The organism is Marinilactibacillus sp. Marseille-P9653, from assembly GCF_916618885.1.
In the GTDB taxonomy this organism is placed as follows: Bacteria; Bacillota; Bacilli; order Lactobacillales; family Carnobacteriaceae_A; genus Marinilactibacillus.
The window spans coordinates 1,038,086-1,153,428 of record NZ_CAKAKH010000001.1 but is presented as its reverse complement, the minus strand read 5'-3'; the positions used below and the strand labels follow the sequence as shown (position 1 = coordinate 1,153,428).

Here is a 115,343-nt window from a genome sequence, read left to right as displayed (position 1 = left end):
AAGATTCTGTAGTGTGCTTTGATGGTATCGATACAAGATCTCCAACTTTTTCTTCGTTTAAAGTTTTCTTCATTTGAACGAAAAAGGAGTAAAGATTCATTTAAATTGCGTGCTTTATAACCTTTATTGATCATTCTTGAAAACAAATCAATATCTTGTCTTCGTTTCAATGAACCGTACCCACCACTATCTATAACTGCAGATTTCTTGAACATAACAGTCGGGTGATTAAAGGCATTTCTTCTTTTGATGAATTGTTTGATTTCTTCTGTTTCGGTAGGAACCACTCTTGAAGAAACAATTCTATTAGGATCATCAATAAATTCATCTATCATGGTTCCGACGATCGCTAGTTCTGGATCTTTATGAAACGCTTCTATTTGATGCGCACATCTTTCTTTTAAAGAAATATCATCTGTATCCATTCGAGCAACCAGTTCGTTCTGGCAATTACTCAGACCGATATCTAATGCTCTTCCTAGTCCAACATTCTGCTCAAGAGGAATGATCTGTAAAACCCCTGGATACTGAGCATTATACTCCTCAAGTATCTGTTCAAGTTCTAAAGTCAATGGTCCATCTTTAACGATGACGATTTCCTCAGGAAAAGCCGTTTGTAGAAACATGCTATCTAAGCTTTGTTTCAAATAATTTGGTTGTTCCTTGATATACAGTGACATCAAGACGCTATACTTTTCTCTCAAACCATTATCCTCTTTCTATCTATCATTATATGTATTGTTGTTCTCAATAGAATTTATTATACAACAAAACCTCCAGTCAAAAAAGACAGTTGTCTAATGTATTGGGTTTTAAGGAGAAATTCTAATCATACTCTACTAAAAGCATAAAAAATCCCTAAAGACTGCTATTTAATCTAATCTTTAGGGAAAAATTTTATATTTTGTATCCAATTGTGGATCCTCAATCATATTAGCACATAATCCCATAACTCTTATAACCGGTTAATTGGATAATAGTTGAGTTCCGTTGACCCTATTTCGATCAATATATAGTCCAACTCCGAGAAAGTTATACGAGGGTCTGACCATATTTTCATAATGTCCTGGACTTTCTCTCCAAAGTTCATAAATGTTTTGAGCATACTCTAAACTTTGGTTTTCTAAATTAATTGAAGGAACACCAATATAAGCAATGTTTTCTCCAGCTCCATTAGTTGAATAATTAATTTCATCAAAGATAGTCCCAAAATTACTTCCATCAGGTCTAGTATGAGAAAACAGTTCTGTTAGTTCTCTAGAGCGAATACGAGCCCCTTTTCGTAATAAAGGCTGTTGTTCTAATGAGCTTAAGCTGTTTGTTCGTCTTAATTCGTTCGTACGCATGAATATATGATCTTCCATTTCCGATACAACAGCTTGATCCAGCATTACATCGTATGTTTCTCTATTTACAACAGCTTCTCCTCCGAATAATGTGAATCTAGACCATGGTGAAACTGAAATATAACTTCTGATACGAGTAGGTTCGTTTTGATTTGTTAACACAATTGGACTTCCCTCTTTTGCTGCTAATACAGATCCCGTTAGTGAATCTGGAAATTGTCTCCCAGTAGCAACGTAAATATGATCTGAATTTATATTGAAATAATCAATAACACTTTGGTTTGTTTCATAGCGCGTTGGACCAGCTAGTCTAGTTGGATTATTTAATTGGCTCACTACGTTATTAGTAATCGCTTCTTCTCCACCGATAATGTACGTTCTCTGGTAGCTATTGAAAGACACTCCAGCTGGTAATTCATTACCTCTTGAAAGATAGACCGGCATACCTTGCATAGCTGCAAAAGATGCGACTGACATAGCATCAGCAAAATCATAGCCATTCACAATAGCCGCTTCTGTGGAATTTGTCAGTGCAACAAGTTCTCTTGCGATCACTTGGGCAGTGTCAAAACGCGTTTCTCCTTCTAAACGCTCGGTTACCAATCCAAGAGCCGTTAATTCTCTTTCAATTTCTTCAGAAACTGCAGATCTACCACCTAATATAATGACTCTACTAGCATTTAATCGACCTATTTCTGCTCTAACTACCGGTTCTAACTGATTTCCTCTAGCTAATAAGATCGGTGCATCAAGTTGATGCGCCAGAGGAACACCTGCGAGTGCATCTGCAAAATTATGAGAGTCCGTAATCATAACAGTATTTGCCTGACTCCATCCACTATTTGAAATACTAACTGCCGTTTCAAAACGTCTTTCTCCAGAAATCCTGGATACTCTTTCTGAAGCGGCTTCTACTTTGATACTGCTAGTTAAAAATAGAAAAAATACTACTAATATACCTAAGCCTTTCAATACTCTCGGTACCGATTTGTTCATCTGATCTAGTCCTCTCTTTTTTTAAGTAGTCAATCCTTTAACAATGCCAAGGCTTCCTTACCTAGTTATACTTATATCATACAGAAAACTATTTTCAGATGACATATATTAACATCTTTATATTTAAGAAAGTTTTTTCCAACGTAAAAGAATAACGCAGATCAAAAAAATTTAAAAATGCTGGATTTTATAATGAAGTTAGCCACTTAGGCTAACCTACAAAAAACGCCATGTGAATTTCATGTTATATTGAAGTTACCGCTAACTCTCAATAGACAGGATGAATTCACATGACGCACTCTAACGATAACACATCAGCACGTAAGGGAAAACACTTATCTTATTCAGAACGGTCTCAAATTGCTATTTTAAAAACTGAGAACTACTCCAATCGTCAAATTGCGAATGCACTGGGACGTGTCCCGCAAACCATCAATAGTGAAATCCATCGTGGAACTATCACTCAACTTAAACGCCAAAAGCAAAACGGCAAAGTTTATGATTACTATACGACTATCTACGATCCCGATACCGGACAAGCAGCTTACGATAGGCTTCGATTGAACTGTGGCCGTCGGCCAAAATGGGCTGACACGGATGCATTTATTGAGTGGGCAGATGATAAATTGATACTAGAAAAGTGGTCTCCGGACGTGGTCATTGGTTTTGCTAAAACACATGACTTGTTTGACTCTTCTATTATTCCTTGTACAACGACTCTTTATGGATGGATTGACAAAGGTATCATGAGAACCAAGAATATGGATCTACTTGAAAAACTATCACGAAAACCAAAAGACACTTCTTATAGAGGACGAACAAACAAACGGATTTTAGGCCAATCTATTGAACAAAGACCTACAGAAATTGATAATAGACAGACTTTTGGACACTGGGAAATCGATACAGTTGTCGGAAATAAAGTGAAAACCGATTCGGTTTTATTGACGTTAGTTGAACGTCAAACACGCTTTGAAATCATCCTTAAGCTCAGAGGTAAAGATAAAGAATCCGTTGATCAGGCAATCCAACAATTACGGCTTAAAGCCGGCGATACCTTTTCTAAAGTATTTAAGACCATCACCTCGGATAATGGATCTGAGTTTGCAGGGCTTCACGAAGCGCTGAAAGAGACACTTGAAGTGTATTTTAGTCATCCGTATGCTTCGTGGGAAAGAGGCACAAGCGAGAACCAGCATAAATTTATCCGCCGATTTATTCCAAAAGGTAAAGCTATCAGTCATTTTAGTGAAACTCAGTGCTTGAGAATACAACAATGGATGAATGACTATCCTCGGAAAATACTTGGCTATAAAACCCCTCATGACTGTTTTGCCAATGCTCTACGCTTGTTGTCCCAAGTGGTCTAAGCACGTTAGTGCTAAAGAAATGACGACTATATCCTTCAACAACCTACTAACAATTAAGGTCAAATATCTTTTTTAACTAGGTGACTAACTTAAACTTGAAATTTACGAAAATTTAAAAATACTTCTTATTCTCTTTTACGATCTAAAAAAAACGCCCGTAAACAATCATTGTGATTGTTTACGGAGCGCCTTTGTATCGTAATTAGGGTTGTTGAGGAATAATTGTAATACGACCTTCTACTTCTGGTATTTCTTTTTCTGAAGCAATCCAGTCCATTAATAGATCACTCATCAATTCACCAGTATTTAACGTTACTTCTAGTCCTTCAAACATTGAGTATCCATCTCCACCAGCTGCTGTAAAGTCATTCATTCCGACAGAATACACGCGGTCTAAGTCAAGTGGTTCTCCATTGACCCTAACACTTTGAACTCTATTTCCTGGTTCTTCATTAATATCTACAACGACTTCTACACCAGAAAGATGTAAGAATCCACCATTTTGAGCTGGTAATACACGGTAAGAATATTCAAGAGCTTCTAGTAAGTTTCTTCCTGGAACATCTACAGATTGAGCAATATTGATAAACGGTAATACTGTCAAAACATCTCCACGAGTCACTTCTCCTGGAAGAATACTCTCACGAATACCGCCACCATTCATAATGCCAATTTCTGCATCAACACGTTGACGCATTGAATCTGCGACCAAATTTCCTAGGTTTGTTTCTTGAACTCTGACGTTTTCACGAGCACCTTCTAGTTTTGTATCAATAGAACCGATGACTTCACTCATTTGATCTTCAACATCAGCAACAACACCTGAAACATAGTCTCTTGTTTCAAGATTTGGTTCGATACCTTCTGTTGTATCATGTAGGTGTCCTTGTAAATCTAGTAACTCACCATTTACAAAAGTAAAGTCAACTACGCCTACTGCTTTAGTGTGTTCCCAAGCTTGAGCAATCACTGTTTCTGTTCCTGGGTGGAAAGTTGGGTTGTCGATCTTGTCGTGGCTGTGTCCACCAATAATCAAGTCAACGCCTTCAACATTTTCAGCAATTTGTTGATCGATAGAATAGCCTGAGTGCGAAAGAACTACAATGTTTTCGAAATCTTCAGATAGTTTATCCACTTCTGCTTGAGTCGCTTCAACTTCATCCGTAAACACAAGACCTTCTACGTTATTAGGGTGTGTAGAAGTTGGTGTTCCAGAAGATGCCAGTCCAATTACTGCTACATCATGTCCTAAGATTTCAGTTTCAAAATGTGCAGGGAATACATTTTCACCAGTTTCTGCATACTCTAAGTTTGCAGCTACAATTGGGAAATCTAGTTGGTCTTGAATTTCAAGCAGACGGTCAATTCCGTAGTTGAATTCATGATTTCCTGGAGCCATAACTTGGTATCCCATGTCGTTCATTGCTTGAATCATTGTTTCGCCTTCTGATAGGTTCACGTTATTTGTTCCGTGGAATGTATCTCCAGCATCCATGATCAGTACTTGATCTCTAATCCCTTCATAATGATCAAAGACACCATGAACGAATTCAAGACCTTTTACATCATCATTGCCACCATCTCCGACAGCCATACGACCATGGATATCGTTTGTATGAAGAATTGAAGCTGTTTCAACTTCAAACAAATCATTTAACTGAGTCTCGATTTCAGAGGAGACAGCACTTTCGCCACCTAGAATAGACAGTGAAGTAAATTTATTTTCAGTGATATAATCTGTTAAGTTTTCACTTGTGTTCGGTCTAACTAGTCCGAGTCCTGATTCGTTGTTTGCGACAAGTACTGAACCTGTTAATGCATCCGCAAAATTCGCTCCTGTAGAAACAAATAATTCTTTGCTATCTACTCCAAAGTGTTCAAGAACTTCGATATTTGTATCATATCTTGTTGCACCTTCAAGTCGAGTTGGATTATTCAATTCTGATTCAACTTCTTTAGAAACAGCTTGTTCTCCACCAATAATGAGTGTGTTTGCATATTTTTCAAGGTCTTCAGCATTAGACAATGTTTCCGTTCTGGTTAGGAAAATCGGCATACCTTCTTGTGCAGCAAAAGAAGCTACAGATAGAGCATCAGCAAACTCCATACCATCTACAACAACTGCTTGTTCAGATGGCGCTAACTCATCAGCAATTAATTTTGCTGTTTCAAAACGGTTTACACCACCAATACGTCTTGTAGAAATATTCAGTGAGTTAATATCTTTTTCAACATTTTCACTTACTGCTTGTTCGCCACCAAGAATGATTGCGTTTGTAACGCCTAATCTCCCCATTTCTGCAGCTGTTGTTGATCTTAGTTTATTTCCATCAACTAATAAAATCGGTGCATCTAATTGGTGAGCTAATGGTACGCCGGCTAAACTATCCGCAAACTCACTAGAATCAGCGATGATAACTGTGTCAGCAGATGAAAAAGCTTTTTGACTGATTTTTGAAGCTGTATGAAATCGTGTTTGTCCTTGAATTCTTGAAACTGGAGAATACTTAGTTGCTGCAGTTGTTGTCTGAGCATTTACTGTCTCAGTTTCGTTAAGTACACTTACACCTACAATAGTTGTAGTTAAAGCCATTGTTGTAAGTAATTTTTTTCCATTTTTAAACATTGTTCAATTCCTTTCCAGAATCAGATTTATGTATCTTATTGTGCCAATTAATCGTAGCATGACCTTATTAAAGAAACAACAGATTCATTGTAATTAAAACATATATTTTATGTAAAGTTCGTGTTAACGTACGCTTTTATGCCGCTTACTTTAAAAGTAAGGGGTTTATATCTATTTCAATAAGCAAAAAAAGTAGTACCTCATGATTGAGATACTACTTTTTCGTATTCGAAATTTCTATTAATTAGTAGTTTCCTAATTGATTTTCTACAATATCCGTTACGGCATTCAATCCTCCAAATAAGGTGAATTCAGAAAATTGGTGACGTGTCATTAATGTATCAAACTCATCTTTCAGTTCGTTACGAACGAGCGCAACACCAGAACCATTTTTAGCAGCTAACACTGAGCCTGTCAATGCATCCGCAAATTCCGCTCCAGTTGCTACGTATAGACGATTAGATTCAACACCAAATTCTTCAAACACTTTCACATTTGTAGAATAACGTGTTTCTCCCGCTAGTCGAGTGACACTTGTAGATAATGCATCTACTGCAGCACTTGAAACAGCATTTGGTCCACCAATAACATACACTTTATCGTAACTGTTGAGCGCTTCAGCAATATCAGCTTCCAACTCTTTACCTCTAGTCAAGTATACTGGCATATCTTCTGTTGCTGCAAAAGGCGCTACTGATAAGGCATCTGCAAATTGTAAGCCATTTGCAAGAACAGCTACACTTGACTGTGTGCCTTCATTCAGTTTATTCGCAATTTGAACAGCCGTATCAAATCTTGTTTCTCCTGCAAGACGTTCTACAGTAAGTCCTGATCCACTAAGTGCAGCTTCAACTTCTGGAGAGACTGTGTTGGGTCCTCCTAGGATAATTGCATTTGTCGCACCAAGGCGGCTGATTTCTTCTTTAACAACTTCGTCGAGTCTATCTGTTCTGGATAATAGAATCGGAGCATCTAATTGATCAGCCAGCGGGACACCTGCAAGTGCATCAGCAAATTGTAAGCCATTTGCAATCAGTACAGTATCTGAGCTATTCCAGCCATTCTGACTGATAGAAACCGATGTTGCAAAACGATTTTCTCCAGAAATTCTTGCAAGTGATTCATAAGAAGGATTATACGTCACTTCTACTGTATCAGTTGTTTCATTTCCGGCAATATCAACCGCTCTAACTTCAAAAGTATTATTTCCTTCCTTTAGAGAAAGTGTTCTTGTCACTTCAGTTGAGAATGCTCTTCTTTCGTATGGAGACTCGAACTCATTTACAAAAACTTCATTATCATCTACATAGAAACGTAGTTCGTCAAAGTTATCGGAAAGGCTAAAGGTAACCTCCACTTCACTATCTCTACTTACACTTGGAGCGTTGTGTCCAATTACAGGTGCTTGCGTATCCACAATGACTTGACGATTTCCGCCCGCTTCTTCTCCATCAGCAGAAGTTGCAACAACGTTGATGTCATATACACCGTCTTCTGGAACTGTAACCACGCCTTCATATACATAAAGATTTGTTCCAGCATTGTAGTTCACAGTCATTTCTTGACCATAAGCTGTTACACTCGTTATTTCAGCATTTGTTTCAACAGAACCAGCAACTGGAATTTCGTGCGTTGTAAATCCTGCTAGTAAAGCTGGCGCTGAAATACTCACAACGATATCATCATGCTTTTGCTGATTGACTACGTTTACGACTTCTTCAGCAACGTTCTCAGCATAATCGATCGCGAAGACTTGTACTTGTTCGCCGTTTTCTGGAATTTCAACTGATTCGTTTTGTTCTACCGAGCCATTAGCTGGGAAAGTATCCAGTAACTCTCCATCTACGTGTACTTCAATACCAAAAAGACCTGAGTAATTATCTCGAGCATTCCAAGAGACTACTCTATCACTCTCATCATACTTAACTTCTAACTCAGGAGCAGTACTGTCCATATGGAAATCAAAAGTATATGACTGCCACTCTGCACCTTCGTAGTCAACTAATGTACGAACTTCATATGCATATTCGCCATCTTCTGCTATTTCTCCAGAAACAGTTCCATCCCAAGCTGCTTGGTTGAATACATTACTAGAACTAGCTCTTCCTCTGTCAAAATAGTCTTTACGTAAGTTTGTTTCGTTTCTTAATGTACGTACAACATTACCTTCTGAATCAAGGATATTGAATTGTGCTTCTTTAACGTTTCTCAGTAAGGAAAGAACTGGTTGTATATCACCCATTCGTTCAGCACTGAATAACATTGTTTCTCCTAAAGCTGGAACATTTAAGCTAGGCAGATAGAATAAATCTGTTACCCCGATTCCAGGAAGAAGTTCTACATACTCCTCAAATACTAATGAAGTCTGATTGTAGAATGTGTCTTCAGAACCACGCATTGCATCAATTGTAGGTACTTGATCCCATTCTCCATTAAATCCAGCGTAAGGAACACTTAGAGTAGGATGATTATCTAAAGGATCTACAAACTCTACAAAACCTTCTACAAAGTAACCATTCTCAAATACATCGGTTGGATCAAGCATTTCAAGTGCCGTTGATTCATTCAAGTACTCAACTTGAGCATCGGATAAATCTAAAGAAATATCCACAGTTGTTTTTCCGCCCGCAGGAACAGTCACGTAACCTGGTGCATTCACTTTTACATTGTCTAATCCAGCTGCTTCAACTAAATCTGGTGTGAAACCAAGTTGATCCACAAATGCAAGATCTGTCTGCACAGATGTTTCTACTAGATAGAGGACTTCTTCATCACTGTAATTTTCAACTTCTAGTTGGAATTCTGTAAAGTCTTGGAAATCTCTTAGTGCTACTTTACCTTCATCGTCATCTGCCGGGCTTGATACCCAAGCCGGTGTAGAAAGAGCAGCATAAAGGTCCATCTGACCAGCACCTTGCGCACGTGGAGAATAGTAATTTCCTAAACCAAATGCATCGTTGACCGTTCCTTTATCTGTTAATGGAACCGCAGTATTCATCAAGATTTGTTTGGCAACGTGTGATCTTTCTTCACCTTCTAACCCTAGTTCTTCATCAACTCTTTCTAGCACTAAAGCCGATCCACCTGCAACATGAGGAGAAGCCATAGAAGTTCCATTCATTAAGGAGTATGAATCTCCTTGTTGAGTAGAAAGGATATTTCCTCCTGGAGCTGTGATTTCAGGTTTGAAATCAAGATTTGGAGCTAACCCCCATGAACTGAATGAAGACAATTGGCCTTGAATTGGAGCTGGAATATTTGTTGTCTCTCCAGTAAAGTTTGCGGTAACTGTTTCTCCTGCTTCCGAAGCTGCTTTGATTTCGTCTCCTGCTTTTTGAAGCATGAATAAATACGGAATCGTAATCGCTTCTTCAGTCTGCATACTTACAAAACCACTAGTATTGTTATTGTGAACGATGACACCGATAGCTCCCGCTGCTTGTGCAGCTTTAGCTTTCTCAGTAAAGGCAGCATAAGTCTCGTCTCCGCCAGTAAACATACCACGAGAAACGACCGCTACATTCCCTTCAACACCCGCTGCTTCTAGTTCTGCTGGTGTTCCGTGTCCAGCGTAAGTTAATTCGACTGTCCCATCGAATATATCTTTAGGGTCATTATCCGCTACCAAGTAAGGTGCTGTTCCACCAAGTTCTCCAGCTTGCCAAGTCATTACATCAGCTATACTGAAGTCATTTTCACTTGATGCCACACTTAGAGAAGCTTCAGAAACAGAAGGCGTTCCTACAACTCCAATATCTGGATTTTTAGTCAGTGGATTCGTATCATTCAAACCACCTTCTATTGAACCAGAACCAAAGTGTGAAGAATTTCCTGCAGATATGGAAACGACCACTCCATTTTCTTTCATACGCTGAACAGCTTTTTGTTCATGATTTTCTGGATTAACAAATCCAGCTCCTGAACCAAGACTCAAGTTCAGCACATCTACACCTAATTGAACAGCGTCATCCATTGCGGCAACATAGATATCTCCGTATGTCGTTGCTAAGCTAGGATCATTCCCGAAAACTTTAAGTGCTAGAAGTTGCGCTTCTGGTGCAACCCCTTTGATTCCTCCATTTTCGATATCCCCATTTGCAGCGACTGTTCCTGCTACGTGCATACCGTGTTGTGAACTGGTATTACCTGTTTCAAGGATTTCATCCGTTTTATCGAAGTAATTATATCCGTAAGGTACTTTTTCTGTAAAAAATTTACCTGGCAAATCTAATCCATTTAGTGAATTTTCATCAAGAGAAGATTCTACACCTTCACTTAAAATCATATCTCTATGTGAAGGATCAATCCCAGAATCGATTATACCGACTACCATGTTTTCCCCTAAGACGTTGTAGTCTTCCCAAGTATCTGGTCCTCTGACTTGATCAACACTATTGATCATGTCACCTTCTTCTACTTCTGGTCTTTCATATTCATTGACAATCTCTACACTGGTCACTCCGGGAAGATTTTCAACTCTTTCCAGCTGACCATAATTCAAGTTGGCACTAAATCCGTTCACGACTGTCGTGAAGCTCTCTAAGTACTCTGCTTCGATATTTGCATTATCAATACGATTCTGAACAGATTCTTGAGTTTGAATCGCATTTGATTCTAACTCTTCTCTAGTCTCTTCAGAAAGTGCACTATATTGGACTCCTTGTCTTGTCGCATATGTAAGTCCAGGAGTTCCTTCAACTTCTACTATCACACGAACCTTTTCATTTGCTTCATATGGCTCAGGACCTTCGTCATTCTCAATTGAGAAATCCGGGTCGTTACTGTCATACAAATCAGATAGTGTCTTTAACGCTTCTGGTCCACTACTCAATTGTGTCTCGTCGCTATTATTGTTCGTTTCTGCCAGCACAGCGCCTGCCGAAAACAGACTGGCTGGAAAAGCTAACATCAAGGCCAGCGAAGCCTGAGTCACTTGTTTTACACTTTTCTTCAAACCTTTTCCCCCTATAATAGATACTCTTTATTATAACTATTAATATACGGTTAGTTGAAATAGTTATAATACCTACTAGTCTATAGTTGTAAAATGAGAATGTCAAGATTTTTTCTAATTTTATTCTCTTTAATTTCACAAAATAAAAAACCACTGGTTTAATAGTGGTTTTAGCGTAGTTATTTGGAATGGAGTTCTTATGAGCACTTCTGAGAATTTCTAATTTCTTGAATTATCAGAAAATTAAATTTTATAACTAGTTCTTTTAGAATGTGCTCTTAATCATTTTATTTTTTAAGCTTTAAGGCTTTTTTGATCTCATTCAAATCTTCTTTTTTAATTATAAGTACATCTTTTAATGATAAATCAGTTTTTTTAGCAAAGACATAAGCGTAACCAAAACCTCCAATAGCGTAACTGATTGTAGAAGAAATAGCGGCTCCGTTAATTCCATAAATTGGGATCAGCAAAATATTGAGTATCACGTTTACTATGATTGCTAAAATAAAAATGCGAATCCCGATTAAAGGATAGCCTCTACCCGAAAGTGCAGCATGTAATATTTGAATAATAACGACTAAGATAATTCCTGGAAGCAGTAAATTAATAACTTCAGAAGCGGACTGAAATTCATTTCCGTATATGAACGGTACGATCCATTTAGAAGTCAGTGCAAATAAAATAGAACCGGAAACCAAGAAAACTAGTGAAAACCTGAGTAATTTTGCTGCTTTGTTTGCTGCATCTAGATCAGAAGTACTGTTCGTACTACTGGCAAAAAGTACCGTTCCTATGGCTGTAGGTAGTTGCCATATCAACTCGGATAAACCGACACCAACGGAATAAATCCCAATTTCAGCAGCAGATACAAATCTTTCTAAAATTAAAATATCGATTCTATAGTTAATATTTAAAATAAATAAAACCATTGCAAAGACAATGCCTTTTCTAAATAGTTTTTGTGGAAGACCTTTTTTATAATTCAATTTAAATTTCACTGTGTCTTTGAGTGTCCAGAACGAATACAGTACCACAGAAGCTGAGGCTAGTAGCGTCGCAACTGCTGCTCCGTATACTCCCGTACTCAAAATCCATACAAGGATTACAACACCTATTAACCTTGAAAAAAAGGATATGATATGTCGTTTGTTCATGATCTCAATTTGTTGTTTGCCTTGATGAATCCCGTAATAGTAAGTTTCCAATATTTTAATCGGCACCAATGAAATGGCTATCGCAATTAGTCCCCAATTATACTGGGTTGTTGATGGAATCATGTAATACCCTAAAAGTATCAGGATTGAAACGATTGAAGCTAGTAACCATAAAACCAAGCTAGATGAAAATACTTCTTGAACGGTGTATTTTTTTTGCCCGATCATATAAGCTGATGATTGTCTGATCCCCATATCTGCTAAGTTAATAATTAAATTCGGTAAAACAAATAAAGCAGCTACAATCCCCCGACCTTCAGCTCCAAGTAATCTAGCTAAAAGCACCGAGATAATAAAACTGCCACCTAAATAAAACATTTTAGTAACGAATGTTAGAAAGATATCTTTCATTGTATTTCTTTTCATATGTTATACCTGCTTCTATTCATTTGATAGTTTGTTCCCATAACTTGTTTTTAAGATTTAAATTTAGTGTACGTTCTCGAAGCACTCAACCGTATTTTGTCCATTAAAGTAACAGACTTCAAGTCTCCTAGAACTTTTTTCATCTCTGGTTCGACCGAACTTTGCTGAAGACCATTATAGATTGAAAGTAATTGTCTTTTCAGGAATACTTTCTCATCAGCATCATATTGATCTGAGTGATAGAGTTTTTCGAGTAATTTGAAAACCTCTAGATAAGAATTAAACGAACGTTTTTTATGAAAAGGTGTATTCTCAGTCATTGTAGAAGCTACTCGATATCTTCGATGATAAAAAGCGTGATTCAAATAAGACATTTGTTCACTGGCAAGAAAGACTTTGGTTGTAAAGTATTCATCCTCATGCAAAATCGATTCCGGAAAACGAATGTCTTTGTTCATTATTAATGCTCGACTTACCATATATAAACACGGAGAGGCCGAATAAGCTTTTTGATTAGCTGAGAGCTTTTCTGATCCTTCATAAATTTTTCCTGGATCTAAAATTTTGGAGAAATCGTACTGAGCACCATTTTCAAATAGGTCTCCTCCATCAAAAAAGGATTGTCCGTTGAATCTAACCAAGTCGGACTGAGTTTCAAGAAGCTTATCTATTAACCTTTTTACTGTATCACTTTCAATCCAATCATCTGAATCTACGAATAGCAAGTATTTACCTGACGCCTTTTCAATACCTTGATTTCTAACGGCACCTTGGCCTTTGTTCAGTTTGTTTAAAGTCAGTTTAACTTTACTTTCGTATGGTTTTAATAAATACGGAGTAGCATCTGTCGATCCATCATCTATTACGATGACTTCAATATTTTGATAGGTTTGCGCTATAATCGAATCCAGGCATTCTTCAATATATCTTTCTACATTGTACGTGGGGACAATGATTGAAACGATTGGCTGATTCATACGAGACTCCTTGTTCTGATCAATATTTTAAAGGTACATTTAATGTATCTTTAAGATTTAAAAAAATTCTTCAACTTTTGAAAGGTCTTTGAGTAATTATTTGCTGAAGCATTTCGTTTTTCCATCAGCTTGATGGCCATCAAATACCGTTCTTTTTGAATCCTTTGATGCAGTAAGTATCTGAAAGGATTCGATTCTTTTAAATCTTGTTTAATTACATATGCCCGAATGTGTTCTTCTTCGCATACCGCTCTAATCCACTCGACTTTTTCTTCTTCTGTCATTGGACAATCAGGATGCGTAATGTTTGCCAGTTCCAAATAAACCGGATGCCAGAATTCTTGTTTCAGTAAATCATTAAACTCTTTTTCTCGTCCCCAATGTTCTACTAGATTCTTAAACTGGAGGGCAATATTTAACTCCATGACAAAACGGTCTTCCCGGTATCGATTAACCGCAGACCCATTATGGGTTACGTAGTGATAGTATGGATTCCGATTAAAAGCTACAATTGAAATTTCTCTGTAGACTTTAAGGTTAAAAAGCGCATCTTGTCCTAATTTTTGATCGTCGAAACGAATCTTGTGCTGTTTCAAATAAGCACGTTTATACAATTTGTTCCATAATGCATAAGGCGTGAAATGATAAAAGTTACGAAAGTGATCACGAAACCCTTTTTGTGTATAAAAATGAGGCTGTCTTGGTAAAAAGGTCTCTCTTTCCCTAGGATTCCCTTCGACTTCTTTTGTATAACCAAATACGACGACTTCTGCATCTCTTTTCTCTGCTAATCGGTAGTTTTCTGCAAGCAAAGTTGGTTTGAAATAGTCATCTGGATCTGCAAAATAAATATATTTTCCTCTAGCGATTCTAAGACCAGCATTTCTGGCCTTCCCTGACCCTTGATTCTTTTGATGGATCACTTGAATTAATAAAGGTTCTTCTTCCGCAAACTGGTCGCAAATCTCTCCAGAGTTATCTGTGGAACCGTCATTGACGAGGATTAATTCGAAGTCCATCTTCGTCTGGTTTAAAGCAGACTGAATAGCCCTCGGCAGATGAGCTGAGACGTTATAGACTGGCATAATAATGGATACATCGAACATAATACCTCTCCTAACTATTGATAAACGGTTACTTCGCTTCTATTTTAAAGCAATTCTCTTAATTATAACATAGCTTTTTTAATCAAATTCAATTTTCGGAAAATATTTGATAACTTTTAATAACTGACCTCTGCTTAATTCAAAAAAGGATGGAACAAAACCACCTAAATAGAAGAAAGCCGTCAAATCTAGGATATCGATCCCTTGATTTGACGGCTTTTCTACTTGTCTGATTTTACGAAACAACATTGATCAGAAACTTCTGTCCCAGCCTCTGAAATTATTCATTTTCTTACATTAAATTCGCATATTTCTAGAAGTTATTTAGACGTTCTTCAATGCTTGATGATACTGCAGCAGGGCCTCCGAAAATTGTATAACGTTCGAATGAGGATTGATCACTAAACGTTTTAAAGTTTTCAAGTGTTTCTTCATTATCTCTAACTAATACTGCACCTGTTCCTTCGATTCCAGCTAAAACAGATCCAGTTAAAGCGTCCGCAAAGTTCGTTCCAGTCGCAACGTATAGATTATCTCCATTGATATCCATCATTTCAAGTACCGCTAAATTGGTATCGTATCTAGTATCTCCAGCAATACGAGTTGTCGCTGTTCCTGATTTTTCAATCGTACTTTCAATTTCACTACTAACGGCAGCTTCTCCACCAATGAACATGACTTGTTCGTAGTCAGTAAGTGTATTTTCTAGTTCTTCTGAAAGTGTATTGGTTCTTGAGAGGTAGATTGGCATACCTTCTTGACTAGCATACGAAGCAATACTCAATGCATCGGCAAAGTTTTGTCCACTTACAACAATGGCTTCTTCTGAAGAAGTTCTATTAGAAACTTCTCTAGAGATTAACCTAGCTGTTTCGTAGCGATTTTCTCCAGCGATTCTTCTAGTATAAATACCGTTTCTTCCAAGTTGTTGGTTAACTTGTCTACCAACAGCATTATCTCCACCAAGGATAACAGCACGTGTAGCGCCTAATCTCTGGATTTCTTCCATTACAACATCGTCCAGTTTATCATTACGGCTTAAAAGAATGGGGGCATCTAACTCAGCCGCCAAAGGTGCTCCAGCAAGAGCATCGGCGAATTCAAATCCATTCGCAATTACCACGACATCTGAACGCTCCCATCCAGCTTTACTGATTTCAACGGCTGTATCAAATCTCTTTTCACCGGCAATTCTAGAAACTTCGATTTCTGGCGTTTCAGGTTCTTCTGGTACTTCTGTTTCGTCAGAGTCAGTGAAGGCAATTTGAACGATTACTGGATCGTGGTCACTCGCTCTTCCAGATTCATCAGTGAAATCTGCATTAATTTTAAGCATATCGATTTTTGTATTTTCTGCTAAGTGGTTTGATACTAAAATATGGTCAAGTACCTGTGAACTTCCTTGGTATACATAAGAATAACGTTCTTCAAGCGGCACTGAGTTGACCATATTTGTCAGATAGTCTCCTTCGTGAATCTTCAAAGCATCTGTCCACTGGAAGTCATTGAAGTCACCCATTGAGACGATATTCGCATCTGGATTATCTGTTGAGACTTCTTCAACAAATGCTGTAACAGCTTCTGCAATCCCTTTACGTTTTACTTCACTACCATATTCAATCGGCTGATTTTGTCCGAAAGTCGCATCATCTCCACGTTTAGAATTCCAGTGGTTAATGATTGTAATCACTTGTTCTCCCTGGAAGTCAAACTGAGCAGCTAGTGGTTTTCTTGAATTACTGAAAACTGGGTTTTCTGGGTCAATACGTCCAGGATTTACTGTCATATTTCCATTCTCGTAACCTGCAGCTGTTGTTGCGTCTCCTTTTTCAATCGAATCTACAAAAGATACTCGTTCAGGATTATAGATAAAGCCAACTTGAATATTAGCATTCGGTTGTCCACCGTCTTGATTCATTAAAGGATCAATATTAACGTATTCGTATTTGGTGCCTGATGCTGCAAAAATAGCGTCAATCAATCTTTCATAGGACTTATCTGCTTCTGGTCCTCCAGCACCTGGTCCATCGTTATCTTGAACCTCTGTTAAACCAACGATATCTGGACTGTTCAAATCATTTCCAATCGCATTTGCCAGTCTTTCAGATTTTTCATTAGAAGTCTGACTTGTCGTCGCAGCAAAGTTTTCAAGGTTATATGATGCAACAGTTAACTGATCTTCAACAGGTTCAATCGTTGTTTGTTGAGGTTGATTGTTTGCAGGTTGATGAATGGCTTCCATATCTGCTAAGTCTGTATAAATCTTGTAGTTGCCGTAATCATACATCACAACACCTGTTAGTTTTCCTTCAAATTTATCTCCCGTTAGAACGTTAAAGTCTCTAGCTGCGTTGTTTGGTTGAGGACGGAACCCGATTCTTTCAGGATTCAAATCATCTTCTTTGAGTAAAATTCCACCATTCACAGTTTCTGCTTCGTGAGAATCTAAAACAGTCACAACATCACCATGGTCTTGCGGTGAGACAGCTCTCACATCACTTACTTCTACACGCATCGCTTCCATGGCTTCCCAGAAGTCGATGGCATAAAGTTCAGGATTGAATTCTTCAAATCCAAGTGGTGAAATCACTTCGTCAGGTACTTCGTCAATGACGATGGCTTCAGGTAATTCCATACCTGTTTCAATAATTTCTACTGATCCACCACGGTCATCTCTGGCGTTGATTTGTGTGACTGATAAATCTGTGTCTTCTTTTTCTGAAAATCCATCAATATAATATTCACTGACTTGACCAGTTACCGCAACATGATCTCCGACATTGATGTCAGGAGCGAAGTTGCGTCCTCCAAGGTATACGACAATGGCTTCCGAAGTATTACGATCTCCATCTCTTAAGTCATCTTCCGTTTGAACATGTGCATATACAGCACCTCTAATTTCATACTTGTACGTTACAATTCCGCGAACATCATTAACCGTTTGTCCATCAAATGGTGAGACATGTCCCGGTCCTTGAATATCATGAATCATAATTCCTGTTTCCGCATCATAAACCGTATAGTTAAATTCTGCAATTGAACTTAATTCTGCATCTTCTCTAACAGCAATTGCTTTAAGACTAATATCTTCTGTTAATTCAATCGGTTCAGTATATAATGTCGAGTCTGTTGAAGGCTCAGAACCATCTGTTGTGTAATAGATGGTTACATTTTCGGAACGAGAAGACAATTGAATTTTTGTTCCGCTAGCTACCGTTCCAGAATTTACATTGGCTTGTGGCGCTTGAACAATTGATGAATCTAATAATACGTCATTGATTGAGCGAGGAATGACTTGCCAAGTACTGTTGAAAACTTGAACGATACCCGCTACAGTTTCATAGGTTTCCCCTACTTGGATGTCTAGTTCATTTCTTTCGTCTCTTAATACAAATTCTGTTCCATCAGCACGAACCGTATAGTTTGTTGATGTCTCAGATCCTCCAGCTGCAGAAATAATCTCCACGTTTTCAAGCTCAATAAGTCTGGATTCATTTTCTAAAGCTACTTGAGAACCAGTAATCTTTCTTGGTTGAACAGCTTCTGCATCTTCAGTTTCAAGTACCGCAATATTTTGTAATTGTAAAAGATTATTGTATTGACTGATATTGCCTCTAACTGTGATTTGTTGTCCGACTTCAGCTTGAACCGCACTCGCAGGGAAAATAGCGAATCCACCCGTTTCATCTTCGAACTGTACCGTGTTATTTAGTTTAGCTGTTATAACGCCTTGGACCAGTACTTCATTTCCAGTTCCCAAAGTTCTAGCATCAGCCATTGAAATCAGTGAAAGTTCTTCTTCCGACTCTTCAGGTAAGGTTGGATTTGCTTCTCCAGGTACGCCCGTCATTAAATGAGATCCTAAATAATTGAAAGTGTCCTGAGGATACTCTGTCCATTCATTCGCTGGGTCGAATGCATCTGTTTCGACAGTTTTTCCTGATAATACATCCTGATTTCTAACTAAGGTTACATCTTTTCCCCAATCGATTCGTTCTCCAACTTGACCAAATGAATCAATCACTTGTCCATTATTTCTAAGTACAAGAGCGTCATCGCCATTGTAAGCTGTTATGCCACCATTTTGAATATCTGCATAAGCAAGCAATGCTTCTGAAGCTCTAGGGTTAACAATGACTAATGTCTCTCCATGTTCAAGAACTCCTTGTAATTGTAAAATAGAGTTAGGATCTGTATTTCCATTTGGATATAATTCGACTTGATATCCGTCAAGATCTACTGTACTTCCTGTGCCATTATAAATTTCAAAAGCTTTATTGTTACTTGATCCTTCTACATATGTAGAAAATATTAAACTATCGGCATAAACCGCTTCTTCCGCCAACGTCCCGCTTTCTGTTGCTCCAATTTCACTAGCTGTCACTGCGACTACATTCATTGGCACAGACGTTGCAAGCAACGAGGCCGTTAATGCAGAAGTAATTGTTTTCTTTAACATAAAACTCTCCTTTGTTTATCAAGTATACTGAATGCCTCCATAAGTGTAACAAATATTCATGTTAATGTTTAGAAAATATTTCGTTAATTTGTAAATTATATGTAAATATTACCTTTAATTAGAGATTTAATCGCTTTAAAAACATACTAAAAATATATCAAATTCATTATCGTTCGTTTTTTCATTGTTCATTTTGACTTGTCTTGTATTTACGCATTTCTTTATACCCTTCTAAACTTTTTCGTGAATATACTTAAAGTCTGTATTATATTTTTACATAGAACTGGATGACTTTGTGGCAACTAAACTTTTTTCAGAATGCATCTTTTATGAACTTATGGTAGAATGAATTGAACTTTAAAAGGGGTTACAATTGATCCCTTTTATTTTATTGCTACATACAAATAAAGGAGCGATACTATGGCTATATTAGTTACAGGCGGTGCGGGATACATTGGTTCTCACACAGTTATTGAGTTATTGAATGAAAATCATGAAGTGGTCATCGTTGATGATTTTTCTAATTCAAAACCAGAGGTCTTGAACCGAATCAAGGAACTTTCTGGAAAAGACTTTGTGTTCCATGAAGCTGATGTTTCTGATAAACAAGCACTCGCTAAGATTTTTGAACAACATGATCTTGAGGCTGTAATTCACTTCGCTGGTTACAAGGCTGTTGGCGAATCCGTAGCTGAACCATTGAAGTATTATCATAATAATCTACTCAGCTCAATTGTATTAATGGAGCTGATGAATGAATATAACGTTAAAAACATCGTATTCAGCTCGAGTGCAACCGTTTATGGCATGAACAATCAAGCACCGTTTACTGAGGATATGCCTCTTTCAACAACAAATCCTTATGGAACGACTAAATTATTTATCGAACAATTTATTCAAGATCAAGTTGCGGCTGATCCATCTTGGAGTGCAGCACTACTGCGCTACTTTAATCCAATTGGTGCTCATGAATCTGGTCGCATCGGTGAAGATCCAAATGATATTCCAAATAACTTGATGCCTTATATCACGCAAGTAGCTGTTGGAAAACGTGAGAAATTAGCAGTCTTTGGAAATGATTATGACACGGAAGACGGTACGGGCGTTAGAGATTACATCCACGTTAAAGACTTGGCGAAAGGTCATATTCGTGCTGTAGAAAGTGTACTAGAATCTATCGGTGGAGCTGAAGCTTACAACCTAGGTACTGGTGTTGGCTACTCTGTTCTGGATGTGGTGAAAGCATTTGAAACAGCGAATGACGTAGAAGTTCCTTACGAAATCGTCGACCGACGCCCTGGAGATATCGGAACAAGTTACGCGGATTCTACAAAAGCGCACGAGAAACTGAACTGGGCTGCTGAACTTGGGCTTCAAGATATGTGCCGAGATTCTTGGAACTGGCAGAAAAATAATCCTAATGGGTATGCATAAATAATAAAGGACGAAGCTGATGGCTTCGTCCTTTATTGTTTTTTATCTATCTTTTAGTTCTTTTAACTCTACGTTTCTCAGCTTCTTTATAAAAGTTTACTTTATTCACTAATCAAACAGTTCTTCTTCAGATAAATGAGCGAATGGGTTCTCATCATTGAATTTCTCCAGTACATCATCTGCCGCTATGATTTTTTTAGGTCCTTCTTCAACTCTATTTATTAACCGACTAAAAAAAAGGGTTTCTTCCATCTCATTATACTTCTCTACCATTTCAGTATAGTCGCGATTGCTCATAATCACAGCTTCTGGGTATTATGATTCAAGATAAAAGCAGGTTCTCTAGTCTCGTTAACTTCTTTTATAATTTTTGATAACTCACTTTTAGTTTGAGTGATTGATCTAGTATTTCCAATTGTTTTTAGCATACTTTCACTCCTCTTGTATTTTAAGTACTTAAACTATAGCTTATACTCAAGAAATTCGGTGGTTAATTAAAATCATATTTAAAAACTTTTTGATTAGTGCACTACTTACTAAAAATTATATTATTTTTTATTCTACTTAAAGCGTTTCTCCTTTCAATGCTCTTTTCCGATGCACTTTGGATATTCTTGTGACTCAATGGTTTCATCTCATTGAGTCTCAAAAATATGGGCGCTATTGTTGGAGCTCGGTGAGCTCGTCTTCCTGAGTCTTAACAATATTAGGATTATTTTTGTAACTTGATGGTTTTGACTGACTGAGTCTCAAGAATATGGGCTTTATTAATGGAACTAGAGTGTTTCATCTGCTTCAGTATAAACAATATGAGGGGTATTCTTCTAACTTCATGGTCTCATCTGATTGAGTTACAAGAATAGCTGGATTTTGCGGTCCACAAGGCGAATACTAGGCTCATCCCCACTCCTCATCCTCAACTTCCAGACCGAACACTGTCCACAAGACTCAAAAAAACCGAGTATGCTTGGCCTAGGCTTTGCGTACTCGGTCTTTATTTGACTATTGGCTTATGCTTTTAAGCTTTCGCCGTTTGTTTCGATAACTTCTTTATACCAGTTGAAACTTTTCTTTTTGTAGCGGTCTAGTGAGCCAGATCCGTCGTCGTGACGGTCTACATAGATGAATCCGTAACGTTTAGCGAGTTGTGCAGTTGATGCACTGACTAAGTCGATACAGCCCCAAGTAGTGTAACCCATAACGTCTACGCCATCTTTAACGGCTTCTTTAACTTGAACTAAGTGGTCGTTCAAGTATTTGATGCGGTAATCATCGTTAACGGTTTTATTGCCGTTCTCGTCAGTTACCAATTCATCTTTAGCGCCTAGGCCGTTTTCCACGATGAATAAGGGTAATTGGTATCTATCCCAGAAGTCGTTCAATACGATACGAAGACCTTTAGGATCGATTTGCCAGCCCCATTCTGAAGCTTCAAGGTACGGATTGTGCACGCCGCCAAGGATATTTCCTTCTCCTTTGACTTTTTTGCTTTGATCCGCAGTGTCTGTTGAGCTCATGTAGTAGCTGAATGAAATGAAATCAACCGTATTTTTTAGTAATTCTAAATCTTCATCTGTTACGTCTAACTCGATATTGTTGTCAGCGAAGTAGCGTTTCATGTATCCAGGATACTCCCCGCGTACGTGAACGTCAGAGAAGAAGTAGTTCTTTCTTTCTGATTCCATCACCGCAATGACGTCGTCTGGATTTGAAGTTAATGGATATGTTGGCATAGCCAGAACCATACAACCAATTTCAGCTTCGGGCATGATTTCGTGTCCGATTTTCGTTGCTAAAGCACTCGCCACTAACTCGTGGTGAACCGCTTGGAACAAGTCTTTTTCTGAAAGTTCCTCAGGCGGTGTTGAAATGCCTCCACTCATGAAAGGAGCGTGCAATACTGAGTTGATTTCATTGAATGTCAACCAGTATTTAACTTTGCCTTTATAGCGGTTGAAGACTGTACGAACATAGTTTTCGTAGAATCCAATCATTTTACGGTTAACCCATCCATCATACTCTTTTGAAAGGTGTAATGGTGTTTCGTAGTGTGATAATGTGATCAGTGGCTCAATGCCATGTTTATTTAATTCGTCAAACAAGTCATCGTAGAATTTCAGACCCGCTTCGTTTGGTTCACTTTCATCTCCATTAGGGAAAATACGTGTCCAAGCGATTGACGTACGGAATGTTTTAAAGCCCATTTCCGCAAATAATTTGATATCTTCTTTGTAGCGGTTGTAGAAGTCGATTCCGACTAGTTTCATGTTGTCTTCTGTAGGACCGTCAGTAATTTCGCCGAATCCGCCATCTGGTGTGACATCCTGTACGGATAGTCCTTTACCATCTTTATCGAAAGCTCCTTCGAATTGGTTTGCCGCTGCTGCGCCACCCCATAGGAATCTTTCTTTGAAGCCAGTGATTTTGTCTGTGTTGAAACTCATGTACTTCTTCCTCTCCAATTTAAGATATAACTGAAAGTAGTTGTTCTTTTTCGAAGATTTCGCCTTCGTTATTGATTGGTACAACGTCAAGGTAATCAAATGTGTTCGTAATGATGACCATTGTTGCTGTGTTGTATCCAGCTTCTTCGATTGCAGCAACATCTGCTACGACAAGAAGATCTCCGACTTCAACGCGATCTCCAACTTTCATTTTAGGTGAAAAGTGTTTTCCTTTCAACTCAACAGTGTCGATACCAATATGAATCAGTACTTCTAGTCCACTATCCGCTTTAATTCCGATTGCGTGATGAGAACTTGGGAACACTGTAATTTCTCCAGCTACTGGTGATACTAATTGGTTGCTTGTAGGTTTGATGGCGATTCCTTTACCCATAATTTCTCCGGCAAAGGTTTCATCTGGAACGTCTTTAAGCGGAACGATTTGACCGGTTACCGTTGCGAATACATCCGCTGGCTTTTTGTTTTCATTGTTTGCTTCTACGACTGCTGTTGCTTTTGCTTCCGGTTTGTTTTCTACAGTTGCTGATTTAACTGGTGCAGTAATCGTTTCTTCAAATCCTAGCAAGAAAGTAACAATGAACGCTGTTGCAAAGGCAATGACGATACCGATTAATAGATAAATCACGTTCCATGCATCTTGTGAATCGATGAATACAGGAATCATTGGAAGACCAGGGACTCCAGTACCGTAAGCACGAACCGCCATAAAGACGACGAAGGCTCCAGCTAATCCCCCACCAGCCATCGCTGCGTAGAATGGTTTTTTCAGTTTCAAGTTGACTCCGTACATTGCCGGTTCTGTTACACCGAATAATGCTGAAATCCCTGATGATAGTGCTAATTGTTTCATATTTTTATCTTTCGATTTAACCGCTACTGCAAAGGCAGCTCCTGATTGCGCGATATTTGATACAAACATTACTGGAATGACTGTTGTATCAAATCCAAGTGTTGCTAAGTTTCCAACAACGAGTGGTGTGAAGGCATAGTGCATACCTGTCATAATGATCAATGCCATCAGTCCACCTAGAACTAGTCCAGCGAACGGTCCAGTGTTGGCAAATAACCAGTTAATAACACCCGCTAGTCCATTTCCAATATAGTTTCCTAATGGTCCAAGGAAGACTAAAGTGATTGGAATGGTAAACGTTAAGGATAGTAATGGGCTGAACATCATTGAAATGACACTTGGCATCCAAGAACGTACCCATCTGTCAATATAAGATAGTAACCATACACCTAAAATGATTGGTACAACAGATGAGCTATAGTTGATATTTGGTACATCAATGAGTCCAAATAAATTCATTGGTACAGCATCTGTTCCAGCAGCATTTAATAACGTTGGATACATCAATCCACCAGCTACAGTTAATGAAAGAAATTCACTTGTTTTGAATTTCTTAGCAGCAGAAACGGCTAGTAAGAATGGTAAGAAGTAAAATACGATATCTGAAATCAAGAATAAGACCTGATACGTTCCACTAGCGTCTGATAACCAGCCTAGTGCAACAAATAATGCTAAAAACCCTTTAAGTAATCCTGTACCTGCAAGAGCCGGCAAGATTGGTGAAAAGATACCAGAGATGACATCCATCAATTTTGAAACGATACCTTCGTTGTTATCTGATTCAGTCGGTTCGCTTGAAGCACTTCCGCCTAATTCTTTTTCCAGTTCTTCATAAACGTCTGAAACTTTATTCCCTACGATGACCTGGAACTGGTCTCCAGAAAATTGTGCGCCCATAACACCGGGTACATCTTTAATTGCGTCTAATTGTACTTTATCTTTGTCATTCAAATTAAAGCGTAGACGTGTTACACAGTGCCAAGCATTGTTGACATTTTCTTTTCCGCCTGTAAGTTCGAGAACTTTTTGAGCGATTTCTTTGTTTGAACTCATTGTTTTCCTCCTGTTAAATGGTCTCTACTACAGATGTAGTGATTTAAAATATCGGGTAAAAAAAATACCAAATACTTTCTTATATACAGAAAATAAGCCTGTATATAAGAAAACATTTGGTAATGCCTGATCGAATCAGTGACAATCCTTAAGTTTTCTCTTCTTTGATTCTATTGGTGACTCTGAAAATATGAAGGGTTAAGTAAAGCATTTCATCAGATGACAGCTGCCAGCCTTCTTGTTTGTTTAACAGTGTCGAAACTTTTTCAGCTGCTTCATACGCACGCTGGTATTTCGCCTTGACCGCTTCGATGACCGTCTTGTCGATACCTTCGTGATGCATCGCTTCTCCGTGGGTCTGCCTTATGATGAAATACCTTAAGTGCGTTAGGAAACGGACAAAGTTGAGTGAATCTTCATCTAGTTCAACCTGAAAGTGATATTTAATGACTTCAAGGATTCGATTGATGAGCTTCGTCATTTTAACCGTGTTCTCTAATTTCCCTTCGTCATTTTGTGCATTGACAAAATGATACGTAATAAAGGTTTCTTCGCTTTTAGGTAAGGTGATGTTTAGTCGTTTGTTGATGGTTTCAATGGCTTTTAGTGCTGCCTGGTATTCTTTAGGATAGAGTTTTTTGACTTCCCAACGCAGATTTTCAGTGTATTCCGCGCTTTCTTGGGTTCGTTTTAAAGCGTAGTTTAAATGATCCGCAAGCGTTATGTAGTTGCGCGTACTAAATGTAATTTCTAAGTAAGTTTCTGCTTCTTTTGTAACGTCCGATACGACATCGATAATCTCTGGATCCATACTCGCAATCGTTTGCAACAAATCGATTTGGCCATGAGTGGGTTCTGCAATAAAGCGTCGGTCAATCATTTTTTCGTCGACTGGTTCGCCTTTAATAGCCCCGAATCCAATGCCTTTTCCAATGACGATCCATTCGATTCCTGTTGAATCTAGAACTAATGCAACGTTATTATTGAATTTTTTCAAAAATTCCACAGGTACCCTCCTCATTTTGAACAAAAAAATATCCCAAATTGAATACATCGGTACCTACCGGTGATTTCAGATTTAGGTAATGCCTGATCGAATCAGTAACAATCCTTCAATTAACTCACTTAAATAAATATAACATGAGATAAAAGCGCTGTAAACCTTCTTTGGTCTATTTTGCTCATATTCGTATTAGATTATGTGAATTCTGGCTGAAACGCTTAACTTCTTCGTGCTTGAATTCTTCTATAGTATTATCGGACACTTCAGTAAATCCTTAATACTTTCAAAAGCTTTCTTTGTAAACGATCAAATCATAGATCTTTCGCATTTGAATAACGCTTTGAGCATACCTTGCGTTTTATAAGATTCCTTACCGGTTGTTTCTTGAATCAATGGGTTCTGCGTTCCGATTTTTCATTAATCGTCTGTTTCATTAAACTTTTTTAAATACCATAATTTCTTTTGACAAATGAATGAGTATTCATGTATAATCCAACTATACATATAAGTGAGTATTCATTTGATTAACATCACTTACTCTACCAACATATTTTAGAAAAGGATGATTCTCATGCACAATCCACATTCTAGTACAATCGACCCGAAAAGACCGGCTATTAAAAGTGAACCACAATCTCCATCTCATGAAGATCATGGACGTTCTCCAGTCCTATTTTATCTGTTTGGATTAATCGTCTATTTGATTGCACTCCTCGGTTCTTTCAGCACAGTTCTGACGGATATTTTCTTTGTAGTAACCATGCTCGCTTCTGGATATCATGTACTCGCTGAAGGTATATCCAAAACTGTAAAGGAATCAATTGCACGTAAAAGATTCCATCCAAATGTTCATATTTTGATGGCGCTAGCGGCTCTAGGTTCTTCCATCATTGGTGCGTTCGACGAAGGTGCACTGCTGATACTCATTTTCGCAGGCGCGCATTTTCTAGAAGAATACGCTGAAGGAAAAAGTAAGCGAGAAATTACGAATCTACTGCAAATGAATCCAACAGAAGCTAGACGAATACTTGAAAACGGTGAAACGGAACTGGTGTCTGTTTCAGATTTAGCGATTGGAGATCAGTTACGTGTTTTACCGGGTGATCAAGTACCAACCGATGGTGAAATCGTTTCTGGTTCCGTTTATATAGATGAGTCCGCTATTAATGGAGAAAGTATGCCATGTGAAAAAACGGTCGGAGATGAAGTATTTGGTAGCACGGTCAACGGTGATACACCTTTCACGATGACAGTCACAAAAGATAGTGAGGATACTATCTTTGCCAAAATCATTACACTCGTGGATCAGTCACAGTCAAATCTTTCTAAAACAGCGACGACCATCAAACGAATCGAACCAATCTATGTAGTTTCTGTCATGATTGTCGTTCCGATTTTCATTTTGTTCATGCCTTTCGTTTCAAATTGGGATTACTCAGAAAGTTTTTACAGAGGAATGATTATGCTGGTGTCAGCCTCCCCTTGTGCATTAGCAGCTAGTGCCGTTCCGGCAACCTTATCCGGAATTTCGAACCTCGCTAAACGCGGCGTATTATTCAAAGGTGGATCCTACTTGTCGAACCTGACAAAAACTAAAGCAGTCGCCTTTGATAAAACGGGTACTTTGACCCAAGGAAAACCAGTCGTTACGGATACGTATTTTACTGATATTGAACAAACAAAAAAATGGAAACAACTCATTTTAGCAATGGAAAAACAAGCGAACCATCCTCTAGCTAAAGCGATTATAGAAGCCTTTAAAGCTGAAGGAACTAGTGCGACAACTGAATTAACCGTTCAAAACGAAATCGGAAAAGGATTGACTGCTCATCGTCACGGCAAGCAGTACCGGATTGGAAAGCCGTCCTTGTTTGATCAAATTCCTGAAACGATTCAAGACCGAACGGAAAGATTGGCAAAAGCTGGAAAAACGGTCGTTTACTTTAGTGAAAATGATTTAGTTGTTGGGCTGATCGCAATGATGGATCTCCCAAATGACAATGCAGCAAGTGTCATCGACTATTTGAAAACTCAAGGTATCCATACAGCGATGATTACGGGAGATGCTGAACAGACCGGAAAAGCTGTTGCGGATCTCTTATCCATTGATGAAGTTGTTGGTAATGTCTTACCAGAAAACAAATCTCAAATCATTAAAGAATTGCAGAAGTCACACGGTGAAACAGTGATGGTTGGTGATGGAATCAACGATGCCCCAGCCTTGGTTCAGGCAGATATTGGATTTGCGATGGGTGACGGTACAGATATTGCAATCGATGTGGCTGATGCCGTCATTATGCAAAATGACTTGACCCGTTTTCAATACGCTCACCAACTTTCTGAAAAACTGAACCGAGTGGTCTGGCAAAACATCGCTTTCTCCATGCTCGTAGTGGTGTTGCTCGTCACATTAAATCTTCTAGGACAAGTTGATATTGGAATAGGTGTCCTTGCACATGAAGGCAGTACAATTCTTGTCATTTTAAATGGTCTGCGTCTTCTATTACCACTTAAAATAAGCTGACAAAAAGCCATCGAATGGAGATTCGATGGCTTTTTTAATTTGATTCCTTATCGATTGTTTCTCTTGTATGCGTCATGACTTGTTCGAGTATTTTGAAAACATGATCATCATCTAGACTGTAAAAAATCGTTTTCCCGTCGCGTCTCGGCTTAACAAGTCGATTCCTTTTTAGCGTACTCAGCTGATGAGAGATCGCTGATTGATGCATATCGAGTGCCGCCGCGATATCCCCTACATTCATTTCTTTCTTTTGTAGTAAGAACAGAATAGACAAACGCGTTGGATCACTTATGGTTTTGAAAAACTGACTAACCGGTTGAAGCATTGCTTTATCGATGTCAACGTTGTTGCCGTCTAGCATGTACATTCTCCTTTTGACGCCTTCTTCAGCAGTTACTGACTCAAGCGCTTCTCTTTCGTAAGTTTATTATACTATTACTGAAAATGAATATACAAGGACCGAATCATAATTGAATCATCTCCACCTTGTGTTCCATTCCATCATTAATCCACCTCACTTTCGGGCGCAACACAGACTTATAACGTATAAGAAACAGCGCCACATCGATGTGAGGCGCTGTTTTTAACCTAATTCAATTTTAGTCTTTTGTTTCTAATGTTCTATTTTTAATCATTTCTTTGTACCAATGACCAGACTGTTTCATCGAGCGAGTTAAGTCATTCCCGATATCAATACGAACAAGTCCATAACGGTTTTTGAAGGCATTCATTGGAGACACACAATCAGTAAAAGCCCAAAGCATATAGCCTTCACAACTCGATCCTTCTTCAACGGCTTTTAGCAGCCAGGATATGTGTTCTCCTAAAAACTCAATGCGGTAATCATCTTGAACGACCCCTTTATCATCCATAAAGCGTTCTTCTTGTTCGATTCCCATACCATTTTCTGTGATCAGCCAAGGAATATTATTGTATTCCTCTTTAATCCGCATCGCCATATCATACATCAATTTTGGATAGATTTCCCATCCTCGTGACTTGTTCATGCGTCTACCAGGCAGTTCAAATGAATCATAGTATTGTTCTGGATGGAAAGGTGTCTCTGGATTCCAATCGTGTTTCGGCGCTTGTACTCGTTTTGGAAAATACAAATTGATGCCTAAATAGTCTACCGTATTTTCTTTTATGATGGCGAGTTCTTCTTCATCATGATCAAACAAGATCTCATGCTTCTTGAGGAGTTCAATCAGTTCTTCAGGATAGGCACCTTTTACAGCCGGATCTAAAAATACTCGGTTAAAGAATAAATCAAAGATGTGTGCAGCTTTTTGATCAGCTTCTGAAGATGAACGAGCATAAGTGACTTCCGGATTCAAAATCGTTCCGATACGACCATCATAATTTCCTTTTCGGTAAACTTCTACGGCTTTAGCAGTAGCCAGTACTTTATGATGATTCCACTGCATCCATTTTTTAGTATTTTGTTCGTGGGGCCATCTGATGGCATCCAGATAGACTCTTGTCTGTACGACAACGGGTTCATTAAAAACAAACCAGTTCTTCACTCGATCAGCATATCGTTCAAAAGCGATCTCTGCGTAGCTAGTGAATAATTCGACCACTTTCTTCGAACTCCACCCGTCGTAAGTTTCTAGCAGATATGCAGGCAGTTCGTAATGTTCTAGGCATAACATTGGCTCGACACCGGCTTTAATCAAAGCATCAATCATATCGCTGATATGTTTCGCATAATCTTCGTCGACCGTCAATGACTCGTAATCCGTAAAAAATCGTGACCAGTTGATACTCGTACGGTAATGCGTCAAGCCTATTTCTTGCATATGATCAATGTCTTCTTGATATTTCTCCATAAAGTTTGTTGCGACGTCTGGACCGTAACCTTCGTGCCAGACAAAGTATTCTTCTTTGTACCAGGAATCAAGATAAGAATCCTGTCCTTCTTTCTTCCCTTGCCAGCCTTCTGTCTGCCAAGCGGATGATGCTGCACCTAATATAAAGTCTTTTGGAATGTTCTGAATCATCTAATCTCTCCTCTATTTTTACTGAACGCTTTCTTCGCCAAACTGTTCTTTTTCAATGTCTTCTACTTTTGTTTCTTTGTTCGATACTTTAATAAATGGTAAGTAAATTAATACAGAAACGACGATACAAATCAGTTGTGTGATAACTGCGCCCCAGTCTCCTGCTGTTGCGATCCAGGCACTTAGAAGTGGTGGTGTTGTCCAGGGAATCATGACGACTGCTCTACCTGCAAAGCCAATGGATGTCAGGAAGTAAGCAATGGTTCCTGTAACTAGTGGTGTAATGACAAAAGGAATGGCAATAATTGGATTTAAAACAATCGGTAAACCAAAGATGACGGGTTCATTGACATTAAAGATTCCTGGCGCGAAAGATAGCTTACCAATTGAACGGAAATCTTCTCGTTTACTCCCGATAAAGATGGCAATCAATAACCCTAGAGTCAATCCTGATCCCCCGACTGTCATGTAAATATCCCAAAAAGGCATATTGATAATATTCGGAATGGCTTCTCCCGCTTCAAAAGCTTGTGTATTTTCAGCAATGGCCGCTAATAAAATCGGTTCTCTGATCGGTTTGATGATTTGGTTTCCGTGTATCCCAATCACCCAGAACAATTGAGAAACTAACATCAAGACAAGTAGTCCTGGTAGACCTTGTACGATGTTTTCAAGTGGTGCTTGAACGAGATTATAAATGATATCGTAGATATGCATACCGGTAATCGCATTAATTGCAAACCCAACGGCTGCAGCGATGATGATCGTAAAGACCGTTGGAATCAATGCTGAAAAGGAGCGTGATACGTTTGTTGGTACCGAATCCGGCATTGAGATCTTCAACTTATCTTGTTTGCCTAACCAGGTATACAATTCAATAGAGCCAATCGCCACAATCATTCCAAGGAACAAGCCACCTGAACCCGTATAGTCTCTTGAGATCACGTTCGCTGCTTCAAAAGTTTGATTGTCTACTACCATGTCAATCGTCGTAGGAATAATGGCTATATAAGATAAAGCTGCCAAGAGTCCTGGAAAGTGTCCATCTAGATTGTTCAGCTTGGCCATTTCATTCCCGATTAGAAACACTGCACCGAGTGCCATCATGTTCATCGTGGCATAGTTGACCATTTGAGAAAGTGGTTTTAGTCCCTCTAACCAAGCCAGCCAGCTGATTTGTGCAAGCCCATTGGTACTATCAAATACCATATTTGAGAATAACGTCGCAAAGGCACCTGTGATAATAATGGGTAACAACAGTGTGAACGCATTTTTAATCGCTATGATGTATTTATAGCTGTTGATTTTATACGCCACTTGGTTTAACGCACTAACAAATTTACTATCTTCCAACATCTTATTTCCTCCTCCAAGTTATATGTAACGGCTTTCAAAAACAGTTTAACGCGTCTTCAGTAAAATGTAAAGGTAAATATATAATTTGTATATACAAATTATATATTAAAAAAAAGAGTTGCTCGTTTTAGCAAACGACCAACTCTTCTTCTATACTATATTTTAATCATACAATCAGCTATCTTGGTTTTCAAATGACATTTCTACCATATCGAATCGGTGATGGACGATAGAATATTCAAATGGCGTACCGGAAGTCAGGTACATGATTTTTTCTACTTCTAAAACGGGATCGGTTTCTTTGCACTTTAAATGGACTTGATCAAGCTTGCCTGGTTTTGCAGCTCGAACAATTTGTCTATTATCCTTGAAGGATATGCCCAGTTCTTCTCGGATAAAGCGGTAAACAGAATCCTTTAAAACATCTTCTGTTATTCCTGGTATCAAGTGGACAGGTACGACAGTATTTTCAAGTGAATACGGTCTGCCTCCTAAAATTCTTAAGCGCTGATAATAGTAAACAGGTGTTTCTCGGTCAATTAAAAGTTGAAGCTGTTCTTTCTCATCGGGAAAGCGCACAGTAAAAGTAATCACTTGACTCTCAAGTTTAACTTCTTCTTGTATTGCGGTCGTTAAGCCGACATTATGCCCGATTTGAATACTTGTTTGTGCTTTAAGCAATGCGTTTCGTTTTATGTACGATCCAGATCCCTGGATGGTATAGAGTAGCCCCGCTGCCTGAAGTAAGTCCAAAGCTTTTTTGATAGTGACTCGGCTTGTATTGAACTCTTTTGCGAGTGTTTGTTGGTCGGGTAATTTCTCGTCAACCGTATAAATTTGATCATTGATTCGTTTTTTAATGGTTTCTGCAACTTCTTTATACTTCGGCATCTAACCTACCCTCCCTTGTTGAAACCCTTTACGTCTCGTACTTAAAATAGTATCAGATTTTTCATAAAAATACTAGCTGATCAAACGTCTGATATTCCTTTTTTATTAAGATAAAACAAAAAGTCAGGTGCCTCATTTAAGGAACACTGACTTTGAAAGTCTTTTAAAAAAATTGATGGACTAACCGGTTTAAATAGGTAAAGGACACATCACTCAATTGTAACTGGGATAAGTGATACAAAATAGCCAAAATGGATGCAAAAAATACTATTTGTTCTACTAGTCCACCTGTTGAGTAATAAAAGATTCTGAACCCAGACTGGAATCTTTTTTTAGATATGGGCTGTAACCAGGCAATACCTTTTCTGGAAAATGAATCTTCAACTAGATGCGCTAGATATCCAAAGCTGAACCATTGAATCAGTTCAACTGGAAAAGATATCCAGCTAGCTAATAAGTAGAATAGATAAGAGATGGCTACTAATCCAAGCAGACTATGCGTCAGACCACGGTGGCCAAATAACCCGTTGATGCCACCACTCACACCTTTCATGCGGTGCCCAATATAAGAATTTGGTTCGTCAATATCTGGAAAGACTGTTCCTATCGCTAGTAGCGCAACGCCACTCAAGGTCAGCGCCTGCGCTGAATCCATGATGGGTAGGGCAACAGCGAAGGTTGCTGCTAGGTGCGTTTTGTATCTCACTTACAGTTACTCCTTCAGGTTCAAACAAATCATGCAGTAAAGATTTATTGAATATTTGTTATTGTGTTTCTAGTTTGTTGTTCGTTACTTTTCGCCACTTTGTCGTGATGACTTTCCAGATTCGCATGAGTACCCATATTAAGACATAGCTTACAGTACCGACAAAGATGACCATGGTGGGAATCGACAAAACGGGTGTCGCAAATGTCGTATTAAGTCCTCTATCCCAAATTAAATCTCTGACGAGTACATGAATCAAATAAATACCAAAAGAATATTTAGAAAAATGGATGATGGTCTTTTTCACTCGGTCTGATAATTCAATCGGCTCCATTGCATACTTGAACCAGACAAAGGTTGCGATCGCTGCAAAAAACACATTGGGTGTGAGGTATTCATAAAACAAAGAATACATGACACCATCTTGCATGGAGCGAATGGCTGTACCAATGATCGTAACTGCAAAACCGCCCAAGCCTAGCAGATAAATGCCGTAGCGCCAATTCTTTTTCAATTGGACTTGGTTCAGCACATATCCGGCCATAAAATAGCCTGCATAACCAAGCGTAATATCGACATTCAAGCCATTGTCGACGACGGTCGCAGTTGATCTCACTGGAAACTGGTTGATGGTTGGAATTAGAATCCCTACGACGAAGCTTACGAGTAGGAAATACAGGGCGAGTTGTTTGTCTCTTGTGAGCGGTCTGAGAAATGGTGTCATGATATAGACCTCAGTTAGGCGGTACAGGAACCATAAGTGGAAATAGCCTTGTACGATTTCTAGCATGGTTCGGTCGACTTCGTCTACAATTGGCTGGTCAGGTTGTCTGAATCGGCTCATAAAGACGTAGATGATGGACCAGAATAAAAAGGCTCTAACAAGTCGCCAGATATATTTTGTATACATTGTTTTAGGTTCTAGTTCTTTTTTCGGATCTAAAAAAAACATACCACTAACCATAAAGAGTAATGGGACACAAATTCGGCTGATACCATTTAATAGATTCATAAATTGCCATTGATAGGTACCCAAATCATAGCGGTGGGTATCTTTTGAGATAATATGGATCAAGATGACCATGATGATGGCGACAATTCTTAAAACGTCTGCAAACCAGACTCTTTGCTTCATAAGATGATTCCCCTCGACTTTATTGTAAAAATATCATAGCAGAAAATCTAAGGTAGAACGTATTCATAAGTGCTGGATAAAAGATGCCATTAAAAAATCTGGAAGCAATGAGAAGCTAACCGTTTCAAACACGGTTGATTCCCCGTACTCCCAGACTTTACAGATTCATTTAATTGGATATTCTTATTCGCCTTTTTGCTTGGTTAAAATTTTAGGTCCTTCTTTTGTAATAGCCAATGTGTGTTCATACTGACAGCTTAGCGAACCATCTTTCGTACGTGCTGTCCAGCCATTGCTGTCCATTTTAGATTGCCAGGTTCCGGTATTGATCATTGGTTCAATTGTGATCACCATACCTTCTTTTAAACGGATCCCTTTACCCGCTTCTCCAAAGTGCGGGATACTTGGGCCTTCATGAAGTGTTGGTCCAATGCCATGCCCAACAAATTCACGGACCACAGCGAATCCTTCTGGTTCAACAAAAGACTGAATGGCATGACCGATATCACCGATACGGTTACCCACTTGTGCAGCTTCGATGCCTTTATAAAGAGCTTTTAACGTCACATCCATCAACTGTTTCACTTCGTCTGTTGCTTCGCCTACTGCATAGCTCCAGCAAGAATCTGACAAGGCACCGTTTAAATTGATCACCATATCTACTTTGATCAGGTCTCCTTTTTTCAGTTTCTCATTTCTAGGAAAACCATGACAAATTTCATCATTCACACTGATACACGTTGCGTACTCGTAACCTTCAAAACCTTTTTGTTCTGCTGAAGCGCCGTGTTCTTCAATCATTTTTTCTACATACTGGTCGATGGCTTTACCAGTAATACCTGGTTTAATAAAAGATCTTAACTTCTCATGGATATCAGCGAGCACTGCACCTGACTGGTCCATTGCTTCAATTTCTCTAGGTGATTTTAATGTAATCACATAATCAGTCCCCTTGTTGTCTAAACTTAAAGTCACCAACTATTATACCGAAAATTTGTTCATTTCGGAACCTTATCTTTAAAGGTTATCAGGAGAAAGACATTTTTTAATTGTTTATCAGCACCCTTTAATGTGGTGTTCGCTTTTTAAACAGTCATTGCTATTCAGATAAGTCGATTCCTTGTGCTTCAAAAAAGCGCACGGTCTGATCTTTATGCCGAGCATTTTGTGGAACCATCACAATCATATCTTGTGTCGCATCATGATTATTGAAAAATGGCACTGCATTGGTAGAGATGCCAATCACATTTTCAGTTTTCTCAGCATATCGTAGGTCCCCTTCGTCAATACCGTTAATGTCTATTCCCTGCATACTTTGATCAGAAGCAAAATTCTCAAAAGCCACTTCTGACATTAAGATTAAATCATATTCGGCGGCCGTTAGTTGTGCAAAGAATCGTTCTGCCATTTGTCCTTCAGGCGTCACAGTTACGAACATATCGCCTTCTACATCTTCTGGATCCATTAACTGTTTCAAATCTGAACTCAGTGCTTGTTCTTGTTCGGAGGTTGTTTCAGGTCCTAATACCCCAATGTTAAAAGAAACTTGTGGTCGAGTCAGCATTTGCACAATTATATAAATCACAAACAAAATCGCTGCGATTGTCCCGATAACATGCCATTTATAATATTCCCATAGATAATCAAACTTTTCTTTTTTTGTATCGTTCGATTGTAAAATTTCCTTCACTTGTGTCTTTGCCATTGCTCTTCAATCTTCCTTTTCTACAGGTTTAATAAAATCGTTATCCGCTTTCAGTCTATCATACCATTTTCTATCTTTTGGCGAGTGAACTTTGTGTGAAAGTTCGATTATTTGATTTTGCACAATTTAATTTGTATACTAGGTTAGTTAGATATCCTTTACTTGATGATTTGTGTATTTTCACTAAAATATATGGTATAAGATTACATCCATCATTAGTTAAACCAAATGAAAGAAGGAATATATATGAAAGCCATCGTTATCGAATCATACGGCTCAGCCGATCAATTAGTCGAAAGAGATGTACCTAAACCAGAAATCACGGAAGATCAAGTCCTTGTTGAATTACATGCGACATCCATCAACCCAGTAGACTGGAAAATGCGTGAAGGTTACCTTAGTAGCATGATGCCATTCGAGTTCCCAATCATCTTAGGATGGGACGCAGCAGGCATTATCAAAGAAGTTGGCGCAAATGTTCAAGATTTCGCTGTTGGAGACAAAATCTTTTCTAGACCAGAAACAAACCCTCGCGGAACGTATGCAGAATATATTGCGATTGATAAAGAATTGCTTGCACCCATGCCAAAAAACGTTTCTTTTGGTGAAGCAGCTTCTATCCCATTAGTTGGGGAAACAGCTTGGACTGCTTTAGTCGAAATGGCTGAAATCAAAAAAGGCGATAAAGTCTTGATCCACGCAGGTGCTGGTGGCGTTGGTAGTGTAGCGATACAAGTTGCAAAATCATTCGGTGCGACTGTTGCCTCTACTGCTAGTGGCGATAACGAAGCTTACTTGAAAGAACTAGGCGTCGATACGTTTATCAATTATAAAGAAGAAGACTTCGAATCGCTTCTATCAGACTACGACATCGTTTTTGATACTATGGGTGGCGACATTCAGAAGAAAAGTTTCAATGTCTTGAAAAAAGGTGGTTCACTGATTTCTATCGCTGACGAACCGGACAAAGAACTTGCAGAAGAAAAAGGCATTAAAACAGGCTACTTCTTCTTACAACCAGATGGTAAACGTCTAGCTAAACTGGGCGAACTGATGACTAACGGAAAACTTAAAGCTACTGTTGGTGAAACATTTCCATTCACTGAAGAAGGTTTAAGAGAAGCACACCGTTTGAGTGAAACGCATCATGCAAAAGGTAAAATCGTCATTAACATCAAATAATCTATCTAGAAGAGGTCTCCCAATGGGTAGGCCTCTTCTTTTTAAATAGATGAAACAATTCTTATATTCCATCACTTTCTTCCCTCTCCTTTCTTTGCTATACTGTTTTAATGAGAAAGAACAGAGAGAGGATGGACTGACATGCCTAAAGTGATGATCGTCTACGCTAGTCTAACCGGAAATACAGAGGAATGTGCTGAAATCATCGAAGCGGCCTTTGAAGAACTTGGAGCAGAAGTTGAACTTGTCGAAAGTTTTTCAGCTGATCCTGAGGACTTTGAAGACGTGGATATCACAGTCGTTGGAACTTACACGTACGGAACAGACGCCAATTTACCTGACGAAATCGTAGACTTCTACGAAGAACTCGAAGAGGTAGATTTGAGCGGAAAAATCTACGGAACGTTCGGTTCAGGAGATACCTTTTATGATAAATTCTGCCAGTCCGTAGATGACTTCGACGACCAGTTTGAAAAGACCGGTGCAGTCAAAGGCGCTGATAGTGTAAAAGTCGATCTAGAACCAGAAGAAACCGATAAAGAAAAGCTTGAAGCTTTCGCCAAAGGGCTCCTTGAATCTTATGAAAACAGCCAAACCTAATACTGAATCATCCGCATCGATTACCTGTACTCAACAGGTTTGATCGATGCTTTTTTTAATTCATCCATTATCTGAGTTTCAATCACTCGCGCTCCTGACTTTCTTGATGTATACTTTTACTTATTAATAGATAGGAAAGAGGAATGTGAAATGTCATTAATAGATACGTATAAATTAAAAAATGGTGTAGAAATTCCCGTGATTGGTTTTGGTACTTGGCAATCTTCCGAAGAAGATGCTGAACAGTCTGTTATCTGGGCACTAGAAGCTGGATATCGCCATATCGATACAGCCTCTGCTTATAAAAATGAGGCAGGCGTTGGTCGCGGCCTTAAAAAAAGCGGCTTAAATCGTGAAGATATTTTTGTCACTACTAAATTAGGAAACAATGATCACGGATATGAAGAAGCGAAACAAGCCATTCAAGCCTCTCTTGATAAATTGGATACAAACTATATTGACCTGTATATCATTCACTGGCCTAATCCAAAAAAATTCAGAGACAACTGGAAAGAAGCGAACGCCCAAAGCTGGCGTGCAATGGAAGAAGCTGTTGAAGCCGGAAAAATCCGCGCATTAGGTGTTTCTAACTTCCACCCTCACCATATCGATGCTTTGATGGAAACAGCTAAAATCGAACCTACTCTAAACCAGATTTTACTGAACCCAAGTGCTATGCAAGAAGAAATTGTGAAATACAACCAAGCTCATAATATTGTTTCTGAAGCTTACAGCCCACTCGGAACAGGTAAAATCTTTGAAGTAGACGAATTGAAAGAACTAGCTGAAAAATACGACAAGTCTATTGCTCAGTTAGTCTTGAAATGGAGTTTACAACACGGATTCCTTCCACTTCCGAAATCTGTACACGAAGAACGCATTCATGAAAATGCGAATATCTTTGATTTTGAAATCGAAGATGCTGACATGAAAACAATCGATGGACTTAAAGGAACTGCTGGAGAAGCACCAGATCCAGATAACGTCTCATTCTAATTTAACTGAACCTTAAAAGGAGCATTCTGATTTTACTCAGAATGCTCCTTTTTTAATGTTGTTTTCTTTTGTAAAATAATTGATTGGCTCCTAGTAATAGTAATCCTAGAATTGATAGGACTGCACCTAGCTTAAGGAAAGGAGTCTGATACGTTAAGGTTACTGCGTTCTCCCCTTCAACCAACGGCAGTCCGACGAAGCCTAAATTGACTTTTACTGGATCTACTGCTTCTCCATTGATTGTTGCTTGCCAGCCTGTTGAATAAGGAGTGGTTGTGACCAACATTTCAGAACCAGAACTATTAATCGTTCCTTCTACTCGACCCTGCTCAAAGGTAGAGATCTCCATCGCGCGTTCCTTTCGGTCAGTCGATTCTTGATTAAGCTGCTCGCCATCAATCGGTTTAGCATATAGAGCAATATTATCGATTTCGTATTCTCCAGGTCGATTGAACTGGATCTGAACTTGATTGTCCGTTCTTTCTTCTGCATATCCCAAATTAATCAGCATCGATTCTCTATGAAAATAAGAACTGAAACTTAAGCGATCCGCTTGATACACACTCTTTTCTGACTTTCCATTTGATGCATTCACTCTATAATTGGTTTGTTGCCTTAATAGAGGCGATTCATCTAGAGGATGATACTTCAATCCATTAAGTCTGACATAGAGTTCTGCGTTATTCATTAATTCTGGTCTTTCAACGGTCAAGGTTAGATTGATTCCTTTTCCTTGCGTTGTATAACGCTGATTTTCTAACTTCACAGGTGTTTCTTCAGATACCGTTAAGTTATAAGCCAGTTCTTCTGTGACTGGTTCAGTATCCATTGGCATTAATTGCGCTTTTTTGAATGCTGCATCTTCTAAGATCACACCTTTTAAGAGTAAAGCTTCTCTTTCGAGTGCATTTCTTTTCATTAACTCAGACTCTGTAATGCCTTGATCAACTGCATAAGCAAATGGGTAAGCATTTGCCGTCTCCGCTTTAATAAAGGTTTCATCTGAATTCGTTTCAGTTACCTCATATCCATAAGGTAGTAAAGGTTCATTTTCGGTTGAAGTGATAATAGATTGAACACCTAGAAACTGATTCAACTCTGTTCGGTCATCTACACCGTTTCTAAGCGGTTGAATGGTTTGATACGTACTGATTTCCATTGCTCTTGCAAACTCAGACACGCGCCCATTTGAAATAGAGAGGTAAGCATTCAACCCCATCGTGTTCAAATAAATCAATTGATTTTTAATTTGATCGTCCGCATAGGTCACACCGACTCGGTTAACCTCTCCGTCACGATTCGTTAGATCTGATGACTCTGATTGCTCTAAGCCACCCAAAGCTTGCTCATAGAGATCATCGACCGTCCCATAGTCTAGTACATTAGAGATCATATTCCCACCAAAAGGATAGTAATAAGCCGCGGTATTCAGCCCCATATTCAAAACGACCAGACTTAGAATTATTCGATTCCTTGTTACATTGTCAGTGACTTTTGCTGAAAACATGACCCACCAGAATGTCCAGCCAATTAAGACTGGCACAAGCATATAGCTAGTCAATACTTCTGGAAACACAAAAGCCAATAGAGATAGTAAGGTATAACTTGCTAAAAGCAAAGCGGATTTCATTTTTGCATTCGGCGCGAATCGTCCATTTTGATCCATTAGATAGGCTCCTGCTAGAGCCATAAAAAAAGCAAAGACGAATGAAAAGCGATTATACGGACCGGATAGGCCGTTCATAAATGATCCAAAAAACGGGAACAGTAAAAACACAGTGAGTACGGTCAAAATGATTTTAATAGCACTGAATCCTGCATTTTTCTTGACTGAAACTAGTGCTACAAATGAAAGTAATGAAAATCCACCAATTGTCCAGAAATAGCTTCCTGGTGAAATAGCATGTTTGAATAGTGCAAGATAGTACTCTAGTGGATAGATAAACCAATTGATTTCTATTCCACCAGGACTTCTTGAAGAGTTCAAAAATCCGTAAACGATCGGAATAAAAACGACCGCAGCAATCATCAACCCAATAATATAAGCAATGGTCGTTCTCAAGAAAGCTTTCCAGAATGCTTGTGTTGCCTTATAGATCATAAAGTAGCGAACCACTGCATATAATAGAATCAGAATCGTCAATTTATAGAAGAAATAGAAATTACTCACTGCACTAAGCGTAACAGCAAGGGTAAAAACTGCACTAAATTCTTTTTTAAGAATCTTCTCTACCCCTAAACAGAGTAAAGCGTACCAGATTAGCGGTAATACAAAGAACGGATGCCTCGACATACTAAAAATGCCGTAATTGGCGAATGCATAGAGAATGGCTCCTACAAGCCCAGCCTGATGCGAGAACTGCATTTTTCGAGCGTAGAGTAAAAATACCGCACCAATACTCCAAATCCTTAAAAAAATCAGTGCATGATAGGCAAACTCTGTCATTGATTCTGGAAATAGTAAGCCCAGATAGACGAACGGATCTCCGATCACATAATATCCATAAGACTGAATCACATCGGCCCCCATGCCAATCGTCCAGTCCCACATCGCAAATCCTTGTCCACTAAAGAGGGCTCTAAGTTTTTCTAGATAATCATGAAATAATAAGTAATGTTGGGTATAACCATCTGTCGTCCAAATAAAAGACGCTCCTGCTGAAAGAAAATAGGCGCCAAAAACTGTTGCCATCATTCCGATGAACAAGACCGTGTAGATTAAAAGCGTATGCTTAGTGATTTGTTCTTTATAGGACTGTTTTACTACAATCATTTTAGCCTTCTTTCTGTTTGAAAATAAACCACTTACTGAAGACGTAGTTGACAACAACGACGATAAATTGTGTGATTATTTTTGAAACATTTGTATTAATAGTCAAGAAATCAACAAGGATAAACATGCTAAGCATGTCAAACACTCCAGATAGCAGCCTGAATCCTACGAACAGGTAGAACTCCTTGAAGGCTTCTCCTTTGCTTGCTGATTGTGATTTAAAGACATAAAGCTTGTTAGTAACGAATGCGAATAAAATGGCTGCAACAATAGATATGGCATTCGCATAGAGATACGGTACATCTAAAACCGTATCAAATAGGTAAAATACGGCGATGTTCACAATTGTTGCGAGTACGCCGAAAAACAGGTAGCTAATCACTTCTTCGTATTTTTTATAAAGCTCATGCACTTGGTTTATCATCTTGTTCTTCCTTTTCTACATCTTCCTCGGACGATTCTCTAATAAAGTAAGGCGGTCTTCCTTTTGTTTCCACAAAGACTCTTCCAAGGTATTCTCCAATTACTCCTAAAGAAATGAGTTGAATTCCACCTAAAAATAGAATCGCGGCTAAAAGTGTCGGATATCCGGCGACGTTTGTACCGTATATAATTGTTTTAACAATTTCAACTGCTAGAAACACAAAGGCAAATACTGAAATCACAAAGCCAATGTATGACCACATTTTTAATGGCACTGTACTATAAGACGTGATTCCATCAATTGCTAGTTTGAAAAGGTTGCTGTAGTTCCATTTTGTTTTTCCAGCTGCACGTTCTTCAGCAAAATAAGCAATCTCTTTTTTCTTGAAACCAATCCAGCCATACATTCCTTTAGTATAGCGTTCTTGTTCTCTTAGTTGTCTCAAGGCTACGATACATTTCTTATCAAGCAAACGAAAGTCTCCTGCTTGCGGAATCACTTTTTCCGGCGTCATTTTTTGAACGACTTTGTAATAGGTTTTCGATGTCCATTCCTTTAAGAAGGACTCGCCTTCTCGTTTCTTTCTAACAGCATAGATATCTTCGTATCCTTGTTCCCACCAATAGATCATTTCTTCCATGATTTCAGGTGGGTGCTGGAGATCTGCGTCCAAAATCACGATGCCGTCTCCAGTTGCATAATCAAATCCGGCCAGCATAGCCGTTTCTTTACCAAAGTTTCTTGATAGATCAACATACTTCATGCGTGGATCTTGTTTGTTCAGTTCTTTTAATAAAGTTAACGTCTTATCGGTACTTCCGTCGTTCACGAACAGAAATTCAAACGCATAGCGATCTAATTTTTCACTGACTTCATTGAGTCTTTCAATCAGCTGGGGAAGTACTTCTTCCTCGTTGTAGGCAGGAATAATGACGGACAATGTTTTCATGTTGTTTCCTCGATTCTGTTTTACCATTTTATTTATTCGTCAAATCCTCTTCCATATGAAGGATTAAAAGGTTCGAAGTGTTGCTCATGCAGAGCTTTTGCAGCAGCTGCTGCCCAGTTTGGATTTCTGAGTAATGGTCTACCTAATGAGACTAAGTCCGCTTGACCAGATTCCAGTACATAGTTTGCTAATTCTGGATCACCTAGTTTACCCACTGTTGAAATCAAAAGATCTGAGTGTTCCTTGAAATGACGCGCATATTTTGTCTGATAACCAGGATAAATGGCATCCGGTTTTCTAGGTAGCAGTCCGCCGGTCGATACATCGACAACATCTACTTCCAGTTCCTTTAACCATTGATTGATCTGGTCATATTCTTCAAGTGTTGTACTATCTGCATCATAGTCTGTTGCAGAGAATCGTACCCAGATATTTCCAGTATAAACGGTCTTGGTCTGTTCTATGATTTCTTTTAGTATTCTGAATCGATTCTCGAGTGACTGAGCGCCGTAAGCATCGGTTCGTTTGTTTGTTAGTGGAGACAGGAATTGATTAATTAGATAGCCGTGAGCTGCGTGGATCTGAATGGCGTCAAAGCCTGCTGTTTCAGCACGTTTTGCGGCAGCTTTAAAATCAGAGATGACTTTTTCGATTCCGATTTCACTGAGTTCATCCGGTGTCCGGTAAGCATCACTGTATGCTATTGCGCTTGGTGTTACAGAATTTGGTGCATCTTCTGCTTTTCTTCCTGCGTGGGCAATTTGGATACCAACTTTACTACCGAGTTCATGGATCGTGTTGACTAATTTCGTTAGTTTCACTGTTTGTTTGTCATTATAGATTCCAAGATCTTGGTTTGTGATACGTCCTTCTTCAGAAACGGCCGCTGCTTCAAGAAAAATCAGTCCGACCCCACCGATTGCACGGCTGGCATAGTGCGCGTTGTGAAAGTTGGTCAATTCTCCATCTTCATTATGTACGGCATACATGCACATGGGGGCCATAACAATTCTATTTTTAAGAGTTAAACGATTCAGTTGAATCGGTTCGAATAATTTAGCCATTTTTTACACTCCTATGTTAAAAAATTCAATCGTGACCTATTTTATCATGTTCACGATCAGAAGTGTTAGCATATCATCACGTCTTCATCAAATCATCATTTAACCTCAACGAATACAAAAAAGAAGACATTCCGAAATAACGGACTGTCTTCTTTTTTTAAGTGATTAGGCTAATAAAGTTAAGCTGGTATTTAGAATATCCTTAACTTTCTGATTGATCTGATTTTGATCATATTGTATTTTTCCTTGTGCTACTAGCATAGCTACCCCTAGTATACTAGGCCAAAGAATATTTAGAAACGGAAGAATATTTTTCTCATTATAATCTGAATTCGTTTCTTTCAAAATCTTTTCAATCATTTCATAAGAGTAGTTGTGAAGCTGGACGACTTCCAGCTCTCTATCCATATAAATTGCTGAAAAGAGTGTCGGTTCTTTTTTGGCAAATAGTATATAATTTTTACAAACTTCTTCAAGTGAATCAGTAGTATGATCACTATTGAACACAGTTTCAGAAAGATACTGTTTTATATACTCTAGTAAGCCTACTTTCAAGTCATCCATATTTTTAAACTCTTTATATATCGGCTGCGTTGACGAGTTCATTTTAATCGCAATTTGTCTTGCTGTAAACTGACTAAAACCGCTCGATCGTAAGAGTTCCATAGAAGCATCCAGTATGTTTTCTCTCAATATCGTTCTTTGTCTTGGCACCTTCTTTGACTCCCTCAAAAATTTTTTTCTACCTTACTTAGCTACATAACCACATAAGTATAACACGATTAACATGTATTTAAAAGTTAATTTATACTGCACAATCTAGTATACTAAAAAACAAAAGTTATTAAAACACCGTTATTTCAGCATTTTTATAACGTTTGTTATTAATTAAGAGTAAGTCTAATGTTATTATACTACCAATATCAGATAGTTAGATAATAGCAAAATTTTACAATTCGATGCTAAGTATACCCTAATTCTTACGTAAGAATCGTTATCATTACCCCTTTCTCGCGATAACGTCGATTGTATGATATTATATTAAGTGAGCATTTTAACATTTTAGGAGGAATCATAATGACCTTAGAAAATTTTGACAATTTATTGAACAAATACGCTGACCTAATCGTGACGACTGGTGTTAACGTACAAGAAAGTCACACAGTAGTATTAAGCGTTGATGTTGACCAAGCACCGCTTGCACGTTTGGTGACTGAAGCTGCTTATCAAAAAGGTGCTAAAGAAGTGATCGTTAAATGGACGGATGATATCGTTAGTCGTTCAACTTTTGAACATGCTTCTCAAGAAGTCTTGACGGATATTCCGCAATATAAAGTTGATGAAAGTTTAGATCATATCGAAAAAGGCGCTAGTCGCATCAGCCTTCGTTCTTCTGATCCAGATTCTTTACAAGGACTAGACAGCTCTAAGATTGCTGCTTATCAAACGGCTGCTGGTCGTGCTTTATCTGCAATGAGAAAAGCGACTCAGTCCAACAAAGTCAGCTGGTTAGTCGCTGCGGCTGCTGGTGAAAAATGGGCAGCAAAAGTATTCCCTGATTTAAATTCAACTGAAGATCAATTAGATGCTTTATGGGATGCCATTTTCAAGGCTGTTCACCTATATGACGAAAATCCAATTGCAACTTGGGAAACAAAAGATAAAACGCTTGAAGCGAAAGCGGAAGAATTAAATAAAGAGCAATTCGTTGCTTTACACTACACAGGCCCTGGAACTGACTTAACGGTTGGATTACCTGATGGTCATTTATGGGAAGGCGCTGGAAGCTTTAACGTACGTGGCGAACGCTTCATGGCAAATATGCCGACTGAAGAAGTCTTCACTGCCCCTGATGCGAATCGTGTAGATGGTGTGGTTGTTTCCACTAAACCGTTAAGTTATGCAGGAAATATTATCGAAGGAATGGAATTCCACTTCAAAAATGGTAAAGTCGTTAAAGTGACTGCTGAAAAAGGCGAAGATGTGATCCAACAACTTGTTGAAACTGATGAAGGATCTGCTCGTTTAGGTGAAGTTGCACTTGTTCCAGACGAATCTCCTATCTCACAATCTGGTCTGACATTCTTCAATACACTATTTGATGAGAATGCTTCTAATCACTTCGCTTTGGGTTCTGCTTACGCATTCAATCTTAAAGGCGGAACTGAAATGTCTGAAGAAGACTTGAAAGCTGCTGGTTTGAACCGTTCTGATGTCCATGTTGACTTCATGGTTGGTTCAAATGAAATGGATATTGATGGTATCCGTGAAGACGGTACGCGCGTTCCAGTATTCCGTAAAGGTACATGGGCTTAATTTACTAGACTATTTTAATAAGGTGCTCCCCTTTGCGGGAAGCACCTTATTTTTTTGAATTTTTTTGAGCCAGCCTATTTTGGAAACTAGCTTGGTATCTGCGTATTATAGTCCCTCTCGTCACCTGACCGCCTTACGAGAGGGACTATCTCGCTGTTTCATTCCCTCTCGAGACTTGACCACCTTGCGAGAGGGACTATCATAATGTCTTTTCTGATCGCAGATCAGCTTCCGCTGGTCTCTTCTGTTATCTGCTTGCGTAGACTCACTATCTTTCGCTTAAGACCATGATTTGTTCGCCGTTTTCTTCGTCGATTCGGCCAGTTTCTTTAAAGTTGAAAGATTCATATAAGCGCTTGGCCGCTAGATTATGCTCGTTGATGCTCAGCACGATATCTTTGACGGACCAGTTCTGTCTAATGAAGGCAATCAATTTTTCGAGAAACATTTTACCGTAGCCTTTGCTTTGGGATTGGGCGTCGATCATAAAACGGTCGAGCCAGATATACTGATGCTCCTCATTGTAGGCGCCGATCATAGCGAAGCCGACCGGTAGATTTTCGGCATATAGGCCATAAATTGTCCAGTTAAAACGAGTCTCGTAAAATGCTTCGAGCATGGACTCGGCATTTGGACTGATGAAGCTGGATTGATTGGACTCTACTTTGAGTTCGATGATTGCGCGCCAGTTTTCGTCGGTGATTGTCCTGATGGTCAACTCTTCCATATTTACTGCTCCTTTTAAGGCCTTTTTTGAAAGGATAACACAAATAAGGCATCGCTTCAGCAATGCCTTACTTTGTTTTAATTAGTTTATGTTAACGGTAAAGAAATTTAGTAGAAATTAAGCTGTCTTTGCTTTCTTGACCGTTCAGCATTTTATAAAGAGTATTCATACTAACGGCTCCCCATTCTCTTTTGGAATAAGAGACACTATTCATTCGGGGATCAAGATATCGACTGACCATTAAATCATCAAAACCAGTAATATTAATTTGGGTTTGTTTGAAATAGTCCGTCTTTTTAAAATAATTATAGGCTCCGATACCCATTTCGTCGTTCAGCGCGAGAATTTCAACCGGTGATCCGGGTTGCACTTCTCTGGCAATTTCTCGTGCAGCGACATATCCAGATTCTTCTGTGAACCAGCCTTTGTAGATTCGGAATTTCTTGCCCAGTTTGCTAATTTCCTGAGTAGCTGTTTCTAGACGTTCGTAGCTATCAAAGTTTCCTTGAGGACCGTTGATGATATCAATGGTTTCTACTGGTGAAGCTGCCAGTGACTGAACAGCTTGTTTGATGCCTTCTTTGTTATCCAATAAAACGTTACGAATATGATCATGTTCCAGTTGTCTGTCTAGCACAACAATCTCGTGGCCGCTTTCCGCATATTCAAGTAGTTGCTCGTCGGGATAAAACTGATCGAGCACGATGATGCCGTCAATCATTCCTTGAGGCAGAAATAATCGTGACTTCTCGCCAGAACAGGCGATAATATCAAAGCCAAGCTCTTTTGCCATGTGTTGGATACCATCTAGTAATTCTCCGTAAAAACTTCCGCTATAGCTTGAAAGATGGACACCAATAATTTCCGTCTGCTTTCTACGTAGATTTTGACCTGCACGATTAGGAATATAGTTCATTTCTTTAGCAATCGTTAAAATTCGCTGTTTAGTTTTTTCGCTGACTCTTGGGCTATTATTCAACGCGTAAGAAACGGTTGAAATTGAAACATTCGCTCTTTTGGCAATTTCTTTTATCCCTGTCATATTCCAACCTCCTTACTAGTACGAATGGGTACAACTGATTCAGAACGGTTACCTCTTTTTATAAAGAGGCATGTCTATTCATTATATACAATTTACCATGTATCCGCTTGTTTTATTAGAATATTATCTTTAATAAACTGGATAAAATACATCTACCGTATTTATTTTATGCGTGAGAATTTTTTCTAGAGTTTTGTGATCAAGTTTAACTCCTGCGTTTCTGTATGGATTTTTTAAGGTCTGTTGCAGGATTTCCTCCCCATTGACTTGAACACTTACTTGGTCATTATTCGTATAGTGGAATTGAATGTTTAATGGATAACCATTGTACTGATAAGTCACAGTTAGTTCATCTTGTTCTTTCTTCAATACCGGATCGAGTACTAGATTTTTAGACTGGACACGAATACCGAGTGCGCTGGAAATCAGTTGATTCATATAGATTCCAGGCCCACTGGAATAAATTCTCCAGCCACCTTTTACTTTGACTTCACCTTTTTTAACAAGGTCGAAGTTTTCTTGCGCTTCGTAACGATCAGAAAAATCTGCATCGGAACTACTGAAATAAGTATTGCTTTGTCTAACTTCAGCATTCTTAACGACTTCTGAAATATTGATAGGGTTGATGGTTTCCAAACCCTTCCAGACTTCTTGTGCTTGACCGATTTTTGCCATCGCTTCAATATAACGGATGTGCGCATGTACATACATCAAACCAATTTCTCGACCAAAATTGGCTGCTTGTTCAGCTCGCTTAAACTGACGGCTGACGCCACCTTTATAGGTTGCCGGACGATTCATAAGACGCACACCATCTGGAGTATTCAAATACGTTTGGATTAGCTCAAAATGATGTTCCGCTTGTTCTTTTGTAAACAGTTCGCTGATCATGCCCCTGATCATTGGTAGCAACCGATATTGGATACCCGTTGTTGTATCATCTGGGTGAATCATTTTAACGATTTCTTTTTCGTTTGGCATATAAACAAATCCAGGAACGACCTCGTTAGATGAAATATATTTCTTGAAGTCTTGTTCAATTTTTTCAGTTAATTCCTTAACGGCCTGCGCCCATTCCTGGTCAATAGACTCAAGTACTTCTGCGAACTTTTTCAATGTTTGATAGGTCAACGCGATAGTCCAACTGCTGGCCATATTCTTTTTCAAACTCTGATCATGTGGCTGTAAAGTATCGTCCCAATCTCCATCTCCGTAAGAAGAAAGCATTGTATCCCATAAAAAGTTGGACTGAATGTACTCTAACTGTTTGGCAACATGAGCTTTGATGGGTTCAGACGTTTCGGTATCTGATTTTGTTGACTGATCAAAATAAGGTACTCTTTGATCGAGTATGCTGTAATCGTTAGTGATTTCCAAGTAATCAGCAAGCATTTTTAGTGGCCAAACGATCACGTCCCCGTGGCTTTCGTCAGCTTGAACATCTACATAGGAATCGAACATAAACCATTGTGGCCAGTTACCATCGCTGAGATGTTGGTGACTGTAGACGCGTTCGATCACTTCACGCGTACTGCCGTATTTCTGCATTGCTAGTAAATATTCAGCCGGTCCTTGTGAGACATCTCTAGTGCCCCAGGCCGCTCCGCCAAACTGTTCCAGACCATGTGGAACAAGGTAATGCACTAGCATATTGTGCGTGTACCAACGAGTCGTTAGGTTCATTTTATCAGAAATATTGGTGAGTGGTTCTGGCCCACTCATTGAAAATCCGTTACTTAACTGATCAAAAAACTCAGCAAAAGCTTGTTTTTCTAGATTGAAATCTAGTTCATGCGTTTCAAAGGTTTGATCAGTTAGTGAACCTTCCATAGTAAACGTAAATTGATCCGTAGCACTAACCTGAAAATTCAGCAACATAGCAGTTCCTTCATCCACTCCAGTCAATAGACTACTTTCGCCGACAATTTTTGACTCAGCATGGTTAACTTGGAATTTATACGTTAACTCAGGTAACTTTTGATGTGCAGCGGTCTTTTCATCGAAAGTTGTATAGACTGCCCCATCTTTTTCTTCGTACCATACCGGCGTTTGATATTCTCGACTGTTCATCGTCATTTGATTTGTGATCAGATATTCATACGCAGTTCCACTTTCACTACTCACGGATAGTTGAATCAAAGAGTCTTTAGAAGAAGCGACATTAAGGACTGTAAAAGTTTCGTTCTCTGTTTGATAGATCCATTTCACATGATTAATTCCGATTTCCATTAAAGACGGCATAGTTAGTAAACGATAGGTTTCATCTACTTTGATATAAATCCTTTGACCACTTGTTTTGAAAAAATTCACAGCATTACGGGTATTGGACAGTGCTTTATTCATATCCGTATTTCCCATCACGAGTTGCGCATTAAAGACTCCATACATCCAAGAAGTTGTGCTCATAATGGTTTCATCAGGTACTGTTTTATTATGCGTAAACAGGATTTGCCCATGCGGACGTTCCAGCATCAGTTCTTTTTCTTTTAACACTACGTGCGCCTGATCTTCCGTGAAAAAAGATACAATACGACCGTCAATCATCTCGTCTTGTACTCTATTAGGATAGTATTTTTTTAAGTCTTCTTGACTGACTTCGATAGTCTCTAATGGTTCACCTATCGTTTCTTGTTTCTTAATGGTTTCGCAAGTTATTAGTTCTTCGGATCTCAATTTCTGATAGGCAGTCTGAATACGGTCCAGGTCTTCTACCTTTTCAACTGCTTTTGGATGAGATTCTTTGAATAGATTGTAGAAAATTACTTTTGATGACTCATCTGCACTCAGTGTAATCGAGCGGGATTTCAATGTACTATAGTCAAATTCAAACTGGCTCTTTTTATTTTCCATGGCAATTTGATTTAAGGCTTCTGGCCGGTTTGTTTCTTTGTATGCTTTTCCAAAAAACTGAAAGCCATCAGTCAAGAATCCGTCTACACCTGTTAAACTCCCTTGTTGAAGATAGGGATGCAGTCCAGATTGAGGTTGATTTTGCCTTGAACTAATAACGTAGCCTAAGTCTGTATCGCTAACCATATGATCAACGTATTGGGCGACATAAGCTTCATTGGCTTTAAGCGCCGCTTCAGAAGCTAATCCAAGGTCTTGCCCGTAAACGACATCCACTGTTTCATTAGCACCCGACAGCTCGATTTCCCAGAACCACATCTTGTCTTCAGCTAGGCTAAATCGGACAGTATAATCGACCTCTTCAATTGATCCTTTCCAGCTTGCTTGCGTTTTCCCTATTGAAAACTGACTTTTTGACTGGATACCAAGTAGTGGCGCAACATTTAAAACTGTACCTTTCTCGTCAAAACGTCTCAGATACATATTATTTAGTGCGCCATCAATCATGTTTCCTTCAATTTGATTAATCATAATGTCTTCATATTTGATTTTGTATAGGTCACCCGACTTTAAAAAGGTAACAATCGTCTGTCCTTGTTTCAGTGTATGCATATATTTTTTTGCTTGAACTAATGATTTCATACTACTACTCCTCAACTCTTAAACAGTTTAGTTTCAACTCTCATTTTTTACTTTCCGGTAAACTCATTTTTCCAAATAAAATGAGTGTGTCAGTTCAGCGGAACTATCCGTCCCGATCCCGATCGAAAATTCTCCAGCATCACTTCTCACTGAGTGATCTGCATGTGTATAACGTAATTGTTTTTCCGTAATTTCGAATTCAACAGTCATTGATTCACCAGCCTCTAATTCGACTTTTTTGAAGTCAATCAATTCTTTAACTGGTCGAACGACTTCTCCTACTTTATCTCTCACATAGACTTGAACCGTTTCAATTCCTTTTATTTTTCCAGTATTTTTAATTTCTATCGAAATCGTTAGAGACGTTTCCATAGATATCTCTTGACTAGAAAGCGTGCATTCACTGTAGTCAAAAGAAGTATAAGAACGACCAAAACCGAACGGATAAAGTGCAGTGTTTTCGGAATCGAGATACCTCGAAAGATATTTTTCATTCCTCTTTTCGTCCGTCATTGGCCGACCTGTACTGTCTTCATTGTATGCTAAGGGAACTTGTCCAACCGATCTCGGGAATGACATCGGAAGCTTGCCGGATGGATTGAACTTTCCAAACAACACATTTGTCACTGCTTCTGCGCCCATTGTACCAGGGAACCAAGCTTCAACAAGCCCGTCAACCAGCGGAACTACTCCACTCAAATCTAACGGACGTCCATTGAATAATACGGCCACAACTTTTTTATTTAATTTCTTTAACTCTCGGAGCAAGACCATCTGATATTCTGGCAATGAGATAATGGTTCGACTTGCCGCTTCACCGCTCATCTCAGAACTCTCGCCGAGCGCGACAATCACTGTATCCGACAAATGAATTTCGTTCATAAAGAAACTATTCTGCCCTTCGAAAAACTGTGATTCGTCAACAATACTCAAGGAATCTGGCCCTAAGCGCTGACCCATCATTTCCGCAAGTGTAGCCGCTTGTTCTCTATCCCCCTTCCAAGACCAGGCACCTAAAATGTCATTTGAATCTTTTAACGGACCCGTCAAGACAATTTTTTCTTCTTGATTCAGTGGCAGCACGCCGTTATTTTCAAGTAAAACGATGGACTCTTCCGCAGTAGTTAAGGCTGCCTTTTTGTTTTCATCTGAAAAAACAGAAAGGCTTTCGGTCTCTTCGTCAGCACCACGGAACGGGTTTTCAAAGAGTCCTAGATCATTTTTCAATCTTAAGATATTCCAGACAGATTCATCCAAAAGTTCTTTTAATGTCTCGTCTTGTTCCACTAGATCAATTAAGTGCTCACTGTAAGCTGCTGACATCATTTCAATATCAACGCCCACCGTGAGTGCTTGTATCGCAGCAGCTTTATTGTCTTCTGCTACACCATGTGGCACTAGCTCTCCGATTGCACCCCAGTCTGAAATTAATACGCCATCAAAAGCCATTTCATCTCTTAAGATATCTCTCATAAGACGTTTATTTCCTGTTGCCGGTATATTATCAATTGTATTGAAGGCAGTCATAACTAGTTTTGCTCCAGCATCAATGCCTTCTTGATATGCTGGTAAATAATGTTCTCGCAATGTATTTTCATTTAGGTCAACAGAATTGTAATCTCTACCACCTCTTGGTGCGCCGTAGCCTGCAAAATGTTTGACACAGGCAGCGAGTTTTGTGAGATCTTGTTTTAAATCAGTTCCTTGATACCCTTCTACAAAAGCTCTAGCATAACGCTTGTTGAGTAACTTATCTTCTCCAGTCGCTTCCATAACTCTCCCCCATCTGGGATCTCTAACGAGATCAACCATTGGAGAAAACGTTACATGTAGTCCTTGAGCAGCGGCCTCTTTAGCAGAAATTTCAGCTGTTTTCTTAACAGTATCTGGATTCCAAGTTGCTCCTAATCCTAGGGGGATAGGAAAGATTGTATGATCACCATGGATGATATCTGCCATAAATAATAAAGGTATATGCAAGCGATGCTTTTCCATATACCTTTTCTGAAGTTGAATAGTCTCTTTAGCTCCAGAAATACCTAAGACAGAACCAACTTGATACTTTTTCTCTTCTGTCATTGCCATTTCATTCATTGGACCTGTAAGGTCTTCTGACTGATCAGAGAAGAAATCAGCAGACAATTGTATGGTCTGTCCTACTTTTTCTTCTATCGTCATTTCTTTTAGTAAAGCTTTTAGTTCTTCAATTTTCATAAGTGACTCCTTTTTCTTCTCTTATTTTCCACCGGAAATATTGAAACCCGTTAGAATGTATTTCTGGAAGATAACAAATATAATTAAAATTGGAACGACCATAAAAGCAGCCCCAGCCATCTGAAGTGCATAATTCGTACCATGTTGACCTTGAAGTAACTGCAGACCAACAGATAAAGTATAAAATCTTTGGTCATTCGCAATAATCAGTGGCCATAAGAAAGAATTCCACCCGCCGATAAAGGTCAATATACCTTGAACTGCTATGATTGGTTTAGAGAGCGGTAATGCTACTCTGAAAAACACATAGAAATCACTTGCACCATCTAATCTTGCCGCTTCAAAAAACTCTTCTGAAATACTTGAGAAAAACTGTCTAAACAAGAAAATCCCAAAAGCTCCTGTCAAGCCGGGTAATACAATCCCCAAGTAGGTGTTCGTCAAGCCCATTTGATTCAGTAATAAATACACTGGGATCATCGTAACTTGACCAGGTATCATCATCGTAGCTAATACTAAAATAAATAAGAAGTTCTTGAATTTGAAATCATAATGCGCAAAAGCAAATCCAGCCATTGCGTTTAGCAGCAATCCGACAAATCCCAAAACCGTAATGATGACGGTATTTAAGAGATACACATCGAAGTTCAGGCGCTCGAAAAGTTCCTTGAAATTATCTAGTGTCCATTCATTGGGTAGTAGGCTGGGTTGAGCTGCTACAATCTCTGGATTCGTCTTAAATGCCGAAAGAATCATCCATACAAACGGAATGACTGTGATGAGTCCCCAAATCCCTAATATAACACCAATAGTAATTTTTAATTTTTTATCAATATTAATCATGCCAACACATCCTCTTTTTAATCTGCTCGTCTTTGTAGTCTGAGTTGAATTAATGTTGCACATATGATGACAACAAACAGTAAAAGTGAACCAGCAGCTGCGTAACCGAATTGGTTATTTTGGAATCCGTTACGGTAAATAAAAAGTGCTACACTTGTTGTACTGTTTAACGGACCACCTTCGGTCATAACAAAGGGTTCTTCAAAGAACTGTAACCAGCCGATAATTGTGGTGATTGTCACGAAGGACGTTGAGAATTTTAATTGTGGTACTGTAATAAATCGAATCTGTCCCCATTTCGTCGCACCATCTAGTTCAGCCGCTTCATACATTGTACGCGGAATATTTTGGAGTGCGGCTGAGAAGATCAACATATTAATCCCGATACTTCTCCAAACAGCCAAAATTACCAGTGAAATTTTGGAAACACTTGTATCCGTTAGCCAGCCTATTGGACCAATACCAATCGTTCCAATCACACGATTGATCAAACCAATACTTTGACTGGGGTTAAATAAGAATGCCCAAACAATTGCTACTGCGACGATATTCGTGATTGAGGGTGAGTAGAATACAACACGCATAAAAGAGAAGTACCGACTTTTTCCCATATTAATCAAAATTGCAATCGTTAAAGAAAATAAAATGACCAGTGGAACACCAAATACGACATAAAATAATGTATTAGTGATTGATTTCATAAATACACTATCTTGTAGGATGTTTTGATAATTTTGTAGTCCCGTAAAATTGATTCGTGAGTAATCCGCTAATCCAGCTAAACTCAAATCCGTAAAACTAATGATCAACGCTAAAATAATTGGGAATATAGAAAACATCAGTAATAAGCCGATGGCAGGTGCAATAAAGAAATACGGTGCTTTTTTACTTTTCATGAATAAGTTCCTCTCTAAAATCAAAATTCAGAGAATGAATAGATTTTATTCCACTCTCTGAATTTTTAACTTTTTAGTCTAGAATTGTTTGTACTTCTTGATTCAAATTATCCATCGTTTCTTGGACATCTGCACCACCAACGATGATTTGTTCGAAGCTACTGATATAAGCCTGAGATACTCTATCCCATTCTTCAATAACTGGCATGTGCTCTGAGTTTTCAAGTTGTTCTCCAAATACTGCAACATTTTCGTCCTGGAATGGTTCTTCATCCCATGTTGCAATTCTTGCCGGAAGAGAACTTGAATTTTCATAGTATGTCAGCATGCTATCTGTATTCGTCAAGTGCTCAATCAACTGAATGGCTTCTTCTGCATGGTCAGAATTATTCCATACAGCTAAATTGGCACCACCTGTATTTGATACGTTACTTACAGGTCCTTCAGGTAAGGTTCTAACGGCCCATTTACCTTCGATATCTGTTGTCTGATCTTTTATTGCAGTAATCATCCACGGTCCACTAATAAACATTGGATTGATTCCTTCTCCACCAAAACTTTGAGAAATTTCAATTCCTAAGTCTTGACTAGGTGAAGCACCAGATTCTATAAATCCATCTAGGTATTCAATTGCTTCAACAAATTCCGGTTCGTTCATTACTGCCTTACCTTCTTCATCAATGATCGGTGAACCATTTTGTTTTGCGAACATTGGTCCAAAAGTCTGCTCATTGATTGGAATACTAAAGCCATAGTAGTTATCTCCACGTTCAGACAACTTAATTGCTGCATCAGATAGTTCTTCCCAAGTCGCCGGTCCTTCTGGATAACCTACTTCTTCTAATAAATCCGTTCTATAGTAAAGCGCTCTAGTTTCTGTATACCAAGGAACAGCATAGTAATTGTCGTCAAAGATTGTCGTCTCAACGTTCCCTTCGAAAAAGTTATCAGGGCTGATTTCTTCGCTGGATTCAACGTATTCTGTAATATCCATCAATGCACCCGCGTCAACAAATTCAGCCATGTAAGTGGATCCCATTTGGACTACATCTGGACCTTCACCTGAAGCAACAGCAGTCAGTAAACGGTCATGAACAGCTGACCAGGGAATACTTTGTGCATTAACTTCAATGCCTGTTTCGTCAGTGAAAGAATCGAAAAGCGGTTGGGTGACTTCATCGCCATCTCCCATTACCCAAACTGATAATGTATCTGCAGAACCATCTGAACCTGCGTCACCATTTCCACTATTACCACAAGCAGCCAATAAACTCATCGCGACCAAAGAAGTTGTACCTAAAATCATTTTGTTCCATTTCATCATTTTTTCCTCCTAATTTTAGTTGTTTGATTATTAATTAATAGAATTTGTCGAAACGTTTCGACTTTTAAATAAAATTTATGTTTTCGTTAACCAGTCTATTGCTAAAATAATATGCTTGTTCCAAAAATTCCAATTGTGATCGCCTGTATCTTCGATATAATCATGTTTGATATTAAGGCGTTTGAGTTCGTTGTGGAAAGCTACATTATCTTCGTACAAAAAGTCACTTGTTCCGCAAGCCATGTAAATATTGGGTAATGACATTGACTGTTTAGCCAATTCATATAAATCTATATTATCCGGTATATCCTGAATATCCTGGCTTCCAATGAGCACCTTCATGATTCGTTCAGGATAACGATCTTCTTCAAATTCAGATGTTTTCGTTATAATCCTGCTTGATAAGGCGGCGATTTTTCCAAATGTTTCACTATAGTAAAGACCATTTCTTAAAGCTCCATAACCACCCATTGATAATCCAGCAATCCATGTCTCTTCTCTTTTACAAGATAAAGGAAACAGACTTCTTGATTCTTCAATTAGCTCTTCACCGACAAACTGACCATAATTCATTCCATTTGGATGATCTACATAATAGCTATTCTCTCCTGATGGTAAAATGATGGCAATATTATATGACTCTGCTAGTTGTTCAACTTGTCCTGCGTAGAACCAATCCTTTCGGTCTCCGCTATATCCATGAAATAAATAAAGGGTTTTAAACATTCTCATTTCTCTATTCATTTTCGGAATGATAGCTGAATACGTCACTTTTCTATCTAGACTTTTTGAAAAGAACGTAGCATCGACAGTAGTCATTTATCATTTCCACTTCCTTTCGAAACGTTTCGATAAATGAATTATATAGAATACTAATTTGTTTTGCAAGCCTTTTCTTTTAATCTAATATATAAAAAACCCGCAACTGATTCATTGCGGATTTTTGAGCTAGTTTCTTTTAGCCCCCTACCATCCATTCAATCACTTGTTCGATATAGTGATCCCAGAAATCCCAGGAATGCTCCCCGGGCGACTCTTTGTAAATATGATCGATTTTTTGTTCACTTAAATAATTGTGCAGACTTAAACTATCCTTATAAATAAAGTCTTCCGTACCGCAGGCAATGAATAGCTCCGGTATGGATTCTTTTTTAATCAGAGAATAGATATCTTTGTCTTTATCCATATCCTTATATGTATCTGAACCTATAATATATTTTATAGCCTGATTCATTCGGTTATCCTCTGACAGATCATGTTCTTTTTCTTGAGATTGAAGTACTCTACTAGAAAGTGCAGCTATTTTCGAAAAAGTTTCATTGTAATACAATCCATTTCTCAATGCACCGTATCCGCCCATTGACAATCCGGCAATCCATGTAGATTCGAAATCTTGAGATAAGTTGAACATTTTTCTAGTAATCTGAACAAGTTCTTCACCGATATACTGTCCATAGTAACTGCCATTTTTGAGATCAACATAAAAACTATTTTCTCCAGATGGCATGATAACCGCAATATTATGTTTCGTTGCTAGTTCAACAATTCTTGTATTATTAATCCAGGCATCAGATGCATCATTCCACCCGTGAAGTAAATAAAGGGTTTTAAATGGTTCTACTGTTTCATCCTTTTTTACTTCTGATGGTAAAATCGCTGCGAAAGGTACTTTGCGCATCAGTCTTTCAGATTGTATTGTTCCATAAATAACTGCCAATTCTTTTCCTCCTAAATAAAGACTCTTTCAGTATATATTAAGCGTTTCCATTTAAAATAGCAACTACCTATCATTAAATAGAGTTGAAAAAAGAACCACCTTTTAAATAAGTGGTTCTCTGTCGGATTCATTTAGTTTTGGTCTACTTGTTCTCCATTTAAAATTAGTTTATAAGTTAACTCAGCTTTAAGTGAATTCGCTACAGAGCAGTATTTTTGGTCGCTTAGTTTAATGGCGCGCCAAACTCTACTGGCTGGGACATCCCCATCAACATGTAGCATGATAGTAATCTTGGTAAAGTATTTTGGTGGTTCTTCATTTCTTTCTCCATCTGTTTCGATTTCAATACGTTCTAATTTTTCTTGATAAGGTTTAAGAATCATATACATGTCAATTCCCATACAACCTGCCAAGCCACCAAGAACAGCTTCCATTGGAGATACGCCTGAACCTTCTCCGCCAGCAGATTCTCCAGCATCCATTTTCAGTTCTTTTCCAGTATGATTGTTCATTGTAAAAGCTAGATTACCTTCCCATTTCGTTGAAACCTTCATAAATACCCTCCGTCTCTTGAATTTATTTCCATTATAAATCACATTCACTTACTTTTCCATAGTGAAATACCCTAATTATTCTAGATCTAAACTCTCTTCCAAGTCATCTGGATAAACGATTGTGCTGAACACTTCCCCGGTAGCTTCGTCTTGAATTTCAAATGTCGATGTTAAACTTTCTGGTTCTTTCCCTTCAAACACTTGATAGTAAAGCGCTGATATCGCCAATCCAAAAATACCAAAACCATCAAACCCTGCTTCATAGGCTTCTCTGTCAACAATAATAGAAAATTCACTGAAATCGTTATTGAACTCTATATCTTTAAAAGATTGAAAATTTTCATCGGCCATTAACTCTTCTACTGAGTCAGTGATGGTTTGCTTCAATTCATCCAACAAGTCTTGATGTTGAGATCTAGACATCTTTATTGTAACCGATCCATCCTCATTCTCAGTGATGTTCGCTTCTTCCAAAGCGAGTTCATCTGGTTCAAAAGTCTCTGATAATTCTGCCGGTAGTGTCAGCTCTGTACTGAAGAGTCCCTTGTCTACTTCGATACTTCCTTCATCGTCACTATCTTCTTCAACTTCTGTCTCAGTCGCCTGATCTTCAGTAGTTGTTTCTACTTCTGTTTCTTGTGCAGATTGTTCTACTTGTTCTGTTTCATCGGCCTCATCTGTTCCGCATCCTACTAGTAATACTGTCAGAGCTGAAGCACTCAATAACCGTTTCATCAATGTCATCTAATCATCCTTTTTTCTTTTATTATAGCAGAAAGCCCTTTTTCTTATGATAATTTCGCAAGAAAAACAGCTTTGTCTTTTAAGCAAACTTGTATCAATTAAACTTCCATAGTACAATAAGTGAGTTCGTTTAACATTGACTCTATAGCTCAGTAGGATAGAGCAAGTGTATATTTTAGGCAGTATCAGCAAATATCAATATAGCTTTGTAGCACTATTCTTTAGACTATTCAAGCTATCAAGAACTCAGTAGTTTCATTTCTTGTGTACAAGATAGACACAAGAAATGCACAAGAATTATCACATAGTAAAAGCGAAATTATACTTATAGGCGTACGATTGATCTCCTCAAAATTGAGGGGATCTTTTTATATTCAACGAACTTGTTTTACTGCCATAATAGTTGAAAATATGCTTCTTAAAATATTTTCAACTATTCATTTTGAACCTAATGTATCAATATAATGATAAATTCCTTGAAATACAATGAAATAGAGACTTTATAATTAAGTTTAGCCATAGTATAATTTAGTACAATACCTAAGGAGGTGATTAACTTGACATGGAATACGTATCCAACAAGCATAGAAAATTTGAGCGATGTGAATTACTTATTTGCTATAGATGAAAATGGCACTTCAACATTATCACATAATTTCAATGAAGAAAACATGTGGTTCACGGTAACGGGAGTTTTATATAATCTCGAAAATTTTGAAGAAACGAGAGATAGAGTAATTAACTTAAAAAATAAATATTGGGAAAAAGGGCTTTTTAAAGGAAAGCGCATCGTACTCCACTCCAAAGATATAAGAAAAAAAGTTGGCCCTTTCAATCCAAAATTAGTAAACTCAGAAGAATTCACCCAAGATTTAAATCTTATAATTGATAATATTGATGCTAAAATTTACTCATCCTCTATAAACAAGTTAGAGCACTGTTCACAGTACTCATCTCCTTTTCCTGTCTATGAATTAGGTGTAGAATTTATGTTGGAAAGATTTTGCTTAGATATTATGAGGGAAGAAAAATCCGTGGCTATTTTATTGGAATCTAGAGGATTCAAAGAAAATTTAGAAGTCCTTAATAAAATAAATTATTTATTGGGAAACGGTAACGAATATAGAAAAAAACATAATTTTAGTTGTATAAAAGGAGTTTACTTCAACCCTAAAAGAACGAGAGACGGCAGTTTGTCGTATTGGCCTTTAGAACTCTGCGATATTATATCTTATAGTATCCATAAATATGTGAAAACTGAAGAAGTAGACGATCATTTTGAGTACGTTGAAAAGAAAATTCATAAATATCCTAATTATAATGGAAAAGGGCTTAAAATTTTCCCGTGAAATCATACTTTGAGGAGCAAAAAATGAGAAAAGACTTAAAAATAAAAAAATTAAGAAGTTGGAGTCCTCGAAAAGAAATACTATCCAGTAACTGGGAAGATTTGAGCGACAACGCTAAAAATAGATATTTCCGGCAGGGACAAGTTGTAATGTGTGAGTTAGGAGAAAATCTTGGTTATGAAATTTCAAATAGTAGACCGGTGTTAATAGTCTCTGATAGCAAATTCAATTCTGCGGGTCAAGTAATCGTTATACCTTTAACAAAAAACATTAGAGATCATGTAAGAACGCATTATACTTTAAAAAAAGAAAAATATAATTTTTTAACGTTCGACTCTTGTGTTAAAACTGAACAAGTCAAAAGTATTTCAACAGTAAGATTGAAAAATGTTATAGGTTTTGTTAAAACTGAAGATATGACAGGGGTAAAAGCTAGATTAAAAACAATTTTTGCGATATAATTTGTTTATCAAAAGTGTTGACATAGAAACCTCTTATGGTATGATACTTATGTTGCCTACCCAGTTGTAGGCCTTATAGCACAAGCGGTTCGAGGTTAGCTCAAACGTTTAAATTGTGTATCTTGTTGACCTTCAAGTTAAGGTCCTTATTAGGCCCCTTTCTAAAAAATGAATAGGGGCTTTTATTATCTTTTTCTAAACTGCGTTATTTTATTTAATCACTAAGACCTCCCCAAATTTGGGGAGGTCTTTTATTATGTTGCTTCTAAACTGGTCGAAATCGACTAGTTTGAAATTTAAGCTAATCAATTACTGAGCCGACTTTTTGATCTGTCGAGCTGTTATCGTATTTAACCACTAATACTCATTTTCTTTGTAGACTTCTCTCAGACGTGGCAAGTCTTTCTTAAAGTTCAAACTTCTTGTGCCAGCGTCTAATAAGTCTCGATTCTCGAAGTAGAATGCGAAACATAAGATGTCGTACACCGTGTCCATACCCTCAAGTTTCAAATATGGTTTATGCGGTGCAAAGTAATTTGGGTTTTGATCAGCAAACTCTCTGAAACGTTTGAGTAGCAACGACGGTTGTTTGTATCCCATGATTCTTCCGATATCTTTTGCAAAGGCCCATTGCTGTGTTTTGGTTTTGATGCTTACCATTTCCATGTTTATCCCTCCGATATATAATTAAATATCAAGTTTCCTTTTACTTTTAGTATACCAAAAAAATCTTTGAGCTAATACAGTAAAAAAAAGGAAGCTACTCATTAGTAACTCCCTTTATTATTTTGCTCATCGTTTTCTCAAACTATAATTTATTTACAAATGTAATTGAACGATAAAATAAGCGTGTCTGAGCCCCTTAATTTCTTCTGGTATGTTTATCTTACTGTACGTATATATTGTTTAATTCTGCGTTTATTTCGTTACTCATGATCTCTTTTCTAAGCTCACGTTGTTCTGTTTCACTTAAAGAAGACTTCCCACTTTTTAAAAAACGTTTCTGCATACGTATAACAAATTCATCATTCGTAATATCTTCAGTGGTTAGTTTGTTACGCAATCTAATTTCCTTATGCATTTAAACACCTCCTTTCATTGTTATTTTATTTCTTGATTACATAAATTCCATTTCAAGAAGTTTGACTTGTAATCGGAGCCTGGTTCTTCTTCTTTCATTAGCTCTTTTTCGTGTTTCTCCGTCAAGATGTGATTCAACACTTATTGATGTTTGATCGTTGGCTGGTATAGATACGGCAGATACATCGTACACTTTTTTTATCCGCTTAATAATTCGTGTGCGTGTGTCTTTGTCATAACTATCCTCAGCCACTGTAAACGCCCAAGACATCTTAGTAACAAGGCCACTCGTTATATCTTTATGAAGTTCTTTCCCAGCGCTGCTCTTACTTAAATCTGCTTTTATAAACAAACCATACTGATTAGGTGTAATGGTTAACGTGCCGTTTGTTTTTCTTGCTAACACTCTTCCTTCATGATCGTATTGCATGATCACGTCCGACATATCAGCGCCAACAAACGCATTTCTATCTATTTGTTCGTAGTATTTAATCCCGTCGCTTTCGAATAGCTCATATCGATTAAACGTGGTTGCATACCCCTCAACTTTATATACTCCCTCTGATTCTTTTGTTGTTCCCAATAACGCTACGCTTCTATACTCTTGCTTGTTTGCTGCTTCCAGTTTTGTCACTCCTTAAGTTTTGATAAAATTTAGTAACTATTCTTTATTATTTTTAAATTTATCTTTCTTTTGATAAATCTTTACAAATCAGCTTAAAAATTACTTTTTAAAAGCTTAAGGGGAGGGGGGGCTGCAAAACGGCTTGTGCGTTCTTTTAAACTCCCCCGCCGGCCCTTTGTACTTCTTTGTTTAAAATAAATATAGGGGCTATGCCTGGTCTACTTCTTCCAGTTAAACGTGCCGATCACTTCATTGCCTGCACTGTCTACATGAATAGTTTTTTTATTTTTATTTTCTTTTTCTTTGATTGCTTGTTCTCTTCGTTCTTCTTGTAGCAGACTATTAAACGTTGCTTCATACTTGATGAACGGATGAAATCTATTCTTTGCCGATATGATCTCTTGCTCTTTCTCCTGAAGCTCTGCGCGTGCTACTCGTAGTAGTTCCGTAGCTTGTTCATCGTACGCCCGGTACTCTTGTTGCGCCTGTTCTCCTAGTGAATACAAGCCTTTAAGTCTCTTCTGCTTATAGCGTTCTATATCCATGACCGAATACAGTTCCAACTCGTTCAGTTCTTCTTGAAGGATTGCCTTATCTTTAAGGACTTTCTTCCGCTTGCTGTCGTTCGTGATAACGTCCACGTCTGTTACTAATTGAGATAGCTCTGTCTTTATCTCTGGTATGCGTTGGTTAGCTTTCTCTTTCTGTGCTGTTAACTGAGCAGCGTCTGTTTTAATCTTCTGGACTTCTTCAGCAAACTTAAAGCTCTTTTTCTGGTTGTCAGTGTTTAATTCTTTTGTATAGTAGTTTGTCATTTTTATTTATCCCCTTTTGTTTTAGTTTGTTTTAGTGGTTCGATACTTACTACTGTAATTCGGTTGCTGTAAATTACTTTACCGGCCTTTATATAATTCTTTTAGAAACATTCCTTTTAATTTTGCTTCATTCATCTTTGTTCTCCTTTTAATAATTTAGATTTCTGCTCTATGATTATTCGTTCCAGGTCTCGTTGTACAGATCGTTTTTTCGTTGCATAAACTTTCTTGCTTAGACCTAGTTCTGTTGCAACTTCTTTATCAGTCGGTCTTTTTAAGCCTTTATCAAACTTGATTGTCAATAGCTCTCTATCCGCTGGTGGTAATTCTTTCAACCCTCTAAGAAGAGTTTTAAAATATTCCATTTCAATATTATCCAGTTCTTTGATATTCGTTTTATATCGGTACCAATTATTCAATAGATACACTGCTCTTACTTGCCCGCGCACTTCTATTTCATTTTTTCGAATCATTTCTTCAATCTCTTCTAGTATATGCTCACTCATAGATCTAACACCTCTAGCAAATTTTCAAAATCTAATCCTGTAACATCGTCAAGTCTTAACAATTTATCCGGCACCTCTCCATTCATGTAACTTACAGCGTCCTCTATTTCGTATATTTCTTCAGTCACAGCCCGTTCAATTTTTTCATTCACCATTACATTCGATTGATGAACAAATCGATCATATAGATATTTTCGCTCTATTGGTGGGAGCTTATTGAGATAATTAATGAAGTAGTATTTCTTTCGCTCTTTTTTATTCATTCTTTTTTCAATTAAAGCAACATGATCCAGGTAATCGCAAACCTCATCTTCAATTCTAAAAGCTCTCGTTCTCACTTCAATTCCTCCAGCAGCTTCCATTCGTGTATGATATGATTTGCTGTGGTACTGCTTTTTTACTTTATTAAGCAGCTGGAGATCTCGATTAATTTTTTGATCTAGTCTGAAATATTTATTGATTAAGTCGTTTTTTTCATCTTCTATTATCCTCACCACCTAGTTGCGATCTCGGGTATACCTTATAATTCAATTTTTTCTAAATGATCAATCCGTTGCTGCATATTGACTATCGTTTTCTTTAGCGGTGTAGTAGCTTGTTGTCGTTCAGCTTCATTGGTAACAATAAAATATCCCTTTCTATTCTCTGTCCGTCCTCCACCAACTGGAATACCATGATCAATAATTAACGCACTAATAACAGCCATTACCTCCCGAGTGGACAATCCTGTTCTTTCTGCAATATCCTGCGAGCGAACTGGACTCTCTAGCCCTTTAGGTATTTGTGCCAAAACTGCTTCTTGTATGATGGATAGTTTTTTCTTTTTCATTAATTTGCTCCTCTTTTATAAAGTTTCGGTTAAATACCTCTTTTTTCCCTACCTACACTGTCTACACTATTAGTGTAGGTGCATTTCCAAAACCTACACTAGTTTAACCATTGCTATACTGGCGTTTGATTCCAAATAGTGTAAGTAGTGTATGTTTTTTGGTGTATACTTTTATATCTATATATATCAATCTATATATTTTTATAGTAAAAATACCTACACTACCTACACTAATGCATTCTAAACCACTGATATCACTAGTTTTTTTCAAGTGTAGGTATGAATTTCAAACCTACACTTTACCTACACTGCTTACACTGTTAATCAATAGTAACAATTATTAAATTCTTTCCATTAGAACGAATATCTTCCCAGTTAATCCCTCTATTACTAAGCAAAGGTGCAATTCTTCTTAACCTACTTTTAACTTGATTATATTTAGGCCATGCTTTGTTATAAGCTGTTTCTTCTGATGGTAAATCCTTCGATAAAGCCTCTAACAATTCGCTTGCTATTCCTGTCCATGTAAATATTTCATCTTGTTTTAAACGTTCCATCATATCTACCAAAGAAAAAGCGAATGGATCACTATTTATAGATTGTTCTATGCCTTGCCCTTGGTTTTCTGGATATATTTTTTGCCAATAACCAGTCTTCCAACCCAGCACTTCAGAACACTCAGCTATATACCGCCCGTAATCTTGCATACGAGCATAGGGTGTATTATCTGTACCTTTGTTTTTCAGACCTACGCTTACTGCATTGACTAAAGAACCCAATATATACGGAAAATCCTTATTAAAGTCTTTCCATATTTCTGACTCTGGTTTTTTCTTAGATGGATTAAGTTTAGGTGTTTCAATGAATACTGTTCTTGAAACTAAATCTTGTCTTTTCGAAATATCATCTATACCATTTAGAATTACTGTTTTTTTCATATCTATGATGATTTCGTCAGTATCGGTATAAAGTTTTTTCTTCGTCATTGCTCCTCCAGTACTTACCACACATAATAAGTCTGATCCTTCTTTTGAAATACCGCTTAAGTTATCAAATGCTAAAAGATATTGACCATTAGCTGCAACAGGTAATTCGTTTGAATCGATTTCTTTTTTTAACAAGTCCTTTTGTTTAGCTGGATCAATAAAACTTCTTATAAGCCTTGTATTCATAGATTTCCCTGTCCCAGCCTCTCCAGTAAGGTTTAATATTGGTTTAGGTATATTTGGTCTAAACGAGGCTAATATAAAGGATACGATCATATTCAAATCATCTAATGTTTTCACGTTTAAATAGTCTCCTAGTTTCAGATAGTCTAAGTTTTTATTCAATTTTGGAATAGGAAGCTCCTCCATATCTTCCGTTCTTTTGAACAACACTGGAGATTCAGACAATACTCTAAAACCTGATTTATCTATCTCCAATACTTGCCTTTTGTCGTTACACAAATCTACGTAAATTTTATCTTCAACTTCTGCAATACGGAGATAAACGTTCACTTTTTTTCCTTTAAAATAACCTAGGGAGTTAACCGAAGAGATTACCGTATTTATATCAGCCTTACTTAACATTTGGCCTTGAGAAGTGTGTTCAAATAGATAGATAAGCCAATACTTAAATACTTCAGAATCAGTTGCTATTAATTCATTATGTTTCCCAAACTTAATTTCAGCATATATTCTGCCGTCGCTAGCATTGTATAAATTTACAATATTGTTCACTGCTGCTAATTTAGCTTTCGTTGCCTTAGCCATTCGTCCGCTGGCTTCTGAAGTGTTCGTATAATCATCAGAATTAATGCGATCTTCATCTAAGTTTTTTAATAGTTCGATTACTTTTTCTTTACCTTTTTCTATTTAAATCACCCCTCTCTAGCTTTTTCTAACTTTCTTTTTTCTTTATTTGCTATACTTAATACTATTCGATTAATATTGTTGTCACTCAGAGGAGGTCGAACAAATTCTCGATTAACCAACTCTATCCACTCATAAGCAGTCGTATAGTCAAATCCTAAACTTAACATCCGTCCAAACTGTTTAGTAACCCAATTATCTCTATTACCTTCATCCACACCGGCTAATAGTTCTTCCATAAAAGAAGCGGTATACTTTTTCAAATTATTATAATCAGCTTTTAAACTAATATTGTTCTTTTCTTTTACACCTTTTTGTTCTTCCATCTTTATAAGAGCGTTATCTATTTTCAAAACCGATCTACCTTCGTTGTAGATACATTTATCATTGAACGCTTCTTCACTCTCGAAGGTACATTTTAAGCTCATCAATTGACTCCATGTTTCACTTGCAGCATCATACGGTAAATCAATATGGTTGGTTATGAATCGAATTACTGTTGAGCTTTCATTTTGTGTATACGGTCGATCTGTTGGGATAATTACTCTAAATCTTGTACCTTTTAATCCATTACTGATCGAAGGATAAGCATAAAATTTCAATGCGTTAATCTTCTTTAATAAGTGAGATCTGAACTCTTCTTCCGTAAGCTTTAAATCGTCATAATCTAACGTTACAAGTGATCTACTCAATAAAGTATTATTATTCCTTATCGGTTCAGAAAGCTCTCCAGCAATGAAATAATAAGCTTGATTACGCTTGATTTTGTCTATATCATCATTAGAATCAAACAGAGTTACTTTACTATTGACGATCGTCATGAAATCATTCTCTGATTCAATTACTTTCAGCCTATTAGTGTTAAATCCTTTGGATAAATAGATCAATCATTATCCACCTCTTTTAGGTCGAATAGCTCCGTAATAGCTTTCTCAATCTTTTCATTAGTTGATTCAATTTGCTTGCTGAGAAGGTTTAATAAAATCTCATTTCTATTATTTAGGCGCTCAGTTTCATAAGCTAACATCACCAAATCTGTAGTTCCTTTAGAGTTTCGTGCACTTTTTGATTCGACTGTTAGATAATCCATATTATCTTGCAGTTGTTCTGTTAAAGTTGATGCGAACTCTAATTCATCCAGGGATAAAAGACTGATTATTTCTTTTTTATTCATTTTTTTTACTCCTTTTTATATTGTATTAGGAGGAGTTTTTGATATATAATATGAGTACAGTGAATATCACATATCAAGGGTTTCCGCCCAAACCTTTTAGCGTATGAGTTGCTGCTCATAGGCTATTTTTTTCTTCTAAAACTTCAAATAATAACTTGTACCCAGTTTTTATTCCGAAGTACGTTACGAAACCTATCAACCATCCTATTACTAATGAAATGGCTATTGCTGTACTTATCATTTTTATGAATCCTCCTCCCATTTATTGTGTTGTTACTGTTATTGGAATAATCAGAAGCTTTAGAGACTAGCAAATTAATACAATACGCCGATTGAGATTTTTAATATGTGTGCTTGTCTCTAAAATGGATTATTAAACAAGTGCTTTCCTTATTACTCCCCCATACTTTTAATTACTTTGCATAGCGTTTCTTTTTCATGCTCTTCTACATATAAATGCTCAACAACTTTTTTCATTTCGTTCACTACAGCAATTGAATCACGTTTCCCGTTTTTAAATTCTTCTAATAAATCTTCTAACTCACTAGTAAATAATTCTGTTGAGTCATTTATAAGGTTATACATTACGACTACTTTATATTGTTGATTTACTTTTTCATTTAATTCCATCTATGTTTCCTCCTATTTTTTATGATTCAAACTCCTGTATCGTATCTAGAAACTACCTCTCATAACTCTTTATAAATCTGTTCAATTCTTCCTTATGAACAAATATATTTCTTGGAGACATTTCAGATACCCGTAACCCTTGTTGTCTCCATTGATTTAACGTTTGCCAGCTAATACCTAGATATGCTTGTGCATCTTTGAGCGTCAGCCAGTCTTTGCAGGCCCAAGGCGTTTCTTGTTGCAGTAACAATTGAACAGTCTTTCTTGATTCTTCAATAATGATTTTTTCAAGTTCCTTAGGGAGTTCCTTGCTAAAATTGACTTCTAACATTGTCATACTATCACTCCTTTTGCTATTTTTTGCTACCATAATATAAAAAAATTACTTAATTCGAAACAATTTGCTACTATCTCTGAAAAAAATTTCATCAATTGTTACATCTTTTTTTAATTCAGAAAATAATTCTTTAATTTTCTTTTTTTCTAAATCGTTAAAAGGACGTTGACCGGTTTCCTTAGCAGAATATGATTGACGGGAAATTCCTAAAAATTTAGCCATTTCACTTTGGTTCTTTTTTGTTGCTACTCGATATACTTTTACATTATTAGCAAACATAATCCAATCCTCCTTTTGCTATTTTTTGCTACTTCTAAATATAAAGTACCATTTTCGATAACATGTGTCAACCACATCTTGAAACTTTTTGCTACATAGTTTACAATACATATATATTCATTAGAAAGAAGGTAAGATAATGCATAGAGGTGTAGACAAGGAATCTGTAGGTAATAGGATTAAAAATATACGTCAAAAAATGGGACTCAGCCAACAAGCTTTTGGAGAAGAGCTTGATAATGAAGCTCCTGCTCATAAAAGCTTAGTATCTAAGTGGGAAAAGGGTATGAGTCTACCTAATAATGAACGGCTTAAACGTATTGCCGAGTTAGGTGAGCTTTCCGTCAATGATTTACTTTATGGTGAATACAAAGCGAAAGTATATAATATTTTTAAAGATGTTGAGAAAGAGCTAATTAGTAATTATCCACTACTTTCTTCTGATAATAAATTTAGTGAATTTTTCGATAATATAGATGATTTTAGAGAGAATACTTTTGAAGATATTAGCAAAATTCAAATTTTTCATGAAAATGATATAAGAAGTTTTTATCATTATAGGTTAGGAAGCTCTTTACCATTTGGTGATTCACCGAACGAGTTTAGTATTAAAGTGAATATGCTTAGAACTTCTGGCTTCTATTCGGAAAGTTCTATTCCTCCAATGGAAAAAGTTACTAATGTCATTTATGACTGGATATATCGTGACGATAGTTACAGCAATAGTAGTAAAAATTTAAATAAAAAGGCTTTAGAGGATACCATTAATACGCTTAATGATATATCCATTGAAATTGAAGATAGAGAAATTATATTTATATATACTCAAAACGAACAATTTTACGACGACACAAGCGACATTCGTATTAATAATAAAAATAGTTACATTGATTATTTAGATTATACAATATCTCAATTTAACGATCTTTATAAACAAAATCCAAAATTAGAAAGTTATTTTGAAAAAAATTTAAAATATTATAAGTATTTAATTGATGTCTTAAAAAACTAAATCAATTTACATTTTTTTACTTCAGCCTCAAAAATAATAACTATATGAAAATACCTCTTCTTACATACCGTACGCCGATTGAGTATGGAAGGGAAATATAATCATGGCAAGATATTATAAGTACACCAGCAAGAAAGATAAGAAAGAATATTGGGCATTCAATGCTTACCTAGGATCAGATCCCCTCACCTCTAAACCCGTTAGAGTTCACAGGAGACGTGATGACCAAGGTAAACTATTCACTACAAAGAAACAAGCTACTCTTGAAGCTTCTCGATTGAAGATACAGTTTGATCACGGAAACTACATGAAGCCTAGCAATCAAACTTTTGAGTCTGTATACATTGAATGGATAGATAATCGTTACAGCGATACCGTTAAGGACTCTACTTTACGTAAAACGAAAGAATTATTCACTAACCATATTCTTCCGGAGATTGGACCACTAAGCATTGATAAAATCTCCAAGTATCAGTTAGAGAAGCTTGCGCAGCGATTGATTGATAAAGGATTAAGCAAATACGAATTGTTCATGAATTATGTAGGTAAGGTTTTCGACTTCGCATTGCATAGTGAATTAATAAAAGAGAATCCTATGATTAAAACCTATATCCCAAAACCTAAACGTAAGCAAAAGAAAGAAACGCCCTTCTTCGATAAGAATGAGCTGCATGAATTCGTTGAATGTGCTTATAAGTATGGTTATGGTGCTAAGTGGGGATCGTTATTCCATTTTATGGCTTATACCGGCTGTCGTGTTGGAGAAGCTTGTGCTTTGAGATGGTCAGATATAGATATGAATGCTAGCGAGGTAACGTTAAGTAAAACCTTAGCTACAGCGTGGAATGATGAGGGTAACACTACTCTTGTTGAGCATGACACTACAAAGAATGGTGAGCATAGAACGATTGCTCTCGACCCGCTAACTACTCGTAAGATGAAGAAATGGAAAGCGCAACAGGCAAAGGACTATCTGAAGCTAGGATACAATACTTTGAATGTTGATCAACTCGTTTTCTCTAACGAAATCAATACGTGGTTGTCTCCTAACGTTGTCCATAGTACAATGTCTAGGTTGACTAAAAAGTTTAGCTTGAAACATGTCACTCCACATGGTCTACGTCATTCTCATTGCAGCTTGCTATTTGAAGCAAATGCATCTATCAAACAAGTTCAAGTTCGACTTGGCCATAATGATGTAAAGACGACCATGGATGTCTATGCTCATGTAACGAAAGATAAGGAAGAAGAAACAGCAAAATTGTTCCTGGATTACATGCAAAAATAAGAAATAGACACAAGAAGCGACACAAGCTAAAAAGAATTAATCTACAAATTAAAAAAGAACGTTGATTTAACAGCGTTCTTCTCCTGACTCTATAGCTCAGTAGGATAGAGCAAGTGCCTCCTAAGCACTAGGTCGTGGGTTCGATTCCCTCTAGGGTCATATAATTAATTGTCTTTATTTTTCGTTTTCCATCTAAATTCGATGAATTTGGACATGATTATTATTCTAATAATAGATAGAACAACCATCAAAACGATCCAAAACCTTAGCCAAATAGGATTCCAGTCAAAAACAGATGTCATTCCCACTGAAAGAACAACAAGAAACAAGTAGGCTCCATAAATAAAATAAAAACGACCTTCCCACTTTTGATAGTTTTCTCTATCCTTAATTTTCCCAAGCGGTGTCACGCTACCATTTGGTCTTGTACCTTTTGGATCATCTTTATACTGGTAACCTATCCAAAATAGTATGGCTGCGGCCAATAGTAGAAATACACTCAGTAGTATCAACATATGTTCTCCTTTATACATTTTAATCAGTTTAACAGTAATTTTCCGATGGCTCAAATTCGCTTTTTAAAATTGCAAAAGAAACATCCAAGTTCTGTTTATGTAGTTTCACAAGAAGTTGCATATGATATCTAATTACATGGAGACTATTTAATAATTCCAGGCTCATAAAATAAAAAATCCTACCTCAGTTAATTGAGATAGAATTTTCTTTATATATTATTCATCATTCTCTTCGTCAACTTCATCTTCTTCAGAATCTTCAGCTGTATCTACACTTCCAGCATAATCATTGCCTTCAACTGGCACATCGAGAATTCGCCAGGGTGCTAAGCGTTCGACTTGGTCTGCTCTTCTTTCTTCATCCCCGCTCATTTCTGGAAATTCTAAATCAATGATTACAGAATCTGTAGCGAGAGCTGGCCAAACTACCGTTGCATAAAAGTACTCTCCCGAATCAGCAAGAAAACGATCAGAAAGCGGAAGGATATATTCTCTTTCTACTTCTCTTCCTTCCTGTCGTTCTTCAAAAGATTCTCCTTCTGTTCCTTCTAACGTTTCAACGTAATAATCAATCGGATAGTAACGGCGTCCATTATTCAATAAGGTTACGCCATCTACTCTTCTCGTTTCATATCCATGATCTCCCTGAGTCATTCCTCTTGCTCCATAGACCTCGCCGTCCATTCTTTGTTGGAGTGCTTCCCTGTCTATCATTCCATCTTTTCTGTTTACTTTTATTCTCCCCACAAAGAGATCATCCACTCGTTTGACCGATTCAATTTCCACTGATCCATACTGTGTATCTGCGTGTTCTGGATAGGTTACTTCTACTCCTTCAGTTTCTGGTATTTCAGTCTCTGATTCTACAACAATCGGTTCTGTCGGTGGTGTGAAATGCAGTTCTACTCGTCTATTTCGCGCACGACCTTCAGCACTATCATTATCGGCAATCGGTTCTCTGAAAGAATCTCCTCGAGTAGTCACTTCATCAAATAATTCCAAGCTCATCAATTCATTTAATCGATTGTGAACAGCTTCTGCTCTATCTTCTGATAACCCTTGATTGTATTCTTCTGTGTGTTCATTATCCGTATGCCCCACAATCTGAAGTTCTCCACCATCTACACCCTCCAACTCGGCTATGGCTGCTTCTAATTCTACATCTGCTTCTTCAGTTAAAGTCGAGTCATCGAAGTCAAAGAGCACATCACTAGATAAAATGATAGTTGAATGTTCAATCTCATCTACTCGACTAACTGAAGACTCGAGACTTTCGCTGTATACTTCCAAAGGCATCGTACGGAATTGAATAGATTCAAGGTGTTCCTCCGGATCTTCTGCGACTACACTACTGGATACTGTTTGTTGAACCACTTCTAATAGTGTAGGGACCCCATAAATAAAATGTCCTTTTGAGTCTACTCGTTCTTCTGGTCCTATTTCTTCGTCATCAAATTCTGCTGAAACTTCTGCTAATGTTGAAATCGTTGTTTCCTCACGAGTGACAACAGGAACATTTTCTACAAGACCTAATCTGCCCAAGAACACATGAACGTCATCTGACTGAGGTGCATCAAATACTGTAAATAAATGAACTGCATATCCCTCTCCTCCTACAAGACTTCGGTCTTTCGTACTACCTCCCTCGCTTATAAACGTACTCAGCGGAGTAAATAAATCGTCATTATAGGTATCATGTTCCCACGAAAAAATCCCCATATGAGAGACTGTTCGTTCAACAGGGTCCACTAGTCGAATGTCAAACTGATTATTCGTATTATCATAAAAAACCATTTCTTCTGGCAGAGCACGATTAAATCTGAATGCTGTCTCATTGTCGCTGTCTAACACAATTGGAAGGATGGCATGGTCGTCCTCCACAAAAACGGGACCTGCTTCTACCGTGATTGTCACTTCCTCTTCTATCTCAACAATGTATGTAGTCACTTCATATTGCACAGGATCAGGCATGACGATTTCTTCTGCTGTTTCTTGTCCCTCTTCATTGTTCCCTTGTTCTGTTTCTTCTTCAGTTTCTTCGTTCGCTTCATTTTCGACTATGTCTTCTTGTATGTTTTCTATTTCTTCAGGTTGAGACTCTTTCCCGCTGCACCCGAATAAAGCCAATGCACTAAGTAATATGAAATATTTTTTTGCTTTCATATCATATGTCCTCCATTCATTGTTATATTATTTATTATAGTCATCTTTTTTATACATACAAACCTTATCCTTTGATCAATCGTTGATTCTTTGAGTACTTTTTGACAGCAATGTGTTGTGGTGACTTAATGATATCAAAGGAGTGCGACTTTTGCGCACATAAACAAATAAGATCCGCTAAAAAATCTCATTAAGATTTTCAGCGGATCTTATTATTTCAATGAGACTTTTATCCCACCTCTTTTTGCTTACGATACCATTTTCTGGCCTTTTTTCTGCATTTTGTACATTTCAGCGTATGAACCGTCTTGTTCAAGAAGTGAGTCATGATTTCCTTGTTCGATGATTTCACCTTGATCCAACACTAGAATCTGATTTGCATGTTGAATCGTTGATAGACGGTGAGCGATAATAAAAGTCGTTCTACCTTCTTTCAATACGTCCATAGCGTGTTGAATAATATCTTCTGTTTCTGTATCAATAGAAGATGTTGCTTCATCTAAAATCAGAATTTTGGGATTAAAGGCTAACGCTCTTGCGAAGGAAATCAACTGACGTTGTCCAGAACTTAAGGTGCTCCCTTTTTCTACAACGGGTTCATCTAGTCCTTTTTCAAACTTGCTCAGCATATCGTCTCCGCCGACATCTTGTAAAGCTTTCAATGCCGTTTCTCTTGAGATAGCAGGATTGTCTAACGTGATATTGGATAAGATGGTTCCTGTAAACAAGAATGGATCCTGAAGCACGATGCCCATTTGTTCTCTAACGGACTGTCTTGAAAAAAGCTTGGTATTCTGTCCGTCGATCTCAATCGTTCCTTCTTGAGGATCATAGAATCTGAATAATAAGTTCATAATCGAGCTTTTACCAGAACCCGTATGTCCAACTAAAGCAACCGTTTCTCCTGGTTCAGCAGTGAATTGAATGTTTTTCAAAACTTTCTTCTCATCACTGTAACCAAAGCCTACATTTGAAAACTTAACGCGCCCATTACTCATTTCCATTTTTTCCGTAGCATTCTCTTCTGGCTCTTTATCCATCAATTCAAAAACTCGCTCACCCGCAGCAACTGCTTGTTGGATAAACGTCATTTGTTGAATCGTTCCTTTGATTGGCTCATAAAGTCTAGAGATATAATCACTGAAGAGGTAAAGCATACCAACAGAGATTCCGAGTGTTCCGTTGATGTATTGCGTACTAAAGTAAACCATTAAAGTCAGTAAAGTAATTCTTCGTAAAAAATCCGCAATGGTAAATTGAGAACTTGCATCTAAGATGACATATTTCTTCATGACGTCGTACCATTCATCATTGATTTTAGAGAATTCTTTATCCGTTTTCTCTTCTTGCTCAAAAGCTTGAATGATTGACATTCCTTGAATTGATTCGTTGAATTTTGCATTCACTTCTGAATTCAAGTCACGTTCTCTACGGTTAAATTCTCCTGCAAATTTACTATAAAACTTAGCCCAGAAATACATGATAGGAATCAAGACCAGTAGGATCAAACCCAATATTCTGTTAAACAAAGTAATTGCAATAAATGTTCCAATGACATACATAACATTCATTAAGACCTGACCAATTGCCGTTACGTAAAATTGTTGACGCAATGATTCTGTATCATTTGTGATTCTTGCTACAACTTTTCCTGCCGGTAGATTATCAAAATACTGAACAGGTAGCTTTTGTACTTTTTCGTAAACTTGATCTCGGATCATCTTCACTGACCCGTTTGCAGCTTTCATCCGAATAATTTGACTAAAATAACGGAAAGCAGCTGTCGAAAGCATTAATGCTGCATAGATCAAAACCAATTGCAGTAGCGTATCTCCAAAGGCTTCTCCTGTTTCTGCGGCAGGCGTAATGACATTATCAATAATTCTTTGTGCAATGATTGGTGCACCTAAATCTGTAATAGTTGAAAATAGTAATAAAGAAATTCCGATACCAAATTGCCATTTAAAATACTTCATATATGAGAGGAGTCTTTTAACTGTCTTCATTATTTCACCTCTCCTTCCTCATTTATAGCTTCTTTTGATTTCACTTCTTGGCGCAAGAACTGTTCGTAATACCAGCCTTTTTGCTGAATCAATTCTTCGTGTGTACCTCGTTCTGCGATACGACCATTATCCATCACAATAATTTCATCCGCTTGTTTGACTGCTGAAAGTCTATGCGTTGTGATAATCGTCGTTTTATTTGCTCTTACTTGTTGAATATTTGAGATGATATTCTGCTCTGTCTTTGCATCGACTGCTGAAAGTGAATCATCTAAGATTAAAATTTGCGGATCCTTGATCAAGGCACGGGCGATAGAAATTCTTTGTTTCTGACCACCAGAAATCGACATCCCTTTTTCACCAATCATGGTATCTAACCCATGTTCCATTTTGTTTAAATCTTCTTCAAACGAAGCATCACGGATACTTTTCATGATTTCTTCATCGTTCGCCCCTTTTTTACCAAAGGCGATATTTTCTCTTACACTTCTACTGAACAGTACGTGATCTTGCGGAACGTATCCAATCATTCTTCTAAGTTCAGGATCTTGATAATGCGCATAAGCATGTTCACCCATTTCAAATGACCCTGTTCCTGCTGGATATTGATTCAATAACTGACGAATCAGCGTCGTTTTACCAGACCCTGTTTTCCCAACAATCCCTAACATCTTCCCTTTAGTTAAGTCCAAGTCCAACTTTTCCAAGTTGATGGACTCACTTGAAGTGTAACGGAAGTCAAATTGATTGAACTTGATATCTTCTACTTCTGAGATCGTTGCTTCTCCTCTTAAGTCGAGTCCATCCGTTGCGTCCAAAATTTCTTCGACACGGCGCATGGAAGCACTCCCTTGTCTAAGGATCAAAATCAATTCCGACACAGCAATCAATGGCCAAATCGTCATGCCTAGGTATAATTGGAAAGCGATCATATTTCCAAGCGTCAATACACCTGAAGCAACAAGATATGCACCGTAACTTAGCGCAATCACAACACTGAGTGCTTCAAAGAATTTGACCGTTGGACCAAATATCGCACCAGTTTTGGCAACGCGATTATTCTTATTGTATAAATCTTCTGTCTGTTTTCTGAATTTCTGGATAAAGTCCTCTTCTTTGACATAAGCTCTAATCACTCTTGTGCCATCTACCATTTCCAGAACATCTTCATTCACTTTAGAAAAAGACTTTTGTGCGGTTTCATATCGTTCATCGATTTCAGCACCTTTTTTTCTAAACACAATAATCATTGGCAACATAGGTAAGATCGTTGCTGCGGTCAATGCCCAACTCACCGATACACCCATCATCGTAATTAAGATACTCAAGTATACGGTAGAAGTCATTAACACCTCCATCCCGTAACCAGCAGTGTCTGCTAGAGATCGGATATCCTGAGTTCCCCTTGCCATCAAATCCCCTGTTCTGAACTTTTCAAAGTAAGGGGCTCTCATTCTCAACAAATGGCGCATCATTTTACTACGCATCTGATTCTGTAACTTGTACGCTCCAGAGAATAGTCCATATACCCATGAAAAATCGAGTAAATAAGTCAATATGATCAAAGCGATAAAGCTGATCACATAAAACTGAAGTCTTTGCATATCCATAACATTCGTTACGATATCATCGATCATTCTCCCAACAATATTAGGAATGAGAACGGCACATAAATTTCCTAACCCTAAAGCAATAAACGATAACGTGTATTGCAAGGCATTTTCTTTGAAGAAAAATTTCAATTTCTTTATTACATCAAACATAAATTCATCCTTTCGTCCTTTTTCAAATTATGAATGGCCTTGTCTTTTTATACGAATGGTGGTGTACCAACTCTATAAATTATAACTCCTGATTTCTGAATGTTATAAGTGCGAAAGCGTTTTATTACGCATAAAAAAACACAGTCTACCCCTCACCATGAGAAATAGACTGTGGCAACTATGTGTGTTTCTTGAGATCACTAGATTGCACACTGACAATCTAATCTACAAGAATCATTTACCATTCTACTTTGAAAAAGGAGGTTTTTGGTCGTAATATATTAACGTATAATGTCATTTGACTTTGCTGTACTTGATCTATAATTAAATTTTTCATCGTACAGCCCCTCCTTTTCTATGTAATGTGAATTCGAGATAAATGTTGACATACTAGTATGTTTAAATAAATCTCTTGTCAAAAATTACTATACACAAATTTAAAATCAAATACAACCCTTAATTCTAATCTTTTTTGAAAAAAGTTAAAATCGTCTCTTTTTACAATTAGTTATAGTTTGTATCTATAAAATAACCCTTACTTACTAAAGTCTAAATTATCAGTAAGTAAGGGGGTTATTATATTCAAAATCATCTTATCACGGATTAACTAAGCTCAAAGCGTCAGATAAAATTTTCTCACCATTCATCTTACCGTAATCTTTAATGTCTATGACTTCTACAGCTACATTTGATCCTTGAAGCTGCTTGCGCACTTTAGATTTCATATAACGAACTTGTGGTCCTAACAGTACAACGTCTAATTCTCTAGAGCCAAATTGCGTCGCTGCTTCGTTTGCAGATACTGCCAGGATGGATACCTCTAGGTCTTGCTCTTTGGCAGCTCTCTTCATTTTTGAAACGAGCATAGTTGTGCTCATTCCTGTCGCACATATGATTAAGATGGATAGTTTTTTCATACTTGACCCCTCCTTAAATCTCCTCGATTAATTAAGTGTCAGATTTGTTTAGAACAAACCACTTTTCATCAATCACTCGACTTACTTTTCATCATCAAAAGATAAATCAGCACTTTTTCTAAGTTTGAAGAGTGTCCGGTTAACAGCTTTTCCAAGTTCCGTCCAGTTTTTAAGGCATTCTTTTGTTTCAGGCTCTTCTATTCTTTGAATGACGTCTGCGAAGATTCTTGCTTCTTCAAACAAGGTGTTTTTCGCAGCAGGATGAATCTTCATTTCTTTTACACTTGAATCTTTTGTACTTATTTCTTCTAGTTTATCAATACCCACGACTGAATTGACTCTTAACGTCTTCTCGACACTATAAATTTCTGTTGGTAACATAGAAGTAGCGATTTTTCCAAATAATAAGGTAACATCAAAATCAGCATATCTAAGTATCGCTGTCCCCTTCCCATCCACACCTGTTCTGACTTTCTGAGCAAAATAGTGGACTTCTTTTGGCTCACCAAACCAGCTTACTGCTGCGTACACTGTGTAAATACCTAAATCCATTAAGGCTCCACCTGCAAACTTAATTGAAAAGATATTTGGTTCTTCCCCCTCAAGCACCAAATCATATCTCGAAGAATATTTCATATAGGTCAATGTTGCGCCGTGAAGAGTTTTTAGATTCTGGATTTCTTCTTTAACTTTTTTGAAGTTTTCTTCATGAATATGTCTTGCCGCCTCAACTAAAACAACACCTTGTTCTTCTGCAAGTCGGCTTGCTTCTTCCCATTGGTCGGGATTTGCGAAGGCTGGTTTCTCGACAATAACATGCTTACCCGCCTTCAGACCGTCAATCGTTTGTTTATAGTGTAAGCTATTAGGGGATGCAATGTATAACACTTCGATATCTTGGTGCTGAATGAATGCATCGTAATCGTCCATGGCTTCTTGAGAGTGATAAGGTTTCCCAAATGTTTCTGCTTTATCTAGAGACCTTGAGTAAACTGCATGCAGTTCATATTCTCCAGTTTCTAATGCTGCTTCAACAAATACTTCACTGATATGACTCGTTCCAATAATACCAAGTTGTAATTTAGACATCCCATTCATCCCTTTTCTTTTTAATTTAAAGTGATTACGACGATTTCTGGACGATTGTTGATTCTGAAAGGAAAACTAGAATTACCAATGCCTCTACTAATGATCATTCTTTTGGACTGATCTTCTTCATCTGAAAAGATGCCATAATCATATTTTGGAAATAAACCTTGTCCTGGAGCAATAGCACCTCCGATGAATGGTATTCTCATCTGTCCAGCATGCGTATGACCAGATAGGGTTAGACTTGGTGCTTTTGTTTTATCATCTAGATATTCTTTGAAGCGTTCTGGGCGGTGTGCAAGTAAAATTTTAGGTTGTCTACTCATTTCAGCTGTCAATTCTATATATTTTAATATGGGTTTAGGAATTTCTTCATCTTTAGGACGTTCTGCTAATCCCATTAGAACAATTCCACCTTCTTCTTCTCCAAAATCAACCCATTCTGCTTCATCCAGTAATAATCTTACTTTAGAACTATTCAGTACGTGTGTTAAATCTTCGAAATTAGGTGTTTGGATGTCATGGTTACCGGTTACCATATAAGTGGGCGCAACGGCACTCAGCCCTTCACATAACTTACGAATCGGTACATCAACTAAGTCAGGTAGGCTAGCCTGAACTAAATCTCCTACAATTACAATGATATCTGGATCTTGTGCTTTTATTTTCTGAAGTAACTGATCAATATATCCATTGTTATATCTCTGTTTTAAATGTGTATCCGATATCTGCACGATTTTCTTTCCTTTAATATTATTATGTAGCTTCGGTATGGTTACTGTATACTCATCAATATCCAAATAATAGTTCTGTAGATAAAGATAAACTATCAGACCAAAAACCAGCGCGATCAATATTAACAACCATTCCATCCATCTTTTCCTCCTACGCTATCTTCGTTTCATCTTATCATCTTTTAAATTGAAGAGAAACGTCTTTCGACAGCTTACTGAATCTTTTTCAGCTCTGACGTTGCTCTTATTATACCATAAAAGCTAAAGGCCATCGGTTCAGAACTCGTAATCAGAATCTTCTTAACTAGGCTGAATTCATCCTTTTTAAAATAAAAAGACCAAACCCCTCTGCTTTCAAATAGGTATGGTCTAGGTTTATTTAGATCGAGTTTTAAAAGTGTTATTTATTCAATCTAAGAAATTCAAAAGAAATACTTCTGATCAGTTTACGATCTGAACAAGCCTGTTCGATCAACGAAACTTTATCTACTTTCATTTCAAACAAGTCTTCCATTTTCATATGATGTTTCTTAAGCACTGAATCTAGGGGAACATCAATCTCACCGTCTGCATTTTCAAGAACTTCGCAATCCTCAATACATAGTTCTCTTGATTCTGACACGGATTCCAGTACATATATAAATTTTCTCTGTTGTTTTTGCATAGTGAGATTACCTTCCTCCATGATAATAATCATTTACTATTAACTGTTTAATATTTCAAAATTTCAAGAACAATAGTTATGATATTAAAAGATTATACCGCAACCTTTTTCATCTGTCTGTGTCAAAATTAAGAACTCAACTATTTTAAATAGCATTCGTCAAATTTCTGTCTAATTTATGATTTAATAAACATTAATAAAAAATGAGAATTTCATATAAAGTAATTGTCAATAGATAGGTAATTACAAATATTCATAACAATTTAATCTATATGGAGGATTTCAGTAGTTACTTTTCTTAAGTGAAATGCTTTTAAAGTTCATTTACTTAAGTATATTAATAGTCTTGCGAAACTCCACAAGGATAAAACGCCTTCATCATTTAAATATAAATAGTTATGATATTTATTAGAAAATGATATTGATTTCTCTCATTTTATAACGTAGACTAATGAGAAATCGGTTTACCTTATTGCCATTATTTTATAATAATTATTCTTTACGGACTTTACTGTCATTTGGTAACTGATTTAATTCATTTATAAGGAGATTAACTATGAAAAAAGAACGTGAACAATGGGGATCCCGTTGGGGATTTATCTTAGCAGCGATGGGTTCGGCTGTTGGGTTAGGAAATATCTGGAGATTCTCCTATGCAATGGGTGCAGGTGGAGGTTCTACTTTCTTAATCATCTATCTACTCAGTGTATTGATTATTGGTTTCCCTGTTATGTTGATTGAATTTGCCATTGGACGTCGTGCTCAAACAGATGCCATTGATGCTTTCAAGAAATTAGCGCCTAAGTCTTTCTGGGTTGTTGCTGGAGGAATGGGTGTGCTTGCGGCTTTCGTCATCCTTTCCTTCTACGGAGTTATTGGTGGTTGGTCCTTTAAGTATATTTTCTCTTACCTTACTGGTGGCGTTGTGGGAGACACTGGAGGCTATTTCAAAGCATTCGTCGGTTCACCTATCGAACCGATTGGATGGCAGTTCCTATTTATGGGTGTCACTGTTGCAATCGTTATGTTAGGTGTTCAAAAAGGTATTGAAACTTCCTCAAAATGGATGATGCCAATTTTAAGTATTCTTTTAATTCTACTAGCAGGATACAGCTTAACGCTCGGTGGAGCTAGTGAGGCGTTGACGTTCATGTTCCATCCGGACTGGTCTGCTTTTGGGGATCCCAGTGTGTATTTTGCAGCCGTTGGCCAAGCCTTTTTCACATTGAGTCTAGGTATGGGAATCATGCTGACTTATGGTAGTTATTTAAGCCCTAAAGAGAAACTCACTTCTTCAGCTGCTTATATTATCATACTCGATACTTTATTTGCGATTATCGCGGGTCTGGTTGTATTCCCTGCACTATTCGCTTTCGACTTAGACCCTACCCAAGGTGCTGGTTTAGTATTCGTTGTTTTACCGACTATTTTCCAAAACATTAGTGGTATTGGAGCTATTGTAGGTGTCGCTTTCTTCGTCTTATTGGCATTAGCTGCTTTATCTTCAGCCATTTCACTTTTAGAAGTTGTAGTTGCTTACCTGATCCGTAGGCTTGGTGTTTCTCGTAAGATTGCTACCTTGGGAATCGGATTTGTGATTTTCCTAGTAGGTATTCCTTCTTCATTAAGCCAAGGTTTTGTATCTATTGAAGTATTCGGAGATTCATTCCTTGATTTCATGGATAAATTTTCTGGTAACCTTTTATTACCACTTGGTGGCTTGATCATTGCGCTTTATGGAACTTGGTCTTGGAAATCAGATGAATTATTAGAGCAGACAGATTTAAAAGGTACTGCAATTGCTCCGGCAATCCTCTTCTTTGCTAAGTATGTTGCCCCAATCGCTATTTTAGTCATTTTAGTATTTGGAATGTTAAACTGGTAATTAAACTATTAGACAGAAAAAAAGGCTGATCACATATCACAATGTGGTCAGCCTTTTTGTTTTACTTTTTATAGTGAATCTGTTGGATTTTTAGTGTTTTCATTACCTGATTTATTTGCTTCTTCATCAATTTTGCTGTCAAGACGGGCAAGTTGTTTTTTCGCAAACTCGCGTCCTCCAAGACCAAATGATAAAGCAAAAGCTACAGCTAATCCACCAATGATAAAGATGAAGGCAGCTTGAACAATATCAGAAGCAAAGTTCAGTTGGTCTAAAGCCATAAAGATCGAGAATACAATCAAAATGTATTTAGTTAATAGACCAGCTAGTAAGCTTCCAGTTGCACTCTTGATTCCTGATGAAAGTAATTGTCCACCAATAAAACCAAGACCGATAATAATCGCAGCGAACAGTACGTTTGGTAAATATCCGATAACTACGCTTAAAATCGCATTTAACATTACAAGATTCAAGGCATTCAATGCTTCTACTAAGAAGAACAATCCAATTAGTACAGCAACTGTTTGTCCAATGATTTTTGCAAGGTCAATGTTCACGTTACTAGATTTTTTAAGATAAGTTGAATATTTATTGATTCCAGTAGTTTTCAATAAATCTGTCAAAATCATTCCAGCGAATTTTGCTAGAGCAAATCCAACAATCATTAAGACGATTGCCACCAGAATGTTTGGAATAGACGCTAGAATTGTATTTAATACTGCACTGATTGGTTCAGCAATTGTATTAATATTCAACACTTCAAGTGCTACTAAAATAATTGGAATTAAAATCAAGAAGAAAACAATGTTACCTAGAACAGATGCTAGTGTCCCTTTATTTTTCTCAATTTCTGCTTCGTCTGTATTGTTTCCAGTCAACTTAGAAAGGTGTTTGTCGATATTTGCTGCAAGTCCTAAATTATAGACAAGATTCTTAACAAATCGAGCTGCAAATACGCCTAAAATCAATACAATAGCTGCGGCAATGATATTTGGAATGAAGCTCAATACCGTATCAATCATATTCATGATTGGCTGACCAATTGATTCTAAACCGAAAGTTGAGAATATACCTGGCAAGAATAAGACCCATACAAGATAATAGGCAATTTTACTGATCGTATCAATCAAAGTATTTGATTGCTCTTCTGTATTTGTCGCACCCCATTTCTGGAAGTGTTTCTGGATTCCGATTGCTTTTAACCCTTTAGAAATTGCTTTGCTTACAAGTGTCGCTACAATCCATGCAGCAATAATAAGTACTATACCTAGTAGCAATTGTGGCAAGAAGTTCAAAAATGTGTTGAAGCCATCTTGAACGGTGTTCGTCATGTTGTTCATAATTATATCCCCTTTGCTTTTTATTTGATTACTAATACCAAGTATATATAGGGATTGGTTTTTTGACAAACAATATGCATTTCTACTGTATATTAAAAAGCCAATCAGCTTTAGTTTTCAGCTGACCGACTCTTATTAATTTCTTATGTTTTATTGATATATTGATAATGTTCTGGTTTTTCATCAAAGTAGAATACGCCAACTCCACCAATACCTAAGTGCGCTGCCAGTACAGCTCCAATATCTAAAATTTGTGTAGTGACGTTAGGTAAAGTTGTTTTAACCATAGTTTCTAGCTTTTTAGCCGCTTCGATATCATTTACATGACTGATTGTCACTAATTGATCATCAAATGTCCCGACACCTTCTTTTACATCATTAATAATCCGCTTATAGATTCTTTCTTTACCACGCACCAGCTTTTTAACAATGATTCCCCTATGATCCACTGTTAAATACGGTTTTATATTCAAAGCGGTCCCTGCTACACCTGCAACTTTAGATAGTCGGCCGCCTTTTACTAACCAATTCAAGTCATTCAAGGTGAAATGATACTTTACGTGCTTGGTATTTTTACGCGTTTGATCTACAATGTTTTCGAACTGCATGCCACTTTTGACCATTTCCATAGCTTGAAAGGCTAGCAAAGCGCCTCCACCTGATCCTCCTAAAGAGTCTATTAATTCAACATTCATTTCAGGGTGATTCACTTTGTATTCATTAATGAGTGAATGAGCAACTTGAAAGGTTCCTGAGAACTGACTATAAATACACAAGTACAAAACATCATCTCGATTTCTTCGCGCTTCATCTAGCAACTCCAATAAAGATTGAGGCGTGATTTGAGAGGTTTTTGGTAAAATCCCTTTACTCATATGTTCGTGGACTTTCTCCAACGAAATCTCTTTCTGATCTAAATAATCTTTATCTTCAATGATGACACTGAGGGGCAAAAATTCATATGCATATTCTCGCTTCATAAATGCATTCTGATCGATACCAGAATCAATAATAACTTTTATCATTGATCTCACACCTTTCTTTTAAATAATTGTTTATCGGTTTAATATATCTTCAATTTGTTCAGAAGTTAACTTTTCATCGTAGTACTTGTTCCAAATGGTAGAGAAATAAACTGATGATGCATGACCGTAGATACGCATCGCATTTTCTTTCCATTTTTTCAAGATTTTATAGTCTGATGATTTTTCTTTTTCTGCTTGTGCTTCGACCAATAAGCTACTGTCAATTTCGAAACTGACTTCTTCTACTTCTTCGTCATGCCATAAATCCGTCCAGATTTCATCTGGAATGACGAGTATGAGCCTATCTTGTTGCTGATAGACAAATAAAAATCCTTTATTGATCAGTGGTGCAAGAACTTCTATTTGTTCTACATTTTGAAAAGCTAATGCTTGTTCTACTTGATCACCAAATTGGCTCAGTAAATCTTCAACAACTGGTTTATAAAACTGACTAAATTGTTTCTGGATAGATTCAGCCAATACTTGAGTTAATTGATCTTTTTTCCAGCTCTTTCTGGTTTCTACTTTTAGTTCACTGGCTAGCGTTAAACTTTGTGCTTTTGTATAGTTGTTCAGATTCTCACTCAAAGTAGAACGAACGGTTTTTTTGATTATTGGAAATGCTGTATGCTTATTCACTTTTACTTCATCCTCTGCTTCCATTCATTTAGCCTGGATTGTTTTTACTAGTAAACAAATCGATCAATATCTGTGATTTCCACTTCGTAGTTAGCTTCTATATACTGTATAACTTGGTTCAGAATTTTTTCACAAAGCACACTACTATTGCCTACGATTCCAACCCCAATGACCGCTCTGTTTTGCGTATCTAATTCATCCATTTCTGCTACACTTACATTAAACTGATTGGATACCTTTTTCAATATACTTTTAATGACACTCCGTTTATCTTTAAGAGAGTAAGCATCATAAATCAGAATGGTCAGTTCGATTCCCATCAACTTCATTTGTCCTTCACCTCTTAAATTGTCATTTTATATTATCTAACAGCAGCTTTTAGGTAAAATGTTCCATCTATACTATCATACCACATTCTTTTATTCTAATAAAATTCAGTCTAGCTTTTACCAGTGTATTTTCTTTACCTTGCTTTGTTCATTCTTGTAAAATGAATAACTTGATATTCAAGGTTAAATTCAGTATCTTCTATAGTACCTATATTAGTACCTATATTATTTGAAGGAGCTTTTTAAGAAAATTCATCCATCTTTTGACTTAAACAAAATCTCCTTCGTTGCCAAAGGTGTAGCCGTGGGCACGGTCGTGGGTATTTTTGTTAGTTTATTTCGTTTTACGATTGGCCTCTTAGTAACCTATACGCGAGATGCCTATGATTTTATGCGATTAAACCCCACCTGGATTGTTGCTTGGATCCTCTTTTCCTTAGTTGTAGCACTAATTATCGCTAGACTCATGCGTGATGAACCAGATATCAAGGGAGCTGGTATCCGTAACCTCGAAAGCCAACTTTACGGTATCAGTGATATAAACTGGTTTTCTATTTTTTGGAGAAAATTGATAGGTGCTAGTTTATCGATTGGATCTGGACTTGCATTAGGTCGCGGCGGTCCCTCTGTTCATCTAGGTGCTGTCATTGGTAAAGGCATTAACCGCTTTTTCAAAGGAAATCGTTCGCAGGAAAATATTTTAATTTCTTCAGGTGTAAGTGCAGGTTTATCAGCTGCCTTCAATGCACCCCTTTCAGGAGTGATGTTCATCCTTGAAGATGTACACCATAAGTTTTCCGGCACGTTACTTTTATCGGCTTTTACATCTTCTATTGTTGCAAACTTTGTTGCACTGCGTATTTTTGGAATCGAACCTGCTATAAGTCTTGGGACGGCCATTCGATTCCCGGTCGAGCAGTATTTACACTTAGTCATTTTAGGAAGTGCATTAGCTATTGTCGGTAGAATCTATCAAGAGTTTCTGATTCATTTACCCACTTTATATAGCAAGTTACCCTTTCCTTCTCATTATCATGCCCTAATCCCGTTTTCACTTGTTATCCAAGTTGGTTTATATTTGCCGACCATGCTTGGGGGCGGAACAGATATCATAGATATTATCGACATGAATCGTTTGTCAACTTTATTATTGATAGGAATCTTTTTATTCCGTTTCATCTTTTCCCTGATCTCTTATTCTTCTGAACTGCCAGGAGGAATCTTTTTTCCAGTTCTCTGTCTAGGTGCCTTAATGGGCGCTATTTATGGCAATCTTGCCTTGGATCATTCTAGTATCGACGCGATTTATTACAAAAACTTTATTATGTACGCAACGGGTGGTCTGATGACTGCCGTGATCAAAGCACCTTTGACATCAATTATCTTGATTGCTGAAATCACTGGAACTGAAAGTCAATTGATGCCTTTGAGCTTGGTTTGTCTTTGTACGTATGTCGTAGCAAACTTTTTAGGCTCAAAATCTTTATACGAACGCTTAATGGAAAATGCTACAAAACAACTAGAATCGAAACCAAATGGTGAAGAAGTGGATGTAACCTTAATTGTAGGAGCCGATCAATTTTTTGATGGATTAGTTTATAAGGATCTAGATTTACCGGAACACGCACAACTCGTTGAAATTGTTAGATACAAAGAAACCTTTACTCCAAGAGAAGATACGGTACTTCAAGCTAATGACGAACTGATTATCCAGTGCGATAGCGGCTTGGTTCCTAGTCTTAGAAACTATTTACTCAAACACAATTAGACGATAGGATTTCTTAAGCCAGAGATCCTATCGTCTTTCATTCGTTTATAAAGTTTATGATTTCTTTGAACTTTAACCTATAAAATATGCTAGAATGTATTAGGATATTCGAATATCGTATTTAAACAAAAAAGGAGATCTTTATGCAATACTTATGGATGATAATTAAAGGTATGATTATTGGGATCACAAATGTGATACCAGGCGTTTCAGGTGGTACAATGGCCGTTTCTTTTGGGATATATGACGATGTTATACATGCCGTAACGCATTTAAAAAGCGAGTTCAAAAAAAGTGCACGAATCATTGGTCCACTGATTATTGGAGCTATCCTTGGAATATCAGGTTTTTCCTATTTCATTGAATTGCTACTCGTAAAATACACTCTTGCTACAGCAGTCGCGTTTATTGGTCTGATTCTTGGTGGTTTACCGATTTTATGGAGATCTTTCCAGAAAAGTATGGTCCAGGAAAAACAATCGATGAATTTCCTCCATCTTCTTTTCTTCTTAATCTTTTTCGGAATCGTTGCATGGATGGCCTTTGCTGAAACTGGCGGTGCAACTGGACAAACAATTTCCCTGACTTTCAATCACTTGCTTGCACTCTTTTTAGTAGGCGTCGTTTCAGCGGCTGCCATGGTTATCCCTGGCGTAAGTGGATCTTTGCTGATGCTGATCCTTGGTTACTACTATGCGGTGATTTATACAATCAATCAGTTCACTGGAGCTCTCTCTTCATTTGATATGATTACTTTGATTCCATTCGGGATTCTATTAGGTACATATGCCTTAGGAATGTTGATTGGTATTATTTTGATCAGTAAAGCGATTGATTACTTTTTCAAAACGAAACCAACCTATACGTATGCGAGTATTTTAGGGTTAGTCGTTGCTTCTCCAATCGCGATTTTAACAAATACGAGCGCAATTCCAGACTTACAATCGGGTAGATCTATCTGGTATTATCTACTAACCGTTGTTTTAGGAATCGGATGTTTCTTGTTAACCTTCGCTTTAGGGAATACAGAAGATACTTCAGAATAAAAAAAGACACTTGCCGGGTACCGATATGAATCTTACTGATTCTCGGTTCCCGCAAGTGTTTTTTTATAGAATAGCTTGTACTCTTCCGACTTGATCTTGCTCTTCCAGCATCACTTTAATTCCGTGAGGATGCTGCGGACTGTTCGTCAATATTCTTTTGACGTGACCTCTCGTCAGCTTGCCTGATCTTTGATCTTTTTTTAAAACAATATCCACTAATGCGCCGATTTTAATCGTATCTCTTTTCTTTCCGTCCATTTAATCCATTCCATTCTTATTTAATATTGTTGAGTCCATTACAGCTTGATCCGTAAAATCAGTTGACTTTTGCGGATTTGATGAACGTTCTTCTTCATCTTCTTGTTCTTCTAAAGACTTGATCAATTGATTCATTTGCTGTATTTCTTCTCTTTGCGTTTCTATTATACCATCTGCAAGCTCTCGAACTCTAGGGTCAGTTATTTGTGCACGTTCACTTGTTAGGATTGCAATCGAATGATGCGGAATCATGGCTTTCATCCATGAAGTGTCATCCACAGTTTGCTGGCTTCTTACAAGCCACAACGAAATACCAAAACAACAAACTGAAGCCGCTAGAATAATTTTATTCAGTTTCTTGTTTTTATACATTTTCCACATAAACAGCATCATAATAAAGGCCATAACGGACCCCATCATAATAGCCATAAAGAGTCTGGTTTGACTGAATCTTACATGATCGAATTCAAATACGTTCAAAAACATCATGATATACATAACGACTGTAGATGTCAAAATCATCAGTCCAAATTTTAAGTACTGTCTCATAGTTACTCTCCTCACTTTACCCTTCTAAATTCTTTTTGTATAACTGTTCTGTTTTCTCGTCAAAAGCAACGAGTGTGACTTCAATCTCTATAGGAGATTGTTCTAGTTTTCGCCTGATCGTTTCAACAGCTATTTCCGCTGCTTCTTCTGCTGGATACCCGTATATCCCTGTACTAATTGCAGGAAAAGCAATGGAGTGAATCCTTTGTTTTTCTGCGATCTCAAGAGCATTCTCGTAACAATTTGCTAGTTGCTTTTTTACTTCACTAGAGCCGTTTTTATAGACTGGACCGACTGTATGAATCACATAATTTGATGGAAGGTTGAATCCTTTTGTCCATTTAGCCTCACCCGTTTTAGCTCCATTTAGTTTTTTGCAGGCTTCCAACAGCCCTGGTCCTGCAGCTCTGTGAATCGCACCGTCCACTCCTCCTCCACCTAAAAGTGAAGAGTTTGCTGCGTTGACAATGGCATCGACATTCAGTGTTGTAATATCTCCACGCCATACTTTTATTGTTCCATTCATGATATGCCCTCCTCTTATTAGGTCTATTCATTTATCCTAATCCCAATATCACCCTTGCGCAAATAAAAAAGCTTAGCCACGGAAGGCTAAGCTTTTAGGTATTCAATTTAACAAATTAACTCCGCTCTGTTGTATCCACTTTCCTACCAAGAATGAATACCATTGCGATTGTTGCGACAAAAGTAATCGGTAGTATGATCCAAATGTTCAGTCCCATTGCGGATGGAAGGTATCCAAACACGATTGAAATTATCCCAACTGCTAGTGCATAAGGTAATTGCGTCTTCACGTGATCGATCAAGTTAGATCCTGCACCCATAGAAGACAAAATCGTTGTATCAGAGATTGGTGAACTATGATCTCCAAATATCGCCCCCGTTAATACAGCACCTGCAGACATGATGACGAAGTCTGGATTTCCAGGTTGTAAGGCCGTTGCTAGTGGTATAGCAAGTGGCATCAGGATACCCATTGTTCCATAAGAAGTTCCTGTTGAAAACGATATGATTGCACCTAAAATGAAGATCACTGAAGGCAGTAAAACAGGCGGCAGCGTATCGCCTAATAAAGAAACAAGGTAATCAGCTGTTCCCAATTCGTTCATAACACTTGATAATGACCAAGCAAGTAACAAAACAACGCCCGTAATCATCAATGTCTTCATCCCATTTACCCAAATTTCAATCCCTTTACTGAAATTGAATAAATCTTGTGAAACACCCATAACTAAAGCAATAATACTTGAGATCAAGGCTGCCTGAAACAGTACAATGGACGCATCAGAAGCTCCGAATGTTTCTCTGATCGTTTCAAAAGAAAGTGGAGAGTTTGTAATGGTTTGCGCAAGTATATTATTGTCTCCACTAAGAATTTCTGAACGACCATTCAAGTAGAATCCTAGGAAACTAAAAACAATCAGACTTCCAATTGGGATCAGTGCATTCCAGATTGACGCTTTTTCTTTATCTAAAACTTCTTGTTCTTCATCTCCTGTTTCGATTTCAGAAGCTTCATCTACAAGTAACCCCGTGTCTCTGGCTCTTTCTTGTGCTTTTTTCATTGGACCGAATTCTCTAAGTGTTAGAGAGGTCACGAACACGAAAAGTAGCATTAAAATATTGTAGAAACGGTAAGGAATCGTTTGAAGAAATATGCCGTATGCATTCACTTCTTGACCAATAGACTGATAGGCATCATTGATCAGACCAACTTCATACCCTATCCAAGTCGAAACAAGTACAATTCCAGCTATTGGAGCAGCAGTAGCATCAATAACAAAAGCGAGCCTTTCTCTTGAAATGTTCATTTTATCAGATACTGGTCTCATGATTGGTCCAACAATCAGCGCATTTGCGTAATCATCAAAGAAAATCAAAATCCCTAGTGCCCATGTGATCATCTGCGCGCTGATTGGGCCTTTGGCTTTCTTTGCCAGACTCTCCGCTACCGCCTGTGCACCACCCATACTGGTGATCAAGGCGATTAGTCCACCAATCGTCATAACTTGTAAAATAATCCCAGCATTCCAAGGATCTGCTAGTGAATTCAGAATATAATCCACAATATCCATAAAGCCGTTAAAAATCGCCATTAAAATATTGGTATCATTGTAGAATTGCATAATAATTGTTCCAGAAAAAATTCCTACAAATAATGACAAAACAACATTCTTAGTTACAAACGCAAGTATGATTGCAATCACTGGTGGAATCAACGTCATCCAGCCTATCGAATTGGCTAAACTTGATTGCACTTCTTCTGCATGTACCGTTTGAGGTAAAAACAAAAAGAGGGTTGTGAGTATCAAACTCCATGTTACTTTCTTTTTCATTAGTCTTCAGTCTCCATTTTCGCTTTATTTTGTTGAAAAAGACTGCATAGAGGTGCAGATTATCCTTATTTTTCCATAAAAAAATAGCACTCAAGGCACGATCACCCTAAATGCTTTACAATTCGCAATTAGCCTGATAGTGCTCCACGAAAACATCGTGACAGTGATCCGCTTTTTAAGCGGAACTCCAGCAAAAAGAGATTGACTATCTCTATCCACTTCGGCAAAGAACCCTTTCTGATTCGATCAATGGGAGTCACCCTACTGAATCATACTGATTTTCTTCGCGCCTCTATCTCTATTTAATTTCAACGATTATTAGTGTACAAGGAATCTGGTTGGATTGCAAGGTCCTTTTCTAATCGAGTAGGAGGTAAATCATTAATTGATTTACCGTCCTCTCACACCACCGTGCGTACGGTTCCGTACACGGCGGTTCAATACCTTGCGTAAGCTGACTCTACCAAGGAGCTTAAAGAGACTAAGCCCCAATGGTGGAGTCTTTTCGTTGTAAGTGCCTGATGAACTTCAGGCGTCATGGATAGCCTCCAGTACTTCTTGCGGGAAAATCCGATTCTTCTAGCACTATCCATATCCAATCCATAGCTGAATAACTTCGTTATTTTCGTTTTGCTTTTCTTCCATCTTTTGAGTATCAGCTGTCTGATTCTATGTTGTAACCATTGTTCTATCCGTTTTATGAACATTTTGATAAATCCAAGACCAAAATAGCCAATCCACCCTCGAGTCACTTGATTGATTTCCTTTATAATAACTTCAAAGGTTCCGGAACGTTTACGACTCGTTAGTCGTTTGAGTGTTCGTTTAAATTTCTGTTTGGCTGATTTTGTAGGGATAAAACGACAGGTTCCATTCACTTTCCTTATCAGACAGCTCAAGAACTTTAAACGAGTAGGAGACCCGACTTTACTCTTATCTTTGTTAACGATTAGTTTCAAATCTTTCTCGATGAATTGTGTCACACTTTGTATCACACGTTCACCTGCTCGTTTAGATTTCACATAGATGACGAAGTCATCCGCGTAACGAACAAATCGATGACCACGACGGTCTAGTTCTTTGTCCAGTTCATGTAAGTAAACATTGCTGAGAAGGGTACTCTACACATCTACATACTCTTTCGGTTCCACCTTATCCCTCTGTAGATTGCCAACCATTCGGTTGTTTTCTGCAGTAAACGTCCCTTCTAACCTCCAATCTATACTTTGTATTTGATATTGTTTGGTCCTTCAGTACATTTTCCCTACTATGACCTCGGCTGACTTCTGCCTATTCGTTGTTACTACGACCGAACGGTCGCTAGACAGACCTCCCCGGGTAAGAACGACAACCTTCCGCTCATGTCACTGCTTCATTTACTGTACAGGATTCGTGCAGTATTAGACTTTACTTTGTTTAGCAAGCTCGTCCGTCCTGATTCAGCCTTGATATGAAGTTTCTGTTCGTCAGTGCGAGCATTTGCGTCCGACTTCCTTCAGATTCCGCCTCACGGCGGACACCCTTGTCTTTCGCTAACAGTTCCTACTGCCAAGCCTGTAGTGGACTTTCACCACCAAGTTGTCGCCCATGCCGGGCGCACTAAAAAAGCTATGGAGCGTCTCTGATTAGACGTTCCATAGCTCTACTTGTTAATAAGATTTGACCATACCGCCATCAATCAGAATGTTTTGACCAGTTAGATAGGTATTTGCACCAGAGACTAAAAATACAGCTGTCTTAGCAAACTCCTCTGGTTGTCCATAACGTCCTAAAGGAATCGACTGCTCGATTTGATCCGTAACTTCTTGTTGTGTTTTCCCTTGTTTTTCTGCTTTTGCAGCGTCTAGCTGAACAAGTCTTTCTGTTTCTATACGACCCGCACCGATCGTGTTGACCAGGATATGATGAGGTGCTAATTCTTGAGACAAACTTTTAGATAATCCTGATATGCCCATTCTAAATACGTTCGATAACGTTAACCCATCGATTGGTTGTTTGATGGATGAGGAAGCATTGTTCAGAATATGGCCGCCTGTTTCTTTCAGATCTGGTAGTACTGCTCTGATGGTTCGGATAAAACTGAACAGTGTGAGGTCGAATGCTTTCTGCCAGTCTGCGTCATCGAAGTCTTCAAATGTTCCACTTGGTGGGCCACCGGCATTATTGACAAGGATAGAAATCGGTCCAAACGTATTACGTGTAGATTCAACTAGATTCTTGATGCTTTCTGCATCCGTAATATCCGCTACTGTGTAATCTACTTTACCTGTAGCTGTTTTGAGAATATCTTTTTTCGCTTCTTCTAGTTTATCCGCACTTCTACTTGTCAACATGACATTAGCCCCTTCTTTGACTAATTCTGTCGCAATCGCTTTTCCAAGTCCTGAACTAGAAGCCAGAACAAGTGCTGTTTTCCCAGTAAGCTTCATATCCATTTGCCTAATCTCCTCCATTACCATTTTTATTTACTCCCTTCAGTATAGACGAAAGTTTATTTCTGGTAAACGACTTTTGGTTTTCTAGCAGCAAGCACTTCGTCTAATCTTCTGACAGCTTTTGTAGTGGGTGCTTCATGAAGTAATTCTGGTTGTTCTTCAACTTCTTTTGCAATGGCAATCATCGCATCTGCAAATTCATCCAACGTCTCTTTCGCTTCTGTATCCGTTGGTTCAATCATAATGCACTCTTCAACAATCAGCGGGAAATAAACAGTGGGGGCATAAAAACCATAATCCAATAATCTTTTGGCAATATCTAATGTTCTAACACCTTGTTTTTTCTGACGCAAGCCACTTAAAACAAATTCATGCTTGCAGTGCTGCTTGAACGGTGTGTCGTAATGATCTGCAAGTCTAGCTTTCAAATAGTTCGCATGAAGCACGGCATCTTCTGATACTTTCTGAAGACCCTGTGCGCCCATAGAACGGATATAAGCATACGCTCTCACGTTAACACCAAAGTTACCGAAGTAGCCTTTTACTCGACCGATAGAATCTGGATAATTTGTGTTTAAAATATATTGATTCGCTTCTTTTTCAATTCTAGGATTTGGTAAAAATGGTGAAAGAGCCGCTTTAACACCGATTGGTCCTGATCCTGGTCCACCGCCACCATGAGGTGTACTGAAGGATTTATGCAAATTCAAGTGAACCACATCAAAGCCCATTTCTCCAGGAGTCGATTTCCCAAGTATCGCATTTGCGTTAGCCCCATCGTAATAAAGCAGGCCTCCCGCCTCATGCACGATTTTTGCGATTTCGACAATGTCCACTTCAAATAATCCTAGTGTATTAGGGTTTGTTAGCATTAATCCAGCTGTATCCGGTCCTAGTGCAGACTTAAGCGCTTCAACACCTACTGTCCCTTTTTCACTGGACTTGATTTCCACTACATCATAGCCGGCTACTGCTGCACTTGCCGGATTTGTACCATGTGCTGAATCTGGAACGAGAATCTTTCTTCTTTGATCACCTTCACCTTTGGACTGGTGATAGGCTTTAAAAACCAATAAGCCTGCCCATTCCCCTTGAGCTCCAGCTGCTGGTTGAAGACAGATTTCATCCATGCCTGTGACTTGCTTTAAATCTTCTTGCAATTCGTACATTAACTGAAGAGCCCCTTGAGTTGTAGCAGGATCTTGTAAAGGATGAATAGCCGTAAACCCTTCATAACGGGCTACATCTTCATTGATTTTTGGATTATATTTCATTGTACAAGAACCGAGTGGATAGAAGCCCGTTTCGATTCCAAAGTTTTTATTTGCCAATGCAGTGTAGTGACGCATTAATTGTAGTTCAGAGACTTCTGGTAGTTCAGCTGCCTCTTTTCTAGTTAAATGCTCTGGTAACTGTTCGGATAAGTCAAAAGATTCTACATCATTTTCCGGTAAACTGTAAGCTCTACGTCCTGGTTTTGACTGTTCGAAAATCAGTTTTGTCTGTGCTTCTATCATTTAACCATTCACCTCCACTAATGCTTCTACAAATGCATCAATTTCTTTGCGTGTTCTTTTTTCAGTTGCACAAAGTAACATAGCTTGATCATTGTCTAAACTTTCTGATACGTCATATCCACCAATGAAGCCTTTTTCTAGTAACCTTTTGTTGATTTCCGCGATCGGTTTAGACAGTTCAACTGCAAATTCATTAAAGAAAGGAGCGTCATTTAAAATTGTTAGGCCCGACTCCTTTAACTGTTGCGCAAGATAATAAGCTTTGTCGATATTTTGTTGTGCCATTTCCTGAATACCTGCTTTACCCATTGCGGACATAAATACTGAGCTTGCTAAAGCGTTCAAAGCTTGGTTGGAGCTCATATTCGATGTCGCTTTCTCTCTTCTAATATGCTGTTCTCTTGTCTGAAGCGTCATTACAAAGCCTCGTTTGCCTTCGATATCAACCGTTTCTCCAACGATTCGGCTTGGAACTTTTCTCATATACTGACTCTTCACAGTGAAATAACCACAATGAGGTCCGCCATAAGACATCGAAAGACCAAGCGGTTGCATATCTCCTACAACAATATCCGCACCTAATTTACCAGGAGCTTCCAGTTTCGCTAGCGCTAGTGGATTAGCCATAACGATCAGTAACACTTTCGTTTCTTTCAGTATTTCCTTGATTTCTAAAAGATCTTCAATTGATCCGAAAAAGTTTGGATATTGTACAACGACTGCTGCTGTATCTTCTGTTAATGAAGCTTTCAATTTTTGAAGATCTGTGATGTCTTTTTTCAGTTCCAGCTCTTCTACTTTGTATTCCATTCCATATGCATACGTATGCACCACTTCTTTGGCTTGAGGGTGGATGGCACCGGATAAGAGAACCTTCTGCTTTTTCGTAACCGCTGTTGCCAAATTGCAAGCTTCTCCTAAAGATGTGAAGCCATCATAAAGACTGGAATTAGAAACGTCCATCCCAGTTAGTTCACAAATCATCGTTTGGAATTCAAAAAGAGCCTGTAACTCTCCTTGACTGGCTTCTGGTTGATAAGGTGTATAAGCCGTCATAAATTCTGATTTCAATGTAACGTGATTGACGACGCTTGGAATAAAATGATCATAAGTACCTGCACCTAAAAAGAAAGGATAATCAGTAGCCGTTTTATTTTGTTGCGCTAATGCTTTCATATGTTTCGTTAATTCATATTCACTTAAGGGTTCTGGAAGATCAATCGCCTTTTCTTTTGTTGCTCGAGTGGACATGGGAATGTCTGAAAACAAGTCGTTGATACTCTCCACACCTATTACAGCTAACATATCTTCTTGATCTTTTTGAGTTGTCGGTAAATATCTATGTTGCGTTGTCATGATGGCTCACTCCTTATAGATAACATTTAAGCTAGAATAAACAGAAAAGAGAAGCCTCCTCATCTTTCAATGAGAAATCTCCTCTGTGGTTTCTCTGCTATTCAAATAAATTCTTTTACAGTTCGCTAACGTACTGGTCGTAAGTTTTAGCATCCATCCAGTCACTTGTATTCAATTTATCAGATACTTGAACTTCAACAATCCAACCTTCACCGTAAGGAGAATCATTTAATTTTTCAGGTTCATCTTCTAGTTTGTCGTTAACCTTTGTAATAGTGCCTTGAACGGGTGCATAGATTTCTGAAGAAGATTTAACTGATTCTACTGTCGAGAAAGCTGCTTCACTTTCCATTTGATCGTTGAGTACAGGTAATTCTACAAAAACAACATCACCCAATTGCTCTACAGCGTAATCCGAAATGCCAATTCTAACGTAATCTTCTCCAACAACTTCAATCCATTCGTGCTCTTTTGTGAAATATAGTCCTTCTTTAGCTGCCATTTTTTATTGTCCACCTTTGTTTGAATTTTGAAGTTCTTTTAACCAGTCTTTTTTTGTCAATTTCGCAGGGATCTGTTTTTTTCTAACTTGAATCCAGACCGTTTCCCCAAGCTGAGCTTCTGCTTTATTGATCAACATCATTCCTAAACTTTTGCCTAAGGAAGGAGATTGTGTTCCAGAAGTCACGACACCAATTTCCTCTTGATCACCATTCAATACGGGATAGCCATGTCTAGCGATTCCTTTATCCAGCAATTCAAATCCACGAGAAATCCGTTTAAGTCCTTTTTCCTTTTGTTCTTTTAAAGCCGTCTGTCCGATAAAAGCAGTCACTTTCTCTAATTTGACTGCAAAACCGACGCCTCCTTCTAAAGGAGAAATCTCTTCAGAAAGCTCTTGTCCATATAAAGCCATTCCAGCCTCTAGTCTCAAGGTATCTCTAGCGCCTAATCCACATTCTTTTAATCCATGAATAAATCCAGCTCTGAGTAATTTCTTCCATAGTTCTTGTGTATCATTTTTTTGCACGTATAATTCAAAGCCGTCTTCTCCTGTATAACCCGTGCGTGCCACAATCACATCTTTAACATTCCCGAAAGTTTCAGAAGGTAAAAAGTGGTAAGTTTTCAAATCGGCTAATGTCGTTTGCGTCATCGATTTAAGAATTCGTTCGGCCTTCGGTCCTTGGAGCGCGATCAAACCGTATGAATCTGAAACGTTAACGACTTCAATCCCTTCTTCAAGATGCTGATTCATCCAAGAATAGATTTTTTCTGTGTTACTGGCGTTTGGTGTAACTAGATAATGACTATCCGAAAATTTGAATAACAACAAGTCGTCTAATGTACCACCTTGCTCGTTCGTCATCGTATTATATTGAGCTTGATGCATAACCATTTTTGAAACATCGTTTGTAACAAGTTTATTTAACCACTCTGTTGCCTGTGTTCCCTTAACCATGATTTCGCCCATATGAGAAACATCAAAGATCCCCGCATACTCCCTTACAGCGGCATGCTCTTCAGCTATTTTTGTAAACTGAATAGGTAATGCCCATCCACCAAAATCAGTCAGCTTGAGATTTTTTTCTAGATAGTAATCATATAACGGCGTATGTAGCAACTCTTGATTGTTTGTTTCTGCCATTTAATCCCTCCGTTAACCCGTATAATTTTAATAGGGTCTCATTCAGTATTTAAAGTCTATTTTTGTCTGAACGAATTTCTGTTTCTTCTTTTTATTTTCTATATTTTATTCTAACATGATTTTATTCGTACTGAAATAGATAAAAAAATAATAATCTTGTTAGAATACGCTTACTTGTACAAATATACGAACAATAATTTAAATATAAACATTTTCGTTCGAAAATTTTATATGTTTTATTAAATCGATTGCCTTAGTTTATATAAAAACCACGTTTGCACAATTTACTTTGGAATCTTCATTTTACCTTTTTATGATACAATAAGATTATTATATTATAAAGGAGCGCTATAATCATGCAACAAGAAATAGCAAATTTCACATTACAGAATCCGACTAAAATTGTATTCGGTAAAGATCAGATTAAAAATCTATCAACTTTAATTCCTCAAGGTAAGAAAGTTTTAATTACCTATGGTGGCGGGAGTATTCAGCGATTTGGAACGTTAGACCGTGTACGTGAAGCCATAAGTGGTTATGATTTTGGTGAATTTGGTGGGATTGAAGCTAATCCAACTTTTGAAACATGTATGCGCGCAGTTGAATTAATCAAAAAAGAACAGTATGACTTTGTCCTTGCAGTTGGTGGCGGTTCTGTTATCGATGGTTCAAAATTTATCGTTGCGGCAGCTGAATTTGAAGGAGATCCTATCAATATCTTCGGTAAAGGCATCGGTACTGGAGAACCTGTCAAATCGGCTCTTCCACTGGGTACAGTACTCACTTTACCTGCTACAGCTTCAGAAATGAATAGTGGTGCGGTCATCACTTTTAAAGAGAAAAAAGCTAAAGTTAGCTTCGGTAGTTTCTACGTTTTTCCAACGTTCTCCATCCTTGAACCAGAACTCACTTACACACTTCCTAAAAAACAATTAGCGAACGGTGTAACAGACTCTTTTGTACACATCATTGAACAATATCTGACTTATCCAGTTGGCGCCATGGTTCAAGACGGATTTGCAGAAAGTTTGATGAAAACTTTAATCAAAATCGGGCCTGATGTGGTTAAAGAGGACTTACATGACTATACAATTAGAGCAAACTTTATGTGGACAGCTACCCTTGCTTTAAACGGCATCCTAAGAAATGGTGTACCTGGCGACTGGTCTACTCATGCATTAGGTCATGAGTTAACTGTATTAAACCACACAGATCACGCTCAAACTCTTTCAGCAATCCTGCCTGCAGTGATGCTCGTTAGAAAAGAGCAGAAATTCGATAAACTGGTTCAGTATGCTGAGAATGTATGGTCTATCACAGATGGTACGGATGAAGAAAAAGTTGATGCAGCCATTTTAAAAACGGTTGCTTTCTTGAAATCAATCAGTATGCCTGTAACCTTAAAAGATATCAATGTATCTTCTTCTGATATCGACTTCTTGATCGACCAACTTGAAAAACATGGTAATACAGCTCTCTCTGAACGTGGAGATCAAACATTAGAAGTCTCTAGAGCCATTTATGAAAAAGCATTGGAATTAGAATTTTAATCGTTAATTTATAAGGAGGTTATTTGAATGAACCAGCCTATTACATTTAAAACAGTTGCAGTCCTCACTCTTTCTGGTTTCTTGCTTGCTGCTTGTGAACCTGCACAAGAGCAAGAAGCAGTCGACCCAGACCCCACTGAAACGGTAACGGTTCCCGAGCCCGGTGAGGCCGACACAGATACAGACACAGAAGAAACTGCAGATGAGACAGATACACTTTCACAGAATATGTTGGACTGGCTCCCAATGAATGAGGATACTGCTTATACCTACTCAGGAACGGGTAGTGAATTTGCTGAATATCAGTCATATCCTCAGTTTATCCATAATGATACCCTTCAATTCGTAGAAACAAATGCGAGTACGGAGACAGTTAAAATCTACGAGTATACTGAAAATGAAGTCCGCGAAGTTTTCACAAGAGCGGAAACGTATTTCCGAGATGACTTTGTGGATACTGGTCTAAATAGTAGTGAACAAGATCAGCTTGAAATTTTACTGCAGGCCCCTGTTGAAATCGGAAGAAGTTGGGATAGTCCTTCTGGTTCGGTATCCGAAATCACGGATGCCAATGTAGAAGTCGAGACACCAGCTGGTACGTATTCAGCACTAGAGATCACCCGAACGCTTAATGATCAGTCAGATAAACTGTATTACGCTAAAGGTACTGGATTGATCCAAACCATCTCTGATGTTGATGGCGAAACAGAGATCATTTCTTCATTAAGCAATATTCAAGAAGATGCTGCTGAAGAAATTCCCCTAACGCTTTATGAGTTGAATGAAATGGCGACTGCTCTAACCACTACTAATGCTACAATGGAACTTAGAACAAATGATCCAGCTAGACTTCAATTAACAGAAATGTTGAACGGAAGTACTGGAGATATGACGATTCCTACTTTAACGGAAAACGTACAGATAAATTATCTTTACCTTGGTAATGATCAGATAGCTCATGTCGATTTCTCTGAAGAACTGATTAATGACATGAACGCCGGATCTGGTATTGAAGCTTTATTGATTCAAAGTTTGGTGAATACGATCGGTGGACTTTATCAAGTTGATGAAGTTTTACTAACTGTAGAAGATGCACCCTACGCTTCTGGACATATTGCTATGGAAGAAGGACAAACGATGTCCGTTGATTTGTCTAGTGTCGAATAAAAAATGATTCAAAAAGGAGTTGCCACAGATATTTGGGCAACTCCTTTTTTTGGATTAAATGATTGATTATTCTCTTTGTGAATCTTTACTATGTAAAAGACTGAATAGGTTCATTCTTACACCTATCCAGTCTTTTAATTGTATTATTTGACTAATTCATAAATCGCTTCTGCATAGATCGCCATTGCATTCATTAAATCATCAACAGCCATAAATTCGTTAGCTTGGTGCATCGTATCAATACTATTAGGGAACATTGCGCCGTAAGCTACGCCACGTTTCATTAAACGTCCGTAAGTTCCTCCACCGATAACTTGTTCACTTGGCTCAAGACCCGTTTGACGAGCATAGACATCTAACAACGTTTGTACCAATGGATCGTTTCCAGGTACGTAGTGAGGAACTTTACCTTCAGGTAAGTTTACTTCAACTGCATATTGAGAAACTTTGTCGCGAATTTGTTTACCGATCGTTTCTTCGCTTGTTCCTTGAGGGTAACGCATATTGACTGTCATTTGACCGCCTTTATCTACGTTAAATTTAAAGACCCCAGTATTTGAAGTCAGTTCACCCATGACTTCATCAGTATGAGCCACGCCTAATTTACTACCTGATGGATCATCATGAAGGTAAAGCGCTGCTACTTGAATAAAGTCTTTAGCGTCTCCCCCAAAGCTGAATTCAGATAAGAAACGAGCGAGATGCGTGCCGGCATTGATTCCTTTAGCAGGCGTGCTTCCGTGTGCAGCTTTTCCTACAACTGTAACTGTTACACGATTTCCATCAACTGAAAGGTCTCCGGTTACAGGTTGATCAGAAAGATAGTCTTGGAATCCATTTTCAAGTTCAGATGGATTTTCGGATTCAATGACTGCAACGGCATCTTGAGGAACCATGTTCGGACGCAAGCCTGATTCAAATTCGACAAGTTTGTGTGTGCCACCTGCAGCATTTCCTTTGAATGAAAGTTCAGCTGATACATTGCCTTTTTCACCATTGATAATCGGGAACATTGCATCTGGAGAAAATCCGAAGTCCGGCTCTGGTTGAGTCTCAAGATAATGCTTGATACCTTTCCATTCGCTTTCTTCGTCAGTACCCAAAATGAAACGGATTTTTTTCGATACAGGTAATCCAAGATCCTTGATCATTTTGATTGCATAGTAAGCGGCCATACCCGGACCTTTGTCATCACTTGAACCACGCGCATAAAGTCTTCCCTCTTTGATCACTGGTTCAAAAGGATCTGTTTCCCATCCAGTACCAGTTGGAACAACGTCTACGTGAGCAAGTACACCCATGACTTCGTCTCCATCACCATACTCGATATGTCCAGCCCAGTTGTCAAAGTTCTCAGCTTTAAACCCATCTCTTTCTCCAATAGCTAAAAAGGCTTCAAGAGCTTCTTTCGGACCAGGTCCTACAGGCGCTTCTTTTGTTGCTTTTGAGTCGTCACGAACACTATCGATTTTAAGAATCGTGAAAAGATCCTCCAAAAAATCATCTTTGCGTTTCGCTGCTTCTGCTTTCCAATCAATTGACTGATTTGTCATTCTATTTTTTCCTCCTAATGAAGTATCTTCTTTGCGAATAAATGAGGGCTTTCTCACTTTCCGCTTCTATCTACTATTCTAGCACTTTTTAGAGTGAATACCAATTCTCCTACAAGTAAAATCCATGCATAATTTTATTTCAAAGCGTAAAATGAAAAGATAAAGGAGGGTTTTCTTTGAAGAAAATTTTAGAAGAAACCATTAGACAATCTATCCCGGTTCGAGAGGAAAATAGCTATAAAGGAAATTTCGGTAAACTACTGTTCGTAGGCGGAAATGATCAGATGGGCGGAGCCATCACTTTATCAGCTTCTGCTGCTTTACATGCTGGGGCTGGTCTCGTCACAGTAGCTAGTGCCCCGGTAAACGTACATGCGCTCCATTCTAGAATTCCAGAAGCCATGTTTTTAGATATGTATGACCTTGATACACTAAAAGATATGATTCCTTCAATGGATGGGATTGTTATTGGACCTGGTCTTGGTCGAGATTCAAAATCGGTGGACGTTGCAAAAACAGTATTTGAGACAGTATCAGAAGAACAATTCTTAGTTGTTGATGGAGATGCGATTTCCATTTATGTTCATGAAAAATTGGATCATCCTGCTGCTGAACTGATTTTTACACCTCATTTAGGAGAATGGAAGACCTTATCAGGAATGGGGCCAGATGAAGAAGCAATTGAAAAGAATCAAGAAAGACGAGACCACCTTGATGCTATAGTTGTTTTGAAAAAAGGTCAGAGCGAAGTTTACTTTGAAGATGAAGTCTGGCAGAATATACCTGGTAATCCTTCCATGGCTACTGGAGGTATGGGTGATACGCTCGCAGGAATGATTGGTAGTTTTACAGCCCAATTCAAAACGCGTAAAGAAGGTATTCTTTCTGCTGTCTTTATGCACAGCCAGATTGCAAATCAGTTATCTGAAACTTATTATGTCACCTTACCAACTCTCATCATTGATGAAATTCCTAAACTCATGAAGAAATACACAAAATCAATCTAGTTTTTTACCTTTTTCTTCGCTATACTGGAATAGAATGATAGAAAGAGGTCGATTTCAATGAATAAAAAACTTTTTCTGATTTGTATAGGTGTCTTCGTTTTAGGATTTATGATGATGTATTACAATTTGGCTATCCTTTATATTCTGGGGATGGCTGTCATTATCCTATTCGCGTTTGGAGCCGGACCACGTCTAGATGATGACGGCAATGAAGCGCGTTATAAGAAAGACCAGGCTCGCCTTATAACGTTGATGTGGATCAGCGCCTTTTATATCTTGTCCGGTATTGCTTCACTTTTCTTTGTTTCATAAAAATAGCCAGTATCGATTATGATCAGTCGATACTGGCTATTTTTTGTATTAGTTTTTCAATTGTGCAATTTCTTCTTTTGTACATTCTCTATATGCACCAAGTTCTAACTGAGGATCCAATTCTAATGATCCCATTGAAAGTCTCTTGAGATAAAGCACATCTTTACCAACTGCATGAAACATTCTTTTAACTTGATGAAACTTACCTTCTTGAATCGTGACTTCAACCTTAGAAGTGTGTTCCGCTTCATCCACTGATAAAATCGAAAGTTTTGCGGGCATCGTTACATAGTCGTCAGATAGTGTAATTCCTTTTTTAAATTCCAAGACATCTGATTCCGTAACGATACCTTCTATCTCAGCAAAATACTTTTTGTCCACGTGTCGTTTGGGAGAAAGTAGTTTATGCGTCAGTGTGCCATCGTTTGTGAGCAACAGCAAGCCTTCTGTGTCGATATCCAATCTACCCACTGGATGCGGTTCTTGTACGATATCACTGGGCTGCAGTAAATCTAAAACCGTATCATGCATATCATCTTCTGTAGCACTGATCACACCTGCCGGTTTATTCAACATAAAGTAGACGAACTCTTGATAATCGAGCTCTTCTCCGCCAATCATGACTGTATCCGTATCAGGATCAACTTGTGTCTTTGGATCTTTTACGATAACACCGTTAATTTCAATAATCGATGATTTCAGTAAACTTTTAACTTCTCTTCTTGTTCCTAAGCCACTATGGGCTAATAACTTATCGATTCTCATTTTGTCACCTCGTATCTAGTGTATCTGATATTTCTCTAAATTAAAAAGAAAGTCTAATTGATTTTGAGTTTATTTCTTACTCGAGCAGCTTGTGCACCAATCAGACGATCAGCTAGTCTTGTTTTCAAAACTAAATATCCATAAACAACGATTCCTACAGCAGCCATAACCGGTAAGGATAGTCCAGCTTGAGTTTTACTTTCGAAATTCAATACTGTTCCTAATCCTATTTTGGTCAGCATCGTAAATGCCCCCATAATAAGAGATAAAATCATAATCAAAGCTGAGCGTCTAAACAACAAAGGTATAGAGTAATGCGTCGCTTTATGCATAATACGCATCATTAGGAAACACGTTATTCCAAAACCAGCAATTGTGGAATACAGCATACCGAAAGCGTTAAGTCCAAGTACTCCGACAAATAAGGGTTGCGTAACAATCTTCACAACAAAACCGATAACTAATGCCCAAATAGCGGGTCTAGTCTGGTTAGCTGCTTGAAGCATGTTCCCAAGCACTGCGTACAAAGCAATAAAGATAGCCATATAAGCAGAGACTTGGGTAATGGATGTTCCTAATGCACTAGGTCGGAAAAAAACATTATAAAGCGGTTCAGCAACAACTGCCATTCCCACAGCAGCCGGGAACATAGCGAAAAAGAGTAATTGAACGCCTTTTGAAAATTGCTTACTCACTTCTTTGACATTACTTTTAGCCATAAGGTTACTGATTAATGGAACTGTTGTAATCGATAAAGCTGTACCAAATGAAGTCAGAATCATAATCAATTTATGCGCATTTGCTTGTGTGACACCGTACGTTGCTTGAATCGTGTCAGAATCCATATTTGAGAACATTTCCATAATCGGTTTGTACGTATTCTGGTCGATTTGTTGAAAAAGTGTAATTCCGGTTGCGATAATAATAAATGGAATAGAGGTTTTAACAATTTCCACTAACAAAGATTTTGGAGATACCTTTACTTCATTTACGCTGTCTTCTGGTTCATGATTAAAAGCTGTATCGATTCGCTTAATCTTCCAAGCTAGATAGATTAAGGAGAAGATGGCTCCTATAAATGCAGCAAATGTCGAATAAGATACCGCTGTTACATTGGAACCGCCTAAAACTTGAGTGATTGCATAAGCAGAAGCCAGCATAAATAAAATACGGGCAAACTGTTCAATGATTTGAGAAATCGCAGGCCCAGCCATTGTATTATGCCCCTGTAGAAAGCCTCTAGTAACACTTTGGGCAGGAATAATGAGTAAAGCTGGGACTAAAGCACGCATAACAATTACAGCATCTTCAGCATCTGCCGTTGGACTTGTACTTGCAAGCGCTGGTGCTAGTACATAAAGCGCAACAGCGGAAACGACTCCCGTAAAAATCATTAGTTTCAAACCTTGCTTGTAAATTGATTTAGATATTTCATATTCGCCAATCGCATTATAGTGGCTGATTTGCTTTGATATCGCAGAGGGTACACCAGCTGTTGCCAAGGCTAGAAAGAATGCATATGGATTGTATCCGATCTGAAAGAGCGCATTTGCAGCATCGGCTTCTCCGCCTCCACCCATCCACGCCATCCATGGAATAATATAAATAATTCCAAGGACTCTTGAAACCATACTGGATGCAGTCATCCAAGCGGATCCACTGACCATTTTTTGGTCGTCAGACATTTCTTTCTTTATCACGTTTGTTGAGGCTTGGTTGTCCATATTTAAAGAAACCTTCTTTCGATAAGTAAAAATACTGAATGATTCTCTTACTGTTTTATTGAATAAAAAAATTCCATAGAAAAAGGAGCACCGTAAGGCCCCTTTTCCAACTAGACTCTATTCTACTGGTTTACGCCACCTGTTGCAATCTTGTTCTATCATAAAAACGAGCATTTACAAAAAACTTAATTCTTTAGACATAATGATGATTTCGGAGCTTCTTTTTTTACTTTTCATGAGTTGCATGAGTTTCTTTTGGATACATTTGAAAAAAAGGCAATTTACGTCGTATTTCGAACGCAAAGTCTCAATACGTTCGAAACGATTCTTAATATTGAGCTTTTTTTACGCATCCATTAAAAACCAAAAAAGAAACTCAAGAGAAATGCTGCATCCCCCTTGAGTTCCTCTTTAATCAAAAATCAAACTAAACCGATAGATCTAATTTGGAGCAACGATATTAACGAGTTTACCTGGTACTACAATCACTTTACGGACTGTCTTACCTTCTAGGTTTTCTTTAATATTATCATTTTCCAATGCCAGTTTTTCAAGATCATCTTTTGAAATGTCTTTAGAGGCCGTTGCTTTTCCTCTGATTTTACCATTAACTTGGAAGACAACTTCTACTTCATCCGTAACCAGTTTGGCTTCATCGTAAGTTGGCCAAGCTTCATACGAAATACTTTCACCCGTTTGACTAATGCGGCTCCATAGCTCTTCTCCAAGATGCGGCGCAACAGGGGCAAGCATTTTAAGGAATCCTTTAATGTAATCAATCGGTAGTCCTTCTGCTTTATAGGCCGCATTTACAAAGACCATCAACTGAGAAATCCCTGTATTGAATTGTAGATTTTCAAAGTCCTGTGTGACCTTTTTGACTGTCTGATGATAGACCACGTCTAGTGACCCATCGTTGATTGTTGTAATGCGGTCTCTTAGTTTGTCTTCTTCATCAACGAGCAATCTCCAAACACGGTCAAGGAATTTGCGAGATCCTTCAAGGCCATCTGTGCTCCAAGCGATAGCAGCATCCAGTGGACCCATGAACATTTCATAAACGCGTAATGTATCTGCTCCAAATTCTTCAACGACATCGTCAGGATTAACAACATTCCCTTTGGATTTAGACATTTTTTCGTTATTAGCACCAAGAATCATTCCTTGATTGTACAGACGTTGAAACGGTTCTTTTGTTGGAACAATATCAAGATCGTAAAGGAATTTATGCCAGAAACGCGCATACAACAAGTGAAGAACCGCATGCTCTGCACCACCGATATAAAGATCTACTGGTAGCCATTTTTTCAATTTTTCTGGATCAGCTAACTGTTCTGTGTTTTTCGGATCAATAAATCTCAAGAAGTACCACGAACTACCTGCCCACTGTGGCATTGTGTTCGTATCTCTTTTACCTTTCAAGCCGGTTTCAGGATCCACTACGTTCACCCAGTCTTCAATAACCGCTAGAGGAGACTCCCCAGTACCAGAAGGCTGAATCTTATCTGTTTTTGGCAATTCAATTGGTAGATCTGATTCTGAAACAGTCGTCGTCGTACCATCTTCCCAGTGAATAACAGGAATGGGTTCTCCCCAATATCTTTGACGAGCAAACAACCAGTCACGCAAACGGTAAGTGATCTTTTTCTCGCCAACTTGTTCTTTTTCTAGATATTCAATCATACTTGAAATCGCTTCTTCTTTGTTCATTCCATCCAAGAAATCTGAGTTGATATGTTTTCCATCTTCTGTATAAGCAGCTTCGTCCACATTACCACCTTCAAGAACCGGAATAATCTTCAAGTCATATTTTTGAGCAAACTCAAAGTCACGTTCGTCATGTGCAGGAACCGCCATAATTGCGCCTGTACCGTAAGAAGCTAGAACGTAATCTGCAATCCAAATCGGAAGCTCTTCACCATTGACCGGATTCACAGCATAAGCTCCAGTAAATACACCTGATTTATCTTTGTTCAAATCCGTTCTTTCTAGATCTGACTTGATGCTAACATCCTTAATATATGCTTCGACAGTTTCTTTCTGATCTTCTGAAACAATCTGTTGGATCAAATCAGACTCAGGAGCAAGCACTGCATACGTAGCACCAAACAAAGTATCAGGACGAGTCGTAAACACAGTGAAATCAAGTTCTGAATCTTTCACCTTAAACGTCACATTCGCGCCTTCAGATTTACCGATCCAGTTTCGTTGCATATCCTTGATGTGTTCAGGCCAGTCAACTTCTTCAAGATCTTCCAAAAGACGGTCCGCATAAGCCGTGATTTTTAGCATCCACTGTTTCATTGGCTTACGGTAAACCGGATGTCCACCGCGCTCTGACTTCCCATCAATGACTTCTTCATTCGCCAGAACCGTCCCCAAAGCCGGGCACCAGTTAACCGCCACTTCTGCTTCGTAAGCCAGTCCTTTTTCATACAACTTAATAAAGATCCACTGCGTCCACTTATAATACTCAGGATCAGTCGTATTGATTTCTCGCTCCCAGTCATAACTGAATCCAAGAGCGTTGATTTGACGTTTAAATGTCTGAATATTTTTCTCAGTGAATTCCGCCGGATCATTTCCTGTATCAAGCGCGTACTGCTCAGCAGGAAGTCCAAAAGCATCCCATCCCATCGGGTGCAAAACATTGTATCCCTGTGCGCGTTTCATACGCGAGATGATGTCTGTAGCTGTATACCCTTCTGGGTGTCCTACATGCAGTCCTTGTCCAGAAGGATAAGGAAACATATCTAATGCATAAAAGTTCTCTTTGTCCTCATCTTCCGTTACTTTAAAAGAATGATTGTCTTGCCAATACTTTTGCCACTTTGGTTCCATTGATTTATGATTGAATGACATTACATTACGCCCCTTTTTTTCGAATAATTGCTATTAAAAAAGCCCTATAAACTATACAATTGTATAATTTATAGGGCAAATCAATTCGCGGTACCACCTAATATTCACTGCAAATTTTGCAGTCTCAAATCTTTAACGCAGATTTACGGATCGAATTAATAGAATCCTGTTAGACTCCGTTCACTCGAACAACTTCCAGGCGAGTTCAGTTTACCTCTGTACACATTTCCACCAACCATGTGCTCTCTATCAAAAAGGAAAAACCTACTATTCCTGTTCAAAGTAGTTATTAGTCTATATCTTATCAAAACCCTTGCCTTGTCGCAATAGCTATTTGACCGAAAAAAAGAAAAAGCAGTAGTCGGTATTGCCGATCTACTGCTTTAAAATTTATACAGATAGGTTCTGGTTTACGTAAATAACATCAGAATCTAGTGCATTTTTCTCTTTTAATTGTTGAATAGTTGTATTGAATTTAAGTGCGATTCCAGAAAGTGTATCGCCTTTTTCAACGACATATCCACTCTTAGTTACAGGTGCTTTTTGTTCAACTACTTTTTCAGTAGATTGAACAGATAAACGCTGATTCACAAAGATTGTATCATTCGTTAAGTTATTCCACTCTTTGATCTGTGCAACACTTGTATTGAATTGAAGCGCAATTTTGTATAGTGAATCTCCTGATTGAACAACGTACTGATTAGAAACAACTTGTGTTGGTTGAGACACAGGTTTCGAGACTACAGGAGTCGATACCGTCTGTGTTCTTCCTGCTGGTATAGCAAGTACTTGACCAACAAAGATATTATCAGATTCTAGTCTATTTGTTGCTTTGATCTGTGCTACAGTCGTTCCATATTTAGCAGCTAGAGCGGACAATGTGTCTCCAGCAGAGACAACGATACTACTTGTCTGTTCGTTAACCGGCTTAGGCGTAACTGGTGCTGGTATTACTGGTTTAGGTGTTACTTTAGCCCCAGCAACGTTCAATGTCTGACCGACAAAGATATTACTAGATGATAAGTTATTGTCTTGCATCAATTGATTCACAGAAGTATTGAATTGACGCGCGATTTTAGTTAACGTATCTCCACCAACCACACTATATTGTCCTAAGACTGGCTTAGGTGCTACAGGAGCAATAACGACTGGTGTAGGCGCAACTGGTGCTTTAGATCCATTGATTGTTAATTTTTGGTTCACATAGATTGTATCCTTATTTAAATCATTCAATGATTTAATTGTAGAAACCGAAGTATTGAACTTTCTAGCGATTCCAGACAACGTGTCCCCTGCAACAACCGTATAAGTTGATTTAACAGTCTCAGTAGGTGCAGAAACGCTCGGACTGTTCGTTACCGGCGTGCTTGACGCTTTACCAGAAACTGTTAACTTTTGATTCACAAGAATTTGATCTGTTTCCAGGTTATTAAGTGATTTGATAGCATTCACTGTTGTATTAAACCTTCTTGCAATGGACGTCAACGTATCTCCACTTACTACAGTGTAGCTTGAAGTCGTTGTTCCTTGAGAACTTCCGTTATTGACGACTGGAGTAGTTGAACTACCCGCATTTTGGCCATTTAAAGCCAATGTCTGATTTACAAAGATTGCATCGCTTTTCAAATTATTTGCTGATTTGATAGCAGATACTGATGTACCAAAACGTCTAGCGATTGATGTTAACGTGTCTCCACTAACCACTGTGTAATTAGATACAGTAGGTGTCGTAGGAGATACCGGGTTAGAAACTGATCCTGTTGACATTCCAGCTAAGACCAATTTCTGGTTTACAAAAATCAAATCACTTTTAAGATTGTTCAATGACTTGATCGACGACACGTTTGTATTGAATCTTCTAGCGATAGAAGTCAATGTGTCTCCACTAACCACTGTATAATTTGACGAACCTGTTTGTTGACTATTTCCTGTGTTTGATGCTGGTGTTGTCGATCCACTTTGTGATGTTCCTGAAAGTGTTAACTTCTGGTTTACAAAGATCAAATCACTTTTAAGATTGTTCAGTGATTTAATAGATGAAATAGATATATTGTGTCTTCTAGCGATAGACGTTAATGTATCTCCATTAACAACTGTATAACTTGATGAACCAGTCTGTTGGTTACTTCCAGGGATCGGTGCTGGTGTCACTGACCCACTATTTGAAGTTGACCCAGATAGAGCCAGTTTTTGATTCACAAAGATCAAGTCACTCTTCAAGTTGTTCAAAGATTTAATGGAAGAAACGGATGTGTTATGTCTTCTAGCAATAGAAGTCAACGTATCCCCTCTAACAACTGTATAACTTGATGAACCGGTTTGTTGACTGTTACCTGGAGTTGGTGCTGGCGTGGTTGATCCATTGTTTGAAGATCCCCCAGATGTCGCTCCGGAAACAGATAATTTCTGGTTCACAAAAATCAAGTCACTCTTTAAATTGTTCGCTAATTTAATCGCAGCTACCGTTGTATTGTATTTTCTAGCAATAGACGTTAAAGTTTCTCCCCTAACGACTGTGTGTTGACCGCTAGTATTGTTACCTGTTGTTGGTGTTGTTGGTTGAACTGGTTTAACAGTACTTGAACCGCCATTACCTGTTTCTACTGGTCCTGTCCAATTTCCGTCAAAACGAGTAAGATCATATAAGCTAATAATATTATTCAACTTGTTCGCATAACTAGGATCCGTTGCATAACGACCTTGCAGCCAAGCAGAAGCATCTTTATAGGAGTTGGTTCTTTCAATCCATGCTCCAGAATAGAATTCACTGTTCCATCCTGTACCATTTCTGATTAATCTAGCATTATCTTCAAGAGATTCTGCATAGCTAGGATATTTTTTGAAATTATCTGTTATCGTGATCCAGCCTGTACTAGAATAGTACTCTTTTGTACGCATCGCAACAGATTGTCCGTTATAAGAGCCTTTGATTCCGAATAAGTTATGATTTGGCGGAGATGATAAAGTACTTTTACCATAACCAGACTCTAGACTTGCTTGAGCAATCATGATTGAAGCATAGATCCCATTTTCTTTAGCTATTCTTTGAGCGTGACCAGCAATTTGATTGATAAATTCAGAAGTTGTTTTCGCTTGACTCAAATTACCAGTGCTTGTTGCTGACCCATTTGAAGATGCAGGAGTAGAACTGACACCCGCTTGGTTAATCGCAATCTTCTGTCCAATCTTTATATTATTAGGATTAGAAATTTTGTTTAAAGCAACTAAGTTGTTGACAGTTGTATTATAAGATTTTGCTATTTTGTTTAATGTGTCCCCAGATTTAACTGTATGAACAATTGCTTTAACTTCCGGCTTAGTAACGGTTGGAGTTGGTTTCACTTCTGGTTTTGGCTCAGGCTTCGTTTCTACAACAGGTTTTTCTGCCGGAGCTGGAGTCGGTTTTGTTTCAGCTGGTTTAGGAGCTGGCTTTTCTTCAGCTGGTTTTGTTTCTGGTTTCACTTCTTCTTCAGGTACAACTACTTCAATTTTTTCTGTTTCTTCAATCGATTCTTCGACCTCAGTAACAGGTGTTTCAAATTCTTGGGATTCTTCTACTTCTTCTTGAACCGTTTCATTTAATGCTTCTGTTTCAACTGTAGACTCTACAGTTCCTTTTTCACTTGACTCAATAACAGCTATTTCTGCTGTTTTATTCTCAATTGAAGCGGAAACTTCTTCTACAATGACATCTTCAGTTTCTTCTTTAGCACTTTCATTTATTTCAGGTTCTGTAACTTCTATACTTTCGACGACAGTGTCTTCT

Annotated in this window: 96 protein-coding genes, 1 tRNA gene, 1 pseudogene, 1 riboswitch and 1 other annotated feature (2 of these 100 running past the window's edge); of the genes and pseudogenes, 19 read left to right on the top strand and 79 right to left on the bottom strand. The window is 37.9% G+C overall.

The annotated features are described in order from the left end of the window. A protein-coding gene (locus LG377_RS05695; RefSeq protein ID WP_225743713.1) for a glycosyltransferase crosses the window boundary here: on the bottom strand, positions 1-704 show its 5' portion. 124 nt of this gene lie to the left of the window's left edge; the window shows 704 of its 828 coding nt (coding positions 1-704); the start codon lies at positions 702-704; its stop codon lies beyond the left edge, outside the window. Between the two features lie 261 nt (positions 705-965). Then, positions 966-2,342, bottom strand: a complete 1,377-nt coding sequence (locus tag LG377_RS05690; protein WP_225743712.1) for a cell wall-binding repeat-containing protein — start codon at positions 2,340-2,342, stop codon at positions 966-968. A gap of 290 nt (positions 2,343-2,632) precedes the next feature. On the opposite strand from LG377_RS05690, the gene LG377_RS05685 reads away from it, so the two are divergent. Then, positions 2,633-3,712, top strand: a complete 1,080-nt coding sequence (locus LG377_RS05685; RefSeq protein WP_225743711.1) for an IS30 family transposase — start codon at positions 2,633-2,635, stop codon at positions 3,710-3,712. Positions 3,713-3,914: 202 nt separating this feature from the next. Here the strand turns inward: LG377_RS05685 and LG377_RS05680 are convergent, their stop codons facing one another. The 7 genes from LG377_RS05680 to LG377_RS05650 all read right to left on the bottom strand — a co-directional run bounded on the left by LG377_RS05680 (position 3,915) and on the right by LG377_RS05650 (position 19,414). Then, positions 3,915-6,338, bottom strand: coding sequence for a cell wall-binding repeat-containing protein (locus tag LG377_RS05680; RefSeq protein WP_225743710.1), 2,424 nt, complete (start codon positions 6,336-6,338; stop codon positions 3,915-3,917). A gap of 244 nt (positions 6,339-6,582) precedes the next feature. Beyond that, positions 6,583-11,292 carry a cell wall-binding repeat-containing protein gene (locus tag LG377_RS05675; protein ID WP_225743709.1) on the bottom strand — a complete coding sequence of 1,570 codons (4,710 nt, stop codon included), beginning with the start codon at positions 11,290-11,292 and terminating at the stop codon, positions 6,583-6,585. 287 nt (positions 11,293-11,579) lie between these two features. Further along, positions 11,580-12,872 carry a flippase gene (locus tag LG377_RS05670; RefSeq protein ID WP_225743708.1) on the bottom strand — a complete coding sequence of 431 codons (1,293 nt, stop codon included), beginning with the start codon at positions 12,870-12,872 and terminating at the stop codon, positions 11,580-11,582. 50 nt (positions 12,873-12,922) lie between these two features. Further along, positions 12,923-13,849 carry a glycosyltransferase family A protein gene (locus LG377_RS05665; protein ID WP_225743707.1) on the bottom strand — a complete coding sequence of 309 codons (927 nt, stop codon included), beginning with the start codon at positions 13,847-13,849 and terminating at the stop codon, positions 12,923-12,925. Between the two features lie 50 nt (positions 13,850-13,899). Further along, positions 13,900-14,955: a glycosyltransferase gene (locus LG377_RS05660; RefSeq protein WP_225743706.1), complete on the bottom strand. Its 1,056-nt coding sequence runs from the start codon at positions 14,953-14,955 to the stop codon at positions 13,900-13,902. Positions 14,956-15,033: 78 nt separating this feature from the next. Beyond that, entirely contained in the window at positions 15,034-15,204 is a 171-nt protein-coding gene (locus tag LG377_RS05655; RefSeq protein WP_225743705.1) for a hypothetical protein, read from the bottom strand. Between the two features lie 64 nt (positions 15,205-15,268). Further along, entirely contained in the window at positions 15,269-19,414 is a 4,146-nt protein-coding gene (locus LG377_RS05650) for a cell wall-binding repeat-containing protein (RefSeq protein WP_225743704.1), read from the bottom strand. A gap of 420 nt (positions 19,415-19,834) precedes the next feature. Here LG377_RS05650 and galE point away from each other — a divergent pair, with 420 nt between their 5' ends. Next, the gene (gene galE, locus LG377_RS05645) at positions 19,835-20,848 is read left to right on the top strand and encodes a UDP-glucose 4-epimerase GalE (RefSeq protein WP_225743703.1); all 1,014 of its coding nucleotides are present in this window, start codon (positions 19,835-19,837) and stop codon (positions 20,846-20,848) included. A 108-nt stretch (positions 20,849-20,956) separates the two neighbouring features. Here galE and LG377_RS05640 read toward each other — a convergent pair whose 3' ends face one another. The 5 genes from LG377_RS05640 to LG377_RS05625 all read right to left on the bottom strand — a co-directional run bounded on the left by LG377_RS05640 (position 20,957) and on the right by LG377_RS05625 (position 26,222). Continuing rightward, on the bottom strand, positions 20,957-21,145 hold the full coding sequence (locus LG377_RS05640) for a hypothetical protein (protein WP_225743702.1): 189 nt from the start codon (positions 21,143-21,145) through the stop codon (positions 20,957-20,959). Between the two features lie 2 nt (positions 21,146-21,147). Then, the gene (locus LG377_RS12455) at positions 21,148-21,276 is read right to left on the bottom strand and encodes a hypothetical protein (protein WP_255612765.1); all 129 of its coding nucleotides are present in this window, start codon (positions 21,274-21,276) and stop codon (positions 21,148-21,150) included. 582 nt (positions 21,277-21,858) lie between these two features. Next, positions 21,859-23,292 (bottom strand): glycoside hydrolase family 1 protein, encoded by a 1,434-nt coding sequence (locus LG377_RS05635; protein ID WP_225743701.1) that lies wholly within the window; start codon positions 23,290-23,292, stop codon positions 21,859-21,861. 19 nt (positions 23,293-23,311) lie between these two features. Continuing rightward, positions 23,312-25,216 (bottom strand): beta-glucoside-specific PTS transporter subunit IIABC, encoded by a 1,905-nt coding sequence (locus tag LG377_RS05630; protein ID WP_225743700.1) that lies wholly within the window; start codon positions 25,214-25,216, stop codon positions 23,312-23,314. 148 nt (positions 25,217-25,364) lie between these two features. Next, the gene (locus tag LG377_RS05625) at positions 25,365-26,222 is read right to left on the bottom strand and encodes a PRD domain-containing protein (protein ID WP_225743699.1); all 858 of its coding nucleotides are present in this window, start codon (positions 26,220-26,222) and stop codon (positions 25,365-25,367) included. A gap of 568 nt (positions 26,223-26,790) precedes the next feature. Between LG377_RS05625 and LG377_RS05620 the strand changes: the two genes are divergently transcribed. Next, complete coding sequence (locus tag LG377_RS05620) at positions 26,791-28,743, top strand: heavy metal translocating P-type ATPase (RefSeq protein WP_225743698.1); 1,953 nt, start codon at positions 26,791-26,793, stop codon at positions 28,741-28,743. Positions 28,744-28,777: 34 nt separating this feature from the next. On the opposite strand, the gene LG377_RS05615 is transcribed toward LG377_RS05620, so the two are convergent. From LG377_RS05615 to LG377_RS05580, 8 genes are all read right to left on the bottom strand, one after another. Further along, positions 28,778-29,104 (bottom strand): helix-turn-helix transcriptional regulator, encoded by a 327-nt coding sequence (locus LG377_RS05615; protein WP_225743697.1) that lies wholly within the window; start codon positions 29,102-29,104, stop codon positions 28,778-28,780. Between the two features lie 238 nt (positions 29,105-29,342). Then, positions 29,343-30,746, bottom strand: a complete 1,404-nt coding sequence (locus LG377_RS05610) for a glycoside hydrolase family 1 protein (protein ID WP_225743696.1) — start codon at positions 30,744-30,746, stop codon at positions 29,343-29,345. An 18-nt stretch (positions 30,747-30,764) separates the two neighbouring features. Continuing rightward, positions 30,765-32,102 (bottom strand): PTS sugar transporter subunit IIC, encoded by a 1,338-nt coding sequence (locus LG377_RS05605; RefSeq protein ID WP_225743695.1) that lies wholly within the window; start codon positions 32,100-32,102, stop codon positions 30,765-30,767. Between the two features lie 174 nt (positions 32,103-32,276). Next, positions 32,277-32,993, bottom strand: coding sequence for a GntR family transcriptional regulator (locus tag LG377_RS05600; protein ID WP_225743694.1), 717 nt, complete (start codon positions 32,991-32,993; stop codon positions 32,277-32,279). Positions 32,994-33,156: 163 nt separating this feature from the next. Further along, positions 33,157-33,699, bottom strand: coding sequence for a metal-dependent hydrolase (locus LG377_RS05595; RefSeq protein WP_225743693.1), 543 nt, complete (start codon positions 33,697-33,699; stop codon positions 33,157-33,159). 58 nt (positions 33,700-33,757) lie between these two features. After that, entirely contained in the window at positions 33,758-34,834 is a 1,077-nt protein-coding gene (locus tag LG377_RS05590; protein WP_225743692.1) for an acyltransferase, read from the bottom strand. A 183-nt stretch (positions 34,835-35,017) separates the two neighbouring features. Continuing rightward, positions 35,018-35,773: a type I methionyl aminopeptidase gene (gene map / locus LG377_RS05585; RefSeq protein ID WP_225743691.1), complete on the bottom strand. Its 756-nt coding sequence runs from the start codon at positions 35,771-35,773 to the stop codon at positions 35,018-35,020. 160 nt (positions 35,774-35,933) lie between these two features. Beyond that, the gene (locus LG377_RS05580; protein ID WP_225743690.1) at positions 35,934-36,539 is read right to left on the bottom strand and encodes a hypothetical protein; all 606 of its coding nucleotides are present in this window, start codon (positions 36,537-36,539) and stop codon (positions 35,934-35,936) included. A gap of 246 nt (positions 36,540-36,785) precedes the next feature. Here LG377_RS05580 and LG377_RS05575 point away from each other — a divergent pair, with 246 nt between their 5' ends. The 3 genes from LG377_RS05575 (at position 36,786) to LG377_RS05565 (ending at position 39,317) form a co-directional block, all read left to right on the top strand. Next, positions 36,786-37,721: an NADP-dependent oxidoreductase gene (locus LG377_RS05575; RefSeq protein WP_225743689.1), complete on the top strand. Its 936-nt coding sequence runs from the start codon at positions 36,786-36,788 to the stop codon at positions 37,719-37,721. A gap of 141 nt (positions 37,722-37,862) precedes the next feature. After that, positions 37,863-38,321 (top strand): flavodoxin, encoded by a 459-nt coding sequence (locus tag LG377_RS05570; protein ID WP_225743688.1) that lies wholly within the window; start codon positions 37,863-37,865, stop codon positions 38,319-38,321. Positions 38,322-38,471: 150 nt separating this feature from the next. Further along, positions 38,472-39,317 (top strand): aldo/keto reductase, encoded by an 846-nt coding sequence (locus LG377_RS05565; RefSeq protein ID WP_225743687.1) that lies wholly within the window; start codon positions 38,472-38,474, stop codon positions 39,315-39,317. Positions 39,318-39,369: 52 nt separating this feature from the next. Here the strand turns inward: LG377_RS05565 and LG377_RS05560 are convergent, their stop codons facing one another. From LG377_RS05560 to LG377_RS05540, 5 genes are all read right to left on the bottom strand, one after another. Then, positions 39,370-42,090: a YfhO family protein gene (locus LG377_RS05560; RefSeq protein ID WP_225743686.1), complete on the bottom strand. Its 2,721-nt coding sequence runs from the start codon at positions 42,088-42,090 to the stop codon at positions 39,370-39,372. Position 42,091: 1 nt separating this feature from the next. Further along, complete coding sequence (locus LG377_RS05555) at positions 42,092-42,514, bottom strand: GtrA family protein (protein ID WP_225743685.1); 423 nt, start codon at positions 42,512-42,514, stop codon at positions 42,092-42,094. Continuing rightward, positions 42,495-43,463, bottom strand: coding sequence for a glycosyltransferase family 2 protein (locus tag LG377_RS05550; protein WP_225743684.1), 969 nt, complete (start codon positions 43,461-43,463; stop codon positions 42,495-42,497). The genes LG377_RS05555 and LG377_RS05550 overlap by 20 nt, the downstream gene beginning before the upstream one ends. A gap of 32 nt (positions 43,464-43,495) precedes the next feature. Next, the gene (locus LG377_RS05545; RefSeq protein ID WP_225743683.1) at positions 43,496-44,527 is read right to left on the bottom strand and encodes an NADH:flavin oxidoreductase/NADH oxidase; all 1,032 of its coding nucleotides are present in this window, start codon (positions 44,525-44,527) and stop codon (positions 43,496-43,498) included. Between the two features lie 165 nt (positions 44,528-44,692). Further along, a complete protein-coding gene (locus LG377_RS05540) occupies positions 44,693-45,241 on the bottom strand; it encodes a TetR/AcrR family transcriptional regulator (protein ID WP_225743682.1) in 549 nt (182 codons plus the stop codon). A 363-nt stretch (positions 45,242-45,604) separates the two neighbouring features. Here LG377_RS05540 and LG377_RS05535 point away from each other — a divergent pair, with 363 nt between their 5' ends. Beyond that, a complete protein-coding gene (locus LG377_RS05535) occupies positions 45,605-46,843 on the top strand; it encodes an aminopeptidase (protein WP_225743681.1) in 1,239 nt (412 codons plus the stop codon). A 268-nt stretch (positions 46,844-47,111) separates the two neighbouring features. Here the strand turns inward: LG377_RS05535 and LG377_RS05530 are convergent, their stop codons facing one another. The 11 genes from LG377_RS05530 to LG377_RS05480 form a co-directional block, all read right to left on the bottom strand. Then, positions 47,112-47,570, bottom strand: coding sequence for a GNAT family N-acetyltransferase (locus LG377_RS05530; protein WP_225743680.1), 459 nt, complete (start codon positions 47,568-47,570; stop codon positions 47,112-47,114). 91 nt (positions 47,571-47,661) lie between these two features. Next, positions 47,662-48,612, bottom strand: a complete 951-nt coding sequence (locus tag LG377_RS05525) for a LacI family DNA-binding transcriptional regulator (RefSeq protein ID WP_225743679.1) — start codon at positions 48,610-48,612, stop codon at positions 47,662-47,664. A gap of 129 nt (positions 48,613-48,741) precedes the next feature. Next, complete coding sequence (locus LG377_RS05520) at positions 48,742-52,104, bottom strand: GH36-type glycosyl hydrolase domain-containing protein (protein ID WP_225743678.1); 3,363 nt, start codon at positions 52,102-52,104, stop codon at positions 48,742-48,744. A 63-nt stretch (positions 52,105-52,167) separates the two neighbouring features. Then, a complete protein-coding gene (locus LG377_RS05515; RefSeq protein ID WP_225743677.1) occupies positions 52,168-54,318 on the bottom strand; it encodes a glycoside hydrolase family 3 N-terminal domain-containing protein in 2,151 nt (716 codons plus the stop codon). Positions 54,319-54,339: 21 nt separating this feature from the next. Further along, entirely contained in the window at positions 54,340-55,161 is an 822-nt protein-coding gene (locus LG377_RS05510) for a carbohydrate ABC transporter permease (RefSeq protein WP_225743676.1), read from the bottom strand. 17 nt (positions 55,162-55,178) lie between these two features. After that, a complete protein-coding gene (locus LG377_RS05505; RefSeq protein ID WP_225743675.1) occupies positions 55,179-56,057 on the bottom strand; it encodes a carbohydrate ABC transporter permease in 879 nt (292 codons plus the stop codon). Positions 56,058-56,130: 73 nt separating this feature from the next. Beyond that, a complete protein-coding gene (locus LG377_RS05500) occupies positions 56,131-57,378 on the bottom strand; it encodes a sugar ABC transporter substrate-binding protein (protein WP_225743674.1) in 1,248 nt (415 codons plus the stop codon). Between the two features lie 78 nt (positions 57,379-57,456). Then, on the bottom strand, positions 57,457-58,200 hold the full coding sequence (locus LG377_RS05495; protein ID WP_225743673.1) for an alpha/beta hydrolase family protein: 744 nt from the start codon (positions 58,198-58,200) through the stop codon (positions 57,457-57,459). A 139-nt stretch (positions 58,201-58,339) separates the two neighbouring features. Continuing rightward, positions 58,340-59,098 carry an alpha/beta hydrolase family protein gene (locus tag LG377_RS05490; protein ID WP_225743672.1) on the bottom strand — a complete coding sequence of 253 codons (759 nt, stop codon included), beginning with the start codon at positions 59,096-59,098 and terminating at the stop codon, positions 58,340-58,342. A 131-nt stretch (positions 59,099-59,229) separates the two neighbouring features. Further along, positions 59,230-59,652 carry an OsmC family protein gene (locus LG377_RS05485; RefSeq protein WP_225743671.1) on the bottom strand — a complete coding sequence of 141 codons (423 nt, stop codon included), beginning with the start codon at positions 59,650-59,652 and terminating at the stop codon, positions 59,230-59,232. Positions 59,653-59,727: 75 nt separating this feature from the next. Continuing rightward, a complete protein-coding gene (locus tag LG377_RS05480; protein WP_225743670.1) occupies positions 59,728-60,396 on the bottom strand; it encodes a hypothetical protein in 669 nt (222 codons plus the stop codon). Between the two features lie 557 nt (positions 60,397-60,953). On the opposite strand from LG377_RS05480, the gene LG377_RS05475 reads away from it, so the two are divergent. Both LG377_RS05475 and LG377_RS05470 read left to right on the top strand, forming a co-directional pair. Next, positions 60,954-61,745 carry a hypothetical protein gene (locus tag LG377_RS05475; RefSeq protein WP_225743669.1) on the top strand — a complete coding sequence of 264 codons (792 nt, stop codon included), beginning with the start codon at positions 60,954-60,956 and terminating at the stop codon, positions 61,743-61,745. A 23-nt stretch (positions 61,746-61,768) separates the two neighbouring features. Then, positions 61,769-62,206: a type II toxin-antitoxin system PemK/MazF family toxin gene (locus LG377_RS05470; protein WP_225743668.1), complete on the top strand. Its 438-nt coding sequence runs from the start codon at positions 61,769-61,771 to the stop codon at positions 62,204-62,206. A 357-nt stretch (positions 62,207-62,563) separates the two neighbouring features. Here the strand turns inward: LG377_RS05470 and LG377_RS05465 are convergent, their stop codons facing one another. The 13 genes from LG377_RS05465 to LG377_RS05405 all read right to left on the bottom strand — a co-directional run bounded on the left by LG377_RS05465 (position 62,564) and on the right by LG377_RS05405 (position 70,334). Next, complete coding sequence (locus LG377_RS05465) at positions 62,564-62,872, bottom strand: hypothetical protein (RefSeq protein WP_225743667.1); 309 nt, start codon at positions 62,870-62,872, stop codon at positions 62,564-62,566. 220 nt (positions 62,873-63,092) lie between these two features. Beyond that, positions 63,093-63,287 carry a hypothetical protein gene (locus LG377_RS05460; protein WP_225743666.1) on the bottom strand — a complete coding sequence of 65 codons (195 nt, stop codon included), beginning with the start codon at positions 63,285-63,287 and terminating at the stop codon, positions 63,093-63,095. A gap of 36 nt (positions 63,288-63,323) precedes the next feature. Next, positions 63,324-63,920 (bottom strand): HK97 family phage prohead protease, encoded by a 597-nt coding sequence (locus tag LG377_RS05455; RefSeq protein ID WP_225743665.1) that lies wholly within the window; start codon positions 63,918-63,920, stop codon positions 63,324-63,326. Between the two features lie 209 nt (positions 63,921-64,129). Continuing rightward, the gene (locus LG377_RS05450) at positions 64,130-64,726 is read right to left on the bottom strand and encodes a hypothetical protein (RefSeq protein WP_225743664.1); all 597 of its coding nucleotides are present in this window, start codon (positions 64,724-64,726) and stop codon (positions 64,130-64,132) included. Positions 64,727-64,857: 131 nt separating this feature from the next. Continuing rightward, positions 64,858-65,232, bottom strand: a complete 375-nt coding sequence (locus LG377_RS05445) for a hypothetical protein (RefSeq protein ID WP_225743663.1) — start codon at positions 65,230-65,232, stop codon at positions 64,858-64,860. Then, positions 65,229-65,570: a hypothetical protein gene (locus LG377_RS05440; protein WP_225743662.1), complete on the bottom strand. Its 342-nt coding sequence runs from the start codon at positions 65,568-65,570 to the stop codon at positions 65,229-65,231. The genes LG377_RS05445 and LG377_RS05440 overlap by 4 nt, the downstream gene beginning before the upstream one ends. Positions 65,571-65,752: 182 nt before the next feature. Then, positions 65,753-66,061, bottom strand: coding sequence for a hypothetical protein (locus LG377_RS05435; protein ID WP_225743661.1), 309 nt, complete (start codon positions 66,059-66,061; stop codon positions 65,753-65,755). Positions 66,062-66,381: 320 nt separating this feature from the next. Then, on the bottom strand, positions 66,382-67,815 hold the full coding sequence (locus tag LG377_RS05430) for a hypothetical protein (protein WP_225743660.1): 1,434 nt from the start codon (positions 67,813-67,815) through the stop codon (positions 66,382-66,384). A 107-nt stretch (positions 67,816-67,922) separates the two neighbouring features. Next, entirely contained in the window at positions 67,923-68,801 is an 879-nt protein-coding gene (locus tag LG377_RS05425) for a primase alpha helix C-terminal domain-containing protein (protein ID WP_225743659.1), read from the bottom strand. Next, positions 68,798-69,088, bottom strand: a complete 291-nt coding sequence (locus tag LG377_RS05420; protein WP_225743658.1) for a hypothetical protein — start codon at positions 69,086-69,088, stop codon at positions 68,798-68,800. Before LG377_RS05420 ends, LG377_RS05425 begins: the two co-directional genes overlap by 4 nt. 393 nt (positions 69,089-69,481) lie before the next feature. Continuing rightward, positions 69,482-69,718 (bottom strand): hypothetical protein, encoded by a 237-nt coding sequence (locus LG377_RS05415; RefSeq protein WP_225743657.1) that lies wholly within the window; start codon positions 69,716-69,718, stop codon positions 69,482-69,484. A 52-nt stretch (positions 69,719-69,770) separates the two neighbouring features. Then, positions 69,771-70,055, bottom strand: a complete 285-nt coding sequence (locus LG377_RS05410; protein WP_225743656.1) for a helix-turn-helix domain-containing protein — start codon at positions 70,053-70,055, stop codon at positions 69,771-69,773. A 45-nt stretch (positions 70,056-70,100) separates the two neighbouring features. Then, positions 70,101-70,334 (bottom strand): helix-turn-helix transcriptional regulator, encoded by a 234-nt coding sequence (locus LG377_RS05405; RefSeq protein ID WP_225743655.1) that lies wholly within the window; start codon positions 70,332-70,334, stop codon positions 70,101-70,103. A gap of 139 nt (positions 70,335-70,473) precedes the next feature. Here LG377_RS05405 and LG377_RS05400 point away from each other — a divergent pair, with 139 nt between their 5' ends. From LG377_RS05400 to LG377_RS05390, 3 genes are all read left to right on the top strand, one after another. Then, complete coding sequence (locus LG377_RS05400) at positions 70,474-71,346, top strand: helix-turn-helix domain-containing protein (RefSeq protein ID WP_225743654.1); 873 nt, start codon at positions 70,474-70,476, stop codon at positions 71,344-71,346. Positions 71,347-71,449: 103 nt separating this feature from the next. Then, complete coding sequence (locus LG377_RS05395; RefSeq protein WP_225743653.1) at positions 71,450-72,634, top strand: site-specific integrase; 1,185 nt, start codon at positions 71,450-71,452, stop codon at positions 72,632-72,634. Positions 72,635-72,719: 85 nt separating this feature from the next. Further along, positions 72,720-72,793, top strand: a tRNA-Arg gene (locus tag LG377_RS05390). Between the two features lie 5 nt (positions 72,794-72,798). Here LG377_RS05390 and LG377_RS05385 read toward each other — a convergent pair. The 8 genes from LG377_RS05385 to LG377_RS05350 all read right to left on the bottom strand — a co-directional run bounded on the left by LG377_RS05385 (position 72,799) and on the right by LG377_RS05350 (position 82,485). Next, the gene (locus tag LG377_RS05385) at positions 72,799-73,146 is read right to left on the bottom strand and encodes a hypothetical protein (protein WP_225743652.1); all 348 of its coding nucleotides are present in this window, start codon (positions 73,144-73,146) and stop codon (positions 72,799-72,801) included. Between the two features lie 219 nt (positions 73,147-73,365). Then, positions 73,366-75,312 carry an OmpA family protein gene (locus LG377_RS05380; protein ID WP_225743651.1) on the bottom strand — a complete coding sequence of 649 codons (1,947 nt, stop codon included), beginning with the start codon at positions 75,310-75,312 and terminating at the stop codon, positions 73,366-73,368. A gap of 248 nt (positions 75,313-75,560) precedes the next feature. Beyond that, a complete protein-coding gene (locus tag LG377_RS05375) occupies positions 75,561-77,321 on the bottom strand; it encodes an ABC transporter ATP-binding protein (protein WP_225744637.1) in 1,761 nt (586 codons plus the stop codon). Further along, a complete protein-coding gene (locus LG377_RS05370) occupies positions 77,318-79,081 on the bottom strand; it encodes an ABC transporter ATP-binding protein (RefSeq protein WP_225743650.1) in 1,764 nt (587 codons plus the stop codon). The genes LG377_RS05375 and LG377_RS05370 overlap by 4 nt, the downstream gene beginning before the upstream one ends. 596 nt (positions 79,082-79,677) lie before the next feature. Then, entirely contained in the window at positions 79,678-79,998 is a 321-nt protein-coding gene (locus LG377_RS05365) for a PTS sugar transporter subunit IIB (protein ID WP_225743649.1), read from the bottom strand. An 81-nt stretch (positions 79,999-80,079) separates the two neighbouring features. Further along, on the bottom strand, positions 80,080-81,087 hold the full coding sequence (locus LG377_RS05360; RefSeq protein WP_225743648.1) for a Gfo/Idh/MocA family protein: 1,008 nt from the start codon (positions 81,085-81,087) through the stop codon (positions 80,080-80,082). Between the two features lie 20 nt (positions 81,088-81,107). Then, positions 81,108-81,959, bottom strand: a complete 852-nt coding sequence (locus tag LG377_RS05355) for a metallophosphoesterase (RefSeq protein WP_225743647.1) — start codon at positions 81,957-81,959, stop codon at positions 81,108-81,110. Positions 81,960-82,221: 262 nt separating this feature from the next. Beyond that, positions 82,222-82,485 carry a hypothetical protein gene (locus LG377_RS05350; RefSeq protein ID WP_225743646.1) on the bottom strand — a complete coding sequence of 88 codons (264 nt, stop codon included), beginning with the start codon at positions 82,483-82,485 and terminating at the stop codon, positions 82,222-82,224. 556 nt (positions 82,486-83,041) lie between these two features. On the opposite strand from LG377_RS05350, the gene LG377_RS05345 reads away from it, so the two are divergent. Continuing rightward, a complete protein-coding gene (locus LG377_RS05345; protein WP_225743645.1) occupies positions 83,042-84,370 on the top strand; it encodes a sodium-dependent transporter in 1,329 nt (442 codons plus the stop codon). Positions 84,371-84,438: 68 nt separating this feature from the next. Here the strand turns inward: LG377_RS05345 and LG377_RS05340 are convergent, their stop codons facing one another. From LG377_RS05340 to LG377_RS05325, 4 genes are all read right to left on the bottom strand, one after another. Then, the gene (locus tag LG377_RS05340; protein WP_225743644.1) at positions 84,439-85,710 is read right to left on the bottom strand and encodes a mechanosensitive ion channel; all 1,272 of its coding nucleotides are present in this window, start codon (positions 85,708-85,710) and stop codon (positions 84,439-84,441) included. A gap of 143 nt (positions 85,711-85,853) precedes the next feature. Then, complete coding sequence (locus LG377_RS05335) at positions 85,854-86,735, bottom strand: DegV family protein (RefSeq protein ID WP_225743643.1); 882 nt, start codon at positions 86,733-86,735, stop codon at positions 85,854-85,856. A 30-nt stretch (positions 86,736-86,765) separates the two neighbouring features. Beyond that, positions 86,766-87,374, bottom strand: a complete 609-nt coding sequence (locus LG377_RS05330; RefSeq protein WP_225743642.1) for a hypothetical protein — start codon at positions 87,372-87,374, stop codon at positions 86,766-86,768. Positions 87,375-87,421: 47 nt separating this feature from the next. Further along, the gene (locus tag LG377_RS05325; protein WP_225743641.1) at positions 87,422-87,703 is read right to left on the bottom strand and encodes a DUF503 domain-containing protein; all 282 of its coding nucleotides are present in this window, start codon (positions 87,701-87,703) and stop codon (positions 87,422-87,424) included. Positions 87,704-88,007: 304 nt separating this feature from the next. On the opposite strand from LG377_RS05325, the gene LG377_RS05320 reads away from it, so the two are divergent. Together LG377_RS05320 and LG377_RS05315 are read left to right on the top strand one after the other, a co-directional pair. Next, on the top strand, positions 88,008-89,471 hold the full coding sequence (locus LG377_RS05320) for a ClC family H(+)/Cl(-) exchange transporter (protein WP_225743640.1): 1,464 nt from the start codon (positions 88,008-88,010) through the stop codon (positions 89,469-89,471). Between the two features lie 143 nt (positions 89,472-89,614). Next, a complete protein-coding gene (locus LG377_RS05315) occupies positions 89,615-90,517 on the top strand; it encodes a DUF368 domain-containing protein (RefSeq protein WP_225743639.1) in 903 nt (300 codons plus the stop codon). 63 nt (positions 90,518-90,580) lie between these two features. Here LG377_RS05315 and LG377_RS05310 read toward each other — a convergent pair whose 3' ends face one another. The 11 genes and pseudogenes from LG377_RS05310 to gcvT form a co-directional block, all read right to left on the bottom strand. Next, on the bottom strand, positions 90,581-90,775 hold the full coding sequence (locus tag LG377_RS05310) for a YwbE family protein (protein ID WP_225743638.1): 195 nt from the start codon (positions 90,773-90,775) through the stop codon (positions 90,581-90,583). Then, the gene (locus LG377_RS05305; RefSeq protein WP_255612762.1) at positions 90,776-91,324 is read right to left on the bottom strand and encodes a DUF305 domain-containing protein; all 549 of its coding nucleotides are present in this window, start codon (positions 91,322-91,324) and stop codon (positions 90,776-90,778) included. Positions 91,325-91,340: 16 nt separating this feature from the next. Beyond that, positions 91,341-91,850 carry an O-acetyl-ADP-ribose deacetylase gene (locus tag LG377_RS05300; RefSeq protein ID WP_225743637.1) on the bottom strand — a complete coding sequence of 170 codons (510 nt, stop codon included), beginning with the start codon at positions 91,848-91,850 and terminating at the stop codon, positions 91,341-91,343. A 115-nt stretch (positions 91,851-91,965) separates the two neighbouring features. Next, positions 91,966-93,681: a Na+/H+ antiporter NhaC family protein gene (locus tag LG377_RS05295; protein WP_225743636.1), complete on the bottom strand. Its 1,716-nt coding sequence runs from the start codon at positions 93,679-93,681 to the stop codon at positions 91,966-91,968. Positions 93,682-93,810: 129 nt separating this feature from the next. Beyond that, a riboswitch (Lysine riboswitch) is annotated at positions 93,811-93,984 on the bottom strand. 134 nt (positions 93,985-94,118) lie between these two features. Continuing rightward, positions 94,119-94,559 carry a group II intron maturase-specific domain-containing protein gene (locus LG377_RS05290; protein WP_255612817.1) on the bottom strand — a complete coding sequence of 147 codons (441 nt, stop codon included), beginning with the start codon at positions 94,557-94,559 and terminating at the stop codon, positions 94,119-94,121. A 27-nt stretch (positions 94,560-94,586) separates the two neighbouring features. Next, positions 94,587-94,790 (bottom strand): annotated as a pseudogene (locus LG377_RS12450) (reverse transcriptase domain-containing protein); the annotation flags it as partial. A 540-nt stretch (positions 94,791-95,330) separates the two neighbouring features. Further along, on the bottom strand, positions 95,331-96,116 hold the full coding sequence (locus LG377_RS05285; RefSeq protein WP_370632539.1) for an SDR family oxidoreductase: 786 nt from the start codon (positions 96,114-96,116) through the stop codon (positions 95,331-95,333). Between the two features lie 56 nt (positions 96,117-96,172). After that, the gene (gene gcvPB / locus LG377_RS05280; RefSeq protein ID WP_225743635.1) at positions 96,173-97,633 is read right to left on the bottom strand and encodes an aminomethyl-transferring glycine dehydrogenase subunit GcvPB; all 1,461 of its coding nucleotides are present in this window, start codon (positions 97,631-97,633) and stop codon (positions 96,173-96,175) included. After that, positions 97,634-98,989, bottom strand: a complete 1,356-nt coding sequence (gene gcvPA, locus LG377_RS05275) for an aminomethyl-transferring glycine dehydrogenase subunit GcvPA (protein WP_225743634.1) — start codon at positions 98,987-98,989, stop codon at positions 97,634-97,636. 115 nt (positions 98,990-99,104) lie between these two features. Further along, on the bottom strand, positions 99,105-99,491 hold the full coding sequence (gcvH, locus tag LG377_RS05270; protein WP_225743633.1) for a glycine cleavage system protein GcvH: 387 nt from the start codon (positions 99,489-99,491) through the stop codon (positions 99,105-99,107). Between the two features lie 3 nt (positions 99,492-99,494). Then, a complete protein-coding gene (gene gcvT / locus LG377_RS05265; RefSeq protein WP_225743632.1) occupies positions 99,495-100,637 on the bottom strand; it encodes a glycine cleavage system aminomethyltransferase GcvT in 1,143 nt (380 codons plus the stop codon). Positions 100,638-100,993: 356 nt separating this feature from the next. On the opposite strand from gcvT, the gene LG377_RS05260 reads away from it, so the two are divergent. Further along, a complete protein-coding gene (locus LG377_RS05260; protein ID WP_225743631.1) occupies positions 100,994-102,187 on the top strand; it encodes an iron-containing alcohol dehydrogenase in 1,194 nt (397 codons plus the stop codon). 27 nt (positions 102,188-102,214) lie between these two features. After that, entirely contained in the window at positions 102,215-103,354 is a 1,140-nt protein-coding gene (locus LG377_RS05255; RefSeq protein WP_225743630.1) for a GerMN domain-containing protein, read from the top strand. 143 nt (positions 103,355-103,497) lie between these two features. On the opposite strand, the gene pepV is transcribed toward LG377_RS05255, so the two are convergent. After that, a complete protein-coding gene (gene pepV, locus LG377_RS05250) occupies positions 103,498-104,907 on the bottom strand; it encodes a dipeptidase PepV (protein ID WP_225743629.1) in 1,410 nt (469 codons plus the stop codon). Between the two features lie 176 nt (positions 104,908-105,083). On the opposite strand from pepV, the gene LG377_RS05245 reads away from it, so the two are divergent. Both LG377_RS05245 and LG377_RS05240 read left to right on the top strand, forming a co-directional pair. Beyond that, positions 105,084-105,914: an NAD(P)H-hydrate dehydratase gene (locus LG377_RS05245; protein WP_225743628.1), complete on the top strand. Its 831-nt coding sequence runs from the start codon at positions 105,084-105,086 to the stop codon at positions 105,912-105,914. A 57-nt stretch (positions 105,915-105,971) separates the two neighbouring features. Continuing rightward, entirely contained in the window at positions 105,972-106,226 is a 255-nt protein-coding gene (locus LG377_RS05240; RefSeq protein WP_225743627.1) for a hypothetical protein, read from the top strand. 48 nt (positions 106,227-106,274) lie between these two features. Here the strand turns inward: LG377_RS05240 and LG377_RS05235 are convergent, their stop codons facing one another. The 4 genes from LG377_RS05235 to LG377_RS05220 all read right to left on the bottom strand — a co-directional run. Further along, complete coding sequence (locus tag LG377_RS05235; protein WP_225743626.1) at positions 106,275-106,991, bottom strand: pseudouridine synthase; 717 nt, start codon at positions 106,989-106,991, stop codon at positions 106,275-106,277. A gap of 53 nt (positions 106,992-107,044) precedes the next feature. Beyond that, positions 107,045-108,715 (bottom strand): polysaccharide biosynthesis protein, encoded by a 1,671-nt coding sequence (locus tag LG377_RS05230; RefSeq protein WP_225743625.1) that lies wholly within the window; start codon positions 108,713-108,715, stop codon positions 107,045-107,047. Between the two features lie 441 nt (positions 108,716-109,156). Beyond that, positions 109,157-111,577, bottom strand: a complete 2,421-nt coding sequence (leuS, locus tag LG377_RS05225) for a leucine--tRNA ligase (RefSeq protein ID WP_225743624.1) — start codon at positions 111,575-111,577, stop codon at positions 109,157-109,159. A gap of 68 nt (positions 111,578-111,645) precedes the next feature. Further along, positions 111,646-111,867: a binding site (T-box leader), on the bottom strand. Between the two features lie 100 nt (positions 111,868-111,967). Next, positions 111,968-115,343 carry the 3' portion of a LysM peptidoglycan-binding domain-containing protein gene (locus LG377_RS05220; protein WP_305067551.1) on the bottom strand. It continues 512 nt past the right edge of the window, so 3,376 of the gene's 3,888 nt are visible here — the last part of the coding sequence; its start codon lies off the right edge, out of view; it ends in the stop codon at positions 111,968-111,970.

Excerpts from the sequence above, each read along its gene's own strand:
- leuS (WP_225743624.1), bottom strand. The coding sequence starts at position 111,577 with ATGTCATTCAATCATAAATCAATGGAACCAAAGTGGCAAAAGTATTGG.
- LG377_RS05685 (WP_225743711.1), top strand. The coding sequence starts at position 2,633 with ATGACGCACTCTAACGATAACACATCAGCACGTAAGGGAAAACACTTA.
- LG377_RS05380 (WP_225743651.1), bottom strand. The coding sequence starts at position 75,312 with ATGAAAGCAAAAAAATATTTCATATTACTTAGTGCATTGGCTTTATTC.
- LG377_RS05650 (WP_225743704.1), bottom strand. The coding sequence starts at position 19,414 with ATGTTAAAGAAAACAATTACTTCTGCATTAACGGCCTCGTTGCTTGCA.
- LG377_RS05240 (WP_225743627.1), top strand. The coding sequence starts at position 105,972 with ATGAATAAAAAACTTTTTCTGATTTGTATAGGTGTCTTCGTTTTAGGA.
- LG377_RS05365 (WP_225743649.1), bottom strand. The coding sequence starts at position 79,998 with ATGAAAAAACTATCCATCTTAATCATATGTGCGACAGGAATGAGCACA.
- gcvPB (WP_225743635.1), bottom strand. The coding sequence starts at position 97,633 with ATGATAGAAGCACAGACAAAACTGATTTTCGAACAGTCAAAACCAGGA.
- LG377_RS05445 (WP_225743663.1), bottom strand. The coding sequence starts at position 65,232 with ATGAGTGAGCATATACTAGAAGAGATTGAAGAAATGATTCGAAAAAAT.
- LG377_RS05295 (WP_225743636.1), bottom strand. The coding sequence starts at position 93,681 with ATGAAAAAGAAAGTAACATGGAGTTTGATACTCACAACCCTCTTTTTG.
- LG377_RS05465 (WP_225743667.1), bottom strand. The coding sequence starts at position 62,872 with ATGGAAATGGTAAGCATCAAAACCAAAACACAGCAATGGGCCTTTGCA.
- LG377_RS12455 (WP_255612765.1), bottom strand. The coding sequence starts at position 21,276 with ATGCTAAAAACAATTGGAAATACTAGATCAATCACTCAAACTAAAAGT.
- LG377_RS05415 (WP_225743657.1), bottom strand. The coding sequence starts at position 69,718 with ATGGAATTAAATGAAAAAGTAAATCAACAATATAAAGTAGTCGTAATG.
- LG377_RS05310 (WP_225743638.1), bottom strand. The coding sequence starts at position 90,775 with ATGGACGGAAAGAAAAGAGATACGATTAAAATCGGCGCATTAGTGGAT.
- LG377_RS05400 (WP_225743654.1), top strand. The coding sequence starts at position 70,474 with ATGCATAGAGGTGTAGACAAGGAATCTGTAGGTAATAGGATTAAAAAT.
- LG377_RS05355 (WP_225743647.1), bottom strand. The coding sequence starts at position 81,959 with ATGGAATGGTTGTTAATATTGATCGCGCTGGTTTTTGGTCTGATAGTT.
- LG377_RS05610 (WP_225743696.1), bottom strand. The coding sequence starts at position 30,746 with ATGATTCAGAACATTCCAAAAGACTTTATATTAGGTGCAGCATCATCC.
- LG377_RS05510 (WP_225743676.1), bottom strand. The coding sequence starts at position 55,161 with ATGATTAATATTGATAAAAAATTAAAAATTACTATTGGTGTTATATTA.
- LG377_RS05660 (WP_225743706.1), bottom strand. The coding sequence starts at position 14,955 with ATGTTCGATGTATCCATTATTATGCCAGTCTATAACGTCTCAGCTCAT.
- LG377_RS05655 (WP_225743705.1), bottom strand. The coding sequence starts at position 15,204 with ATGTTGTTTCGTAAAATCAGACAAGTAGAAAAGCCGTCAAATCAAGGG.
- LG377_RS05620 (WP_225743698.1), top strand. The coding sequence starts at position 26,791 with ATGCACAATCCACATTCTAGTACAATCGACCCGAAAAGACCGGCTATT.
- LG377_RS05285 (WP_370632539.1), bottom strand. The coding sequence starts at position 96,116 with ATGGATATGAAGCTTACTGGGAAAACAGCACTTGTTCTGGCTTCTAGT.
- LG377_RS05590 (WP_225743692.1), bottom strand. The coding sequence starts at position 34,834 with ATGAAGCAAAGAGTCTGGTTTGCAGACGTTTTAAGAATTGTCGCCATC.
- gcvH (WP_225743633.1), bottom strand. The coding sequence starts at position 99,491 with ATGGCAGCTAAAGAAGGACTATATTTCACAAAAGAGCACGAATGGATT.
- LG377_RS05260 (WP_225743631.1), top strand. The coding sequence starts at position 100,994 with ATGCAACAAGAAATAGCAAATTTCACATTACAGAATCCGACTAAAATT.
- galE (WP_225743703.1), top strand. The coding sequence starts at position 19,835 with ATGGCTATATTAGTTACAGGCGGTGCGGGATACATTGGTTCTCACACA.
- LG377_RS05520 (WP_225743678.1), bottom strand. The coding sequence starts at position 52,104 with ATGAAATCATTAGTTCAAGCAAAAAAATATATGCATACACTGAAACAA.
- LG377_RS05635 (WP_225743701.1), bottom strand. The coding sequence starts at position 23,292 with ATGAGTTTCAACACAGACAAAATCACTGGCTTCAAAGAAAGATTCCTA.
- LG377_RS05665 (WP_225743707.1), bottom strand. The coding sequence starts at position 13,849 with ATGAATCAGCCAATCGTTTCAATCATTGTCCCCACGTACAATGTAGAA.
- LG377_RS05435 (WP_225743661.1), bottom strand. The coding sequence starts at position 66,061 with ATGAAAAAGAAAAAACTATCCATCATACAAGAAGCAGTTTTGGCACAA.
- LG377_RS05460 (WP_225743666.1), bottom strand. The coding sequence starts at position 63,287 with ATGCATAAGGAAATTAGATTGCGTAACAAACTAACCACTGAAGATATT.
- LG377_RS05335 (WP_225743643.1), bottom strand. The coding sequence starts at position 86,735 with ATGATAAAAGTTATTATTGATTCTGGTATCGATCAGAATGCATTTATG.
- LG377_RS05530 (WP_225743680.1), bottom strand. The coding sequence starts at position 47,570 with ATGGAAGAGTTGACCATCAGGACAATCACCGACGAAAACTGGCGCGCA.
- LG377_RS05300 (WP_225743637.1), bottom strand. The coding sequence starts at position 91,850 with ATGAATGGAACAATAAAAGTATGGCGTGGAGATATTACAACACTGAAT.
- LG377_RS05495 (WP_225743673.1), bottom strand. The coding sequence starts at position 58,200 with ATGACTACTGTCGATGCTACGTTCTTTTCAAAAAGTCTAGATAGAAAA.
- LG377_RS05500 (WP_225743674.1), bottom strand. The coding sequence starts at position 57,378 with ATGAAATGGAACAAAATGATTTTAGGTACAACTTCTTTGGTCGCGATG.
- LG377_RS05450 (WP_225743664.1), bottom strand. The coding sequence starts at position 64,726 with ATGACAAACTACTATACAAAAGAATTAAACACTGACAACCAGAAAAAG.
- LG377_RS05325 (WP_225743641.1), bottom strand. The coding sequence starts at position 87,703 with ATGAAGTTGATGGGAATCGAACTGACCATTCTGATTTATGATGCTTAC.
- LG377_RS05505 (WP_225743675.1), bottom strand. The coding sequence starts at position 56,057 with ATGAAAAGTAAAAAAGCACCGTATTTCTTTATTGCACCTGCCATCGGC.
- LG377_RS05670 (WP_225743708.1), bottom strand. The coding sequence starts at position 12,872 with ATGAAAAGAAATACAATGAAAGATATCTTTCTAACATTCGTTACTAAA.
- LG377_RS05395 (WP_225743653.1), top strand. The coding sequence starts at position 71,450 with ATGGCAAGATATTATAAGTACACCAGCAAGAAAGATAAGAAAGAATAT.
- LG377_RS05340 (WP_225743644.1), bottom strand. The coding sequence starts at position 85,710 with ATGAACAACATGACGAACACCGTTCAAGATGGCTTCAACACATTTTTG.
- LG377_RS05350 (WP_225743646.1), bottom strand. The coding sequence starts at position 82,485 with ATGCAAAAACAACAGAGAAAATTTATATATGTACTGGAATCCGTGTCA.
- LG377_RS05580 (WP_225743690.1), bottom strand. The coding sequence starts at position 36,539 with ATGGCAAAGACACAAGTGAAGGAAATTTTACAATCGAACGATACAAAA.
- LG377_RS05570 (WP_225743688.1), top strand. The coding sequence starts at position 37,863 with ATGCCTAAAGTGATGATCGTCTACGCTAGTCTAACCGGAAATACAGAG.
- LG377_RS05370 (WP_225743650.1), bottom strand. The coding sequence starts at position 79,081 with ATGTTTGATGTAATAAAGAAATTGAAATTTTTCTTCAAAGAAAATGCC.
- LG377_RS05515 (WP_225743677.1), bottom strand. The coding sequence starts at position 54,318 with ATGAAAATTGAAGAACTAAAAGCTTTACTAAAAGAAATGACGATAGAA.
- LG377_RS05680 (WP_225743710.1), bottom strand. The coding sequence starts at position 6,338 with ATGTTTAAAAATGGAAAAAAATTACTTACAACAATGGCTTTAACTACA.
- LG377_RS05545 (WP_225743683.1), bottom strand. The coding sequence starts at position 44,527 with ATGGCTAAATTATTCGAACCGATTCAACTGAATCGTTTAACTCTTAAA.
- LG377_RS05535 (WP_225743681.1), top strand. The coding sequence starts at position 45,605 with ATGACCTTAGAAAATTTTGACAATTTATTGAACAAATACGCTGACCTA.
- LG377_RS05630 (WP_225743700.1), bottom strand. The coding sequence starts at position 25,216 with ATGAGTTCAAACAAAGAAATCGCTCAAAAAGTTCTCGAACTTACAGGC.
- LG377_RS05640 (WP_225743702.1), bottom strand. The coding sequence starts at position 21,145 with ATGAGCAATCGCGACTATACTGAAATGGTAGAGAAGTATAATGAGATG.
- LG377_RS05420 (WP_225743658.1), bottom strand. The coding sequence starts at position 69,088 with ATGAATAAAAAAGAAATAATCAGTCTTTTATCCCTGGATGAATTAGAG.
- LG377_RS05550 (WP_225743684.1), bottom strand. The coding sequence starts at position 43,463 with ATGAAAACATTGTCCGTCATTATTCCTGCCTACAACGAGGAAGAAGTA.
- LG377_RS05405 (WP_225743655.1), bottom strand. The coding sequence starts at position 70,334 with ATGTTTGCTAATAATGTAAAAGTATATCGAGTAGCAACAAAAAAGAAC.
- LG377_RS05600 (WP_225743694.1), bottom strand. The coding sequence starts at position 32,993 with ATGCCGAAGTATAAAGAAGTTGCAGAAACCATTAAAAAACGAATCAAT.
- LG377_RS05560 (WP_225743686.1), bottom strand. The coding sequence starts at position 42,090 with ATGATTGTAGTAAAACAGTCCTATAAAGAACAAATCACTAAGCATACG.
- LG377_RS05605 (WP_225743695.1), bottom strand. The coding sequence starts at position 32,102 with ATGTTGGAAGATAGTAAATTTGTTAGTGCGTTAAACCAAGTGGCGTAT.
- LG377_RS05485 (WP_225743671.1), bottom strand. The coding sequence starts at position 59,652 with ATGAAGGTTTCAACGAAATGGGAAGGTAATCTAGCTTTTACAATGAAC.
- LG377_RS05690 (WP_225743712.1), bottom strand. The coding sequence starts at position 2,342 with ATGAACAAATCGGTACCGAGAGTATTGAAAGGCTTAGGTATATTAGTA.
- LG377_RS05555 (WP_225743685.1), bottom strand. The coding sequence starts at position 42,514 with ATGATAAACCAAGTGCATGAGCTTTATAAAAAATACGAAGAAGTGATT.
- LG377_RS05565 (WP_225743687.1), top strand. The coding sequence starts at position 38,472 with ATGTCATTAATAGATACGTATAAATTAAAAAATGGTGTAGAAATTCCC.
- gcvPA (WP_225743634.1), bottom strand. The coding sequence starts at position 98,989 with ATGACAACGCAACATAGATATTTACCGACAACTCAAAAAGATCAAGAA.
- LG377_RS05230 (WP_225743625.1), bottom strand. The coding sequence starts at position 108,715 with ATGGACAACCAAGCCTCAACAAACGTGATAAAGAAAGAAATGTCTGAC.
- LG377_RS05480 (WP_225743670.1), bottom strand. The coding sequence starts at position 60,396 with ATGACATTGATGAAACGGTTATTGAGTGCTTCAGCTCTGACAGTATTA.
- LG377_RS05315 (WP_225743639.1), top strand. The coding sequence starts at position 89,615 with ATGCAATACTTATGGATGATAATTAAAGGTATGATTATTGGGATCACA.
- LG377_RS05305 (WP_255612762.1), bottom strand. The coding sequence starts at position 91,324 with ATGAGACAGTACTTAAAATTTGGACTGATGATTTTGACATCTACAGTC.
- pepV (WP_225743629.1), bottom strand. The coding sequence starts at position 104,907 with ATGACAAATCAGTCAATTGATTGGAAAGCAGAAGCAGCGAAACGCAAA.
- LG377_RS05410 (WP_225743656.1), bottom strand. The coding sequence starts at position 70,055 with ATGACAATGTTAGAAGTCAATTTTAGCAAGGAACTCCCTAAGGAACTT.
- LG377_RS05525 (WP_225743679.1), bottom strand. The coding sequence starts at position 48,612 with ATGACAGGGATAAAAGAAATTGCCAAAAGAGCGAATGTTTCAATTTCA.
- LG377_RS05430 (WP_225743660.1), bottom strand. The coding sequence starts at position 67,815 with ATGGCTAAGGCAACGAAAGCTAAATTAGCAGCAGTGAACAATATTGTA.
- LG377_RS05235 (WP_225743626.1), bottom strand. The coding sequence starts at position 106,991 with ATGAGAATCGATAAGTTATTAGCCCATAGTGGCTTAGGAACAAGAAGA.
- LG377_RS05345 (WP_225743645.1), top strand. The coding sequence starts at position 83,042 with ATGAAAAAAGAACGTGAACAATGGGGATCCCGTTGGGGATTTATCTTA.
- LG377_RS05360 (WP_225743648.1), bottom strand. The coding sequence starts at position 81,087 with ATGTCTAAATTACAACTTGGTATTATTGGAACGAGTCATATCAGTGAA.
- gcvT (WP_225743632.1), bottom strand. The coding sequence starts at position 100,637 with ATGGCAGAAACAAACAATCAAGAGTTGCTACATACGCCGTTATATGAT.
- LG377_RS05255 (WP_225743630.1), top strand. The coding sequence starts at position 102,215 with ATGAACCAGCCTATTACATTTAAAACAGTTGCAGTCCTCACTCTTTCT.
- LG377_RS05470 (WP_225743668.1), top strand. The coding sequence starts at position 61,769 with ATGAGAAAAGACTTAAAAATAAAAAAATTAAGAAGTTGGAGTCCTCGA.
- LG377_RS05615 (WP_225743697.1), bottom strand. The coding sequence starts at position 29,104 with ATGCTAGACGGCAACAACGTTGACATCGATAAAGCAATGCTTCAACCG.
- LG377_RS05575 (WP_225743689.1), top strand. The coding sequence starts at position 36,786 with ATGAAAGCCATCGTTATCGAATCATACGGCTCAGCCGATCAATTAGTC.